106 protein-coding genes, 1 tRNA gene and 1 pseudogene (1 of these 108 running past the window's edge) are annotated in these 110,743 nt (G+C 72.7%); 55 read left to right on the forward strand and 53 right to left on the reverse strand.

Features of this window, described 5'->3' with window-relative positions; genetic code table 11:
• Window positions 1–85, reverse strand: partial view of a GNAT family N-acetyltransferase gene (locus AB0E98_RS17415; RefSeq protein ID WP_361703080.1) — the beginning only. Its footprint begins 419 nt before the window's first position; the window shows 85 of its 504 coding nt (coding positions 1–85); its start codon is at window positions 83–85; the stop codon falls past the left edge of the window.
• 94 nt (window positions 86–179) lie between these two features.
• Here AB0E98_RS17415 and AB0E98_RS17420 point away from each other — a divergent pair, with 94 nt between their 5' ends.
• Window positions 180–1,346 (forward strand): winged helix DNA-binding domain-containing protein, encoded by a 1,167-nt coding sequence (locus AB0E98_RS17420; protein WP_361703083.1) that lies wholly within the window; start codon window positions 180–182, stop codon window positions 1,344–1,346.
• Window positions 1,347–1,359: 13 nt separating this feature from the next.
• Here AB0E98_RS17420 and AB0E98_RS17425 read toward each other — a convergent pair whose 3' ends face one another.
• Window positions 1,360–1,791 carry a VOC family protein gene (locus tag AB0E98_RS17425; protein WP_361703085.1) on the reverse strand — a complete coding sequence of 144 codons (432 nt, stop codon included), beginning with the start codon at window positions 1,789–1,791 and terminating at the stop codon, window positions 1,360–1,362.
• A 56-nt stretch (window positions 1,792–1,847) separates the two neighbouring features.
• The gene (locus AB0E98_RS17430) at window positions 1,848–3,308 is read right to left on the reverse strand and encodes an MFS transporter (protein ID WP_361703087.1); all 1,461 of its coding nucleotides are present in this window, start codon (window positions 3,306–3,308) and stop codon (window positions 1,848–1,850) included.
• 96 nt (window positions 3,309–3,404) lie between these two features.
• Between AB0E98_RS17430 and AB0E98_RS17435 the strand changes: the two genes are divergently transcribed.
• Window positions 3,405–4,100, forward strand: coding sequence for a helix-turn-helix domain-containing protein (locus AB0E98_RS17435; RefSeq protein WP_361703090.1), 696 nt, complete (start codon window positions 3,405–3,407; stop codon window positions 4,098–4,100).
• 20 nt (window positions 4,101–4,120) lie between these two features.
• Here AB0E98_RS17435 and AB0E98_RS17440 read toward each other — a convergent pair whose 3' ends face one another.
• Window positions 4,121–5,431, reverse strand: a complete 1,311-nt coding sequence (locus tag AB0E98_RS17440; RefSeq protein WP_361703091.1) for a M64 family metallopeptidase — start codon at window positions 5,429–5,431, stop codon at window positions 4,121–4,123.
• A gap of 139 nt (window positions 5,432–5,570) precedes the next feature.
• Complete coding sequence (locus AB0E98_RS17445; RefSeq protein ID WP_361703631.1) at window positions 5,571–6,833, reverse strand: alpha/beta fold hydrolase; 1,263 nt, start codon at window positions 6,831–6,833, stop codon at window positions 5,571–5,573.
• Between the two features lie 186 nt (window positions 6,834–7,019).
• Between AB0E98_RS17445 and AB0E98_RS17450 the strand changes: the two genes are divergently transcribed.
• From AB0E98_RS17450 to AB0E98_RS17460, 3 genes are all read left to right on the forward strand, one after another.
• Window positions 7,020–8,408: a helix-turn-helix transcriptional regulator gene (locus AB0E98_RS17450; RefSeq protein WP_361703094.1), complete on the forward strand. Its 1,389-nt coding sequence runs from the start codon at window positions 7,020–7,022 to the stop codon at window positions 8,406–8,408.
• Between the two features lie 320 nt (window positions 8,409–8,728).
• Window positions 8,729–9,433 carry a response regulator transcription factor gene (locus tag AB0E98_RS17455; RefSeq protein WP_361703096.1) on the forward strand — a complete coding sequence of 235 codons (705 nt, stop codon included), beginning with the start codon at window positions 8,729–8,731 and terminating at the stop codon, window positions 9,431–9,433.
• 2 nt (window positions 9,434–9,435) lie between these two features.
• Complete coding sequence (locus tag AB0E98_RS17460) at window positions 9,436–10,581, forward strand: histidine kinase (protein ID WP_361703633.1); 1,146 nt, start codon at window positions 9,436–9,438, stop codon at window positions 10,579–10,581.
• 155 nt (window positions 10,582–10,736) lie between these two features.
• Here the strand turns inward: AB0E98_RS17460 and AB0E98_RS17465 are convergent, their stop codons facing one another.
• Window positions 10,737–11,111 (reverse strand): STAS domain-containing protein, encoded by a 375-nt coding sequence (locus tag AB0E98_RS17465; RefSeq protein WP_361703099.1) that lies wholly within the window; start codon window positions 11,109–11,111, stop codon window positions 10,737–10,739.
• Between the two features lie 397 nt (window positions 11,112–11,508).
• On the opposite strand from AB0E98_RS17465, the gene AB0E98_RS17470 reads away from it, so the two are divergent.
• Complete coding sequence (locus AB0E98_RS17470; RefSeq protein ID WP_361703101.1) at window positions 11,509–12,075, forward strand: sigma-70 family RNA polymerase sigma factor; 567 nt, start codon at window positions 11,509–11,511, stop codon at window positions 12,073–12,075.
• Complete coding sequence (locus AB0E98_RS17475) at window positions 12,072–13,277, forward strand: maleylpyruvate isomerase N-terminal domain-containing protein (protein ID WP_361703103.1); 1,206 nt, start codon at window positions 12,072–12,074, stop codon at window positions 13,275–13,277. Before AB0E98_RS17470 ends, AB0E98_RS17475 begins: the two co-directional genes overlap by 4 nt.
• 74 nt (window positions 13,278–13,351) lie before the next feature.
• Here the strand turns inward: AB0E98_RS17475 and purU are convergent, their stop codons facing one another.
• The 4 genes from purU to AB0E98_RS17495 all read right to left on the reverse strand — a co-directional run bounded on the left by purU (window position 13,352) and on the right by AB0E98_RS17495 (window position 18,337).
• Complete coding sequence (purU, locus tag AB0E98_RS17480) at window positions 13,352–14,215, reverse strand: formyltetrahydrofolate deformylase (protein ID WP_361703106.1); 864 nt, start codon at window positions 14,213–14,215, stop codon at window positions 13,352–13,354.
• Window positions 14,216–14,339: 124 nt separating this feature from the next.
• Window positions 14,340–14,783, reverse strand: coding sequence for a hypothetical protein (locus AB0E98_RS17485; RefSeq protein WP_311611822.1), 444 nt, complete (start codon window positions 14,781–14,783; stop codon window positions 14,340–14,342).
• Between the two features lie 116 nt (window positions 14,784–14,899).
• On the reverse strand, window positions 14,900–16,309 hold the full coding sequence (locus AB0E98_RS17490) for a hypothetical protein (RefSeq protein ID WP_361703109.1): 1,410 nt from the start codon (window positions 16,307–16,309) through the stop codon (window positions 14,900–14,902).
• A 639-nt stretch (window positions 16,310–16,948) separates the two neighbouring features.
• Window positions 16,949–18,337 (reverse strand): transcriptional regulator, encoded by a 1,389-nt coding sequence (locus tag AB0E98_RS17495; protein WP_361703111.1) that lies wholly within the window; start codon window positions 18,335–18,337, stop codon window positions 16,949–16,951.
• A 326-nt stretch (window positions 18,338–18,663) separates the two neighbouring features.
• On the opposite strand from AB0E98_RS17495, the gene AB0E98_RS17500 reads away from it, so the two are divergent.
• From AB0E98_RS17500 to AB0E98_RS17510, 3 genes are all read left to right on the forward strand, one after another.
• Window positions 18,664–19,356: a bifunctional DNA primase/polymerase gene (locus AB0E98_RS17500; protein ID WP_361703113.1), complete on the forward strand. Its 693-nt coding sequence runs from the start codon at window positions 18,664–18,666 to the stop codon at window positions 19,354–19,356.
• 194 nt (window positions 19,357–19,550) lie between these two features.
• Complete coding sequence (locus AB0E98_RS17505) at window positions 19,551–20,348, forward strand: ABC transporter ATP-binding protein (RefSeq protein ID WP_361703116.1); 798 nt, start codon at window positions 19,551–19,553, stop codon at window positions 20,346–20,348.
• Window positions 20,345–22,006: a transporter gene (locus AB0E98_RS17510; protein WP_361703118.1), complete on the forward strand. Its 1,662-nt coding sequence runs from the start codon at window positions 20,345–20,347 to the stop codon at window positions 22,004–22,006. The genes AB0E98_RS17505 and AB0E98_RS17510 overlap by 4 nt, the downstream gene beginning before the upstream one ends.
• Before the next feature lie 74 nt (window positions 22,007–22,080).
• On the opposite strand, the gene AB0E98_RS17515 is transcribed toward AB0E98_RS17510, so the two are convergent.
• The 3 genes from AB0E98_RS17515 to AB0E98_RS17525 all read right to left on the reverse strand — a co-directional run bounded on the left by AB0E98_RS17515 (window position 22,081) and on the right by AB0E98_RS17525 (window position 25,726).
• Window positions 22,081–23,514 carry an FAD-dependent monooxygenase gene (locus AB0E98_RS17515; RefSeq protein ID WP_361703120.1) on the reverse strand — a complete coding sequence of 478 codons (1,434 nt, stop codon included), beginning with the start codon at window positions 23,512–23,514 and terminating at the stop codon, window positions 22,081–22,083.
• A gap of 127 nt (window positions 23,515–23,641) precedes the next feature.
• Window positions 23,642–24,538: an alpha/beta hydrolase gene (locus tag AB0E98_RS17520; protein WP_361703637.1), complete on the reverse strand. Its 897-nt coding sequence runs from the start codon at window positions 24,536–24,538 to the stop codon at window positions 23,642–23,644.
• 495 nt (window positions 24,539–25,033) lie between these two features.
• Window positions 25,034–25,726, reverse strand: coding sequence for a metal-dependent transcriptional regulator (locus AB0E98_RS17525; protein WP_126915571.1), 693 nt, complete (start codon window positions 25,724–25,726; stop codon window positions 25,034–25,036).
• Between the two features lie 223 nt (window positions 25,727–25,949).
• On the opposite strand from AB0E98_RS17525, the gene AB0E98_RS17530 reads away from it, so the two are divergent.
• Entirely contained in the window at window positions 25,950–26,705 is a 756-nt protein-coding gene (locus tag AB0E98_RS17530; RefSeq protein WP_361703123.1) for an SIS domain-containing protein, read from the forward strand.
• Between the two features lie 52 nt (window positions 26,706–26,757).
• Here AB0E98_RS17530 and AB0E98_RS17535 read toward each other — a convergent pair whose 3' ends face one another.
• Together AB0E98_RS17535 and pdxH are read right to left on the reverse strand one after the other, a co-directional pair.
• Window positions 26,758–28,059, reverse strand: a complete 1,302-nt coding sequence (locus AB0E98_RS17535; protein WP_361703639.1) for a PAS domain-containing protein — start codon at window positions 28,057–28,059, stop codon at window positions 26,758–26,760.
• Window positions 28,060–28,514: 455 nt separating this feature from the next.
• On the reverse strand, window positions 28,515–29,141 hold the full coding sequence (gene pdxH, locus AB0E98_RS17540) for a pyridoxamine 5'-phosphate oxidase (protein ID WP_361703641.1): 627 nt from the start codon (window positions 29,139–29,141) through the stop codon (window positions 28,515–28,517).
• A gap of 624 nt (window positions 29,142–29,765) precedes the next feature.
• Between pdxH and AB0E98_RS17545 the strand changes: the two genes are divergently transcribed.
• On the forward strand, window positions 29,766–30,866 hold the full coding sequence (locus AB0E98_RS17545) for a citrate synthase 2 (protein ID WP_361703126.1): 1,101 nt from the start codon (window positions 29,766–29,768) through the stop codon (window positions 30,864–30,866).
• 58 nt (window positions 30,867–30,924) lie between these two features.
• On the opposite strand, the gene AB0E98_RS17550 is transcribed toward AB0E98_RS17545, so the two are convergent.
• Window positions 30,925–31,740 carry a VOC family protein gene (locus AB0E98_RS17550; RefSeq protein ID WP_361703129.1) on the reverse strand — a complete coding sequence of 272 codons (816 nt, stop codon included), beginning with the start codon at window positions 31,738–31,740 and terminating at the stop codon, window positions 30,925–30,927.
• 103 nt (window positions 31,741–31,843) lie between these two features.
• The gene (locus tag AB0E98_RS17555; RefSeq protein ID WP_361703130.1) at window positions 31,844–32,287 is read right to left on the reverse strand and encodes an ester cyclase; all 444 of its coding nucleotides are present in this window, start codon (window positions 32,285–32,287) and stop codon (window positions 31,844–31,846) included.
• A 91-nt stretch (window positions 32,288–32,378) separates the two neighbouring features.
• On the opposite strand from AB0E98_RS17555, the gene AB0E98_RS17560 reads away from it, so the two are divergent.
• Window positions 32,379–33,092 (forward strand): TetR/AcrR family transcriptional regulator C-terminal domain-containing protein, encoded by a 714-nt coding sequence (locus AB0E98_RS17560; RefSeq protein ID WP_361703132.1) that lies wholly within the window; start codon window positions 32,379–32,381, stop codon window positions 33,090–33,092.
• A 73-nt stretch (window positions 33,093–33,165) separates the two neighbouring features.
• Window positions 33,166–34,245, forward strand: coding sequence for a hypothetical protein (locus AB0E98_RS17565; RefSeq protein ID WP_361703134.1), 1,080 nt, complete (start codon window positions 33,166–33,168; stop codon window positions 34,243–34,245).
• A gap of 172 nt (window positions 34,246–34,417) precedes the next feature.
• On the opposite strand, the gene serC is transcribed toward AB0E98_RS17565, so the two are convergent.
• Window positions 34,418–35,539 (reverse strand): phosphoserine transaminase, encoded by a 1,122-nt coding sequence (serC, locus tag AB0E98_RS17570; RefSeq protein ID WP_361703135.1) that lies wholly within the window; start codon window positions 35,537–35,539, stop codon window positions 34,418–34,420.
• A gap of 101 nt (window positions 35,540–35,640) precedes the next feature.
• On the opposite strand from serC, the gene AB0E98_RS17575 reads away from it, so the two are divergent.
• The 8 genes from AB0E98_RS17575 to AB0E98_RS17610 all read left to right on the forward strand — a co-directional run bounded on the left by AB0E98_RS17575 (window position 35,641) and on the right by AB0E98_RS17610 (window position 47,174).
• Window positions 35,641–38,556: an FAD-binding and (Fe-S)-binding domain-containing protein gene (locus AB0E98_RS17575; RefSeq protein ID WP_361703137.1), complete on the forward strand. Its 2,916-nt coding sequence runs from the start codon at window positions 35,641–35,643 to the stop codon at window positions 38,554–38,556.
• Between the two features lie 48 nt (window positions 38,557–38,604).
• Window positions 38,605–40,404, forward strand: coding sequence for an acyclic terpene utilization AtuA family protein (locus tag AB0E98_RS17580; RefSeq protein ID WP_361703139.1), 1,800 nt, complete (start codon window positions 38,605–38,607; stop codon window positions 40,402–40,404).
• Window positions 40,401–42,005, forward strand: a complete 1,605-nt coding sequence (locus AB0E98_RS17585; RefSeq protein ID WP_361703141.1) for a carboxyl transferase domain-containing protein — start codon at window positions 40,401–40,403, stop codon at window positions 42,003–42,005. The genes AB0E98_RS17580 and AB0E98_RS17585 overlap by 4 nt, the downstream gene beginning before the upstream one ends.
• 7 nt (window positions 42,006–42,012) lie before the next feature.
• Window positions 42,013–43,899, forward strand: a complete 1,887-nt coding sequence (locus AB0E98_RS17590) for a biotin carboxylase N-terminal domain-containing protein (RefSeq protein WP_361703143.1) — start codon at window positions 42,013–42,015, stop codon at window positions 43,897–43,899.
• A complete protein-coding gene (locus tag AB0E98_RS17595; RefSeq protein WP_361703146.1) occupies window positions 43,896–45,056 on the forward strand; it encodes an acyl-CoA dehydrogenase family protein in 1,161 nt (386 codons plus the stop codon). Before AB0E98_RS17590 ends, AB0E98_RS17595 begins: the two co-directional genes overlap by 4 nt.
• An 11-nt stretch (window positions 45,057–45,067) precedes the next feature.
• A complete protein-coding gene (locus AB0E98_RS17600; protein ID WP_361703148.1) occupies window positions 45,068–45,808 on the forward strand; it encodes an enoyl-CoA hydratase family protein in 741 nt (246 codons plus the stop codon).
• Window positions 45,796–46,473, forward strand: coding sequence for a TetR/AcrR family transcriptional regulator (locus AB0E98_RS17605; RefSeq protein ID WP_361703150.1), 678 nt, complete (start codon window positions 45,796–45,798; stop codon window positions 46,471–46,473). Before AB0E98_RS17600 ends, AB0E98_RS17605 begins: the two co-directional genes overlap by 13 nt.
• Window positions 46,474–46,616: 143 nt before the next feature.
• Window positions 46,617–47,174, forward strand: a complete 558-nt coding sequence (locus tag AB0E98_RS17610) for a hypothetical protein (protein WP_361703152.1) — start codon at window positions 46,617–46,619, stop codon at window positions 47,172–47,174.
• Between the two features lie 77 nt (window positions 47,175–47,251).
• Here the strand turns inward: AB0E98_RS17610 and AB0E98_RS17615 are convergent, their stop codons facing one another.
• Window positions 47,252–48,721: an alpha/beta fold hydrolase gene (locus AB0E98_RS17615; protein ID WP_361703155.1), complete on the reverse strand. Its 1,470-nt coding sequence runs from the start codon at window positions 48,719–48,721 to the stop codon at window positions 47,252–47,254.
• A 250-nt stretch (window positions 48,722–48,971) separates the two neighbouring features.
• On the opposite strand from AB0E98_RS17615, the gene AB0E98_RS17620 reads away from it, so the two are divergent.
• Window positions 48,972–49,556 (forward strand): TetR-like C-terminal domain-containing protein, encoded by a 585-nt coding sequence (locus tag AB0E98_RS17620; RefSeq protein WP_361703157.1) that lies wholly within the window; start codon window positions 48,972–48,974, stop codon window positions 49,554–49,556.
• Entirely contained in the window at window positions 49,556–50,425 is an 870-nt protein-coding gene (locus AB0E98_RS17625) for an alpha/beta hydrolase (RefSeq protein WP_361703159.1), read from the forward strand. Before AB0E98_RS17620 ends, AB0E98_RS17625 begins: the two co-directional genes overlap by 1 nt.
• Window positions 50,426–50,558: 133 nt before the next feature.
• On the opposite strand, the gene AB0E98_RS17630 is transcribed toward AB0E98_RS17625, so the two are convergent.
• A complete protein-coding gene (locus AB0E98_RS17630) occupies window positions 50,559–51,053 on the reverse strand; it encodes a hypothetical protein (protein ID WP_361703161.1) in 495 nt (164 codons plus the stop codon).
• 199 nt (window positions 51,054–51,252) lie between these two features.
• Here AB0E98_RS17630 and AB0E98_RS17635 point away from each other — a divergent pair, with 199 nt between their 5' ends.
• Window positions 51,253–52,656, forward strand: coding sequence for a helix-turn-helix transcriptional regulator (locus AB0E98_RS17635; protein WP_361703163.1), 1,404 nt, complete (start codon window positions 51,253–51,255; stop codon window positions 52,654–52,656).
• On the opposite strand, the gene AB0E98_RS17640 is transcribed toward AB0E98_RS17635, so the two are convergent.
• The 4 genes from AB0E98_RS17640 to AB0E98_RS17655 all read right to left on the reverse strand — a co-directional run bounded on the left by AB0E98_RS17640 (window position 52,649) and on the right by AB0E98_RS17655 (window position 54,870).
• Window positions 52,649–52,813, reverse strand: coding sequence for a hypothetical protein (locus AB0E98_RS17640; RefSeq protein ID WP_361703165.1), 165 nt, complete (start codon window positions 52,811–52,813; stop codon window positions 52,649–52,651). The genes AB0E98_RS17635 and AB0E98_RS17640 overlap by 8 nt on opposite strands.
• A gap of 175 nt (window positions 52,814–52,988) precedes the next feature.
• Entirely contained in the window at window positions 52,989–54,074 is a 1,086-nt protein-coding gene (locus AB0E98_RS17645; RefSeq protein ID WP_361703168.1) for a methyltransferase domain-containing protein, read from the reverse strand.
• 11 nt (window positions 54,075–54,085) lie between these two features.
• Window positions 54,086–54,553, reverse strand: coding sequence for a hypothetical protein (locus AB0E98_RS17650; protein ID WP_361703170.1), 468 nt, complete (start codon window positions 54,551–54,553; stop codon window positions 54,086–54,088).
• 86 nt (window positions 54,554–54,639) lie between these two features.
• Window positions 54,640–54,870 carry a DUF397 domain-containing protein gene (locus tag AB0E98_RS17655; protein ID WP_361703172.1) on the reverse strand — a complete coding sequence of 77 codons (231 nt, stop codon included), beginning with the start codon at window positions 54,868–54,870 and terminating at the stop codon, window positions 54,640–54,642.
• Between the two features lie 193 nt (window positions 54,871–55,063).
• On the opposite strand from AB0E98_RS17655, the gene AB0E98_RS17660 reads away from it, so the two are divergent.
• The 3 genes from AB0E98_RS17660 to AB0E98_RS17670 are packed head-to-tail and all read left to right on the forward strand — an operon-like array spanning window position 55,064 to window position 56,651.
• The gene (locus AB0E98_RS17660) at window positions 55,064–55,267 is read left to right on the forward strand and encodes a hypothetical protein (protein ID WP_361703175.1); all 204 of its coding nucleotides are present in this window, start codon (window positions 55,064–55,066) and stop codon (window positions 55,265–55,267) included.
• Window positions 55,268–55,272: 5 nt separating this feature from the next.
• Window positions 55,273–55,809, forward strand: a complete 537-nt coding sequence (locus AB0E98_RS17665) for a DUF6879 family protein (protein ID WP_361703177.1) — start codon at window positions 55,273–55,275, stop codon at window positions 55,807–55,809.
• Window positions 55,806–56,651 (forward strand): helix-turn-helix transcriptional regulator, encoded by an 846-nt coding sequence (locus AB0E98_RS17670; RefSeq protein WP_361703178.1) that lies wholly within the window; start codon window positions 55,806–55,808, stop codon window positions 56,649–56,651. Before AB0E98_RS17665 ends, AB0E98_RS17670 begins: the two co-directional genes overlap by 4 nt.
• A 4-nt stretch (window positions 56,652–56,655) precedes the next feature.
• On the opposite strand, the gene AB0E98_RS17675 is transcribed toward AB0E98_RS17670, so the two are convergent.
• A complete protein-coding gene (locus tag AB0E98_RS17675) occupies window positions 56,656–56,883 on the reverse strand; it encodes a GntR family transcriptional regulator (protein WP_361703180.1) in 228 nt (75 codons plus the stop codon).
• A gap of 162 nt (window positions 56,884–57,045) precedes the next feature.
• On the opposite strand from AB0E98_RS17675, the gene AB0E98_RS17680 reads away from it, so the two are divergent.
• From AB0E98_RS17680 to AB0E98_RS17695, 4 genes are all read left to right on the forward strand, one after another.
• Window positions 57,046–57,435 (forward strand): hypothetical protein, encoded by a 390-nt coding sequence (locus AB0E98_RS17680; RefSeq protein WP_361703678.1) that lies wholly within the window; start codon window positions 57,046–57,048, stop codon window positions 57,433–57,435.
• Window positions 57,432–57,689: a hypothetical protein gene (locus AB0E98_RS17685; RefSeq protein WP_361703182.1), complete on the forward strand. Its 258-nt coding sequence runs from the start codon at window positions 57,432–57,434 to the stop codon at window positions 57,687–57,689. The genes AB0E98_RS17680 and AB0E98_RS17685 overlap by 4 nt, the downstream gene beginning before the upstream one ends.
• A gap of 136 nt (window positions 57,690–57,825) precedes the next feature.
• Window positions 57,826–58,647: a phosphotransferase gene (locus AB0E98_RS17690; RefSeq protein ID WP_361703185.1), complete on the forward strand. Its 822-nt coding sequence runs from the start codon at window positions 57,826–57,828 to the stop codon at window positions 58,645–58,647.
• 132 nt (window positions 58,648–58,779) lie between these two features.
• Window positions 58,780–59,286, forward strand: a complete 507-nt coding sequence (locus AB0E98_RS17695; RefSeq protein ID WP_361703188.1) for a phospholipase A2 — start codon at window positions 58,780–58,782, stop codon at window positions 59,284–59,286.
• Here the strand turns inward: AB0E98_RS17695 and AB0E98_RS17700 are convergent.
• Window positions 59,274–59,486: pseudogene (locus AB0E98_RS17700) on the reverse strand (hypothetical protein); the annotation flags it as partial. The gene AB0E98_RS17695 and the pseudogene AB0E98_RS17700 overlap by 13 nt on opposite strands.
• Window positions 59,487–59,572: 86 nt before the next feature.
• Here AB0E98_RS17700 and AB0E98_RS17705 point away from each other — a divergent pair.
• Window positions 59,573–61,645: a dynamin family protein gene (locus AB0E98_RS17705; protein ID WP_361703191.1), complete on the forward strand. Its 2,073-nt coding sequence runs from the start codon at window positions 59,573–59,575 to the stop codon at window positions 61,643–61,645.
• 98 nt (window positions 61,646–61,743) lie between these two features.
• Window positions 61,744–62,742 carry an aldo/keto reductase gene (locus AB0E98_RS17710; protein ID WP_361703194.1) on the forward strand — a complete coding sequence of 333 codons (999 nt, stop codon included), beginning with the start codon at window positions 61,744–61,746 and terminating at the stop codon, window positions 62,740–62,742.
• Window positions 62,743–62,758: 16 nt separating this feature from the next.
• Here AB0E98_RS17710 and AB0E98_RS17715 read toward each other — a convergent pair whose 3' ends face one another.
• Window positions 62,759–63,898 (reverse strand): permease, encoded by a 1,140-nt coding sequence (locus AB0E98_RS17715; protein ID WP_361703196.1) that lies wholly within the window; start codon window positions 63,896–63,898, stop codon window positions 62,759–62,761.
• Window positions 63,899–64,006: 108 nt separating this feature from the next.
• Between AB0E98_RS17715 and AB0E98_RS17720 the strand changes: the two genes are divergently transcribed.
• Window positions 64,007–64,588, forward strand: a complete 582-nt coding sequence (locus AB0E98_RS17720) for a hypothetical protein (RefSeq protein ID WP_361703199.1) — start codon at window positions 64,007–64,009, stop codon at window positions 64,586–64,588.
• A 181-nt stretch (window positions 64,589–64,769) separates the two neighbouring features.
• On the opposite strand, the gene thpR is transcribed toward AB0E98_RS17720, so the two are convergent.
• The 3 genes from thpR to AB0E98_RS17735 form a co-directional block, all read right to left on the reverse strand.
• Entirely contained in the window at window positions 64,770–65,336 is a 567-nt protein-coding gene (thpR, locus tag AB0E98_RS17725; protein WP_361703202.1) for an RNA 2',3'-cyclic phosphodiesterase, read from the reverse strand.
• A 171-nt stretch (window positions 65,337–65,507) separates the two neighbouring features.
• Window positions 65,508–66,905, reverse strand: a complete 1,398-nt coding sequence (locus tag AB0E98_RS17730; protein ID WP_361703205.1) for an MFS transporter — start codon at window positions 66,903–66,905, stop codon at window positions 65,508–65,510.
• Between the two features lie 27 nt (window positions 66,906–66,932).
• Window positions 66,933–67,397, reverse strand: a complete 465-nt coding sequence (locus AB0E98_RS17735) for a MarR family transcriptional regulator (RefSeq protein ID WP_361703208.1) — start codon at window positions 67,395–67,397, stop codon at window positions 66,933–66,935.
• Window positions 67,398–67,607: 210 nt separating this feature from the next.
• Here AB0E98_RS17735 and AB0E98_RS17740 point away from each other — a divergent pair, with 210 nt between their 5' ends.
• On the forward strand, window positions 67,608–68,261 hold the full coding sequence (locus AB0E98_RS17740) for a PASTA domain-containing protein (protein ID WP_361703211.1): 654 nt from the start codon (window positions 67,608–67,610) through the stop codon (window positions 68,259–68,261).
• Between the two features lie 88 nt (window positions 68,262–68,349).
• Here the strand turns inward: AB0E98_RS17740 and AB0E98_RS17745 are convergent, their stop codons facing one another.
• Complete coding sequence (locus tag AB0E98_RS17745) at window positions 68,350–69,822, reverse strand: NCS2 family permease (protein WP_361703213.1); 1,473 nt, start codon at window positions 69,820–69,822, stop codon at window positions 68,350–68,352.
• 228 nt (window positions 69,823–70,050) lie between these two features.
• Between AB0E98_RS17745 and AB0E98_RS17750 the strand changes: the two genes are divergently transcribed.
• Together AB0E98_RS17750 and AB0E98_RS17755 are read left to right on the forward strand one after the other, a co-directional pair.
• A complete protein-coding gene (locus tag AB0E98_RS17750) occupies window positions 70,051–70,326 on the forward strand; it encodes a DUF2530 domain-containing protein (protein WP_361703216.1) in 276 nt (91 codons plus the stop codon).
• A gap of 96 nt (window positions 70,327–70,422) precedes the next feature.
• Complete coding sequence (locus AB0E98_RS17755; RefSeq protein WP_361703218.1) at window positions 70,423–72,816, forward strand: HAD-IC family P-type ATPase; 2,394 nt, start codon at window positions 70,423–70,425, stop codon at window positions 72,814–72,816.
• Window positions 72,817–72,876: 60 nt separating this feature from the next.
• Here the strand turns inward: AB0E98_RS17755 and AB0E98_RS17760 are convergent.
• A tRNA-Lys gene (locus AB0E98_RS17760) sits at window positions 72,877–72,950 on the reverse strand.
• Between the two features lie 78 nt (window positions 72,951–73,028).
• Here AB0E98_RS17760 and AB0E98_RS17765 point away from each other — a divergent pair.
• Both AB0E98_RS17765 and AB0E98_RS17770 read left to right on the forward strand, forming a co-directional pair.
• Window positions 73,029–73,562, forward strand: a complete 534-nt coding sequence (locus AB0E98_RS17765) for a GNAT family N-acetyltransferase (RefSeq protein ID WP_361703220.1) — start codon at window positions 73,029–73,031, stop codon at window positions 73,560–73,562.
• 116 nt (window positions 73,563–73,678) lie between these two features.
• Window positions 73,679–74,794 (forward strand): serine hydrolase domain-containing protein, encoded by a 1,116-nt coding sequence (locus AB0E98_RS17770; RefSeq protein WP_361703223.1) that lies wholly within the window; start codon window positions 73,679–73,681, stop codon window positions 74,792–74,794.
• A 22-nt stretch (window positions 74,795–74,816) separates the two neighbouring features.
• Here AB0E98_RS17770 and AB0E98_RS17775 read toward each other — a convergent pair whose 3' ends face one another.
• The 3 genes from AB0E98_RS17775 to AB0E98_RS17785 form a co-directional block, all read right to left on the reverse strand.
• Window positions 74,817–75,590: an SDR family oxidoreductase gene (locus AB0E98_RS17775; RefSeq protein WP_361703225.1), complete on the reverse strand. Its 774-nt coding sequence runs from the start codon at window positions 75,588–75,590 to the stop codon at window positions 74,817–74,819.
• Between the two features lie 72 nt (window positions 75,591–75,662).
• Window positions 75,663–76,160: a cupin domain-containing protein gene (locus AB0E98_RS17780; RefSeq protein WP_361703227.1), complete on the reverse strand. Its 498-nt coding sequence runs from the start codon at window positions 76,158–76,160 to the stop codon at window positions 75,663–75,665.
• Window positions 76,161–76,180: 20 nt separating this feature from the next.
• On the reverse strand, window positions 76,181–76,894 hold the full coding sequence (locus AB0E98_RS17785; RefSeq protein ID WP_361703230.1) for a TetR/AcrR family transcriptional regulator: 714 nt from the start codon (window positions 76,892–76,894) through the stop codon (window positions 76,181–76,183).
• Window positions 76,895–76,985: 91 nt separating this feature from the next.
• On the opposite strand from AB0E98_RS17785, the gene AB0E98_RS17790 reads away from it, so the two are divergent.
• A complete protein-coding gene (locus AB0E98_RS17790; RefSeq protein ID WP_361703232.1) occupies window positions 76,986–77,399 on the forward strand; it encodes a DUF4345 domain-containing protein in 414 nt (137 codons plus the stop codon).
• On the opposite strand, the gene AB0E98_RS17795 is transcribed toward AB0E98_RS17790, so the two are convergent.
• Window positions 77,380–78,081 (reverse strand): DUF5995 family protein, encoded by a 702-nt coding sequence (locus AB0E98_RS17795; RefSeq protein WP_361703234.1) that lies wholly within the window; start codon window positions 78,079–78,081, stop codon window positions 77,380–77,382. The two genes, AB0E98_RS17790 and AB0E98_RS17795, sit on opposite strands and share 20 nt — an antisense overlap.
• A 118-nt stretch (window positions 78,082–78,199) precedes the next feature.
• On the reverse strand, window positions 78,200–78,820 hold the full coding sequence (locus AB0E98_RS17800; RefSeq protein ID WP_361703235.1) for a DUF6415 family natural product biosynthesis protein: 621 nt from the start codon (window positions 78,818–78,820) through the stop codon (window positions 78,200–78,202).
• A 121-nt stretch (window positions 78,821–78,941) separates the two neighbouring features.
• Between AB0E98_RS17800 and AB0E98_RS17805 the strand changes: the two genes are divergently transcribed.
• Window positions 78,942–79,973: a helix-turn-helix transcriptional regulator gene (locus tag AB0E98_RS17805; protein ID WP_361703237.1), complete on the forward strand. Its 1,032-nt coding sequence runs from the start codon at window positions 78,942–78,944 to the stop codon at window positions 79,971–79,973.
• A complete protein-coding gene (locus AB0E98_RS17810; protein WP_361703240.1) occupies window positions 79,963–80,193 on the forward strand; it encodes a DUF397 domain-containing protein in 231 nt (76 codons plus the stop codon). The genes AB0E98_RS17805 and AB0E98_RS17810 overlap by 11 nt, the downstream gene beginning before the upstream one ends.
• Before the next feature lie 61 nt (window positions 80,194–80,254).
• Here the strand turns inward: AB0E98_RS17810 and AB0E98_RS17815 are convergent, their stop codons facing one another.
• The 7 genes from AB0E98_RS17815 to AB0E98_RS17845 form a co-directional block, all read right to left on the reverse strand.
• Entirely contained in the window at window positions 80,255–80,449 is a 195-nt protein-coding gene (locus AB0E98_RS17815; protein WP_361703241.1) for a DUF1059 domain-containing protein, read from the reverse strand.
• 53 nt (window positions 80,450–80,502) lie between these two features.
• Entirely contained in the window at window positions 80,503–82,305 is a 1,803-nt protein-coding gene (locus AB0E98_RS17820; RefSeq protein WP_361703243.1) for a protein kinase, read from the reverse strand.
• Window positions 82,306–82,398: 93 nt separating this feature from the next.
• Window positions 82,399–83,256: a poly-gamma-glutamate hydrolase family protein gene (locus AB0E98_RS17825; protein ID WP_361703246.1), complete on the reverse strand. Its 858-nt coding sequence runs from the start codon at window positions 83,254–83,256 to the stop codon at window positions 82,399–82,401.
• Window positions 83,257–83,288: 32 nt separating this feature from the next.
• Window positions 83,289–83,489, reverse strand: a complete 201-nt coding sequence (locus AB0E98_RS17830) for a hypothetical protein (protein ID WP_361703248.1) — start codon at window positions 83,487–83,489, stop codon at window positions 83,289–83,291.
• Between the two features lie 23 nt (window positions 83,490–83,512).
• Window positions 83,513–84,457, reverse strand: a complete 945-nt coding sequence (locus AB0E98_RS17835; RefSeq protein WP_361703249.1) for a glycerophosphodiester phosphodiesterase family protein — start codon at window positions 84,455–84,457, stop codon at window positions 83,513–83,515.
• A gap of 73 nt (window positions 84,458–84,530) precedes the next feature.
• Entirely contained in the window at window positions 84,531–87,836 is a 3,306-nt protein-coding gene (locus AB0E98_RS17840; RefSeq protein ID WP_361703250.1) for a molecular chaperone Hsp90, read from the reverse strand.
• 341 nt (window positions 87,837–88,177) lie between these two features.
• The gene (locus AB0E98_RS17845; RefSeq protein WP_361703252.1) at window positions 88,178–89,071 is read right to left on the reverse strand and encodes a DUF3027 domain-containing protein; all 894 of its coding nucleotides are present in this window, start codon (window positions 89,069–89,071) and stop codon (window positions 88,178–88,180) included.
• 349 nt (window positions 89,072–89,420) lie between these two features.
• Here AB0E98_RS17845 and AB0E98_RS17850 point away from each other — a divergent pair, with 349 nt between their 5' ends.
• The 4 genes from AB0E98_RS17850 to AB0E98_RS17865 are packed head-to-tail and all read left to right on the forward strand — an operon-like array spanning window position 89,421 to window position 92,992.
• Window positions 89,421–90,815 carry an MFS transporter gene (locus tag AB0E98_RS17850; protein WP_361703253.1) on the forward strand — a complete coding sequence of 465 codons (1,395 nt, stop codon included), beginning with the start codon at window positions 89,421–89,423 and terminating at the stop codon, window positions 90,813–90,815.
• 26 nt (window positions 90,816–90,841) lie between these two features.
• Window positions 90,842–91,366 carry a DUF2771 domain-containing protein gene (locus AB0E98_RS17855; RefSeq protein ID WP_361703256.1) on the forward strand — a complete coding sequence of 175 codons (525 nt, stop codon included), beginning with the start codon at window positions 90,842–90,844 and terminating at the stop codon, window positions 91,364–91,366.
• 11 nt (window positions 91,367–91,377) lie between these two features.
• Window positions 91,378–92,139 (forward strand): futalosine hydrolase, encoded by a 762-nt coding sequence (locus AB0E98_RS17860; protein WP_361703258.1) that lies wholly within the window; start codon window positions 91,378–91,380, stop codon window positions 92,137–92,139.
• Between the two features lies 1 nt (window position 92,140).
• Window positions 92,141–92,992, forward strand: coding sequence for a 1,4-dihydroxy-6-naphthoate synthase (locus tag AB0E98_RS17865; protein WP_361703261.1), 852 nt, complete (start codon window positions 92,141–92,143; stop codon window positions 92,990–92,992).
• 118 nt (window positions 92,993–93,110) lie between these two features.
• On the opposite strand, the gene AB0E98_RS17870 is transcribed toward AB0E98_RS17865, so the two are convergent.
• Complete coding sequence (locus AB0E98_RS17870) at window positions 93,111–93,494, reverse strand: cold-shock protein (RefSeq protein ID WP_311616336.1); 384 nt, start codon at window positions 93,492–93,494, stop codon at window positions 93,111–93,113.
• Window positions 93,495–93,740: 246 nt separating this feature from the next.
• Here AB0E98_RS17870 and AB0E98_RS17875 point away from each other — a divergent pair, with 246 nt between their 5' ends.
• The gene (locus AB0E98_RS17875; protein WP_311616334.1) at window positions 93,741–93,989 is read left to right on the forward strand and encodes a hypothetical protein; all 249 of its coding nucleotides are present in this window, start codon (window positions 93,741–93,743) and stop codon (window positions 93,987–93,989) included.
• Between the two features lie 34 nt (window positions 93,990–94,023).
• On the opposite strand, the gene AB0E98_RS17880 is transcribed toward AB0E98_RS17875, so the two are convergent.
• Window positions 94,024–94,695 carry a haloacid dehalogenase-like hydrolase gene (locus tag AB0E98_RS17880; RefSeq protein WP_361703264.1) on the reverse strand — a complete coding sequence of 224 codons (672 nt, stop codon included), beginning with the start codon at window positions 94,693–94,695 and terminating at the stop codon, window positions 94,024–94,026.
• Between the two features lie 129 nt (window positions 94,696–94,824).
• Between AB0E98_RS17880 and AB0E98_RS17885 the strand changes: the two genes are divergently transcribed.
• The 3 genes from AB0E98_RS17885 to AB0E98_RS17895 are packed head-to-tail and all read left to right on the forward strand — an operon-like array spanning window position 94,825 to window position 97,744.
• The gene (locus tag AB0E98_RS17885; protein WP_361703266.1) at window positions 94,825–95,856 is read left to right on the forward strand and encodes an iron ABC transporter permease; all 1,032 of its coding nucleotides are present in this window, start codon (window positions 94,825–94,827) and stop codon (window positions 95,854–95,856) included.
• Complete coding sequence (locus AB0E98_RS17890; protein WP_361703269.1) at window positions 95,853–96,932, forward strand: iron chelate uptake ABC transporter family permease subunit; 1,080 nt, start codon at window positions 95,853–95,855, stop codon at window positions 96,930–96,932. Before AB0E98_RS17885 ends, AB0E98_RS17890 begins: the two co-directional genes overlap by 4 nt.
• A complete protein-coding gene (locus AB0E98_RS17895; RefSeq protein ID WP_361703271.1) occupies window positions 96,929–97,744 on the forward strand; it encodes an ABC transporter ATP-binding protein in 816 nt (271 codons plus the stop codon). Before AB0E98_RS17890 ends, AB0E98_RS17895 begins: the two co-directional genes overlap by 4 nt.
• Before the next feature lie 22 nt (window positions 97,745–97,766).
• On the opposite strand, the gene AB0E98_RS17900 is transcribed toward AB0E98_RS17895, so the two are convergent.
• Window positions 97,767–98,744, reverse strand: coding sequence for a hypothetical protein (locus AB0E98_RS17900; RefSeq protein WP_361703274.1), 978 nt, complete (start codon window positions 98,742–98,744; stop codon window positions 97,767–97,769).
• 151 nt (window positions 98,745–98,895) lie between these two features.
• Here AB0E98_RS17900 and AB0E98_RS17905 point away from each other — a divergent pair, with 151 nt between their 5' ends.
• Window positions 98,896–101,349, forward strand: coding sequence for a helicase C-terminal domain-containing protein (locus AB0E98_RS17905; RefSeq protein ID WP_361703276.1), 2,454 nt, complete (start codon window positions 98,896–98,898; stop codon window positions 101,347–101,349).
• A 4-nt stretch (window positions 101,350–101,353) separates the two neighbouring features.
• On the opposite strand, the gene AB0E98_RS17910 is transcribed toward AB0E98_RS17905, so the two are convergent.
• The 3 genes from AB0E98_RS17910 to AB0E98_RS17920 are packed head-to-tail and all read right to left on the reverse strand — an operon-like array spanning window position 101,354 to window position 104,722.
• A complete protein-coding gene (locus AB0E98_RS17910; RefSeq protein ID WP_361703277.1) occupies window positions 101,354–102,790 on the reverse strand; it encodes a PTS transporter subunit EIIC in 1,437 nt (478 codons plus the stop codon).
• 32 nt (window positions 102,791–102,822) lie between these two features.
• Window positions 102,823–103,761, reverse strand: a complete 939-nt coding sequence (gene murQ / locus AB0E98_RS17915; RefSeq protein WP_361703279.1) for an N-acetylmuramic acid 6-phosphate etherase — start codon at window positions 103,759–103,761, stop codon at window positions 102,823–102,825.
• Between the two features lie 34 nt (window positions 103,762–103,795).
• The gene (locus AB0E98_RS17920; protein WP_361703281.1) at window positions 103,796–104,722 is read right to left on the reverse strand and encodes a MurR/RpiR family transcriptional regulator; all 927 of its coding nucleotides are present in this window, start codon (window positions 104,720–104,722) and stop codon (window positions 103,796–103,798) included.
• 81 nt (window positions 104,723–104,803) lie between these two features.
• Between AB0E98_RS17920 and AB0E98_RS17925 the strand changes: the two genes are divergently transcribed.
• Together AB0E98_RS17925 and AB0E98_RS17930 are read left to right on the forward strand one after the other, a co-directional pair.
• Entirely contained in the window at window positions 104,804–105,175 is a 372-nt protein-coding gene (locus AB0E98_RS17925) for a hypothetical protein (RefSeq protein WP_311616316.1), read from the forward strand.
• A gap of 15 nt (window positions 105,176–105,190) precedes the next feature.
• On the forward strand, window positions 105,191–105,448 hold the full coding sequence (locus AB0E98_RS17930) for a DUF4031 domain-containing protein (protein WP_361703283.1): 258 nt from the start codon (window positions 105,191–105,193) through the stop codon (window positions 105,446–105,448).
• A gap of 79 nt (window positions 105,449–105,527) precedes the next feature.
• Here the strand turns inward: AB0E98_RS17930 and AB0E98_RS17935 are convergent, their stop codons facing one another.
• Together AB0E98_RS17935 and AB0E98_RS17940 are read right to left on the reverse strand one after the other, a co-directional pair.
• Complete coding sequence (locus tag AB0E98_RS17935; RefSeq protein WP_361703644.1) at window positions 105,528–106,760, reverse strand: Cmx/CmrA family chloramphenicol efflux MFS transporter; 1,233 nt, start codon at window positions 106,758–106,760, stop codon at window positions 105,528–105,530.
• Between the two features lie 114 nt (window positions 106,761–106,874).
• Entirely contained in the window at window positions 106,875–107,525 is a 651-nt protein-coding gene (locus tag AB0E98_RS17940; RefSeq protein WP_361703286.1) for a hypothetical protein, read from the reverse strand.
• An 81-nt stretch (window positions 107,526–107,606) separates the two neighbouring features.
• Between AB0E98_RS17940 and AB0E98_RS17945 the strand changes: the two genes are divergently transcribed.
• Window positions 107,607–108,305 carry a copper homeostasis protein CutC gene (locus AB0E98_RS17945; RefSeq protein ID WP_361703289.1) on the forward strand — a complete coding sequence of 233 codons (699 nt, stop codon included), beginning with the start codon at window positions 107,607–107,609 and terminating at the stop codon, window positions 108,303–108,305.
• A gap of 230 nt (window positions 108,306–108,535) precedes the next feature.
• Here AB0E98_RS17945 and AB0E98_RS17950 read toward each other — a convergent pair whose 3' ends face one another.
• Window positions 108,536–110,581, reverse strand: a complete 2,046-nt coding sequence (locus AB0E98_RS17950; RefSeq protein WP_361703646.1) for an ATP-binding domain-containing protein — start codon at window positions 110,579–110,581, stop codon at window positions 108,536–108,538.
• Window positions 110,582–110,743 lie beyond the last annotated feature (162 nt).

The following is a 110,743-nucleotide window of genomic DNA, read 5'->3' on the forward strand; positions in this document are numbered from 1 at the left end:
CGTACGAGCGCAGCCACACCTCGGCGGCTCCAGGCGCGTCGGCCGGCTCCGCGCGGCGGATGATCACGATTTTCGCGTCGGTCATACGGCGCACCGTCTCAGCCCCATGGGCGTTGCGCACCCCCATTTCCCGCGCCCTAGGACGGGATCTGTCCTATTTCCCGTCTACCGTCGCCCTCATGAGCAGCAGTGCCCTCCCCCGCATCAGTGACGACGCGCGTCGTGCCCGGCTCGGCAGCCGGCATCTTCTCGCGCCCGCGCATCGGGCCACCGCCGTCGAGGACGTGGCGGACGCGGTCGTCGGGCTGCACGCCACCGACGCGGCGACCGTCTATCTGTCCGCCTGCGCGCGGCTCGCCGAGCCGGATCCGGCCGAGGTGGAGCGGGGGCTGTACGACGACGTGACGCTGATCAAGCTGTGGTCGATGCGGAGCACGATCTTCGCCGTGAGCATCGACGCCGCCCCCTGTGTGGAGTACTCCACCGCTCGCCCCGTCGCTCTGCGCGCACGGGCCGGGCTGCTGAAGGCCCTCGGGGAGGCATGGGACGAGCGGCGGCTCGCGGAGACCGAGAAGGCGGTGCTGGAGGCGCTCGCCGCGCGCGGGGAGGCGACGACGGCAGAGCTGGCCAAGGACGTGCCCGCGCTCCGGGAGAAGATCACGATGTCGCCGGGCAAGCCGTACGAGGCGCGGCAGAGCGTGGGGAGCCGGGTGCTGCGGCTGCTGGCGTCGGACGGACATGTGCGGCGGTCCAGGCCGCGCGGGTCCTGGACGAGCAGCCTCTACGCGTGGGCGCCCGCGCCCCGCGTTCCCGAGCTGCCCGAGCGCGAGGCCCGGGCGGAGCTGGTGCGGCGGTGGCTCGCGTCGTACGGGCCGTCGACCGAGGCGGATCTGAAGTGGTGGACGGGCTGGTCGCTGCGCGATACGCGGGCGGCGCTGGCGGACGTGGGGGCCGTGGGCGTGCGGCTCGACCGGGGGCCGGGGCTCGCACTGCCGGACGATCTCGAGCACGTCGAACCCACCGGTGACTGGGCGGCGCTGCTGCCAGGGCTCGACCCGACGGCCATGGGCTGGCGGGAGCGCGACTGGTATCTGGACCCGGAGCACGTCCCCTTCCTCTTCGACCGCGCGGGGAACATCGGGCCCACGGTGTGGTGGAACGGCCGGATCGTCGGCGGCTGGGCCCAGCGGGCGAACGGCGAGATCGTCTGGCGGGCCCTGACGGACACGGGACGTGACACGGCCGCCGCCGTCGAGGCCGAGGCCGGGCGGCTGGCCACGTGGCTGGGGGACGTACGCGTCACGCCCCGGTTCCGTACGCCGCTGGAACGGGAGCTGGTGCGGTGAGCCCGCCGGGCCCTCAGACCTCCGACTGGCGCGTCGGGCGCTCGGTCCACTCCTCCCCGTACGGCGTGGTCATGAACTCCAGCGCGACCGTGCCGCCCGGGTCGCGGAGGTAGAGGCCCCGGCCGCCGTACTCGTGGTTGATCGTGCCTTCGGCCTCGGCCCTCATCAGCGGGTCGGGGAAGTAGGGGAGCCCGCGCTCGGTGATCCGGGCGAGGATCGCGTCGAACTCCCCGTCGGTGACGAGGAAGGCGAGGTGACTGGTGTTGAGGTCGTCCGGTGCCACCAGGTCGTCGCAGAAGTCGATGCCGACGCCGTTGGAGCTGGTGATCTGGGTGAAGTGGCCCCAGTCGCGGGGGGCCTCGGCGGCCATGAGTCCCGCGACGAAGGCCGCGGTCTCCCGGCGGTCCTTGACGTGGACGATGATGTGGTTCAACTCGTTTGCCATGACTGCTCCTTCGGTTGAGGATCGGTGGAACCGGTGGAACCGGTGGAACGAGGTGGTCAGGGGGTCGGGCGTGCCGGCCGACCCGGCAGGGCGAGGCCGCCGAGGGCCGCGCACGCGGTGAACGCGGCGGCGACCAGCAGTCCCCTTCCATAGCCCGCGGCCAGCGCGGAGGCGATGTCGTGCGCGCCGGAGGCGAGGCGGTCCGCTGTGACGTGCGCGGCGACGGTGCCGACGACGGCGAGGCCGACGGCTCCGCCGACCTGCCGGGAGGTGTTGACGAGGCCCGAGGCGAGCCCGGCCTCGGCGCGGTCGGCGCCGGCGGTCGCGGCCACCGTGGCGGGCATGGTGGCGAGGCCCGTACCGAGGGTGGCCAGTACGAACGGCGCCAGGACGTCGGTGGTGTAGCCGCCGCTCGCGTCGACGCGCGAGAGCCAGAGGAAGCCGATCGAGCTGAGGGCCATGCCGCCGACGAGCAGCGGGCGCGGCCCGGTGCGGCCGATGAAGCGGGTGGCTATCCGGGCGCCCAGGATGATCGCGAGGGAGCCGGGCACGAAGGACATGCCGGCGCGGATCGGGCTGTAGTGGAGGCCGCGCTGGAAGTAGAGGGAGAGCACGAACCACATCGAGAACATGGCCGCGCCGATGACGACGACGACCGGGTTCGCGGTCGCGACGGCCCGGCGGCGCAGCACGCGCAGCGGTACGAGCGGATGGGCGACGCGGGCCTCGACGGCGACGAAGGCGGCCAGCAGGGCGGCGGACGCCACGAGCGGCCCCCACACCTGTGGTGAGCCCCAGACGTGGGTCTCGCTGGCGACGATGCCGTAGACGAGGGCGGTGAGCCCGGCGGTCACGGTCACCGCGCCGGGCAGGTCGAGGCGGCGGAGCCCGCCCTGGCCGGAGGCGGCGGCCGGGACGTACGCGAGCGCGGCGGCCAGCAGGGCAATGCCTATGGGGACGTTGACGAACAGCACCCAGCGCCAGCCCGCGTACTCGGTGAGGATGCCGCCGATCACGGCGCCGACGGCGCCGCCGGCGGCCATGACGGCGCTCCAGGCGCCCATGGCCCGGGTACGGGCGGCGGGCTCGGTGAAGGTCGTCATGATCAGGGTGAGGGTGGCGGGCGCGAGGACGGCGCCGCCGACGCCCTGCACCGCGCGGGCGGCGATCAGCAGGCCGCCGTCGGTGGCGAAGCCGCCGGCGAGGGAGGCGGCGGTGAAGGCGGCCACGCCGGTCAGGAAGGCCTTCTTGGTGCCGACGAGGTCGGCCAGCCGGCCGCCGAGCAGCAGCAGCCCGGCGAAGCCCAGGGTGTAGGCGTTGACGATCCACTGCTGGCCCGCGCCGTCGAGGTGGAGCTCGGCCCCCATGGACGGCAGCGCCACGTTAACGATCGACACATCGAGGATGACCATGAACTGGGCCACGCAGGCGATGGCCAGGATCGCGGCGGTGGAGCGCGGACCGGCGGCGGCCGTCGGGCCGTCCTCCGTCCGCTGGGGGGTGGTGGCGGTGTGCATGCGGGCGATCTCACCCCATCGGGAGCATCGAAACTAGAGCGACTACAAAAATATAGCACCTCTACTTCTGCTTGTCCGGTGGTTATTCTTGACGCCATGACAAAGGCCACGACCAGCGCCGGCAGCCCCTCCCCCGGCGCATCGCCCGCCACGGGGATGCGCGGCCGCAAACGGGAGCGGACCCGTCGCGCCATCTCCGACGCGGCCTTCCGGCTCTTCGCCGAGCAGGGCTTCGAGGCGGTGACGCTCACGCGGATCGCGGCGGAGGCCGATGTGGCGCCAGCGACGGTCTTCACGCACTTCGCGTCGAAGGAGGACATCTTCTTCAGCCGCCGCGAGGAGTTCCGGGAGGGCCTGCCGGACTCGGTGGCCCCGGCCCGGACGGGCGCCGAGCTCATGGCGGGCCTGCGGGAGTTCTACGCCCACGGCATCGAGCTGGTCCTCGACCCGGACCGGCTGGAGACCGGGCGGGTCTTCGCCCGGGTGCTGCGCGGCAGCCCCGCGCTGATGAGCGGCTATCTGCCGATGGGCCGGGAGCGGCAGCGGCTGCTCACCGAGGTGCTGACGGCACGGGCCCCGCGGGCCAGCCGGGCCGAGCTGGAGCTCTTCGCCGCGCTGGCCGTCGCCGCCGGGGAACGGGCCTACGACGTCCTGCACACCGCCCTCGTTGCGGACGAGCCCGTCGAGCGGGTGCGCGCCGCCGCCACCGAGGCCCTCGACCTGGGCTTCTCCCGGCTCGCCCACGCCTATGAGGGCTCGCACGTCCTCGACGCGGACGCGCGGCCCTCATAGGACTGCGTCAGTACTTCGCCTCAGCCCACGACCTTCCACGACAGCTCGCCGCTCAGCCGCTTGGCCAGCTCCGGGTCGCGCACCGCGTCCGTACGGTCGACCGCCCGGGCCGTCAGCGTGTGCGCACGACCGTCGCGGGGGACGCCCAGGGCGGACGGCACGACCGCGGTCTTCCCCCGGAACCAGACGACCTCGTGACCGTCGACGTACCAGTGCACGGTGCTCGTCGCGGCGGGCAGCCGGACGCCCACGCGCGCGCCGCGCCCGACCGTCGAACCGGCGGCCGCCATTCCGTCGGTGGCGGTCAGCACGCTCGCGTGCCGGTAGAAGCCCGCGATCATGGCCTCACGGCCGGGGAGGTTGAACTCCCGCCCCAGCGACCGCATGATCGAGTTCTCGGTGGGGCGGAAGAGGCCCTTGGGGTAGTACCCGCCGCCCTCGAAGGACCCGACCGTGCCGCCGTCCGGCGACGACTGGCCCAGCCAGCGGTACCACTTCGTTCGCTGCGCGGCCATCCGGCCCGCGTCGAGCGTGCTGATGTTGACGTCGCGGGGCTCGGCGCCGGTGTAGGTACCGTACTCGTCGTACTGGTACTCGTCGGCGAGCTTGCCCAGCGAGTGACCGGTCTCGTGGACAGCGATCTGGTCGGAGCGGTCGTTGTCGGAGGAGGCGGTGGCGATGCCGTCGTAGCCGACCCGGGAGACGACGTCGTTGTAGCCCGCCCCGCCGTACTTGGCGGAGTTGGCGAGCACCACCACGAGATCGGCGGCGGGCGCCTTGGCGGCGTACGACTCGACCTTGCCGGTGTCGACGCACAGCAGCCGCTCGACCCCGTCGCAGAAGAAGCCCGAGCCGAGGGCGGTGTCCCGTTTCACGTCCCGCGCCGGGTCACCGGAGACGCCGGAGTCGCGCGAAACGGCGTCCACGGCCCAGACGTTGAAGAGGTTCCGGTACGAGGCGTAGGGCTCGACCGCCGTCATCTTCGCCCACTTGGCGCGTACGGCCGCGTGGAAGGCCTCCTGCTGGGGGGCGGTGTAGCCGTCGCCGATGAAGACGACGTCGAGCTTGCTGCCGACGGCGCCGTTGTTGACGACGGAGGTCACGGCGCCGTCGCCCTTGACGGCCGGGGCCGGGGCGAGCGAACGGCTCGGGGTGGGGGAAGCCGGGACGGTCCTGTGGTGGGGGTGACCGCCGGGCTCGGTGAAGTACTCCACCCGCTGGGTGGGTTTGGGCGTCGGCGTGGCACCAACGGCGGAAGCGTCCGGAGCAGCGGCGAGCGCGGACAGTAAGGCCGCGCCCGCCGCCAAGGATATTCGTCTGTACGTGTGCATGGGGGGGTCCTCCCGAACCGAAACCCGCTGCATTAAGTGGCGAGTTAAGTCGTGTTAAGGCGCGGCTCAACGTAGAGGCCCGGGAGGCTCATGACAATGGATGTGACGGGAAAGGAAGGAGGCCACTACCGAGAGGTGGTCAGGCCTCGTCCCGGACGAGCCTCAGCAGCCGGTCCAGCACCACGCGGCCGCCCGCGCGCACGCCGTCGTGCTCGTACTCGTCCGTGACCCACGTCCGCAGCCCCGCGATCGAACGGGCCGTGCGCAGGGAGTGCTCGGTGTCCACGTAGAGGTCGTCGTGGTAGACGGCCGCCGCCACCGGCACGGTGTTGCGGGCGAGCCTGTCGGCGTCGTAGAGCGGGGTCCAGTCCTCGCGCTCCGCGAGGAGTTCGGCGGTGCGCCGCAGGGGGCGGAGGGCGGGCTGGGTCTCCAGCATCCAGGGGTGGACGGTCTCGCCCGTGAAGAGGAAGCGCCCCTCGGGCTCGAAGTGGCGTTCGAACTGCGGGAATTCCGCGCGGACGCGCTCGGCGGACCAGTGCGTCGCGCGCCCGTCCTGGGCATAAATGACCTCATGAAGGAGGGTGTAGAGCGGGCTGGCGGTGCGCGAGAGCACCGCCGCGGCCTGCTCGCCGAAGGCGTCCGACAGCCGCGGCCCGGCGGCCGTCGGCACGAAGGCGTCCTCCAGGAGGTAGTGCAGCCGGTGGGAGCCGTCGCCGGTGCCCAGCAGGATGCCGAGCTGCTGGAACGCCGCCACGGTCAGCACGGAGCCGTCCGGGAGGGTCTCCTCCGTCTCCGCCAGGTGCTCGGCCATGCGCCGCGCCACCGCCTCGTCGCCCGGGTAACGGGCGTAGTGGGCCAGCGTCTTGCGCTCCATGCGCGGGTAGGCGGCGCGGTAGACGGCGTCCGCGTCGCCGTCCAGCGAGGGCAGCCCGCCGGTGATCACCACCTCGGAGAGGCCCTCCGGCGCGTACGACAGGTAGGTGACCGCGCAGAAGCCGCCGAAGCTCTGCCCGAGGACGCTCCAGGGGCGGCCGCCGGTCAGCAGCGGACGGATGTACTCGCAGTCGCGGACGATCGAGTCGGCCCGGAAGTGGGCGAGGTACGCGGCCTGCTGCTCGGGGGCGCCGCGCAGGGGCAGGGTCTGCCGGTTGGCGAGGGTGGAGCGGCCGGTGCCGCGCTGGTCGAGCAGGAGGACGCGGTACTCCTCCAGCGCGCGGCCCAGCCAGTTCTCCCGGCCCACGGGACGGCCGGCGGGGAAGCCCGGCCCGCCCTGGAGGAAGACCAGCCAGGGCAGGTCCTCCCGGGCCCGGCCCGCGGCGACGACCTCACGGGCGTAGAGGCGGATCCGCTCGCCGCCCGGACGGGCGTGGTCGAGCGGCACGTCGAAGAAGTGGTCGGTCATGACGAGGCCGGGCTGGCGGACCGTGCCCGCCTTGGAACCCCCGATGGGCCCGGTGTTCGTGGTGTCACCGTTTCCGGTGGTCTTCGGTATGGGCGGCACGGACGGCGCAGGCGGCACGATTACATCCTCACGTAAGCAGATTTAACGTACGGCTTGGATCACGGCGCAATGTACCGAGGGGCGGAAGTGGCCGAGAACAGCACCCACGGCATACGGGCGGACGAGCCCTCCGACATCGGCCGCCGCGTCCTGCGGCTGCGGACCGAGAAAGGGCTCACCCAGAAGCAACTGGCCGAGCCCGCCTACACGGCGGCGTACATCTCCACCCTGGAGGCCGGCCGGGTCCGGCCCTCCGAGACCGCCCTGCGCCATCTCGCCGGGCGGCTCGGCACCACCGTCGAGGAACTGGCCACCGGGCGGCCGCCCCACCTGGCCACCGAGCTGCGGATGCGGCTGACGGACGCCCGGCGCACCCTGGCCACCGGGGACGCGGAGGACGCCGCCGCGCTCTTCCGCGCCCTGCGCGCCGAGGCGGCCGCGCTCTCACTGGTGAACGAGGAGTCCACCGCCGTCCTCGGGCTCGGCGACTGCGCGCTGGAGAGCGGCGACCTCACCACCGCCCGCGATCTCTTCGCCGAGGCCGAGACGCTCCTCGCCGACCAGCCGCTGCCGCGCCGCGTGCCCGCCCTGCGCGGCCGGGCCGTCGCCCACCTCCTCGCGGGCGAACTGCGCTACGCCTGCTACCTCCTGGAGACCGCCCTCGACGAGCTCAACGTCTCCGGGATGCACGACCCCGACGCCCTGCTCCTCCTCTACACCGCCTCCATCGCGCCCTACATGGACATGGGAGCGCACGCCCGAGCCGCGCACGCCGCCGAGCTCGCGCTGGCGCTCGCGCCCCAGGTGGACGATCCGGCGCTCGTCGCCGCCATGCACCGGGGCGTGGCCCGCAGCCTCATCGCCGAGGGGCGCATCGCCGACGCGGACGCCTCCCTCGCCAAGGCCCAGGAGCTCTACCAGCAGCTGCACATACGGACCGAGCTCGCCCACTGCCACTGGATGCGCGGCTACGTCCACGCGCAGGACGGCAATCTGCGCAAGGCCGAGAGCGAGCTGCGCACCGCCCGCGACATGCTGGCCTCCAAACGGGCCGTGTTGTTCACCGTGCAGGTGGAAGTGGAGCTCGCGGACGTACTGCGGCGCCGGGGGAAGGCGGCGGAGGCGGCGGAACTGCTGCGCCCGCTGCTCGCGCCCACGGCGCTCGGCGCCGAACGGGGCGCCGTCCACGCGGGCGGGGCGCACCGGCTCCTGGGGCTCATCGCGGAGGACCGGGGCGACACGGACGCCGCCGAGGAGCACTACTGCGCCGCGCTGTCCCTGCTGGAGCGCACGGGCGCGGCGGGCGACCTCGCGGACCTGTGCCGGCTGCTGGGTGATCTGCTGCGGCGCACGGGGCGGACGGAGGCGGCGCTGGACGCGTACCGGACGGGGCTGGGGCACCGGGCGGCGCCGGGGACGACCACGCTGGGGCCGGCGCCGAAGGCACCACCGCAGTGGCCTGCCGGGCGGATCTGACACCTGGAGGGCTCCGGCCCCCGGAGCCCCGGGGGAAAGCGGACAGGCCGCCGCCGGGGGGTGCGGCGGCCTGCGAACATGAGCCGCACCCGGCGGCGGGACCGGCGTCCCGTCCCCGCATGGTGCAGCATGGACAGCACTCTGCCGCCCGGGTCCCGGAAGGTCCATCCGCCCCGGGTCCCGGTTCGCCCCCCGCCGGTCGGCGGGGGTCGTCCGGCCCGCGGGCGGAGCCCTGGGCTCCGGCGGCCGCCGACGGTACGGCAGGCTGGAGGGGCGGGGCCGCCCACGGCCCCGGTGGACGAGGGAAGAGGTAGCGGACGGTGATCCGTGTGGCGGTGGTGGACGACGAACAGCTCGTCCGGTCCGGGCTGCGGATGATCCTGGGCACGGCCCCGGACATCGAGGTGGTCGCGGACTGCGGTGGCGGCGAGGCCGTGGCCACCGTCGCCGCGCACGCCCCCGACGTCGTACTCCTCGACATCCGGATGCCGGACGTCGACGGCCTGACGGTGCTGCGCGCGCTGCGGACCGCCCCCGACCCGCCGCGCGTCGCCATGCTCACCACCTTCGACGCCGAGGAGTACCTCGCCGCCGCGCTGCGCGCGGGCGCCGCCGGCTTCCTGCTCAAGGACACCGACCCCGAGCAGCTGGTGCGGGCCGTGCGCACGCTCGCCGGCGGCGGGAGCGTCCTGGACCCGGGTGTGACCCACGCGGTCATCGGCGGCTATCTCGCCGCGGAGGCCGAGAGCACCGCCGCCGAGGCCGTACGGGGGCTGACCCCGCGCGAGCGCGAGGTGCTGGGGCTGCTCGGCGCGGGGCTGGCCAATCCGCAGATCGCCGAGCGGATGGGGCTGGCGCCCAGCACGGTCAAGGACCACGTGCGCGCGGTCCTCGGCAAGCTGGGCGGGCTCAACCGCGTCCAGGCCGCGATCGTCGCCGACCGGGCGGGGCTGGTGAGTACGGGCCCGGGCGCGCGCGGTGGGTCCCCCGGGACGGGCGGGGGAACCGGGAACGGGCGGCCGTGACGATGCCGTGGCGCGCCTCCCTGCCCTCCCGGGTGCCCGACTGGGCGGCGGTGGCGGGGCCCGCGCTGTTCGCGGCCGGGGACGCGCTGCTGGTCAACGGCGTCACGCCCCGGTTCTCGCTGTGGGCGTCGCTGCTGGCGGCGGTGGCGCTGCTGTGGCGGCGCCGGTTCCCGGCACCGGTCTTCCTGGCGACGCTGCCGGGGATGTACTACGCGTACATCTGGATCGCGCCGATGTTCGCGCTCTACACGCTGGCGGTGCGGCGCACGGCCAGGCCGCGCGCCGACAAGTGGCTGCTGGGCGGCGCGGGACTGCTGATGGCCGCCGCGCAGTTCCTGCCGTACCCGGTGTCCGACCTGGCGCTGGCCGACCGTCGCGAAGCGGGCGTCAATCTGCTCGACTCGATCGTGGTGGCGACCACGCCCATCGCCTTCGGGCTGCTCACCCGCGCCCGCCGCGAGCTGGTCGGCCGGCTCGACGAGCTGACGCGCAGCCGCGCCCGGGAGGACCGGCTGCTGGCGGACCGGGTGCTGGCCACGGAGCGCGCGCGGCTCGCCCGTGAGATGCACGACGTCGTCGCCCACCAGGTCAGCCTGATCAGCCTCCAGGCGGGGGCCGTGCAGATCAGCACCGGGGACGCCACGGCCCGCGAGGGCGCCCGGACGATCCGGGAGCTGTCGGTGCGGACCCTGGACGAACTGCGGCACATGGTGGGCATCCTGCGCGCCGCCGGGGCCGACACCGAGGAGCTCACACCGCAGCCCCGGCTCTCCGACCTGCCCCGGCTGATCGAGCTGAGCGCGCTCGACGTCGCCTTCGAGGACGGCTCCGACCCGGGCGCCGAGCGCCCGGAGGCCGTGGAGCGGGCGGCGTTCCGCACGGTCCAGGAGGCGCTGACCAATGTGCGCAAGCACGCGCCCGGGTCGAAGACGCGGGTGCGGGTCGCGGAGGAGCCGGGGGAACTGGTCGTCGAGGTCCGCAACGGCCCGGCGGACGCGGCGGTCCCGGTTCCGGAGCTGCCCGGCGGGGGCCATGGCCTGGTGGGGCTGCGCGAGCGGGCGCAGAGCCTCGGCGGGACGCTGGAGGCGGGTGCGACGGACGAGGGCGGATTCGCCGTACGGGCCCGCTTCCCGCTGACGGACCGCTGAGACTGACGGATCGCTGACGTCGACGGGGCGCCGCCGACGTTGACGGGACGCCGAATCACCCGTGCCGGTGCCACGGTTCGGTGGATTGTTGACGATGCGACCATTCCCTCGTCCGATGGAACGGCGGGGCGGCCTGATGACGCGTCAAGCTGACATCAGGCCGACAGCGGGTCCGTGCTCTCCTCGGTCGCGCTGTCCAGGTCCGGGTAGACCTCGAAGAGCCTGCGCACCCCCAGCGCGGCGAGCACCCTGTTGACGTGGGAGCCGTCCACCGCACCCTGGGCGGGCAGGATCAGCCGCAGCCGCCCCTGGCAGGAACGCATCAGCCGGCGGGCGGCGATCAGCACGCCCACGCCGCTGGAGTCGCAGAAGCGGACTTCCGCGAGGTCGAGCACCAGACTCCGCCGCCCGTCCGCGACAGCCTCGTGCACGTGCTGCCGCACCGCTGGGGAGGTCACCAGATCCATCTCGCCGCAGACCCGGAGCACGGCCCAGTCCCCCTGCTCGTGCTCCACCACCTTCAACGTCACGCGCTCGAGCCCCTTCACTCGGTCTGTCGTTCCTATGGAATGGACCCTTCCGCGGTATGGCTGCCTGGCGCTTCCCCCGTGCGGCGCCGAGTGAAACACCGCGGTCTCGTACGCGGTACAAGCCGACCACTGTTGAGCCTATGCCCAGCTCGAACCGTTCATCCCCATAGATCCGGTCACACCCGCATAACACATCGGCACATTCGTGCACGTACGATCGACCCCGATCGCCACATACATGGATCATGCACTTACGGTGACCGCCCCAATACCACACGCGACATGGATCAGGCGGCGCCTTTCCGGGATTCGCCCCAAGCGCTCGTGCGGTGTCGGAGCCGCCCGTTACATTCGGCGTGAGGGCGTACAGCAGTGCGTACTTAAGGGGGCCGGACCAATGACGAACGACGCGCCACCGCGCTGGGACCGCAGGATGCAGCAGCGCCTCGCGCACGGCGAGGCGGCGGCCCTCGGCGAGCTCTACGACCGTTTCGCCTCGCTCGTGCACAGCCTCGCCCACCGTGTCCTGGGCGACGAGGCCGGGGCCGACCGCGTCACGCGCGAGGTCTTCGGCCATATCTGGGAGCACCCCGAGGAGTTCGACCCCCGGGAGGGCTCCCTGCGCTCCTGGATCGCCGGCCTGGCCCACCGGCACGCCGTCAGCAGGCTGCGCCGCACAGAGGCCGACGAGGAGCGGCCTGCGGCGGAGATCGAGGAGAAGGTGCGCGCCGCGAGCGCCGCCGCCCGCGCGGACTACATCGTCACGTCCATGCCCGTGCCCCTGCGGGCCGCGCTGGATCTCGCCTACTTCCGCCGCCTCGACTACCGCCAGACCGCCGTACGGCTCGGCGTCACCGAGGACGAGGCGCGGCGCAGACTCCGGCTGGGCTTACAGCTGCTGTCCACGGCCCATGAGGGGCCGCGCGCGGTCTCGCCGCCCGGCGGTGGGGCGGCGCTGCGATGAGCACGGCACCCCGACCGGGCGAGAGCGGCGGGCACGGCGTGCCCGGGTCGCACATCCCTCCGCAGCGCGCGGCCGTGGAGGACGGCGCGGGCTGGGCCGCGACCCCGCTCGTCCGCTCCCACCCACTGCTCAAGTCGCTGCTCGGCGCCTGGGCGCTGGCAGCCTGCTCGCCCGAGGAGACCGCCGCCGTAGAGGCCCATCTGACCGACTGCGCGCCCTGCGCCGACGAGGCCGTCCGGCTGCGCGACGCCGTCGCGCTGCTCCACCCCGAGGACAGCCTCGATATCGATCCGGGGCTGCGCGGCCGGGTGCTGGCCGGGGCGCTCAGCCGCAGACCCGCGCGGATACCGGTCCCCGAGTGGGCCGCTCCCTACGAGGCGGAGGCGTCCCGGCTCGACGCGCTGCTTCGTGACATCGGCGAGGCGGAGTGGCGGGCCCCGGTACGGCTCGAGTGGTTCGACGGGCGCTCCGCCGCCGCGCGCGAGGTGACGGTGGCGGATGTCATCGGCCATCTCACCGCGGTGGACACGATCGTTGCGGGCGCGCTCGGCATGGCGGACCCGCTGCGCGGGGCGTCGCCCGAGGAGCGGACGGAGGCCCTGTGGGCGGCGGACGCGGCCGACCGGACGCCCGCGTCGGTCCGCGCCGCGTGGCGCGACCAGGAGCAGGCGCTGATACGGACGGTGTCCTTCGCGGGCGGCGCCGCGGCGGAGCTGCCCGTGGACTACGGGCCGTTCGCGCTGCCGCTGCGCGACGCCTTCCTGGACCGGGCCTTCGAGTGCTGGACGCACGCCGGGGACATCGCGGAGGCGGTCGACTACCCCTACGCGCCTCCGTCGCCGACCCACCTCAACGGCATGATCGACCTGGCGGCCCGGCTGCTGCCCGGCGCGATAGCCGCCCGGCGCCGCGCCGGCCTCGCACCGCCCGCGCGCACCCTGGTGGCGGCGGGGACACCGGGTCGTGCGCTCCATCTGGAGATCGAGGGGCGGGGTGGCGGACACTGGTACATCGCCCTGGACTCCCCCGGGGCGACCGGCACACCCGAGGGGGAGGTGGCCCATGTGGCGCTGGACGGGGTCGAGTTCTGCCGGCTGGCCGCGGGCCATGTCCCGCCGGAGGAAGCGGCGGCGGGCTCGCTCGGCGACGCGGAAGCCGTGCGCGACGTCCTGTACGCGACGGCATCACTGTCACGGCTGTGACACGCCGCTGACCCGCTCCTGACTCCTGAACCCTTCCTCGGCCCGCCCGGGCCGAGGAAGGCGGAGGGACGCAGTTACGCGAAGACGACCGTGCGGGTGCCGTTCAGCAGGACGCGGTGCTCGCTGTGCCACTTCACGGCACGGGCCAGCGCCTGGCACTCGACGTCGCGGCCGACGGCCACGAGCTGCTCCGGGGTGACCTGGTGGCCCACCCGCTCGACCTCCTGCTCGATGATCGGGCCCTCGTCGAGGTCGGCCGTCACATAGTGCGCGGTGGCACCGATCAGCTTCACACCGCGCGCGTGCGCCTGGTGGTACGGCTTCGCGCCCTTGAAGCTCGGCAGGAAGGAGTGGTGGATGTTGATGATCCGGCCGGACAGGGCCTTGCAGAGGTCGTCGGAGAGGACCTGCATATAGCGGGCGAGGACGACGAGCTCGACGTTCTCGGCCTGGACGAGCTCCAGCAGTCGCGCCTCGGCCTCCGCCTTGTTCTCCCTCGTCACCGGAATGTGATGGAAGGGGACGCCGTAGGAGCCGACGAGCTCGGCGAAGTCCGTGTGGTTGGAGACCACCGCGGCGATCTCCACCGGGAGGGCGCCGATCCGGGAGCGGAAGAGCAGGTCGTTGAGGCAGTGCCCGAACTTGGACACCATCAGGACGATGCGCATCTTCTCGTCGTCCCGGTGGATCTGCCAGTCCATCTGGAAGGAGTCCCCGACCGCCGCGAAGCTGGCCCGCAGCTTCTCCAGCGTCACCGGCGCCTCGGCGCCGAAGTGGACGCGCATGAAGAACAGGCCCGTGTCGCGGTCACCGAACTGCTGGCTGTCCTCGATGTTGCAGCCGGTCATGAAGAGATAGCTGGACACCGCGTGAACGATGCCCTGCTTGTCCGGGCAGGAGAGGGTGAGGACGTACTGCTGGGGCTGTTCGGTGGTCATAGCCCAATAGCGTCGCACACCCGGGACCCTGCCGATGCCCGTCGGCGCCTCGCCGTCTCGGCAGTACCTCGGCAGTGCCTCGTCGGTACCCGGCAGTACCTCGCCAGTGCCTCGTCGGTACCCGTCAATACCTCGTCGCGAGCTCCAGCACCGCCAGCGGGGGCGGCGGAGCGTCCGGGTCGTGGCCGTCGCCCACGGCCATTCGCACATGCGCCTCACGGGCGGCGCGGACGGCCTCCGGCCAGCCGTGGTGCTCCAGATACGCGGACACCGGCGCGTCCGCCCCGACCTGGTGCATGATCCGCAGCACTCGCAGCACGGCGACGTCGACGAGCGCGGCCTCTCCCGAGTCCCGGAAGACCGTGCCGACGTACTTCTCGGCCGACCAGTTGTCCAGCCAGGTGTCCTCGACCAGGCGGTAGACGGCGTCGGTCAGATCCCCGTACTCCTCCCGGCCCGCCACCCAGCACTCCTGCTGGAAGACCGGGTCCGAGAGCATGTGCAGCGCCGAGCGCACGTTCGCACGCCAGCGCCACCACGGCATGTCATTGAGCGGCATACCGCCCATGGTGGTCGAGCGGCGGCCGCGACGGGAAGACTTCTCTGAACCCTGCACAACAATCGATCGTACGTTCCCGTGCGCCGGGCCGGGGCCCGGCCCCGGCATTCACGGCGCCCCGGCACTCACAGCTGGGTCCAGTCGTGCGGCGTCAGGCCGTACTGCCGTGCGATCGGGTTCCACAGATCGGCCGCCTTCTTCTTCGCGGCCGTCGCATCGGCGCTGGCCCGGTCGCCGTCGACGCTGTCGCGCGTCGGCCGGGCGTGGTCCTTCACACAGCCCTTCTTGTCCTTGGCCTGACGGGCCCAGGCCGCGTAGTGGCTGTCCGCCGACGCGGACGACTGCCACGCCTTCGTCAGCTGGGCGGTCAGGGCGGCGCTGTTGGACAGCTTGTCCGTGGGCGTCTGCCCCAGCCGGCCGACCAGGGAGTTACGGTCGCCCGCGGCGGCGGTGAGATCGGCGGCGGACTTGTCGAGGTCCTTGCAGTTCCGGGTGGAGTCCACGGCCTTGATGACCGCGTCCCGGCTGTTGTTGCTGTCCTTCAGCAACGCGTCCAGCGCCTTGGCCTGCGCCGCCGCCGGGTCGTCGGTCTTGGCCGACGGCGAGGGCGTGGCGCTGGGGGTGTCCGCGGCCTTGGGCGGGGCGGAGGCGGAGGGGGCGCTCGTCGCCGGGCTCGCGGCGGCGGCGTTCTGCTGGTCGCCGCCGTTGTCGTCCCCGCCGCTGAGCAGCGCGCCCGCGCCGAGCCCGGCGACGGCGCAGCCCGCGACGACGGCCGCGATCACCACGGCCGGGGACTTCTTGCGGCCCGCCGGGCGGGGAGCGTCATGGCCGCCGTGCGGTGCCGCCGGGGCGCCGGGCACGCCGCCCGGCATTCCCGGACCGCCCCGGTGGCCCTGCGGGCCCTGATGGCCCTGCGGCCTCTGCGGGCTCGGGTGACCCTGCGGGCCCGTGGGGCTCGGGGGGTAGCCGTACCCACCGCCGACGCCGTGGGACGCCTGCGGCTGCCCGGGAGGCTGCCCCGGAAGCTGCCCGGCAAAGGGCGCGGGCACGGACCCGCCCGGCGGTACGGGCGGCAACTGCTGCGTGGGCGTCGCGGAGCGGAACAGCGTGTCGAACTCGGCGGGCGGCGGCCGCTCCCCGGGCCGGGCCATCACCGAGAAGGGGGTGGCGGGCGTGGGAGTGGAGGTGGTGGGCTCGGCGGGCGGCGGGACGGAAGGAGAGCCCGCGGCGGGTGAGGACGCGGCTCCCGGCGCTCCGGGCCCTGCTGCCGGGGCCGACCCGGCCGGGGGGACGGGCGGCAGGAGGGTGGTCGCGGCCTCGGCGGTCGCCGCGTGCGCGGGGGCGGACTCGTCGTCGCGCTCGTTGACGACGGGCGGGAGGTACTGCGTCGCGGCGACGGAGTCCGCGCCGGGGACGGGCGGCAGATACTGCGTGGCCGCTTCGGCGGGCATGAGGCCCATGGGACCCGTGGGACCCGCGTTGCCCGTGACGGGCGGGAGGTACTGGGTGGCGGCCTCGGCTCCGGCCCCGGTCATGGGCGGCAGAAAGGCCGTGGCCTCCGCGTCCCCGTGGGCGGCGTGACCGGCATGGGCGCCATAACCGCCGTGGGCACCGCTACCGTCATGGCCACCGAAAGCCGGTGGGTCGCCGAAAGCCGGCGGGTCGCCGAAAGCCGGCGGGTTGCCGAAGACCGGCGGGTTGCCGAAAGCCGGCGGGTTGCCCGGGTGCGAGGGCAGCAACTGCGTGGCCTCCGCGGCGGATTCGGGTCCGGAGTGCCCAGGCCCCGTGCCGGGTATATCGGATATCTCGCGTATCTCCGGTATCGCGGGCGGTATCGCGGGCACGTCGGCCCCGGCGCCCGGCGGCGGGTTCTCCGGCGGGAGAGGGGCACCGGCCGTGGGCCAGGGCGTGCCCCAATCGGGGGCAGGCCGAACTGGCGGCGCGGGCGGGGCCGCAGGGCGCTGCGGCTCGTTTCCCTGTCCGCTCTGCGTCACCGGGACTCCTCAGGCTGTAACGGGACTTACGGGACCGGCGGCTCACGCTACCGGGTCCCGCGTCCGGTCGGCCATGTGCCGCCCGTTCGCCCCGAAACGCCCCCTCTGCGAGCCGGTACCGCGCTCCCCGCGGTGTCCTCAAACGCCGGACGGGCTGAAATCAGCCCACCCGGCATCCGACTACGCCGCCTGCATCTCCATTCGCGCGCCGAACTCCCGCACCACCGGCTCGTCCCGGTACGGCTCCAGCCGCTGCTGGAAGTCGTCCAGGTACTCCGCGCCCCGGTTGGACCTCAGCGTGCCCAGCAGTTCCAGGGCCCGGCTGCCCGTGGCGACCGCCTCCTCCACCTCCCTCTGCTGCACATGTGCCGTGGCCAGGAGCAGCAGGTCGATCGCCCGCCGGCGGACCCTGCTCGTCGGGTGCCCGGCCAGCGCCTCCTCGGCGTGGCGCCGCGCCGGTTCGGCCTGGCCCAGGTCACGGTGGCAGTGGGCCAGCTCGTCCGAGAGATACGCCTGGTCGAAGTGGCGGATCCACGGCGGCTCGTCCCCCGATTCCCGGCCGCTGTCGGCGGCTTCGAGCCGGGAGACGGCCCGGCCCGCGACGACCTGGCAGGAGCGCGCGTCGCCGAGCAGCGCGTGGCCGCGCGCCTCGGCGGCGTAGAACATCGCCTCGGCGCGGGGCGGCACATGCCCCCGCGCCCCCTCCTGCGCGGCCTTCGCCAGCTGCGCGATCTCCCGTGGGTTGCCGAGCGACGCGGCGAGGTGGCTCATGCTGGCGGCCAGCACATACCCCCCGTAGCCCCGGTCGCCGGCCGCCTGGGCGAGCCGCAGCGCCTGGATGTAGTAGCGCTGGGCGAGCCCGGGCTGGCCCGTGTCGACGGCCATGTAGCCGGCGAGCTCCGTCAGCCGGGCCACGGCCGCGAAGAGCTCGCGCCCGACCGCCTCCCGGTACGAGCCGGCGAGCAGGCCGGAGACGACGCTGTTGAGGTAGTGGACCACCACCGGACGGACGTGCCCGCTGCCGTAGCGGTGGTCGAGTTCGACGAGGGCCTCCGTGGTGGCCCGGACGGCCTCGACGTCGGCGATGCCGACCCGTGCCCCCGCACTCCGGGCGACCTGCGCGTCGGCGGCGGTGATCAGCCAGTCGCGGCTGGGCTCGACGAGCGCGGAGGACGCGACCGAGGTGCCGCTGAGGAAGTCGCGCCGGCCGACGTCGCTGCGCCACAGCTCGCAGACCTGCTCGATCGCGCCGAGCACGGTCGGGGAGAACTGGAGCCCGACGCCGGAGGCCAGGTTCTTGCCGTTGGCCATGCCGATCTCGTCGATCGTCACCGTGCGGCCCAGCTTGCGGCCGAGGGCCTCGGCGATGACGGCGGGGGCCCGGCCGCGCGGCTGCTGGCCGCGCAGCCAGCGGGCTACGGACGTCTTGTCGTAACGCAGGTCCAGTCCGTGCTCGGCGCCGCACATGTTGACCCGGCGCGCCAACCCGGCGTTGGAGCAGCCGGCTTCCTGGATGAGCGCCTGCAACCGTTCGTTCGGCTGCCGCGCCACAAGTGGCCTCGCGGCCATGCTTTACCCCCTGAGACTGCTGATACCGCTATGCGTTCGCGATGAGTTCCGCCGGATGCGGAACAGCCGGTTCGGCCGTGAACGCTCTCTCCCGTGATCTTTGCCCCCTGGATATCCGGAGAATGCAGGACTTGCCGGTATTCGCGCCAATCGCGGCGATCCACGCCCGTAGCCACCGCCTCGGTGGACTTCGCCGTCAACCGCCGCCCAGGTGGCTACCCCTTCGCGGCGGCGAACCCTCGCCTGCGCCCCCGTACATGCATCCGTGCGCCCCGTGTGCTGTTACCGGCAGGTGCAACTAGCCTGTGCCACTGCCGTAACCCCTGATGTCAAGGGGAGTTGTGTTGAACGTGGAAGAGACCATCGGAGTAGGAGCCCCGCACATTCCCCAACAGCGCGGCGAGCGCGTGCTCGACGCCGCCGTGAGATACGCGGAGGACCGGCACTGGGACGTTATTCCGGGCACCTGGCTGGAGGCCGTCGGGGGACGGGAGCGCTGCTCGTGCGGGGAGTACGAGTGCCCCGCCCCCGGCGCCCACCCGTCCCGGCCCGACTGGGCCTCCCAGGCCACGGGGAGCGCGTCCACGGCCCGCCGGATGTGGACCAAGCAGCCCCGCGCCTCGATCCTGCTGCCCACGGGCCGCACCTTCGACGCGCTCGAGGTCTCCGAGTCGGCGGGCTTCCTGGCACTGGCCCGCATGGAGCGGATGGAGATCCAGCTGGGCCCGGTCACCTGCACGCCCTTCCGCCGGATGCTCTTCTTCGTCCTGCCCGGCGGCTCCGTGAAGGTCGCCGACCACGCCCGCAGGCTCGGCTGGTCCCCCGCCACGCTGGATCTGGTCCCCCATGGCGAGGGCGGCCACGTGGTCGCGCCCCCCTCCCGGATCGGCAACCGGGGCCGGGTCCAGTGGGCCCGTCAGCCCACGCCCGCCAACCGCTGGCTGCCGGACGCGGAGGAGCTGGTCAGCGCCCTCGCCTACGCCTGCGGCCGGGGCACCGCCCCGGCAAGCTGCCGCTGACGGCGCGCCAGGCGGGCAAACCGGCGCACCACACGGACGGACGGGCGCGCCCGGCGCACGCCAGGAAGTCCCGGCAGCCAGCGAACTCCTGACAAACCTCATGCCCCCGCCCCTCGACGCGCCTCTAGGGTGGTTCCGGGGGCAGGGCGGTGCCCGTCCCCCGGAACAGCACTCGGGGATTTGAGGGACAGCACGTGGGACGGGAAGCGACAACGGAGACCGGCATACCGGCGGTCCGCGTCGAAGGACTGTGGAAGCGGTTCGGCGAGCAGGTGGCAGTCGCCGGGATCGACCTGGAGATACCCGCGGGCCGGTTCGTGGGCCTGGTCGGCCCCAACGGCGCCGGGAAGACCACCACCCTCTCCATGGTCACCGGGCTGCTGCGCCCGGACTCCGGCCGGGTGGAGATCGGCGGCGCCGACGTCTGGCAGGACCCGGCCGCCGTCAAGGCCCGCATCGGAGTGCTGCCCGAGGGGCTGAGGATGTTCGAGCGCCTCTCGGGGCGTGAACTCCTCGCCTACACCGGACGGCTGCGCGGCCTGCCCGGTGACGAGGTCGACAAGCGCGCCGCCCAGCTCCTGGACGTCCTCGACCTCGCGGGCGCGCAGAACAAGCTCGTCGTCGACTACTCCACGGGCATGCGCAAGAAGATCGGCCTGGCCGCCGCGCTGCTGCACAACCCCGAAGTCCTCTTCCTCGACGAGCCGTTCGAGGGCGTCGACCCGGTCTCCGCCCAGACGATCCGCAAGGTACTGGAGCGCTACACCGCCTCGGGCGCCACCGTCGTCTTCTCCAGCCATGTGATGGAACTGGTGGAGTCGCTGTGCTCCTGGGTCGCCGTACTGGCCGGCGGCCGCATCCGCGCCCAGGGTCCCCTCGCGGACGTCCGCGGCGACGCGCCGACCCTCCAGGACGCGTTCCTGGAGCTCGTCGGCATGCGCGGGCACGGAGGCGGCGACGACCTCGACTGGCTCGGCGGCGGCGCCCGATGAGCACGGCCACCACCCCCTCCGTCCCCGGCGCCACCGCCACCTCCTCGCCGGCCACGACGGCCACGATCCAGGCCTCCACCGCCGTCTTCGTCCGGCTGAAGCTGTCGCTGCTGCGCAACGGACTGCGGCAGTCCTCCGGCCGCAAGGCCGTCTGGATCACCTCCCTCGTCATCGTCTCGCTCTACGCCGCGCTCCAGCTCCTCGGCTTCATCGCGCTGCGCGGCCACGCCCACGTCGGCGCCCTGACCGTGTGCACGGCGGCCCTGCTGGCGTTCGGCTGGGCGGTGATGCCGCTGTTCTTCCCCGGCGGCGACGAGACCATGGACCCCAGCCGGCTGGTGATGCTGCCGCTGCGCCCCACCCCGATGATGGCGGGCCTGCTGGCCGCGGCCCTGGTGGGCATCGGCCCCGTGTTCACCGTGACGGTGCTGATCGGCGCCGTGATCGCCAGTGCCCATGGCGCCGCCGCCTTCGCCGTCGGCGTCCTGGCCGTCCCGCTGGCCCTGCTGGTCTGCCTGGCCCTGGCCCGGGCCGTGGCCACGGCCAACGTCCGCCTGCTGACCAGCCGCAAGGGCCGTGACCTGGCCCTGCTGAGCGGCCTGCTCATCGCCGTGGGCGGACAGTTCCTCAGCCTCGCCATGCAGAAGCTCAACGGCGCCGGCATGGGCCGGCTGGAGTCCGTGGCCGACGTCCTGCGCTGGATCCCGCCGGGCTCCGCGCTGGACGCCGTCCGGGCCGCGAGCGACGGCGCGTACGGGCGGGCCGCCACCGGGCTGGCCCTGACCGTCGTCGCGCTCGTCGCGGTGCTGTGGTGGTGGCAGCGCGGCCTGACGAAGGTCATGACCGCGGGCGACGCCTCCACCCTCGGGGCGGCCTCCGTCGCCAAGCCCGAGAAGGCCCGCGCCGACGGCTCCGGCCTCGCCCGGCTGCTGCCCGCCGGACGCACGGGCACCGTCATGCACCGCTCGCTGCGCTACATCTGGCGCGACCCCAAGACCAAGGCCTCCTGGGTCTCCGGGCTCGCGGTGGGCGCGCTGGTGCCGATCGTCAACGCGGCACAGGGCATGTCCAACATCTGGTTCGCCATGTTCGCGCCGACCATGCTCGGCCTTCAGATGTACAACCAGTTCGGCCAGGACGGCCCGGCCTTCTGGATGGTCCTCCAGACCATCGGCTCCCGCCGCGACGCCTACGCCGAACTGCGCGCCCGCGCCCTGTCCTTCTCGCTGATCGCCGTCCCGTACGTGGCCGTCGTGGTCACCGGCACGGCGTACTTCACCGGCAAGTGGCAGGACTGGGCCGAGGTCCTGGGCATGGCCTTCGCCCTCCTGGGCGCCCTCTTCGCCACCGGCGCCCTGGCCTCGGTCCTGGCCCCGTACTCGATCCCCCAGGACAGCGGCTTCAAGAACGTCGCCCCCGGCCAGGGCGCCCTCGCCTGGTTCGGCATGCTGGGCGCCCTGATCGGCGCGGTCCTGTGCGCCCCGCTGGGCGCGCTGGCGATCGGCCTCCACATCGCGGACGCGCACAGCTGGCTGTGGATCGTGCTCCCGCTGGGAGCGGGCTACGGCGTCCTCGTGACCTGGGCGGGGCTGCGCCTGGCGGCACCGCGCATGCTGGAACGACTGCCGGAGATCCTCACGGCGGTGAGCAAGGGGTAGCGAGGGCCGGTTCCGAACGCCGGAGGGGCTGGATCCGTCCAGCCCCTCCGGCGTTTTCGGGGGCGGGCCCGGGCTCACTCCTCCGATACGGCCTCGATGTACCCGTCCGGCCGCACGAGCAGCGTCACCCGCTGCGCGTCCGCCCGCGTCACGGTGGTGACGGCAGGCTCGTCCTTCGCCTCGACCCCTCGCGGCACCACCCGTACGTACGTCCCCGCGCGCAGCGCCTCGTACAGCCGCGACGGGTGCCCGTCCAGCTCCGCCAGCGGCAGGTCCGGCGCACGGCGGCCGGTCAGGGGGTGGGAGCCGGGCGGGGCCGGGTAGTGGATGCCGATGCCGGAGACGTACAGCGCCGCCCGCCGCACCGCGAACGGCGCGACCCGTGCCACGGCGCCCACCGCGTTGCGCACGCCCTTTGTGAGCGGCGTGGACGCCAGGGCCGCGCGGATGAGGGCGCCGCTGACGCGCAGCACCATCGCGCCGACCGGGTGCCGCTCCTCGTGGTAGCTGTCGAGGAGGCGTTCGCCGCCCCGGCCCGCGAGGACGGCGGCGAGCTTCCAGCCGAGGTTGGCGGCGTCCTGGACGCCCGCGTTAAGGCCCAGGCCGCCGGCCGGGGAGTGGACGTGCGCGGCGTCGCCGGCGAGGAGGACACGGCCGTCCCGGTAGCGCGGCACCTGGCGTTCGTCGCTGTGGAAGCGCGAGGTCCAGCGGGGGTCGCGCATGCCGAAGTCCTTGCCGAAGGCGGCCCGGGTGACGGCCTTGAGGTTCTCGAAGCCGACGGGGGCGCTGGAGGGCAGATCCTCGCTCCGGTCCCAGGCGATGACGCGGTACCAGCCGTCGCCGAAGGGGACGACGAACGCGAAGCGCTCGGCCGTGCCCCTGAAGGCGGGCACCTCGTCCGGCGCGGCGTCCAGCCGTACGTCGGCGAGCATGACCGAGCGCACGACGGCCTCCCCCGGGAAGGGCATGCCGATCGCCTCGCGGACGGCGCTGCGCACCCCGTCCGCGCCGACGACATAGCGGCCCCGGTAGGTGACGGGCTCCCCGCCCTCCTCGGCGGGCGCCACGTCCACGTCGACGCCTTCCGCGTCCTGCCGCAGCCCGGTGACCCGCGCGCCGCGCCGGAAGTCGGCGCCGGCCGCGAGCGCGCGCTTCTCCAGCAGCCCTTCCAGTTCGTACTGAGGGGTGATCAGGATGCCGGGGAAGCGGCTGTCGAGGGCGGTCATCTCGACGCGGGCGCCGCCGGGGAGCCGCACCCCGGGCAGGAACGTGCCGGTCGCGATCAGCGGCTCGGCGAGCGCGCGGGCGTCGAGCACCTCCAGGGTGCGCGCGTGGATGGCGAAGGCGCGGGTGAGGTTGGACTCCTCGGCGCGCTTCTCCAGCACCACGACCCGCACTCCCGCCGCGGCGAGATCGCCGGCGAGGAGGAGGCCGGTCGGGCCGGCCCCTACGACCAGGACGTCCGCGGTGAACCCGGACGAGGCGGATGGGATGCGTGCGGAGGTCATGACGGCTCCCGGTGAATCGCTGTGGCACGGCCGGGGCTCGGCTCGTACTACCAGTGCACACCCGCCCACCCGAATATGTCAACGCTTGTTGAATTAATGTGGAGGGTCTTGCCCCAGGACCTTCCCCCTACGCCGGAACAGCCGCCTCCAGGAAGGGCTCGGCGACGCGCCGCCAGCCGTCCGGCTGGTCGTAGTGGATCAGGTGGCCGGCGTCCGGCACCTCGGCGTAGCGGCCGCGCGGCAGCACCCGGACCATCTCCTGGGCCTCGGCGCGGCCCAGCGCGCCGTCCAGCCCGCGGACGACCAGCGTCGGGCACTCGACCAGGGCCAGCTCCTCCCAGTGCGCGTCATGGGCGTAGCCCTCGCGGGCCTGGAGCATCTGGCGGCGGAAGAACAACGGCCGCCAGCCGTCGGCGCGCTCGGCCATCACCTCCGCGTAGAAATCCCCGCGGCTGGGGGCGGGCCGCTCCAGCGTCGGATCATCCTCGCCGAACCACTTCCGCACGTCCGCGAGGGTGGCGAACGGCACCGGCCAGGAGCCCAGCCACTGGATCCACTCGCGCTGGGTGGCCGCGCCGAGGGCCGACGCACGCATATCGCAGATGACCAGGGCGCGGACGAGGTCGGGCCGGCGGGCCGCGAGCTGCCAGGCCGTGAGGGCGCCCATCGCATGACCGATCAGGGTGACGGGCGCGAGGCCGAGCTGCTCGATGGCGGCCTCCGCGTCGGCGACATATGCCTCCCGGACATAGGGGCCGCTGACGGGCTTGTCGCTACGCCCGTGGCCGCGCTGGTCGAGGGCGATCGTGCGATAGCGCGTGGAGAGCCAGCGGGCCGTCTGCGCCCAGTGCGCGGCGCGGCCCAGGAGGCCGTGGAGGAGGAGCACCCCGCCCGCCCGGGAATCGGGGCCCGGCACCGGGCCACCGCCGTACCGCCCACGGCCGCCGGCCTTCGGCGGATCGGCGAACTCCCAGGCGGCGAGCCGCACCCCGCCGCTCCCCGTCACCTCGATGCGCCGCACCATGAGCCCTGGCACCCCCTCGTCTCCCCCGAGCAGCTCCACCCTATGGAACTTCCATTCGAATGAACCGTTGTCGCGCGCAACACCCCTCGTTCGAGTGACCGGACGGCAGGATTGACCGTCTGCGGCCAGGGGAGAAATCGATCTGGGCGCGGACCGTTCGGGGAAGAAGGTCCGCGCGGCGCACCCTGGGAGCTCGGGGCTCCGGGTCGCTGTGGGGGAGAACGGGGAGGTGGGGCCCCGGCCGCTCGTCAGGGCGCCGGGGCCCTTTTCCATGCCCTTCGCCGTTTCCTTCGCCGGTTCCTTGTCGACGCCGGTCCGCCGGCCTCATCCCAGCCCCTCCCCCCGGTCGGCTGCGCGCGCATATGCGTTTCGGCACTCAGCGCCAGCGTGGCACGGCTCGGCCCCGGGCGCGCCGATTCCGCCGCGGCTCGGCAGCTTTACGTAAGGCGGTATACGTACCCGGCGCGGCCGGTCCGAGCCCGGCGTCGAGGCAGGTCAGCGCTTGGCGACGAAGACATGCGCGGCGATGTCCGCGGCCAGCTCGGCGGCTTCGCCGCTGCTGCCCACCATCACTCCACCGGGCGACTCCGTCACACTGACCACCGCGCCCGGCTGCACACCGGCCCGGCGCAGCGTGTACATCAGCTGGGCGTCCGTCTGGATCGGCTCGCCGATGCGGCGCACGACGACGGTCTTGCCGTCGGTGCCCGGCTCCAGATCCATCAGGCTGACCATGCCGTCATTGAGGAACGGGTCGGCCTCGGCCTTCTCGCCCAGCTCCTCCAGGCCCGGGATCGGGTTGCCGTACGGCGACTCCGTGGGGTGGCGCAGCAGCTCCAGCACCCGCCGCTCGACGGCCTCGCTCATCACGTGCTCCCAGCGGCAGGCCTCGGCGTGCACCTGCTCCCACTCCAGGCCGATCACGTCGACCAGCAGGCACTCGGCCAGCCGGTGCTTGCGCATCACGCGGGTGGCCAGCTGCCGGCCCTCCTCCGTGAGCTCCAGGTGCCGGTCGCCCGCGACCGTGACCAGTCCGTCGCGCTCCATGCGGGCCACGGTCTGGCTGACCGTCGGGCCGCTCTGATCGAGCCGCTCGGCGATGCGGGCGCGCATGGGGACCACACCTTCCTCTTCCAGCTCGAGAATGGTGCGGAGGTACATCTCCGTGGTGTCGATCAGTCCGGACATGCCGTGCCCCTCGATAAGTCGTGCGCTGGCCCTGGACTCAATTCTGACGCATGGGACCGACAACGGGACCGCCCGCACCTCCGCCCGCCCCGTCCGTATTGACAGCGCCGTGGTCCAGCACGCAACGTGATCCGCGCCACGAGAGTACGCCCCGGGCACACACCGAGCGGATATGTCGAGCCAAGTCGAGATAAGCCCAGTCGAGATAAGGAGCCCCGCAGCGATGAGCGAGAGCGAGCCGGCCGGGCAGTTCTTCGACGCCGCGATCGGCCTGCTGCGGCGGGTGCGCGACGAGGAGGCGGGGCCCGTCGCGGACGCCGGGGCCATGATCGCCGACATCGTCGCGGACGGCGGCCGGGTCTTCGTCTTCGGCGCCGGGCACTCCTCGCTCCCCGCCCAGGACGTCGTCTACCGCGCGGGCGGGCTCGCCCTGGTGAACCTGCTGGCCGTGCCGGGCGTGGTCGGCGTCGACGTCATGCCCGCCACGCTGGGCAGCGCGCTGGAGCGCGTGGACGGGCTGGCCGGGGCGGTCCTGGACACCAGCCCCGCGCGGCCCGGCGACGTCCTCGTCGTCATCTCCCTCTCCGGGCGCAATTCGCTGCCCGTCGAGATGGCCATGAACGCCCGCGCCCTCGGCCTCAAGGTCATCGGCGTCACGTCCGTGGCCTATGCCGAGGAGACCCGATCCCGCCATGTGTCCGGAACGTTTTTGAAGGACCACTGCGACGTCGTCGTCGACACCAAGATCACTGTCGGGGACGCGGAGCTGACCGCCGAGGGGATCGCGGCGCCCTTCGGGCCCGCGTCCACGGTCGTGGCGAGCGCCGTGATGCAGGCCGTGATGGCCGCGGCGGCCGGGGAGCTCGCCGCGCGCGGCATCGACCCGCCGATGCTGCGCTCGGGCAACGTCGACGGCGGGCACGAGTGGAACGGGCGGGTGCTGGAGGAGTACGGGGACCGGATCTTCTTTCGGCACTGAGGAGGCTTGACGGTGGGGGCTTGACAGTGGGGGCTTGACGGTGCGGCCCCGCTCACGCCGTCGTGGCCACCGCCAGGTCGATCGACGCCGCCACTCGGGAGGCGATGTCCTCCGCGTAGATCGCGTCCGCGCGGTCGAAGGCGCGGCGGGAGCCGCCTCGCAGGAAGGTGACCACGCCCACCGTCCGGCCCCGGCTGCGGAGGGCCGTGGACAGGGCGTGGCGGGTGCCCTCGGGCCATTTGCGGGCGGCGGCCCAGTTCTCCGAACGGTCCGCCGCCGCACGTACCGAGCCGCAGCGCTCGACGGCCTGGAGCGCCGGATGGCCGTCGAGGTACGGCACGGGGACGCCGCCGGGCGAGGTCAGCGGGCCCTGGCCGGGCGCCCAGGCGGGCGTCGCCGCGGCGCGGATCAGGCGGAACGGGCCCTCCGGGACGGGCCGGGGCTCGGGCAGCAGGTCGATCAGGGCGTGGTCGGCGAAGCCCGCGAGGGCGAAGTCCATGTAGAGGGCCGCGGCCTCCATGGGGTCCTCGCACTCCGCGACCGCCCGTCCCGCCCGGTGCAGCTGGCTGCCCCGGAAGCGCAGCCGGGCGCTCTCCTGCTCGGCCAGCCGGGCCTTGGTGACGTCCAGGAACAGCCAGGCCACGCCCAGGGGGACGGGTTCCTCGACCAGCGGGGTGGCCAGCCGCAGGAAACCGCTGCGCCAGCAGCGCCGTTCCGGTACGGGCGAGGGGCCGCCGCCGTGGTCGCGGACGGTCACCCACAGCTCGGTGGGCGCGGGCGGCGCGCCGGCCGCCAGGACGTGCTGGAGGGCGTTCTCCACTTCCTCCACGCCCTGGTCGAGGAGTTCGCCCAGGGGGCGGCCCAGCAGGGCCGTACGGCTCGTCCGCAGGGCGCGGGCGGCGTGGGCGTTGGCCAGGGCCGGACGGAGGTCGGCGTCGACGAGCACCACGCCCCAGGACGCGTCGCCGAACAGCGCCTCGCTGAGCGCGACGGACCGTTCCAGGTCGATCTGGGTGTGCACCTCGCTGAACGCGCAGTACACGCCCGCCGGTCTGCCGTCCGTGCCGGGCACGGCGGAGGACTGGACGCGGACGAGCACCCGCCGGCCGTCCTTGGTGAGCAGCGCGAACTCGTCCACCTGGCGGGCCGTCGACTTCATCACGCCCAGCAGCCGCCCGGTGACCTCCTCGGCGTCCGCCTCGCGGGCGGCCCAGCCGCCCAGGCCCCGTCGGCCCACGGCCTCGTCGGGCGTCCAGCCGAGTATGCGTTCGGCCTCACGGTTCCAGTGGGTGACGTGACCGTCGGCGTCGAACGCGCACAGTGCCGCGTCCATGCCGTCGAGAAGCGCCGCCAGGAGGTCGTGGTCCTCGCTCTCCGGGGCCGCCCGGTGGCCGGTGGGGCCGGGCTGGTGTGGAGCCGTCACGAGATACCCCCCGCTGGACGTGTCCGCGTGCCCTGCAAGTCCTGCACGACCGGCATTCAACTCGACCCCGGCGCACCCCACACCGTCTTCGCCGAAATCGATGCCCAAGGAAATTCGGTTGCCGGGGGCGAGCGGCCGTTCCTAGGCTGTGAGGCACACGAGAAGGGAGGTGGTTCGGGACATGATTTCTTTCCGGACGCGTGAGGTGACTGCGGGCTAGCGCCCGTCGTCGCGTTACTACGCACCGCCGGCCGTGCCGGCCAATCCCAAGCAGTCACCCGGTCCGTGGGCCGCCGAGTCGTCCGCTCGGCACCGTCCCGCTCCGCCAACAGGCGGAGGGCGGTAGCAGCCCACGGGCCGTCTGCGTTTTCGCTCGCGGTCGTCGGCTACGGGCAGAGGCGGTCCGCTTGCCAGCCGTTCTTCTCGGTGCGGACGTACCGGAGCCTGTCGTGCAGCCGGTTCTCGCGGCCCTGCCAGAACTCCACCGTCTCCGCCGTCACCCGGAAGCCGCCCCAGTGCGGCGGCACCGGCACCGGCTCGCCCTCCGGATGGCGGGCGGCCATTCGCTCGTACGCCGCGTCGAGTTCGGCGCGGGAGGCGACCACCGTCGACTGCTCGCTCGCCCAGGCGCCGATCTGCGAACCATAGGGGCGCGCCCGGAAGTACGCGGCGGTCTCCTCGGGGGACACCCGTTCGGCCGTACCGGTGACGACGACCTGACGGGCCAGCGGATACCAGGGGAACAGGAGGGAGACGTGCGGGTTTTCCGCGATCTCCCTGGCCTTGCGGGAGTTGTAGTTGGTGTAGAAGACGAAGCCCCGCCGGTCGTACGCCTTGAGCAGCACGGTCCTGGAACTGGGCCGTCCGGCGGCGTCCGCCGTGGAGACGACCATGGCGTTGGGCTCGTGGAGCTCGCTCGCGGCGGCCTCGGTGAACCAGTGCGCGAACTGCTCGTACGGATCGGCCGTGAGCTCCGCCTCGGACAGGCCCGCGGAGCGGTAGTGCGCCCGCATGGCGGCCAAGTCGTGCTGGAGATCGAACGTTAGTCCGTACTCGAGCCCGTCATCGCTGTCGTAGGCGTCATCACTGTCGTAGGCGTCGTCGGATGTGAAGTCGTCGGCGTGGGACACGTGCACATCTTGCAGCACGGGCCGCCGGCGCCGCGGGTGGACCGTGGTTCCTGCCCGCATTCCCGCCCCATAACCCTGTCACCAGCGGAAACTTCGGTGTGCCGGACATCACCTTCCCCGCAAGCCTCGAACCCCCCAAAATCACCGGTGGACAGCTGTGGCTTCCCGGCAGCACCGGCTATCGTGTCCGGCCCCGGTCCCGGCACCGTACTTCTGCGGAGGCCGGGTGATCTCCGGGGTGAAGTACAGCCGCACGGGGCATGACCGGGTAGACCGGAACGGACCGCGAGCCGCGCACGCTGCCGCGTAACCGCGCCGGTACTCCTACCGGAGCGCAGCACCCCCCACCGGAGGGAACCACCCCACCGGAAGCACCACCCCCACCGGAACGCAACAGACGCAAGCCCAACCTCTTTGACCTCGTCCGACCCATCGCCGGCCCCCGGAGACCCCGGACGGCCCGCCGGTCGGCAGCCGCTTGTCGCACACATCATGAGGAGCCGCCTGATGTCCGACTTCGTCCCCGGACTCGAAGGAGTCGTCGCGTTCGAAACGGAGATCGCCGAACCCGACAAGGAAGGCGGTTCCCTCCGCTACCGAGGCGTCGACATCGAGGACTTGGTGGGCAACGTCTCCTTCGGCAACGTCTGGGGGCTGCTGGTCGACGGCGCCTTCAACCCCGGGCTTCCGCCGGCCGAGCCGTTCCCCATCCCCGTCCACTCGGGCGACATCCGCGTCGACGTGCAGTCCGCGCTGGCCATGCTCGCGCCCGTCTGGGGCCTGAAACCCCTTCTCGACATCGACGAGGCCACCGCCCGCGACAACCTCGCCCGGGCCGCCGTGATGGCCCTGTCGTACGTCGCCCAGTCGGCCCGCGGCCAGGGACTGCCGATGGTGCCGCAGAGGGAGATCGACAAGGCGGAGACCGTCGTCGAGCGCTTTATGAAGCGCTGGCGGGGCGAGCCCGACCCCAAGCACGTCAAGGCCGTCGACGCCTACTGGACCTCCGCCGCCGAGCACGGCATGAACGCCTCCACCTTCACCGCCCGCGTCATCGCCTCCACGGGTGCGGACGTCGCGGCGGCCCTGTCGGGCGCGGTCGGCGCCATGTCCGGGCCGCTGCACGGCGGCGCGCCCTCCCGTGTCCTCGGCATGATCGAGGAGATCGAGCGCACCGGCGACGCCGTCTCCTACGTCAAGGGCGCCCTCGACAAGGGCGAGCGCCTCATGGGCTTCGGCCACCGCGTCTACCGCGCCGAGGACCCCCGCGCCCGCGTCCTGCGCCGTACGGCCAAGGAGCTGGCGGCCCCGCGCTACGAGGTCGCCGAGGCCCTGGAGAAGGCGGCCCTGGAGGAGCTCCACAACCGCCGCCCCGACCGGGTGCTGGCCACGAACGTCGAGTTCTGGGCGGCGATCGTGCTGGACTTCGCCGAGGTCCCGGCGCATATGTTCACCTCCATGTTCACCTGCGCCCGCACGGCGGGCTGGAGCGCGCACATCCTGGAGCAGAAGCGCACGGGACGTCTTGTACGACCGTCGGCCCACTACGTGGGCCCGGGCCCCCGCGACCCCCGCGAGATCCCCGGCTACGCGGACATCAAGGGCTGACCTCAAGTCGCCGGCGGGGGTGCCCACCACGGCGCCCCCGTCGGCGGGTGGCCCCGTCTCATTGGTTGTCGGCGGCCCGCGCGTTCGCCTGCATCACCCCGAACACCGATCCGAACGGGTCTCGGAACATCGCCACCCGGGCCACGCCCGGTACGTCGATGGGCGGGATGAGCGTCTCCGCGCCGCGCTCCGCCGCCGCCGTCGCCACGCTGTCGCAGTCGCGGGTCCCGAAGTACGGGTGCCATTCGGAGCGTGAACCCGCTGCCAGGTTTTCCGGGAGCAACTGCATGATGGCCCCGTGCTGGGCCTCCCGGTCGGCTTCGGAGGGGGAGACGGAGGAGCGGATGACGGCGAGGACGTGGGCGCCGACCTCGATCTCCCAACCGGTGTCCCAGGGGAAGACCGCTCCGTAGAAGGCTTTGGAGGCGGCCGCGTCCGTGGTGTACAGCTCGGTCCAGCACAGCGCGCCGGCGGCGTTGATCGCGTCCAGGGAGTCGACCTCGCGCGGCTGCCAGACGGCGAAGCGTGCTCCGGTCGGGTCGGTGAACCCGGCCGCCCGGCCGGCCATCAGGACGTCGTGGGCCGGGAAGCGGACCGTACCGCCCGCCTGCTCCACGGCCTTGGCCGTGGCCTCGGCGTCCACGGTACGGAAGTAGATCTGCCACTCCCCCGCCGCCCCGGGCTCCGCCGACGGGCCGCAGCTCGCCACGATCCTCCCGGCCAGCCGGAACAGCCCGAAACCCCGTTCCTCCGGGCCCACGGGCTCGTACGTCCAGCCGAAGGCGGCCTCGTAGAAGGCGGCGGACGCGGCGGTGTCCGGAGTCGTGAGGCCCAGCCAGTTGGGCCCGCCCGGTACGTGCGTCGCTGTGAGCATGGCGTACTCCTCGTCCTCAGTCAGGAGAAACCGGCTACCCGGCCGTTCGGCTATTCGGCGACTCCATCAGCATGCCCACGTGGAGCCCTCCATGCTCCTGTGCTCAGTCCGCCGTCGGCCAGTCCCAGCCCAGCTGGAGGAACATGCCGAGGCGGTCGCTCACCGCGCGTATCTCGGAGATCAGGCCGTCCCTCAGCGTGAAGATCCAGATCTGCTCCACCTCGAACGAGCGGTGCGTCGGCTCCGGCATCCGGGGGTGCCGACCCGTGTGGGTGCCGGTGACGGTCAGCCGGGCCATCACCGCGTCGCCCTCGGCGATGAGCTGCTGCGGGGCCATCCGGCCCGCGCCGAACGCCTCCAGCTGCCGGCGGAATCCGTCGAAGGCCGCACCCGGCTCGTCCGGCTCGCCGTAAATGATCTTGTTGTGGTCGATGACATCAGCCGCCATATAGCTGGGGAAGTCGGCGATACGCCGCTCGTTCACCGCCCGGAAGAACTCCGTCACGACCCGCTTGTTGTCCTGCGCGACCGACATCGACATCGCCATCCCCGTTCATGCTTCTTACGTCGTAAGAGTTCGTCGTCGACCACTCTGCCCTTACGATGTAAGAAAGTCAACGCCGAGCGAAGGCCGATCCATGACGAGCAAGCGCACCCGAGGCGAACGAGCGGGCCTGACCAGGGAAATCGTCCTGGACGCCGCCCTGGGGCTCATCGACCGCGAGGGGCGCGCGGCGCTGACGATGCGCCGGCTGGGCGCCGAACTCGGCGTCGAGGCCATGACCCTGTACCACCACGTGCCCAACAAGGACGCCCTGCTGGACGGCCTCGTGGAGCGGGTGTTCGCGGAAGCCCTGCCCCTCCCCGGATGTCCCGGAGGCCCCGGGGACGCCCTCGGGGAAGCAGTCGGGGACGGCGAGGTGACGGACTGGCGCACATTCCTGCGCGCCTACGCCGACTCCCTGCGCGCGGCCCTGCTCCGCCACCCCGGAGTTCTCCCCCTGATCACCGGCCGCCCCGCCGTCACCCCCGCGACGCTCGACGCCGTCGAGCGCGGGCTGCGCACCCTGACCTCGGCGGGCTTCGCCCTGGGCCCGGCCGTCGACACCCTCAACGCCCTCTCCCTCTTCGTCGTGGGCCACACCGCCGCCGAGGCCGACGCCCGGCCCTCCCAGCCCTCCGCCCAGTCCGCCCCCGGCACCAGCGCCTGGCTCGCCGAACTCGACTGCGAGCGCTATCCGCTGGTCGTCGAAGCCGCCGGCACCGGAGCGGGCACCGACGACGCCGAACGGTTCGGCTTCGCCGTCGACGCGATGCTCACCGGTTTCGGCGCGGCCGCCGGACTCACGTAGGCCCTGTCGTGCAGACCTGCCGCGTAGGCCCTGTCGCGCCGGTCCGGGCCGCGCGCGATGGCAGGCTTGGGGCATGCGTCCCTTCCGCCCAGCCGCCGCCGTCCCGGGAATCGCCGCATCGGCCCTGCTCCTCTGGCCGGGCGCCACGCCCGCGCGCGCCGACGAGAGCGGCCGCGACACGCCCTCCGGCTTCACCGTCGAGGACTCCCGCATCAAGGAGTCCAGCGGTCTGGCCGCCAGTCGCACCCACCCCGGCGTCTACTGGACGCACAACGACAGCGGCGACGGCCCGTACGCCTACGCCGTGGACAGCCGCACCGGGCGCACGGTCGCCAGAGTGACGCTCGACGGCGTCGACGCCCGGGACGTCGAGGCGATCTCCATCGGCCCCGACGGGAACGTCTACCTCGGCGACATCGGCGACAACCTCGGCGGCACCTGGCCCGACGTGCGCATCTACCGCTTCCCCGAGCCGAAGGAGCTCACGGGCGACATCACCGTCACCCCCACCACGTACACCGTCCGCTACGAGGACGGGCCGCGCGACGCCGAGTCCCTGATGGTCCACCCCCGCACCGGGCGGGTCTACATCGTCAGCAAGAAGCAGTCGGGGAAGGGGGCCCTCTACGAGGCCCCGGAGCGGCTCGCCACGTCCGGCGTGAACACCTTCCGCCGCGTCGCCGACATCGACGTGTGGGCCACGGACGGGGCGTTCTCCCCCGACGGCACCCGGCTCGTCGTCCGCGGCTACTTCGACGCCCGCGTGTACCGCTGGGAGAACGGCCGTCCGGTGAAGGAGCTCGGCCGCCCCGTCGTGCCCCTGCAACGCCAGGGCGAGTCGGTGGCGTTCACACCCGACGGCCGGACGCTGATGTACGGCTCGGAAGGCGCCGACAGCAAGGTCGTCCCGATCGAGCTCAGCGACGAGCTCCTGCCGGACAGCGCCGCGAAGGGGCAGAAGGGCGACGGGAAGGACAAGGGAGGCACGGGTCAGGCGGCCGGCGCGGACCCGGCCGGCGACGGCCGCACCCTGACGATCGGGGCCGGCGCCCTCGCCGTCGTGGCCGCCCTGGGCCTGGGCCTCCGGTGGCTGTTCCGGCGGCGCGCGGACGACGCCAAAGGCACCGGCACCGGCACCGGCACCGGCACGTAACGCCGTCGACGGCGACGTCGGGCCCGCGACGCGGAAAGGGCTGCGGCACGGGAAGGACTGCGGCACGGAAAGGACTGCGGCACGGGAAGGGCTGCGGCACGGCCTCGGCGCGCCCCACCGCCCGGGACGGGACGCGCCTCGATGGCTGATGCCGCTCAGCAGCTGATGCCGCTCAGCCCAGCCGCTCGATGACGTAGTCCACGCACGCCGTCAGCGCCTCGACGTCCGCCGGGTCGATCGCCGGGAACATCGCCACCCGCAGCTGGTTGCGGCCCAGCTTGCGGTACGGCTCGGTGTCCACGACGCCGTTGGCCCGCAGGACCTTGGCTACGGCCGTCGCGTCCACGTCGTCCGAGAAGTCGATCGTGCCGATGACCGCCGACCGCTTCGCCGGGTCCGCGACGAACGGGGACGCGTACTTGGACGCCTCCGCCCAGCCGTACAGCGTCCGCGCCGACGTCGCCGTGCGCCGCACCGCCCAGTCCAGGCCGCCCTGGCCGTTGAGCCACTCCAGCTGCTGGTTCAGCAGGAACAGGGTGGAGAGGGCCGGGGTGTTGTAGGTCTGGTTCTTCAGGGAGTTGTCGATCGCCGTCGGCAGTGAGAAGAACTCCGGGACGTGCCGCCCGGACGCGTGGATCCGCGCCGCCCGCTCCAGGGCCGCCGGGGAGAAGGCCGCCAGCCACAGGCCGCCGTCGGCGGCGAAGGACTTCTGCGGGGCGAAGTAGTAGACGTCGCTCTGGGCGATGTCCACGGGCAGGCCGCCGGCTCCCGACGTGGCGTCCACCAGCACCAGCGCACCCTCGTCGGCACCCGCGACGCGCTTGACGGGCGCGGCGACACCGGTGGAGGTCTCGTTGTGGGTGAGGGCGTAGACGTCGACGCCCGCCTCGGCCCGCGGCTCCGGGTGGGTGCCCGGCTCGGAGGAGATCACCGTCGGCTCGGCCAGCCAGGGCGCCAGCTTCGCGGCCTTGGCGAACTTCGACGAGAACTCGCCGAAGGACAGGTGCTGCGACTTGGACTCGATCAGGCCGTGCGTGGCGATGTCCCAGAACGCGGTGGAGCCGCCGTTGCCGAGGATCACCTCATAGCCCTCGGGGAGGGAGAAGAGCTCCCGGATGCCGTCGCGCACACTGCCGACCAGGTTCTTCACCGGGGCCTGGCGGTGGGACGTGCCGAGGAGGGAGGTGCCGGTCGCGGCCAGGGCGTCGAGCGCCTCCGTCCGCACCTTGGACGGGCCCGCGCCGAAACGACCGTCGGCGGGCTTGATGTCAGTGGGAATCTCGATATCAGCCACGGTCGCAGCCTAGTGCGTGCCCTCTGCCTGCGGAAACGTCTCGTCCACCCGATGAGACGATTCCGCCGGTAACCTCCCCGCTCCTTGGGAAGGGTGACCGTATGGGCGATCACAGCAGCCACGGCAGTCACTCACGAGGCAGTCACTCACACGGCAGTCCCGCCAGCGAGCTCCACTCCTCCCTCCACGCATCCGTGCGCGGAGACGTCGACTTCAGCGTCTCCGCCCGCGCCCTTGCGACCATGGACGCCTCCAACTACCGCCGCGTGCCGCTGGGGACCGTCGCGCCCCGGGACGCCGACGACGTCGCCGCCGCGCTCGCCGTCTGCCGCGAGCACGGGGTGCCGGTGGTGGCGCGCGGCGGCGGGACGTCGATCGCCGGGCAGGCGACCGGCGAGGGCGTCGTCCTCGACTTCACCCGGCACATGGCCGAGGTCGTACGGATCGACCCCGGGGCGCGCACCGCCGTCGTCCGGCCCGGCGTCGTCCTCGACACGCTCCGGGCGGCGGCCGGCGCGTACGGGCTGACCTTCGGCCCGGACCCGTCGACGCACGGCCGGTGCACCCTCGGCGGGATGATCGGCAACAACGCCTGCGGCGCCCACTCGGTGGCCTGGGGGACCACGGCCGACAACGTCCTCGCCCTGGACGTGCTGACCTACGGCGGCGAACGCGCGCACATCGGCAAGGGTGTGGACGGGCTCCCCGCCCGCCTCGCCCACGGCGTACGCACCCTCGTGGAAGGCCACTTGGCCCTCCTCCGCACCAGCTTCCCCGCCCCCTCCCTCCCCCGCCGCATCTCCGGTTACGCCCTCGACGCCCTGCTGCCAGAGCGCGGCACGGACCTCGTCCGGGCCTTCACCGGCACCGAGGGCACCCTCGGGCTGATCACCGAGGCGACCGTCCGGCTCGTCGACGCCCCCGCCGCCCGCGCGCTGGTGGTGCTCGGCTACCCCGACGAGGGCGCGGCCGCCGACGCGGCGCCCGCGCTGCTGCCGTACGGGCCCCTCACGGTCGAGGGCATGGCGGCCGACCTGGTCCCGGGCCCGGACCGGGACGCGCTGCCGAAGGGCACGGCCTGGCTCTTCGTCGAGGTCGGCGGCGCCACCTCCGGCGAGGCGGCGGCCCGGGCGGAGGAGCTCCGCCGCGCCGCCGCCGACGGTACGAGCGGGCACGCCGTGCTGACCGACCCCGCCGACCGGCGCGCCCTGTGGCGACTGCGGGAGGACGCGGCCGGCACCGCGACCCGGCTGCCCGACGGCGGCGAGGCCTGGCCGGGCTGGGAGGACTGCGCCGTTCCGCCGCAGCGGCTCGGCTCGTACCTGCGGGAGTTCCGGGCGCTGCTGGGCCGTCACGGGCTGCGCGGGGCGCCCTTCGGGCACTTCGGCGAGGGCTGTGTGCACGTCCGTATCGACGTCGACCTGCTGACCCCGGCGGGAGTGCGCCGCTACCGCGACTTCTCCCACGACATGGCGGACCTGGTCGTCGCGCACGGCGGCTCGCTCTCGGGCGAGCACGGCGACGGCCAGGCCCGGGCGGAGCTGCTCCCCCGGATGTACGGGACGGAGGTCGTCCGCCTCTTCGAGCGCTTCAAGGACCTGTGGGACCCCGCGGGCGGCCTCAACCCCGGCATGGTCGTCCGCCCCTACCCGCTGGACCGGAACCTCCGCTTCGAGGTGCTGCCCAAGGGGCCGGTCCCCGTGGAGTTCGGCTATCGGGAGGACGGCGGGGACTTCACGGCGGCGGTCCGGCGGTGCGTCGGGGTGGCCAAGTGCCGGGAGACGACGGCCGGTACGGGTGTGATGTGCCCCTCCTACCGCGCCACTCGTGACGAGCGGCACTCCACCCGGGGCCGGGCCCGGCTGCTCCACGAGATGCTGGCGGGCGAGCTCGTCACGGACGGCTGGCGCTCGGAGGAGGTGCGCGAGGCCCTCGACCTGTGCCTGGGCTGCAAGGGCTGCCGCAGCGACTGCCCGGTGGGCGTGGACATGGCCACGTACAAGGCCGAGTTCCTCCACCACCACTACGCGGGCCGGTGGCGGCCCGCGGCCCACTACGCGCTCGGATGGCTGCCGGTCTGGCTGCGCGCGGCCGCCGCCGTACGGGCCGCGCCCGTGCTCAACGGCCTGGCGCGGGTACGGCCGCTGGCGGCGGCCGCCAAACGGCTGGGCGGCATCGCCCCGGAGCGCGACATCCCACCGCTGGCCGCGGAGCCGTTCACCCGGTGGTGGCGGGAGCGTATTGACAGCACCCATCACAAGGGAATCCCCTCGCCCGATGCCGCGAACCGCGTGATCCTTTTCCCCGACACCTTCACCGACCACCTCTCCCCCGGCGTGGGCCGCGCCGCCGTCGCCGTACTGGAGGACGCCGGGCTGCACGTGACCGTCCCGGCGGGACGGCGGCCCTGCTGCGGCCTGACCTGGCTGAGCACCGGCCAACTGGACCGCGCCCGCGCCGCCATGCGGCACACCCTGGACACCGTCGTCCCTGGTGCGCCCGTCGTCGTCCTCGAACCGAGCTGCGCCGCCGCCCTCCGCACCGACCTCCCGGAGCTGCTTCCGGACGATCCGCGCGCCGCGCGCCTCGCCGCGTCCGTCCGGACCTTCGCGCAGGTCCTGGAGGAGCGCGCCCCGCACTGGCGGCCGCCCCTCGTCGACCGGCCCGTCACCGGGCAGACGCACTGCCACCAGCACGCCGTGCTCGGCGACGCGGCGGAACGGCGACTCCGGCAACGCGCCGCGCTCACCGGCGACTTGACCGGCGGATGCTGCGGCCTCGCCGGTGACTTCGGCTTCACGCGCGGCCACTACGACGTGTCCGTCGCCTGCGCCGAGGAGCAGCTGCTCCCCGCCCTGCGCCGGGCAGCCGACGGGGCGGACGGGGCGTACGTCCTCGCGGACGGGTTTTCCTGCCGTACACAGATTCGTCAACTCGCGGACACCGAAAGCCTCCACCTGGCCGAGGTACTGGCCCGCCACCTCCCCTCCGCGCCCTCCTCGCCCGGCCGAAAATGATGCAAGCGCGCTTGCTTGTTTCCGGGCCCGCTGTCACCCTCCGGTGCCATGCCCGAACCCGCTTCCGCCCCGGTGCTGCGTGTCGGCAACGCCTCCGGCTTCTACGGCGACCGTTTCGACGCCCTGCGCGAGATGCTCACCGGCGGCCCCCTGGACGTCCTGACCGGCGACTACCTCTCCGAGCTGACCATGCTGATCCTCGGCAGGGACCGGATGAAGGACCCCGGCGCCGGCTACGCGCGCACCTTCCTCGGCCAGTTGGAGGAGGGCCTGGGGCTGGCCGCCGACCACGGCGTCAAGGTCGTCGCCAACGCGGGCGGCCTCAACCCCGCCGGGCTCGCCGAGCGGATCGCGGAGCTCGCCGACCGCGTCGGCGTACCGGCGCGGGTCGGCCACGTCACCGGTGACGACCTCCTGGCGGACGGGCTCCCCGAGGGCCTCGCGGACGCCCCCTGGGCCAAGGGCGCCCTCACCGCCAACGCCTACCTCGGCGGCGCGGGCATCGCCGAATGCCTGCGGGCGGGCGCGGACATCGTCGTGACCGGCCGGGTGACGGACGCGGCGCTGGTCACCGGCCCGGCGATGGCCCACTTCGGCTGGACCGACGCCGACCTGGACCCGCTCGCGGGCGCGGTCGTCGCCGGGCACATATTGGAGTGCGGGACACAGGCGACGGGCGGCAACTACTCCTTCTTCCAGGACGTCCTCGGCGAGCACGACCCCCTCCGCCCCGGCTTCCCGCTGGCCGAGATCCACGCCGACGGCTCCGCGGTGATCACCAAGCATCCGGGCACGGGCGGCGCGGTGACCGTCGGCACGGTCACCGCGCAGCTGCTGTACGAGACGGCGGGCGCCCGCTACCCCGGCCCCGAGGTGACCGCCCGCCTGGACACCGTCCGGCTCACCGCCGACGGCCCGGACCGGGTGCGCGTCGACGGGGTGCGCGGCGAGTACCCGCCGCCCACGCTGAAGGTGGGCGTCACCCGCGCCGGGGGCCACCGCTACGAGGTCGCCTTCGTGCTGACCGGCCTGGACGTCGAGGCCAAGGCCCGGCTCGTCCGCGCCCAGCTCGACGGCGTCCTCGCCGCCCGCCACCCCGCCGAGGTCCGCTGGACCCTCGCCCGTACGGACCGGACCGACGCGCCCGTCCAGGAGGAGGCGAGCGCGCTGCTGCGGCTGGTGGTCCGCGACCGCGACCCCGAGGTGGGCCGGGCCGTCCGGGCGGCGTGCGTCGAGCTGGCCCTGGCCAGCTACCCCGGCTTCCACATCGCCGCGCCGCCCGGCAAGGGCACGCCGTACGGGGTCTTCGAGGCGGCGTACGTGGCCCCGGAGGCGGTCCGGCACGTGGCCGGGCTGCCGGACGGCACCCGGGTGCCGGTCCTGCCGCCGCCGGCCCGGACCGGCGGCCGGGGCGCGGCCATGGGCCGGCCGGCGGTGCTGCTGCCCGACCCGCTGCCCGCCGGGCCCACGCGCCGGGCGCCCCTGGGGCTGATCGCGGGGGCGCGCAGCGGCGACAAGGGGGGCAGCGCGAACATCGGTGTGTGGGCGCGCGGCGAGGGTGCGTGGCGCTGGCTCGCGCACGAGCTGACCGTGCCGCGGCTGCGGCAACTGCTGCCGGAGACGGCGGGGTTCGTCGTGGAGCGGCACGTCCTGCCCAATCTCCGGGCGCTGAACTTCGTCGTGCACGGCCTGCTGGGCGAGGGCGTCGCCTCCCAGGCCCGCTTCGACCCGCAGGCGAAGGCGGTGGGCGAGTGGCTGCGCTCCCGGCACGTGGACCTTCCGGAGTCGCTGCTACGGGAGTTGCGGGAGACACGGGAGCTGAGCGAGTTGCGGGAGGACGTCCTGTGACCGTCCTGCCCTCCGCCCTCGACCCCGCTTCCCCCGGCCACGCGGCCAATCGCGCCGCGATGCTGGCCAGGCTCGCCGAGGTCGAGGCCGAGCACGCCAAGGCCGTCGCGGGCGGCGGGGAGAAGTACACCGCCCGGCACCGCGCCCGCGGCAAGCTCCTCGCCCGCGAGCGCGTCGAGCTGCTGCTCGACCCCGACACCCCGTTCCTGGAACTGTCGCCGCTCGCGGGCTGGGGCAGCGACCACACCGTCGGCGCGTCGATCGTCACGGGCATCGGCGTCGTCGAGGGCGTGGAGTGCCTGATCACCGCCAACGACCCGACCGTACGCGGCGGGGCCAGCAACCCCTGGACGCTGAAGAAGGCTCTGCGGGCCAACGAGATCGCCCGCGCCGACCGGCTGCCGGTGATCTCGCTGGTGGAGTCGGGCGGCGCGGACCTCACCGGCCAGAAGGAGATCTTCATCCCGGGCGGCGCGCTCTTCCGCGACCTGACCCGGCTGTCGGCCGCCGGGATCCCCACGATCGCCGTCGTCTTCGGCAATTCGACGGCGGGCGGCGCGTACGTCCCCGGGATGTCCGACCACGTGATCATGGTGAAGGAGCAGGCCAAAGTCTTCCTGGGCGGCCCTCCGCTGGTGCGGATGGCCACGGGCGAGGAGAGCGACGACGAGTCGCTGGGCGGCGCCGCGATGCACGCCCGGACGTCGGGGCTCGCGGACCACTTCGCCGTGGACGAGCGGGACGCGCTGCGCCAGGCGCGCCGGATCGTCGCCCGCCTCAACCGGCGCAAGACCCACCCGGCACCGCCGCCGTCCTCCGTCGTGCCCCCGCTGTACGACGAGGAGGAGCTGCTGGGCGTCGTACCGGACGACCTCAAGGTCCCGTTCGATCCGCGCGAGGTCATCGCGCGGATCGTGGACGGCTCGGACTTCGACGAGTTCAAACCGCTCTACGGGCCGAGCCTGGTGACCGGCTGGGCCCGGCTGCACGGATGGCCCGTCGGCGTCCTCGCCAACGCGCAGGGGGTGATCTTCAGCGCGGAGTCGCAGAAGGCCGCGCAGTTCATCCAGCTCGCCAACCAGCGCGACATCCCGCTGGTCTTCCTCCACAACACCACGGGCTACATGGTCGGCCGCGCCTACGAGCAGGGCGGCATCATCAAGCACGGCGCGATGATGATCAACGCGGTGTCCAACTCCCGGGTCCCGCACCTGTCCGTCCTCATGGGCGCCTCCTACGGCGCCGGGCACTACGGGATGTGCGGCCGGGCCTACGACCCGCGCTTCCTCTTCGCCTGGCCGAGCGCGAAGTCCGCCGTCATGGGCCCGCAGCAGCTCGCGGGCGTCCTGTCGATCGTCGCCCGCGCGTCGGCGGCGGCGAAGGGCGCGCCGTACGACGAGGACGCGGACGCGGCGCTGCGCGCGATGGTGGAGGAGCGGATCGAGGCGGAGTCGCTGCCGCTGTTCCTGTCCGGGCGGCTGTACGACGACGGCGTCATCGACCCGCGCGACACGCGGACCGTGCTGGGCATCTGTCTGTCGGCCGCGCACGGCGCCCCGGTGGAGGGCGCGCGGGGCGGCTTCGGCGTCTTCCGGATGTGAGGGCGGAATGATCGCATCAGTTCTGGTGGCCAACCGCGGCGAGATCGCCTGCCGGATCTTCCGTACGTGCCGGGAGGCGGGCATCGCCACGGTCGCCGTCCACGCGGACCCGGACGCCGGCGCCCTGCACGTGCGCTCGGCCGACACGGCCGTCCGCCTTCCGGGCACCACGGCGGCGGAGACGTACCTCCGGGGCGACCTCGTCGTACGGGCCGCGCTGGCGGGCGGCGCTGACGCCGTGCACCCGGGGTACGGCTTCCTGTCCGAGAACGCCGGCTTCGCGCGGGCCGTCACGGAGGCGGGGCTGGTGTGGATCGGCCCTCCGGCGGCGGCCATCGAGGCCATGGCCTCCAAGACCCGCGCCAAGCAGATCATGGCGGCGGCCGGGGTGCCGCTCCTCGCCCCGCTGGACCCGGCGGCGCTGACGGCGGACGAACTCCCGGTGCTGATCAAAGCGGCGGCGGGCGGCGGCGGACGCGGGATGCGGGTGGTACGGGATCTCGCCGTGCTGGAGGAGGAGTTGAGGTCGGCGCGCGCGGAGGCGGTTGCCGCGTTCGGCGACGGCGAGGTCTTCGTCGAACCGTACGTGGAGGGCGCGCGCCATGTGGAGGTGCAGATCCTCGCCGACACCCACGGCACCGTATGGACGCTGGGCACGCGCGACTGCTCCCTCCAGCGCCGCCACCAGAAGGTCGTCGAGGAGGCCCCGGCGCCGGACCTGCCGGACGCGGTGCGCGCCGCGCTGACCTCGGCCGCCGAGGCCGCGGCGCGGGCGATCGGGTACGTGGGGGCGGGGACGGTGGAGTTCCTGCTGCCGGGGGACGGGAGAGGCCGGGGGCCGTACTTCCTGGAGATGAACACGCGGCTCCAGGTCGAGCATCCGGTGACGGAGGCGGTGTACGGGGTGGATCTGGTCGCCCTCCAGATCAGGGTGGCGGAGGGGGAGTCGCTGGGGGCGGCACCCGAGCCGTACGGCCACGCGGTGGAAGCGCGCCTGACAGCGGAAGGGGGCCTGAATCAGCCCGTCCGGCGCTTGAGGACGCAGGGCCCCGGGGCCTCCATCCGCCTGGACGCGGGCTACGACGAAGGAGACGGCGTCCCCCTCCACTACGACCCCCTCCTGGCCAAGCTCATCGCCCACGCCCCCACCCGCCGCGAAGCGATCCGCAAGCTCGCCCACGCCCTCGAACACGCCGCCGTCCACGGCCCGCACACCAACCGCGACCTGCTCGTACGAACCCTCCGGCACCCGGAGTTCATGGCGGGCGCGCCGGACACCGGCTTCCTTGAGCGCCACTTCGCGGAGCTGACGCGCCCCCGTGACGCGCGGCTCGCCGCCCTGGCGGCGGCCCTGGCCGTCCCCCACGCCCCCGGCGCCTGGCGGAACGTTCCCTCGCAGCCGCAGGTCAAGCGCTACCGTTCCGAGCCCGACGGCGCGGAGTACGAGGTCCGCTACCGCCGCACCCGCGACGGCCTCGTCCCGGAGGGCTTCCCGGGCGTCCGCGTGGTGTCGGCCGCGCCGGGCCGGGTCGCCCTGGAGGCCGACGGCGTCACCCACACCTTCGAAGTGACCGCGTACGGCACCCGGGTCCATGTGGACACGTACGCCCTCACCGCCCTCCCCCGCTTCCCGGACCCCGCCGCCCGCGCGGTCGAGCCCGGTTCGCTGCTCGCTCCCATGCCCGGCACCGTCGTGCGTGTGGCGGACGGAATCGCGGTCGGAGAGCCCGTGAAAGCGGGACAACCGCTGTTGTGGCTGGAGGCGATGAAGATGGAGCACCGTGTGACCGCCCCCGTCGACGGCACGCTGACCGCGCTGCACGCGACGCCGGGCAAGCAGGTGGAAACGGGCGAACCACTGGCCGTAGTGACCGAGACGGAGGAAAAGCCGTGAGCACGCTCATCGAGTCCCCCGAACAACGCGCCCTCCGCGCCGCCGTGGCGGCCCTCGGCGCCCGCTACGGCCGCGCGTACTTCGCCGCGTCCGTACGCGACGGCAAACACGCCGAGGAGCTGTGGGCGGAGGCCGGCAAGCTCGGCTACCTCGGGGTCAGCCTCCCGGAGGAGCACGGTGGCGGGGGCGGCGGGATCACCGAACTCGCCGTCGTGCTGGAGGAGCTGGGCGCCGCGGGCTGCCCGCTGCTCCTGCTGGTCGTCTCCCCCGCCATCTGCGGCACCGTGATCTCCCGTTTCGGCACGGACGCGCAGAAGCGCGCCTGGCTGCCGGGGCTCGCGGCCGGGACGACGAGGATGGCCTTCGGGATCACCGAGCCGGACGCCGGCTCCAACTCCCACCGGCTGACCACCACCGCCCGCCGCGACGGCGCCGACTGGGTCCTCACCGGCCGGAAGGTCTTCATCTCCGGTGCCGACATCGCCGACGCGACGCTGATCGTCGGGCGGACGGAGGACGCGCGGACCGGCCGGCTGAAGCCCTGCCTGTTCATCGTCGACCGTGACGCGCCCGGCTTCACCCGTCGCCCGATCCCCATGGACATCGCTTCCCCGGAGAAGCAGTTCGAGCTCGTCCTCGACGAGGTCCGGCTGCCGGCGGACGCGCTCGTCGGCGACGAGGACGCGGGCCTGCTCCAGCTCTTCGCCGGGCTCAACCCGGAGCGCGTCATGACGGCGGCGTTCGCGATCGGGATGGGCCGGTACGCGATCGCGCGGGCCGTCGAGTACGCCCGCGACCGCCGGGTGTGGGACGAACCGATCGGCGCCCACCAGGCCATCGCCCACCCGCTCGCGCGATCCCACATCGAGATCGAGCTGGCGCGGCTGATGATGTACAAGGCGGCGCACCTCTACGACGCCGGGGACGACGAAGGCGCGGGCGAGGCGGCCAACATGGCGAAGTACGCGGCCGCCGAGGCGGCGGTCCGGGCCGTCGACCAGGCGGTGCACACCCTCGGCGGCAACGGCCTCAGCTCGGAGTTCGGGCTGGCCTCGTTGATCACGGCGGCGCGGGTGGCACGAGTGGCGCCGGTGAGCCGCGAGATGATCCTCAACTACGTCTCGCACCGGACGCTGGGCCTGCCCAAGTCCTACTGAAAGGAGCGCTCATGTTTGTCCGCGGCGCGTACGAGCAGGGCGTCACCACCCTGACCCTGGACTCCCCGCACAACCGCAACGCCCTCTCCACCCGGCTGGTGGGCGAGTTGAGGGAGGGGCTGGCGCGGGCGGCGGACGACGCGAACACCCGCGCGGTCGTGCTCACCCACACGGGCGGCACGTTCTGCTCGGGCGCCGACCTCGGCGAACAGCCGGCCCCGACGGGCCCGGAGGCGCTCGTGGCCCTGTTCCGTACGGTCGTGGAACTGCCCAAGCCGGTGGTGGCGGTGGTGCGCGGGCATGTACGGGCGGGGGGCCTGGGGCTGGTGGGGGCGTGCGACATCGCGGTGGCGGACGAAACCTCGACGTTCGCGTTCACGGAGTCGAGGATCGGGCTGGCACCCGCGGTGATCTCCCTGCCGCTGCTGCCCCGCCTGGACCCGAGGGCGGCGAGCCGCTACTACCTGACGGCCGAGCGCTTCGGCGCGGCGGAGGCGGCGAGGATCGGGCTGATCACAGCGGCGACGGACACTGTGGACAAGACCCTGGAATCGATCCTGGAGGGCCTCCGCCGGGCCTCCCCCCAGGGCCTGGCGGAGTCGAAACGCCTGGTCACGGCGGAGGTTCTACGTGCCTTCGACCGCGACGCGACGGAGCTGGCGGAGCGGTCGGCGCGGCTGTTCGTCTCGGCGGAGGCCCGGGAGGGCATGACGGCGTTCCTGGAGAAGCGGGATCCGGTATGGGCGCACTGACCAGCCGCCCCAGCCACCCCAGACGCCCTGGCCACCCCGATCGCCCCAGCCCCGTCGGCCCCAAGCAGGACCGCAGCCGGGCCACCCGTCGCGCCCTCCTGGAGGCCGCCGTCGCATGCCTGGCGGAGCACGGCTGGGCGGGCTCGACGGTCGCGGTCGTCGCCGAGCGCGCGGGGGTGTCGCGGGGCGCGGCCCAGCACCACTTCCCCACCCGCGAGGACCTGTTCACGGCAGCGGTGGGGCACGTGGCGGAGGAGCGCTCGGCGGCGCTGCGGGGGCTGCTGTCCGCCACCCGTCCGATCGTGACCGGTCCGGTCGTGGGCCCGGCCCGTACGTACGTCGTGGTCGAGGGCATCGTGGGCCTCTGCACCGGCCCGCTCTTCCGCGCCGCACTCCAGCTGTGGGTGGCGGCGGCGAACGAGGAGCCGCTCCGGGCCCGGGTGGTGGACCTGGAGACACGGATGGGACGGGAGGTGCACCGGATGGCCGTGGAGCTGCTCGGCGCGGACGAGAGCCTCCCCGGCGTACGGGAGACGGTCCAGGGCTTCCTCGACATGGCACGCGGCCTCGGCCTGGCCAACCTCCTGACGGACGACAGCGCCCGCCGCGAACGCGTGGTGGCCCACTGGGCGAGCCTTCTCGACGACGTACTGCGCGCCGGCTGACGGGGCGCGTACCGGCTCCACCAGCGTGTTTCGAACACCGCCGAAGCTACGGGCGCCACCTGACACCTCCGTGGACACTGGCTGGCATGCCCACCGCGAGCGACGGGTGGGCATCGGCCGGAATCCGTAAGGGGGAATCCCGAATGGCACTCCGCAAGTGGGCGGCGATGGCCTTCGCCACCACCGCACTGGCCGGTTCGCTTATCGGAGCGACCGGCACGGCCTCCGCGGCAGGCACGCACAAGGACTTCGCCGCCCAGGCGAAGCAGGCGGGGCTGACCGCCCCGCAGGCCAAGGTGCTGCAGAACAGAGTCGACGGCTATCTGAAGACCCTCGGCGGTCGGCAGGTGGCCGCCAACAAGATCGAGATCAAGGGCGGCACGGTGCTGCTCACCCTGCCCGGCGAGGAGCGGGCGCGCGATCTGAGCGCCAAGGACGCGAAATTCGTCGACTGCCCGTACGAAAACTTCTGCATGTTCCGGGGCACGTACTACACCGGAGACCAGCTCAACCTCTACTACTGCCGTGACCAGGGCCTGACCAACTGGGTCGGCAACGGCTCCTGGTGGAACCGCCAGACTCCGGGCACGCAGGCGCGGCTCCTCGGCAAGGGCGGCAACCTCGTCACGCTTACGGCCGGTGCCGAATCGTGGGAAGCCGTCTACAACTGGGACCCGATCTGGACCGTCCGCCCCTGCTGACGTGACCGCCTTCCGGGCCCGTGCGGCGTGCGGCCGCGCGGGCCCGGAAGTCATGACCGCCGAGATGTCATGACCGGCTAATGGACGACCCCGCTCTTGTCGACGGTGTACTTCCCGCTCGACGCCCCGTTGAAGGTGCCCTTGGTGATCCACTCGGTGAGCGCCGCGGTGACCGTGCCGTGCGGCCCCGCCCACGGCGTACCGGGTTCCTGGCCGTAGACGTTCGCCGGGCTCGTGGGCATGCAGCGGTCACCGTCGCAGCCTTCCCACCCGAGCACATGGCTGGCGCAGGTGACCTGGACCATCACCTTGTTCGTCGTCGACGCCGGAAGCGCGTTGTAGATGGACGACGCGTTGGCCACCGGCACGGTGCCGTCGCCGGTGCCATGGAGCACCAGGACCGGCATCTTCAGTTGCTGCGCGACGGTGGTGTTCCAGCCGTAGGTGGTGAAGGTCGGCGAGCGGACCAGGCCGTCGGGGTGATGAGGGTCGTCGCCGCCCCACTTCTTCCCGATCTGGTCCCCCTGCGTGAGCTCCTTCCAGACGTTGTCCTGGCTGCCCGGCGGGATGCGGCCGGTGCAGTCCTGATCGCTCGGTCCACTGGCTGTGGAGAGCGTCCAGGTGGTCGCCTCTTTCTGGTTGGCGACGACCAGGGGGAAGGAGACGAGGTTCGGCGGCTTCTGTTCCTCGGTCGGCAGGCCGTTGAAGAGCGACGACATGAAGACGGCGCTGTTGACCTTCGCGATCGTGGCCTCGCTGCCGGGCAGTGCCGGGTTGGGGTTGGCCGCGTAGAGCGTCCTCCCGACACGCGGTCCCCCGAGCGAGTACCCGACGAGGGTCACCTTGCCGTCCGTCGGCTTGGCCTTCGCGACGGCGTCGTCGATGGCCTGGCGGATGTCACGTACCCATGTGTCGATGTTCGCGAAGCGCACCTTGCTGGAGTGGGGGTACAGCTTGTCGAGCGGGTTCGGCTTGAGCTTTTCGGCCTGCTGCTTGAGCGGAAAGATCGAGTTGTGCGTACGGTCGCACAGCCCCGAGGGCTCCGGGCAGGTGCCGTCGCCGTTGTAGGGCGTGAGGCTGGCGTTGTGGGGGTCGTCCAGGCCGTGGTCGAACCGCGTGGAATAGCCGTAGCCGAGCATGTCCGGCGCGAAGGTGTCGATGCCCGCGCGGGCGAGCCCTTCTTGCATGCTCATCTTGTTGTTGTGCTGGTCCTTGCCCTTCAGGTCGAAGGCCGGCCGCCCGGGAATCCCGCGTCCGTGGATCAGCACGGCGGCCTTGGAGGGCGTGTTCGGGCACCGCCCGTGCGCGTACTCCGGCCCCACGCGGTGCACGGCCACGTGCGCCTTCTGTCCGGTGAACTGCGTGTCCGGCATCAGTCCGCTCGGCACGGTGAAGCCGAGCTCGTAGTCGCTCCTGACGATGTCGGTCGGCTTCTCGTCGCAGGGCGGATCCGCCGCGAACCGGATGGCATCGGTCATCAGCAGCCCGCCCACGCCGAAGGCGCCCACGGCCAGGCAGGTCCCCAGCGCGATCCACCGCCTGTGCACGACGGACCTGCTCCGCCACCACCGGGCCGGCGCCCATCCACGCCGTGTGTCGTCGTTCTCCTGATCGCCGTCCACCGCGCCTCCTGACCGGGCCGCGTCGCTGATCTGCTGTACGCCGCATCCTTCGCCGGGGGCACGGGGCCCGCCACACGGGCGGGGCCGAATGGACGGGTACGCGAATGGACTGGCGCGACCGATCCTAGATCTACTAGTTTTCCCCCTAGGAGTCCTAGGAAAAGGAGGCGCCCGAGTGGTGCGCGCAGGAATCACCGCCGCCAAGCTGACGGCCGCGGCCGCGGCGATGGCGGACGAGAACGGCCTGGAGAAGGTCTCGGTCTCGGCGCTCGCCCGGCAGTTCGGGGTCAAGGACGCCAGCCTGTACTCGCACATCAGGAACCTGCGGGAGCTGCGCGTACGGATCGCCCTGCTCGGCGCCGAGGAGATGACCGACCGCATCGCGACGGCGGTGGCGGGCCGCGCCGGCAAGGACGCGCTGATCGCCTTCGCGGACGCGTACCGCGACTACGCGCTGGCCCACCCCGGCCGTTACGCGGCCACGCAGATGCAGCTCGCGCCGGAGGAGGTCGGGGACTCCCCCGGCTTCCTCCGCAGCGTCGAGCTGACGTACGGCATGCTGCGCGCGTACGGCCTCGACGAGCCGGACCTGACGGACGCGGGACGGCTGCTGCGCAGCACGTTCCACGGCTACATCCACCTCGAACTGAGCGGCGGTTTCGGCCACTCCCGCCCCGTGCGGGAGTCGTGGTCGCGCTCGCTCGACGCCCTCCACCTGCTCCTGACGACCTGGCCGGCCCACGAGGGGGGAGACAAGTGATGGACAAGGCGATGGACAAGCCCGCGATCGGCACGCTGGAGGTGCCCGGCGCCACCCTGCACTACGAGGTGCGGGGCAGCGGCCCGCTGCTTCTGCTGATACCGGGCGGCGCGGGGGACGCCGGCATGTACGCGGGCATGGCCGCCGCCCTGACCGCCGCCGGGTACGCCGTGGCCTCCTTCGACCCGCGCGCCCTGTCGCGCAGCAGCCTCCACGGCCCGCTCGGCGACCAGCGGGTCGCGGAGTGGAGCGAGGACGCCCGAATGCTGATCGACCACCTGTCGCCGGACGAGCCGGTGTCCGTGATGGGTTGCAGCTCGGGCGCCATCGTCGCCCTCGACCTGCTGGCCCGCCACCCGGAGCGGGTTCGCCGGCTCGTCGCGCACGAGCCGCCGCTGCTGGGCTTGCTGGAGGACGCGGCGCCTCATAAGACCCTGTTCGCGGACGTGCGCGAGGTGTTCCGCGCGGAGGGCGCGGGCGCGGCGATGGCACGTTTCGCCGAGGGGGTGGGTGAGCAGCGCTCGGAGGAGGGTACGGAGGGGCCGTCCGACGACCGGGACGCGACGGATCTCCCCCCGGAGATCCAGGAGATGGCCCCCCGCATGCACGCCAACCTCCCCGTCTTCCTGGAGCACATGCTGGTCCCGTTCTCCTCGACCGTTCCCGACCTCGCGGCGCTGCGCAGCGCTGCCGCGAAGCTCGTCCCGGCAGCGGGACGCCTGTCACGCGACCAGGTGCCCCTGTACGGGCCGGTCGCCCGGCTGGCGGAGCTGCTCGACCGGCCGTTGGAGGAGTTCCCGGGCGGGCACCTGGGCGCGGTGGAGCGACCGGGGGAGTTCGCGGAGCGGCTGCGGGGGGTGCTGGGCTGACGTCAAGGGCGCGACCCGCAGCGCCGGGGAATCGGGGCGCTCGGCTCCGGTCCGTACGGTCCGGTCAGCCCGCATGACCGTGCCCTCCGGGCCCGTCCGCGAGAGGCGGGACCGGAGGGCACGGTGTTCCCGGTCAGTGGGTGGAGAGGGCGTGCTCCGCGGTGTCCTGCCAGGGCGAGTTGACGAACGGGGAGTCGACGGTGACCGCGGCGGGGATCGTGATCGTGTCACCGCCTTCGAGCCCGAGGGTCACGGTGCCGGTCCGGACGATGCTGCCGGGGGTGTACCGGTGGGCGAGGGTGACGGCCTCGTAGTTGGAGTCGCCGGGCCGCAGGATGTTGGGGCCGCCGCCGATGCCGTCCGGGAGCTCGGCGCGGATCTTTCCGTCGAAGGTGACGTCACCGATGATGCCGAGGTCGCAGGGCTTGCCGCTGACATTCTGAGCCGCTATCAGCAGGCGGTCGCTCGGGCCGGTGACCGTGGTGGTGGTCACCTTGATCTGGGAGGCCTGGCAGTACGGAACCCGGGCCTCCGCCGCGGAGGCGGAGGACGTACCCACGAAACCGACGAGCGCGGCGGAGCCGAGGGCGAGAGCCGTGAGCGAGGTGACAACGCGAGGCGTGGACATGATGAGGCTTCTCTCGTGAGGTCGCACGGGGCGACGGTTCGATCGGCGGGCCGACCGGCTGACGAGAGCAACTTTGCGCCCGGTTTCGTCCCAGTGGCCACGAACCGGGGGAAGTTGGAACCTTGTACCGTTCCACCCCCTCTCACCTGGGGAAACATCTGAGCCTGGAACGCGCGTCCAGGGTGAGGGGGAGGGTGGAATGGCCACGGAGACCGAGCGGTTCGCGGAACTGATGAGTGAGCTCAAGGAACGCTCAGGGCGCAGTTACGGCACCCTCGCCAAGCGGCTGCACTCCAGCAACTCGACCCTGCACCGCTACTGCAACGGTGCGGCGGTGCCCATGGACTTCGCGCCCGTGGAGAGGTTCGCCAAGGTTTGCGGAGCGACGGCCGACGAACTGCTCGTCCTGCACGGACAGTGGCACCGGGCGCTCACCGAACGTCGCAGGGAGAACGCACCCGCGGCGGACTCCAAGCCCGAGGCACCGGAGGTGAGCACGGCGGCCGCCGCCGAAGCGACACCCGAGCCGGCCGGTCCCGACGAGGCCGCCTCGGCGGACGGGGAGACTCCCGCTGCCGGGGCGAAGTCTGGGGCGAAGTCCGAGGCGAAGCCCGAGGCGAAGCCCGAGGCGTGGGCCGGGCGCCGCCGTCGGCTGCTCCTCGCCGCCGCATCGGCCTTGGCCGTCGCCGCTGTCGCGGGCACCGTCGTCACCGTCTCGGCGCTGGGGGGCACGAACACGGGACGCATCTCCCCCGAGGCCCGGCACGACACCGCGCGTACGGCATCGCGTGAAGGCTTACCGCCGGGCTCGGCTGCCCCGGACGCCTCGCACGGTGCGTCACCGTCGCTGTCACCGACGTCGTCGCCGTCGCCGTCGGACACGGCGACAGCGACTGGATCCGCCTCCCCCGTCACCGTCAAGGAGGAGGAGAAGGAGGAGGAGAAGGAGGCGGCGGCCGGGAAGGGCACTTCATCCGCTACCGGGGCGACCCCCTTCACCGTCAGCGTCATGCCCGACAACTGGGGCAGCCCCTGCGATCAGTGGTTCGCCCTGGACCAGGCACCCGGCAAGGTCCCGCCGCCTCCCAACCGGAACGCGACCGCGGGATGGGCACAGACCTTGCAGGCCGTCCCGGCGGGTCATCTGCGGTTGCAGCTGACCGTACAGGGCACCGGGAGCAGCACAACCGTGCTCCACGGGATGTCCATCCACGTGGTCGGCAGCCGCAAGGCACCCCGCTGGAACACGTACACCATGGGGGCGGGCTGCGGCGGCGAACTGGATCCCGCGTCCTTCGCCGTCGACCTCGACAACCCCTCGCCCCGGCCCAGACCCGTCCCCGGCAAGGAGGGCGAGAGGCCGACGACCTCGACCGACTTCCCGTACAAGGTGTCCGCCGACGACCCCCAAGTGCTGAACGTCGACGCCTACACGGTCGGGCAGGACGTCAGCTGGTACCTGGAACTGACCTGGAGCAGCGGCGGCCGCCAGAGCACCACCATCGTCAAGGACCGCGGCCGCCCCTTCCGAACGGTCGCCCTGAACACCGAGCAGCGCTACTGGTACAACGCGAATACGAACGCCTGGCTGTCCCTCAGCTGACCGCCGGGTCCGTCTGGGCCAGCTCGGCGAGGTCGGGCACGGTGGCCGTGCCCGACCGGACGACCCGGACGCCGCCGCCCTTGTCCTCCGAGCGGGTTTTGAGGTCGCCGACGTCCGACGTCGCGGGCCACCGTGTTCCGCTCTCCGGCCGGCGCACGCCACCCAGGTCGACGCCGACCAGCTCGGCCGTACTTCCGCAACGACAAGTGTGGCGATGGTGGTAACCGCTGTGGCAGCATCCATGGTTGGGGACCGCCTCCTCGGCGACACGGCCTCGGCGGAGGCCCGTCACGAGTAGGAGCCCGAGCGGGGCTTGATCGTGAACTCGGTCCTCAGATCAGCCCTCCCGGCTCGTCCGACCACGCCCGCTGCCCGGCCCGGTCGACCGTCAGCCCCAGCCGCCCGAACCCGGGCCGACCACGCTCGATCCACCACTCATACGCCTCCTCGAGCTCGTCCCACAGGCTGCGGGGACCGGCTTGATGGACGGTGAATTCCCTTCTGCCGTCGCGGTGGATGACGCACGCCCAGGGCCGGTCCGACAGGCTGTAGGGCCAGACGGGCCGCCTGCCCTCGCGCGGCCGGTCGACGAGGTACGTACAGTCGGGGACGCGCAGGCCGAGCACGAAGCGGTTCACGTCGTACGTGTCAGCGAAAACCTCCCGGTGGGTGCGGGATGTCGTGGAGATCCGCGCTGTCTCCCGGCTCTCCTCGGTGACGTATGTGTCGTACGAGGCGTGTGCGAGCCGCTGGGAGCGCAGGCGCATAAAAGTGACGGACCGAGTGAACGTCCCCTGGGCGCTCCGGCCGTCCTCGGCGACCACGAGCCGGGCCGTGGCCTCGGTGGAGGAGAAGTGGGTGCCCCAGGGGACGAGGACGACGCCGCCCGGCCGCGTCTGTTCCACCCACGCGAACGGCAGCGTCCGCACGCCGCACGTGACGACGATCCGGTCGTACGGCGCCCCCGGCCCGTACCCGGCGAAGCCGTCTCCGTGTACGACGTCGGCCACCGGCCCCAGCCGACCGAGGCGGCCGCGCGCCGCCTCCACGGCGTCCTCGTCCACGCCCACGGACACCACGGATCCGGCGCCCAGCCGGTGGGCGAGGAGCCCGGCGTTCCAGCCGGTCCCGGTACCGATCTCCAGCACCCGCTGCCCTGGGCGTATGTCGAGGTCGGTGAGCATGGCGGACACGAGCGACGGCATGGACGACGAGATCGTCGCCACCCGCCCCCGCTCCCCTTCGTGCCGCCCGTCGTCCCACTGTGTCACCAGGGGTGTGTTGGCGGTGACCGCCGTCTGCCACGCGTCCGGGTCGGCCCGGCGGTCGATCGCGGACACGTCGCCGGTGTCCAGGTCGTGCCGCCGGACGAGGTCCGGCAGGAACGCCGACCTCGGCACGGCGCCGAAGACGGGCATTCAATCAGTGATCAAGTTTCGGGGCACTCCTGTTCAGGATCCGCGCGGTTCGGGGAACACACGACCACGGCCAGGCTGAGGAAGGACGGACGTCCCAGGTAGTACCCGAGCGAGACGTCCCCGCCCCAGCCGAGCGTCTCCGCCGCGTACGCGACCCTCTGGGCGAGGCGGGTGCTGTCACGGTCGGCCGGCGAGGCGAATCGCGGCGCGTGCTCGGCCAGTCGCTCCCCCAGCCACTCGGCGGCCTCCTTCGGATGCGCCCAAGTCCCCCGGATCAGTCTCCCCGGCTTCACCAGCCAGTACTTGGTCTCCAGGGGCGGCACCTCGGTGACCCGCCACTCGGCCACCGCCTCCTTGTACCTGTCCACCACATCGGGCGGACTCGTCGCCGTCGGCTCCACGCGCGACGGCGGGCGCCGGGCGCTCTCCTTGTCGAACACCGCTTTGTCGCCGACCCACAGATAGCCGTGGAAGTGCACGAGCGCCCCGATTCCGCGCAGGTGGGAGCAGCTCCCGCCCCCATGAGCCGGGGGGGCAGGGGCTGCGGATTCTGGGGGGGTAGAGGTCAGGCCGTCAGGCCGAAGCGGCCCGGGTCGATGCCGGCCGCGTCCAGTTCGGCCGTGGTGAACCTCAGCGGTTCGGCATCGGGGCGCTTGCTGTCGCCCATGGCCCAGGCGTTCTCACCGATCCACGCGAGCGTCACACACGATTCCCCGTCCGGGTGGGTGTTGCCTCCGCACGCCTTGGCGAACGAAGCCCCGGCGATGTCGAGCGCGTACAGGTCGGTTCCGGTCATGGTCGTACCTCCCTAAGCGATGGAATCTGGCACACCAGGACGCTAGGGATGAGCAAAGCCTGGCAGCCACGCGATTGCGCGCAATTGCTTCCCTGCCACCATCCGGCTTGCAATTTCAAGCAATCGGCAGGCGCTGCCTGAAGGGGACCGGGCAAGCTGATGCCCCGCTCGTCTTCACAGAGGGGAACAGCCCATGACGCTCAAGTTCATCGGCACCACGTCCGACAACGGCAACTGTCCGACGCTGTACGAGATCGAGGAGACCGGTGACATCGTCGTCCAGGGCGATCGCCTGATTGATCCCGCGCACTTGGCACAGCTCAGGGACATCAAGGACACGGAAACCTTCGTCGTCGTTCCGCGTGAACTGCTGACCCGCTACGCCCCCAAGGAGTAGACACCTTGCCGAACATCGTCCCGTTCGAAGACATCTCCCATGTATTCGAGGAGTTCGAGCACACGGCCTGGAGGCTGGAAACCCAGCGTGGGTACGCGGTGGACCGGGACAGCCCGAAGTGGCAGCGCTGGCTGGACGGCGATCCCCTCGGCTACGACCCCGACCATCCGTGGCACGCGCAGGTACGCGCTCAGACCAACGCGGGCAAGCGGATCGAGCGAGTCCGAATCGTGGACGACCCACCCACCGAAGGTCAGCGATTCCTCCTGGCGAGCGGCCTCGGCAACGTCGAAGCGGGTGAGGACATCCGCAACATCCACCGCACCGACGCCGAGCGACACGGCTTGCCCGACTTCGATTTCTGGCTATTCGACTCCCGCCTCCTCGTCCGCTTCCACTTCGACGACCAAGGCACGACGTTGGGAGTCGAGCTGGCCGAGGATCCGTCGCTGGTCACCCAAGGGTGCCAAGTCCGCGACTTGGCATGGCATTACGCCCTCCGTACTGCGGAATTCCAACGCGGGGTACGTTCCACGGCGTGAGTACGGACTTCCAGACGGCGCGGGTCGCCCTCGGCGCGCGGCTGCGTGAGCTGCGCGCCGAGGCCGGCTTGAACGGCAAGGAGCTGGCCGAGAGACTCGGCTGGCCTCCCTCCAAGGTTTCCCGTCTGGAAAACGGCAAACAGACCCCGACGCGGGAAGATCTCAGCGCGTGGGCGGCAGCGGTCGGGAGAGACCAGGCCACGACCGAGCTACGAGGGCGCCTTCACAGTCTGGAAAACCAATACCGCACCTGGCGACGCCAGCTGGCCCACGGGCACCGGCCCCGACAGGAACTGGCCTTCGTGGAGGGCCAGAAGACGCAGCTCACCCGAGGCGTGGAGACCGCCCTTGTCCCAGGGCTCTTTCAGACAGCGGACTACGCACGCCACGTGTTCCGCGCGAATGTGGAGTTCCGGCAGTCGCCGCGCGACACGGAAGAAGCGGTCCGGGCACGCATACGGCGTCAGGAAGCGCTGTACGAAGCTGGCCGTTCCTTCCGGTTCCTGCTCTGGGAGAGCGTCTTGTACGCTCGCGTGTGCCCTCCGGAGGTGCTGGCGGCCCAGCTCGACCGATTGATCGGCCTCATCGGCTTGGACACCATCGAGCTCGGGATCGTCCCGTTCAGTGCGCCGCTGAGACGTACGCCCTCACACGGCTTCTGGATCTACGACGACCGGCTGGTGATCGTCGAGACCATCAACGCGGAGCTCTGGCTGGACGACGCGGACAGCATCGCCTTGTACGTGCGCGCGTGGGACTGGCTCGCAGAGTCCGCCGTGTACGGACATCAGGCCCACCGTCTCATCGCGCGCTCGCGGGCCGCCCTCGACGTGGGGCGATAGCGCGCTACCGCTTGGCGACGAAGGAGCCCATGCCGGGCGTGGTGACGATCAGGCCCTCGACGCGGAGGGCGGCCGTCACCTTGCGGACCGTCACACGCGCGACGCCGAACTCCTGCTGGAGCTGCGCTTCGGAGATCAAGTGGTGCGTCCCGTATTCGCCCGTGGCGATGCGCCGCCGGATGACTTCCGCGATCTGGGCCCACTTGGGCTGCGTCGGGTCGAATTCCATCACCCTAAAGACTGTATGTATTCGCACACGGTCGAACATAGCGGCCTCCGAGCGTGACGGGCTATAGACAGCCCCATACGGCCGACCTAGCCTGGCCGCACAAAGCACCCCCGCGACCGCTTCACCGGCCCGGGGGCATGGCCACCAGCCCAAGGAGCTGATGACATGCGCGACCTTATCTCCCGCTTGCTCCGCCGGAACAGGGCTCGTGGCGCCGTTCGCACGGCGCCCACGCCCCCGACCCCCACGCCCGCCGTTCCAACCGTCCTCTCCCTCCCCCACACCAGCGGTGTCCACCGCCCGTCCCCGCCGCCCCTCCCCTGCACCTGCCCGCAACCCGCACTCGCCCCCACCCCCGGAACGTTCGTCTACGACACACGCATCGACCGCGTCGGTCAGGTCATGGGCCACGAAGGCCCCCGCCTCCAACTACGCCCGCCCGCCGGTGGGTGCGAGTGGGAAGCGGAACCGCGGGCCGTACGGCCCGCCACGGACGCCGAACGCCTCAGCGCCGAGCTCGCCACGGTGAATTCGCGGGGACGGTGGGGCAAGTGAGCGTGCCGGACGTCGCACTCGGCACCGTCGCCGTGGACACTTTCAGCAGCGCCGTCGGCGTGGTGATCGAGTCCGTGAACGGGTTGGTCCGGATGCAGCACCCCAATGGGTTCAGCCGGCGGGCCTACGCCAGCAATCTCCGGACGCCCGAACCGGCGGAGCGACAGCAGTTCGAGGCCGCGGAGCGGGTCTGGTCGCCGATCGTCGTACCGGCGTCCGTACCGGCATCCGAGTCGCAGACGAAGGGAACATAGAACGCCATGAGAGTGTCGAGCCGCACCCGGAACCGCGAATGCGAGCACGACTGGGTCCAGTGGAGCGGCGCGACACGCTGTCGCAAGTGCGGGGCGACCCAGCAATAGCCGTCCGTCAAGACGTCAAAGGGGCGCCATGACGTCGCGCACCGAATGGCATGACCTGCCCCGCCCCGTACGGGCGGCCGTCGAGGAGCGCACCGGGCCGATCGCGACGGCCCGGGCGCTCTCCGGCGGGCTCAACTGCGCCATGGCCGCCGCGCTGACGGCAGCGGACGGCACGGCAACGTTCGTCAAGGGCACGCCCCTGACGAACAGCGCCGCCCGCGCGGGCCAGCGCTGGGAAGCCGCCGTCAATCCCTACACCCGCCCCCTCGGGCCCCGGCTGCTCTGGCACGTCGCAACAGCCGGCTGGGACCTGCTCGGTTTCGAGTACGTCGGCGGCGCGCGGCACGCCGATCTGTCGGCCGACGCAGCGGATCTCGACCTGGTCGCCGAGGTGATCCGGGCCGCCTACCGCCTCCCGTCACCACCCCCGCACCTCCGCGTGCCGTCGTTCGCCGGCCGCTGGGCCGGGTTCCTGGAGACGAGTGAACTGCCGCTCCTCCACGGCCGTACGCTCCTCCACACGGACACCCACCCCCACAACCTCCTCGTCACCGCCGACCGCGCGCACCTCGTCGACTGGGCGATGCCCGCCCTCGGCCCGGCATGGGTGGACGTCGCCAACACCGCCGTACGGCTGATGGAGGCCGATTGCCCGCCCGGGACCGCGCTCACCTGGGCCGCCGATGCCGGGTTCACGGCGTGCTGGGAAACGGCCAACGCCGCCGCCCTCCGCGCCTTCGTCGCCGCCAACTGCCGGGCCTGGACCTCCCGCGTCGGCCCCGTCGACGCCCGGCCCAGCAACGCCCGGTTCACCGCGCTGCTCGGCCTCCTCCCCCAGACGAGGCGATGACGGCGCCTGTCGGCCGACGCACGGCCTGGCACGGATGCGCGAGAGACGACCAAAGTTACATATGGCTACTTTTGATTACACGGGGTAGCGATGTCTCGTATCCCCGCACTCGCGTCTCCAGATGGGACCAGCATGAGATTCCACACCCGACGGCGCGCTGCGTCGCGGTTCCTCGCCGGGCTCGCCCTCTGCGGATCGTTCCTGATCAGTGCATTGCCGAGTGCCGCACCCGCGGCAGCGTCCGGGGCGACGCAGGCCGGGCACGCCGATCTGGTGCGCGAGCGGGCCGACTTCCTCATGGCGAGGACCTACCGAGAGTTCCCCGCCTACGCGCGCCGGCACGAAAAGCCCTTCGACTGGGACACCGACGGCTGTTCGCCCCCCACCCCTCGCTCGTGGGCGAAGGTCTTCCATGACGCCTGCGTCATCCACGACTTCGGCTACCGGAACTACGGCGGAGGGGGCCTGCGCCTGGACCCCGTCGAACCCCGGCGCGAGCGCATCGACGACCGCTTCCTTGAGGAGATGCTCCGGATCTGCCGTGACCGGCCGGACGTTCTCGCGAACTGCGCCGGCACAGCGCGGACGATGCACCAGGCCGTGCGGCAGTACGGAGGCTCGGCGTTCTACGGCGAGTAGGCGTTGTGAGGCACAGCCTCGGCCGGACCGGCAGACCACGCAGGCCGCAGGTCCTTCTCCCACAGCGTGAACGACTTCGGTGCCCCGCCCGGCTGCGGCTTGCCCTCCTTGCGGCCCACGACCCGGTAACCCGCCTCCCCGTAGTACGCGTTCAGCCGTTCGTTGCCCGCCAGGCAGTCCAGCCGCACACAGGTCCGTCCACAACCAGGCCGGGCAAGGTAACGGTACGGGCCCGACGTTGCCGATTCCGCCCACGCCACCTTTCGGCCAGAGCTATACCGGTGGCGTGACAGTGCCGAGGGATGTGGATGAAACGCGCGGTGAACTGCGCGACGTTCTCGACCGGTCCGAGGCGTGGCTGCGCGACGCGGCCGGCCTCCCCGAGGTTCCGGCGGAGTGGCCGGAGGAGTTACGGGCGGAAGCCGCGACCGTGAAGCGGTTGCGGACGCGTGCCGCCTCGACCCTGATCAACGTGGCGCTCCTCGGGGCCTTCTCGTCCGGCAAGAGCTTTCTGCTGAGCGGTTTGCAGGGCGGGCTGGAGCTGGTCGAGGTGCAGACGCCCGACGGGCTGACGGCGGACAAGTTCGTGGGGCTGCTGCCGTCCTCCCCCGTGCCGACCACCGCCTGTCCCGCGACCGTCGTACCGGTCGACGGGCGCCAGTCCGCGGTCGACGCCTCCGGGACCGGCTATCTACGGGTGCGCTTCACGGACTCGGCCGACGGCGAGTGGCAGGACGTCGGGAACTCCCCGGCGCCTTCCGTGGTCGCGGCGTACGCCATGCAGGACGCGGACGTCACCAACCGGCTCAGGGAGCACCGGGGCCGCGAGGTGGCCGAGGTCGAGGTGCTCCTGGCGGACGCCAGGCTGCCGGCGAAGTTCTACGACCTGCCCGGATACGGTTCGCCGAACCCCGTCCACGATCTGATCGTGCGGGCCGCGATGGCCGACGCGGACTGCTTCATGTACGTCTCGCACGCCAGCCGGACGCTCTCCGAACGCGACCTGGACCTCATCCGCTTCCTCTACGAGCACTACCTGCTCTCCGGCAAACGGGTCGTGTGGGTGGTCACCGCGATCGACTCGGCGTCGAACCTCGACCTGAACGACGTCGTCGAGTGGAAGGCGACCATCGCCCGCAACAACAGCTATCTGAAGGAGAACTTCACCCTCCCCGACGGCCAGCCGGAACTGGGCTTCATCGGCGAGGGGTTCATCCCCGTCTCCCCGGCCCTGGAGGCGCGCGCGGCGAAGCTCGAGGCCGAGGAGGCCGAGTCGCCGGCGCGGCGATGTCGCGCGGAGAGCCGGATGGACACCCTGCGCCAGGCGATCGAGGACCTGATCAGAACGGGGACCGGTACCCGGCACATCGCGGCCGTGGCGGCCGAGGCGCGGGTGCTGCTCGTGCCCCGGCTGCGGGTGATCGAGGACCGGCTGCGGGCCGAGCGGCTGGAGATCGACGGGCTGAAAGAGCTCCTGGACGGTCATCAGCGGCGGCTGGAGCTGCTGGACCGGGTGCTGCCGGAGCTGCGCGACCAGCTCGAACGGAAGCTCCAGGCCCGGGTGGGGCGCGCCGTCCGGCCGTTCGGCCGCCTGGCCTCCCACCTCCACGGCGCGCTGGATGCCACCATCCGGCAGACCGACGTGAGCAAGGCGGCCAAGGCGCACCAGGTCGAGATGTCGAAGGCCCAGGCGCTCCGGACGTGGATGGAGGCCCCGGCCGGCCCGGCGACGCTGTGGACGGAGCAGTTCGAGGCGTTCAAGCAGGACGTGGCCCAGGCCGTCGAGCACGCCTTCGGCGACAAGGACCTCACGGGGCGGCTTCCCGACTCCGTCTTCGACGTGAACGACCTGTCCCTGCCCCGGCGGGCACAACGCACCGCCACCGCGCAGGACACCGTCCAGCGCGCGGCGGCGCTGGTCGGCCTCGTGGCACCCATCGCCGCGGGCGGGACCTACTTCTACGGTCTGGCGGCGGCCGGCACCGTCTTCCCTCCCGCCGGAGTCGTCGCGGGTGTGGCCGGGATGGTCTTCATGGGGATCGAGTACCGCAAGAGGAAGCTCAACTCGCTCCAGGTCCTCCAGGAGGAGTGGATCGGCGCCATCGACACCGAGGCCCAGGCGGTCAAGGAGCAGTTCGCGCTGTCCGCCGCCGTCCAAGGGACGGACGTCATCGATCATCTGAGCGACAACCTGGCGCAGTACCGGGAGCAGTTGGAGAGCACGCGCGACTTCGTACGGCAGCGCATCGCCAACCCCGAGAACCAGGTCCGGCAAGGCCTGATCGAGCAGCTCGAACCCGTCGACGAGGAGGGCCGGACCCTTGTGGAGGCCCTGCGGAAGCTGGAGAAGAAGCCCTGACGGATCCCGGCCGCCGCATGACGGCTCCCGGCCCCCGAAGCCGCCGATCGAGTGACACCCTTGCCCACACCCCGCTCCAGGGCGTTGGCTTAGGCGCCATGGAGTACACGCAGCTCGGACGTACGGGACTGAAGGTCGGCCGGATCGTGCTGGGGACGATGAACTTCGGGCCCCACACCGACGAGGCCGACAGCCACTCGATCATGGACGCGGCGCTCGACGCCGGCGTCAACTTCTTCGACACCGCCAATGTCTACGGCTGGGGCGAGAACAAGGGCCGCACCGAGGAGATCATCGGCAGCTGGTTCGCCCGGGGCAACGGGCGGCGCGACAAGGTCGTCATCGCCACCAAGGTGTTCGGCGGGATGAACGCCGACGGGGCGGAGCCGTGGCCCAACGAGGACCGGCTCTCCGCGCTGAACATCCGCCGCTCCGTCGATGCCAGCCTCCGGCGGCTGCGGACGGACCACATCGACCTCTACCAGTTCCACCACGTCGACCGGCGCACGCCCTGGGACGAGATCTGGCAGGCCATGGACGTCCTCGTCCAGCAGGGCAAGATCCTCTACGTGGGCTCGTCCAACCACGCCGGCTGGCACATCGCCCAGGCCAACGAGACCGCCCGGCGCCGGGGCTCGCTGGGCCTGGTCAGCGAGCAGTGCCTCTACAACCTCGCCGAGCGCCGCGCCGAGATGGAGGTCGTCCCGGCGGCACGGGCGTACGGGCTCGGGGTGATTCCCTGGTCGCCGCTGCACGGCGGGCTGCTCGGCGGCGTCCTCCGCAAGGAACGGGAGGGCGGCAGCGCCCGTTCCGCGTCGGGCCGTTCGGCGGACGCGCTCGCGAACAGCAGCATCCGCAACCAGATCCAGGCGTACGAGGACGTGGTCGACAAGCACGGCCTGGCACCCGGCGAGGTGGCGCTGGCGTGGCTGCTGACCCGGCCGGGCGTCACCGGGCCGATCGTGGGGCCGCGTACGGCGGAGCAGCTGGAGTCCGCGCTGCGGGCGGTGGAGCTGAAGCTTCCGGAGGAGCTGCTCACTTCGCTGGACGAGATCTTCCCCGGGCCCGGTCCTTCGCCGGAGGCTTTCGCCTGGTGAGCGTCCCCGGAGGAGATCAGTCCGGCGGCCCGCCGCCCATCATCCCGAGCATCGCCTTCCCGCCCGTCCTCGCGAAGCGCACCAGCAGGACCGCCGCCAGCGTCAGGAAGGCGATGTTCAGAAACGTCGTGTAGTTCCAGCTCACCCCCTCCATCGGCACCTTCGCGGCCGACTGGTCCGGGATCAGTCCCAGTCCGCCGAAGACGGACTCGACCACGTATCCCGCGATCACCATCGCGACGTAGAAGGTGCCGAGGAGGAACAGCGTGACCCGGCCGCCGTAGTACTTCCGGTAGATGGCGAGGATCGGCAGGATCAGCAGGTCGGCGAAGACGAACGCCACCACGCCCCCGAAGCTGATGCCGCCCTTCCACAGCACCACCGCCAGCGGCACGTTCCCGATCGAGCAGACGAACGACACCATCGCCACCAGCGGCCCCACCAGCGGCCCCCACAGCTTCACGGCCAGCGGATGCCCCTCGAAGAAGAACGCCCGCCAGAAGGAGTCCGGCACCCACGCGGCGATCGCCCCCGCGATGAACAGGCCCAGCACGAGATCGCGCAGGATCGCCGCCCACTCCATGACGAAGACGTGGGACGTCGCGGTGAACCCCTCGCGCGACAGCAGCCGCCGGACGAACGAGCCCTCGCCGCCCACGGACATGTCCATCGCCGCGTGCCCCTCCATCGCGCCCGCCACACCCCGCTCGGCCTGCTCCCTCGCCCGGCGCAGCAGCGGCTCCCGCAGCAGCGGCCGGAAGAGCACCGCCAGCACCGCGATCATCACGGGCCCGCCCAGGAACTCCGCCGCCGTGAACTGCCACCCCATGAGCAGGGCCAGGATCACCCCCAGCTCCACGACCAGATTGGTCGAGGCGATCTCGAAGGCCATCGCGGCTGTGAAGTCCGCGCCCTTCACGAACAGCGAGCGCGCCAGCGCCACGGCGGCGTACGAGCAGGAGGACGAGGCCACCCCCAGGCCGGCGGCGACGGCGAGCGTACGGGGCCGGTCGTCGCCCAGCAGGGAGACGACCGCTTCCTTGCGGACCACGGCCTGAACGACGGCGGAGAGCGCGAACCCCAGGATCAGCGCCCAGGTGATCTCCCAGGTCATGGACCCGGTGACGGCCAAGGCGCGCAGGACGGCGTGGAGCACCCCCTAAGCATGGCCGAGCGGCACCCGGCCGGGGTGCGGAAAACGCGGGGCCGTTCAACTGAATCGATCCCCCCGGAACTCGTCCTCCGGCTGGCTATCGTGAGCGCCATGGTGAACGGTATAGCGGCTCTGCGACGGCACCGGGTCCTCGGTGCGGCCTCGGTCTCGGCGATCGCGACGGTCGTGCTGGCGGGTTGTTCGGGCTCCTCCTCCGACGAGGGGAAGGAGGTCCGGTTCGGTGAGACGGCGAGCGTCACCGGCTACAAGGACGCCAAGGTCGACGTGACCGTCGAACGCCTGGAGCAGGGCGGCAGCAGCGACCTGAGCGTCCTCAAGGACGCGTCGAAGTACGCCGGCAGGACGCCCTACTACCTCCGCTACAAGCTCACCAAGACGGAGGCCGTGCAGTCGGGCGGCGCCTCCACGTACTTCTCGGTGACCGACGGGAACAAGAAGCGGCTGACCAAGCTGACGATCCTCGGCGCCCTGGACACCACCGGCGATCCGAAGAATCCGCTGAAGTACCGGGGCTTCGAGAAGTGCGAGACTTCGAGCACGTCCGACTTCGAGAAGGCCGCGCCGGGACAGAGCGTGACGGGCTGCGCCGTCTATGTGGCGGACGCGGGCGCCGGGGCGCCGACCAGCGTCACCTGGGAGCAGGGGAGCAAGACGCTCGCCACCTGGAAGTGAGGGCGGCTACTTCACCGCCGACACTACGGCGACGACGACGAGCAGTACGGCGAGAGCACCGGTCATGATCCGGTTCCTGGTCTTCGGGTCCACCCCACGAGCGTAACCGCCATCCGGCGCGGTCACTCAGGGACCCGGCTTCCGGGATCCGGCCCGGGGCCCGCGCCCCGGGGCCCAGCGGCTAGCGACCGAGCTCCCACGCCGCGACCGTCTCGTAGCGGGGCCGCTCGCCCGGGACACCCCCGCCGGGGAGCCGGCTGCGGACGAGCTCCAGGCGCTCGGCCCGCCACTCCCGGCCCCGGAAGTCCACCAGCGCCGCGACGTAGGGGCGGAGGTTCACCCGGCCGCCGCCGGAGCGGGCGAGGGTGAGGTGGGGGTGGAAGGAGTGGGTCCCGTCCACGACGACGCCCGCCCGGCGGGCCCCGGCCATAACGGAACGGGCGAGTCCGCGCAGGGCCTCCACCTCGCCCTCGGCCCCCACCCACAGCACCCGGTCCCCGAACCGGCCCCCGCCCGCCAGCCGCAGCGCGTGCGCCGGATGCCGGTGCGCGGCGCGCCCCAGCCGCTCGGTGAGCTCCGGGAGCAGCGCCTCGTCGACCTCGCCGAGGAAGGCGAGCGTGAAGTGCCAGCCGGACCGCTCGGCCCAGCGCAACCGCTCCCCGCCCGGCAGGGCACGCAAGTCGTGGACGGCCGAGGCGAGTTCGGCGAGGGCCGGCTCCGGGGGATTCACCGCGACGAACAGGCGCATACGGCCAGTGTCCCGCATGGGTAGATCAACACGAGGAACGCCGGACGGGCTGATTTCAGCCCGTCCGGCGCTTGAGGACGACGCGCGTCAGCGCGGTCCGGGGGTGCGAGGGGGCGGAGCCCCGCCCGGAAACGGAGAAAGGGCGGGACCGGGGCCTGCCCTCCCCGGCCGTCAGACGGCCGCCGGCACCCGCCCGGGGTCACCCACCGGCTGCCGCGGTACGAACGCCACCAGCCGGCTTCCCCGACGGAAGTCGACCCGGACGCGCAGGTCCCCCGCACGCAGCAGCACCAGTCCGATCGCCGTCGCCGCCAGCGTCGAGACGACGCCGCCGGCCAGGAAGCCCACCCGGGGCCCGTAGACGTCCGTGACCCAGCCGACGAGCGGCGCGCCCAGGGGCGTACCGCCCATGAAGACCATCATGAAGAGGCTCATCACCCGGCCCCGCATCGCGGGGTCGGAGGCCAGCTGGATACCGGAGTTGGCGGTGACGTTGATGGTCAGGCCGCACATGCCGATCGGTACGAGCAGCAGGGCGAAGACCCAGAAGGAGGGCGCCAGCGCGGCGGCGATCTCCAGCAGGCCGAAGGCCAGGGCCGCGCCGACCAGCATGCGCATCCGCGAGGTGCCGCGGCGCGCGGCGAGCAGGGCGCCCACCAGGGAGCCCGCCGCCATCAGCGTGTTGAGCAGCCCGTACGTACTGGCGTCGGCGTGGAAGACGTCGTTGACGAACGCCGTGAGCCAGATGGGGAAGTTGAAGCCGAAGGTGCCGATGAAGCCGACCAGGACGATCGGCCAGATGAGCTCCGGGCGTTCGGCGACATGCCGCAGCCCCTCCTTGAGCTGGCCCTTGCCGCGCGGGGCGCGGTCGGCCTTGTGGAGCTCGGAGGCGCGCATCAGCAGCAGCGCGGCGATGGGCGCGGCGAAGGACAGCCCGTTGAGGAGGAACGCCCAGCCGGAGCCCACGGCGCTGATCAGCACACCGGCGACGGCGGGGCCGACGAGGCGGGCGGACTGGAAGTTCGCCGAGTTGAGGCTTACGGCGTTGCGCAGGTCGGCGGGGCCGACCATCTCGACGACGAACGCCTGGCGGGCGGGGTTGTCGACGACCGTGACGAGGCCGAGCGCGAGCGCGGTGAGGTAGACGTGCCAGACCTGGACGTGCCCGGTGAGGGTGAGGACGCCGAGTGCGAGGCCGGTGACGGCCATCGCGGCCTGGGTGACCAGCAGCAGCTGCCGCTTGGGGTAGCGGTCGGCGATGACGCCTCCGTAGAGGCCGAGCAGCAGCATGGGCAGGAACTGCAGCGCCGTGGTGATGCCGACGGCGGCGGAGGAGCCGGTGATGCTGAGGACCAGCCAGTCCTGGGCTATTCGCTGCATCCAGGTACCGGTGTTGGAGACCACCTGGCCGGTGGCGAAGAGCCGGTAGTTACGGACCCGGAGTGAACTGAAGGTGCCCCCCTTGGAACCGGTCTCCGGGCCACGGCCCGGGTGCGGCAGAGAGGTGGTGCGTGCGTCGTGGTGGCGGTTCGGTGCGGGTGCGGAGTCTGCTCCGGGTCCCGTACTCAAAGTGGGTTCGCCTCCTTCTCCGTGCGCTTACAGATGCGCGAGTTTCTCCAGGACGGGCGCGGCGGCGCGCAGCGCCTCCCACTCGTCCTCGTTCAGTTGCCCGGCCAGTTCGGCCAGCCAGGCGTTCCGCTTCCGCCGGCTCTCCTCGAGCATGGCCTCGGCCTGCTCGGTCTGGCGGACCACCTTCTGGCGGCGGTCCTCGGGGTGCGGCTCCAGCCGGACCAGGCCCTTGCTCTCCAGCAGCGCCACGATGCGTGTCATCGAGGGCGGCTGTACGTGCTCCTTGCGGGCGAGCTCCCCGGGCGTGGCGGAGCCACAGCGGGCGAGCGTGCCCAGCACCGACATCTCGGCGGGGCTGAGCGACTCGTCGACCCGCTGGTGCTTGAGCCTGCGGCCCAGCCGCATCACCGCTGAGCGCAGGGCGTTCACGGCGGCTTCGTCGTCTGGGGTTTCGCGCGGGGTGTGGTGCTGTGCGCTGGACAGGTCCGGCATGTTTATTAGATTAACTCATTACCTGAACTAAATAAAGTGGGCACTGGGGCGTACGGGAGCACACGTGGGGGCGCGGCCCGCACCCGCCCGCACCCGCCTGCGCGGCACCGGGCGCGACACCGGCCACCACCGTCGCGCCGATCATGGTTCACCACACTATGCGCAATATGCCGCATGCTGTTCTTCCATCAACGACCACATGGGGGGACCATGCGTAAGCGCACCGCAACCATCACAACCCTGGCCACAGCCGGCCTGCTGGCCATCACCGGGTGCAGCCCGAACACGGACAACGGCGGCGGCGCCACCACGGACAGCAGTCCGCCCGCCACCCATCGCACCCCCAAGGCCGACAACACTCCGAAAGCCGACGGCGCAGGCGCCAAGACCGCGAGCCTCCCCGACATGACGGGCAAGGGCCTCCAGTCCGCTCAGGACCGGGCGCAGGCCGCCGGGTTCCACCACCTGGCCTCGCACGATGCCCTCGGCCGTGGCCGCATGCAGGCCCTCGACCGCAACTGGAAGGTCTGCTCCCAGACCCCGAAGCCCGGCGAGCACCCCACCGCCACCAAGGTCGACTTCGCCGCCGTCAAGCTTGAGGAGACCTGCCCCGCCAAGGACGAGGGCGCCACACCCGAGGCCGCCGGATCAACGATGCCCGACTTCACGGGCAAGTCCGTGAAGGTCGCCCGCCGGGCCCTCGACAGCGGCACGAGCCTCACCGTCAAGGACGCGTCCAGGCAGGACCGCATGGTGCTGGTGGAGTCGAATTGGCAGGTGTGTTCGCAGCAGCCCACAGCCGGTGCCAAGCTCGACGGACAGCCCGTGTCGCTCACCGCAGTGAAGTTCGGGGAACCCTGCTGAGGAGAATCCCGCTGATCCGCACACGAAGAGCGTGGGGCGGGACCGGCCGGGCCCGCCCCACGCTCTTGCGCCGCGCTTCCGCCGGGCGTTACTTCACGCCCAGCGCCCGCTCGATCGGGTCGAGCAGGAAGTAGATCAGGAAGCAGGCGCCGACCGCGTTGAGCAGCCAGGGGATCTCACGGGCGCGCTTGTCCGCGATGCGCAGCGCTATGAAGGCGAGGACGCCGATGCCGATGCCGTTGGTGATCGAGTAGGTGAACGGCATCGCGACGATCGTCAGGAACGCGGGGATGGCGATCGTGAAGTCGCTCCAGTCGATCTCCCTGACGTTGGACGCCATGATCAGGAAGCCGACGACCAGCAGCGCCGGGGTGGCGGCCTGCGAGGGAACGATCTTCGCCAGTGGGGTGAAGACCAGGGCGAGCAGGAAGAGGCCGCCGGTCATCAGGTTGGCGAGACCGGTGCGGGCGCCCTCGCCGACGCCGGCCGTGGACTCCACGAAGCAGGTGTTGGCGGAGGCCGAGCCCGCGCCTCCGGCGGCGACGGCGACGCCGTCCATCATCAGGATCTTGCCCATGTTGGGCAGCTGGCCCTTCTCGTCGGTCAGCCCGGCTTCCTCGCCGACGCCGATGATCGTGCCCATGGCGTCGAAGAAGCCGGACAGCAGCACGGTGAAGACGAAGAGGCAGCCGGTGAGCCAGCCCACCTCGTGGAAGCCGCCGAAGAGGCTGACCTTGCCGACGAGCCCGAAGTCGGGGGTGTCCACGATCTTGTCCGGCCAGCTGGGGACGGACAGGCCCCACTCAAGGTCCGGGACCTTCACCAGCGAGTTGATCACGATGGCGACGAACGTCATCACGACGATGCCGATGAGGATCGCGCCCGGCGTCTTCCGGACGAGCAGCACGAACGTCAGCAGCAGGCCCGCCGCGAAGACCAGCACCGGCCAGCCCTGGAGCTGACCGCCCTGGCCGAGGGCGAGCGGGACGGTCGTGTGGGCGGCGTCGGGGTTGCGGCTGACGAAGCCGGAGTCCACCAGGCCGATCAGCGAGATGAACATGCCGATACCGATCGCGATGGCGCGCCGCAGCCCGCCGGGGATCGCGTCCATGACGCGCTGCCGCAGACCGGAGGCGACCAGCACCATCAGCACCAGGCCGGCGAGGACGACCATGCCCATCGCGTCCGGCCAGCTCATCTTGGGCGCGAGCTGGAGCGAGACGACGGCGTTGATGCCGAGGCCGGCGGCACAGGCGATGGGGACGTTGCCGATCGCGCCCATGAGGACGGTGGACAGACCGGCCATCAGCGCGGTGGCCGTGACCAACTGGCCGTTGTCCAGCTGATGGCCGTACTTGTCGTGACCGGCCCCGAGGATGATCGGGTTCAGCACGATGATGTACGCCATCGCAAAGAAGGTCGCCAGTCCACCGCGGAGCTCCCGGGAGACGGACGAACCCCGCTCGCTGATCCGGAAGTACCGGTCGAGGACGTTCGTCCCCGTGGGGGGCGTGGGGGACGGCTGCGGGGCGTCGACGGCTGGGGTGGCCGAGGTGGGCATGCGTGACCTCAGTCGTGAGGGCGGCCGGGAGGCCGTCGGGACAAAACAAATGGATCAAGGACGGGCCGCTTTTGATCTTTCCTGTACGATCAAACAAAAGCAAACAATCAAATCCAGTTCGATTCAGTATGAATAAACAAAGGCCGCTTGGCTATCTCCGCGCGTAGACCCCGATGGCGCAAGGGCTCCACCGCCGCCCGCCCACCCGGACGCACTAGGCTGGCCGCCATGACGAAGTGGACACCGACGCACGAAGCGCCCGAGCCCCTGGAGGGCCCGGTCGTCGCGACGATCACGGGCGGCACGATCGTGTGGTTCGTCCTCTTCCTCGGGCAACTGCCGTTCTACGGCTGGTTCCGGGACCACGGGCACCTGTGGTGGGTGTGGACGTGCCTCGCGGGGGGTGGGCTGGGGCTGATCGGCGTCTGGTACGTCCGCAAGCGGGACGCGGCGATCAAGCGGCACGCGGCGGCCCAGGCCACCCAGGATGCGGAGCGGCGCTGACTTACGGCTGACGGCACGACGGGGTGACGGCACGACGGCATGACGGGGTGACGGCATGACCGGGCGGGCCCCGATCCGTCCGGTTACCGTCGGAACATGAGCGATCCCTCGCAGATCGTGACAACCGCGCATCCCGGGCTGAGCGCCGCCGAAGTCGCCGAGCGCGTGGCACGGGGCGAGGTCAACGACGTACCCGTACGGTCCTCCCGCTCCACCCGCGAGATCGTCCGGGCGAACGTCTTCACCCGGTTCAACGCCATCATCGGCGTCCTCTTCCTGATCATCCTCGCCGTGGGCCCCCTCCAGGACGGCCTCTTCGGCTTCGTCATCATCGCCAACACCGCGATCGGCATCCTCCAGGAACTGCGCGCCAAGAAGACCCTCGACTCGCTCGCCGTCATCGGCGAGGCCAAGCCCACCGTCCGCCGCGACGGCACCCCCGTCCCCCTCCCCACCGGCGAGATCGTCCTCGACGACGTCGTCGAACTCGGCCCCGGCGACAAGTGCGTCGTCGACGGCGAGGTGGTCGAGGCCGAGGGCCTGGAGATCGACGAGTCGCTGCTCACCGGCGAGGCCGACCCGGTGCTCAAGAAGCCCGGCGACCCGGTGATGTCCGGCTCCTTCGTCGTCGCCGGGGGCGGCGCGTTCACCGCCACCAAGGTCGGCCGCGAGGCCTACGCCGCCCAGCTCGCCGAGGAGGCGACCCGCTTCACGCTCGTCCACTCCGAGCTGCGCACCGGCATCAGCACGATCCTCAAGTACGTGACCTGGCTGATGCTGCCCGCCGCCATCGGCCTCGTCGTCAGCCAGCTGGTGGTCCAGGGCCACGACTGGCGGGAGGCCGTACGGCGCATGGTCGCCGGGATCGTGCCGATGGTCCCCGAGGGCCTGGTGCTGCTCACCTCCGTCGCCTTCGCCATCGGCGTCATCCGGCTGGGCCGCAAACAGTGCCTGGTGCAGGAGCTGCCCGCCATCGAGGGGCTCGCGCGCGTCGACGTCGTCTGCCTCGACAAGACCGGCACCCTCACCGAGGGCGGCATGGACGTCAGCGAGCTGCGCGTACTGGCCGGGGCCGAGGACCGGGAGTCGTCCGTGCGCCAGGTGCTCGGCGCCCTCGGCGAGGCCGACCCCCGTCCCAACGCCAGCCTCCAGGCGATCATCGACGCGTACCCCGACGGCTCGGGCGGCTGGCGCTGCACGGAGGCGCTGCCCTTTTCCTCCGCCCGCAAGTACAGCGGCGCCGCGCTCAACGGTCCCGACGGCGAGTCCGGGACCTGGCTGCTCGGCGCCCCCGACGTCCTGCTGCCCGCCGGCGACCCCGCGCTCGCCGAGACCGACCGGCTCAACGCCCAGGGCCTGCGCGTCCTGCTGCTCGCCCGCACCGCCCGCGACCTGGACGACCCGCGCGTCACCGAGGGCGTACGCCCCACCGCCCTTGTCGTCCTGGAGCAGCGGCTGCGCTCCGACGCGGCGGAGACCCTGCGCTACTTCGCCGAGCAGAACGTCCACGCCAAGGTGATCTCCGGCGACAACGCGGTCTCCGTCGGCGCCGTCGCCGCCAAGCTCGCCCTGCCCGGCGCCGAGGCCCCCGTCGACGCCCGGAAGCTGCCGCGCGAGCAGGATGCGATGGCCACGGCCCTGGACCGGGGCGCGGTCTTCGGCCGCGTCACCCCGCAGCAGAAGCGGGACATGGTCGGCGCCCTCCAGTCCCGGGGCCACACGGTCGCCATGACCGGCGACGGCGTCAACGACGTCCTGGCCCTGAAGGACGCCGACATCGGCGTCTCCATGGGCTCCGGCTCGGAGGCCACCCGGGCCGTCGCCCAGATCGTGCTCCTGAACAACAGCTTCGCCACCCTGCCCTCGGTCGTGGCGGAGGGCAGGCGCGTCATCGGCAACATCACGCGCGTGGCCACGCTGTTCCTGACCAAGACCGTCTACTCGGTGCTGCTCGCCGTGCTGGTCGTCTGCACCCGGGTCTCCTACCCCTTCCTCCCCCGGCACCTGACGCTGCTGTCGACGCTGACGATCGGCGTCCCGGCGTTCTTCCTCGCCCTGGCCCCCAACAAGGAACGGGCCCGCCCCCACTTCGTCCGCCGTGTGATGCGGTACGCGATCCCGTCCGGCCTGATCGCGGGCGCGGCCACCTTCGCCGCGTACCTCCTGGCCCGCGCCCACTACGCGGACGCCGGGCTCGCCCCCGCCGACACGCTCGGCGCGGAGACCAGCGCGGCGACGCTGACCCTCTTCCTGATCTCCCTGTGGGTGCTCGCGATCATCGCCCGCCCGTACACATGGTGGCGCGTGGCGCTGGTGGTGGCGATGGGGGCGGGGTTCGTGGTGGTCCTCGTGGTGCCCTGGCTCCAGCGCTTCTTCGCGCTGAAGCTCATCGGGGCGACGATGCCGTGGACGGCGGTCGCCATCGCGGCGGCTGCGGGGGTGGCGCTGGAGCTCACGTGGCGGTGGGTGAGCCGCCGCTTCCCGGCGTAGGGCCGTTTCCAGTGGAAACGAACGATGGCCCCACCGAATGGTGAGGCCATCGTCACTGTGTGCGCCGCCAGGGACTCGAACCCCGGACCCGCTGATTAAGAGTCAGCTGCTCTAACCAACTGAGCTAGCGGCGCGTGACTCGTCCATAGTACCCCGGCACAGGAGTGCTCCCGACCATGGCGGAGCCGCGGGGCTCTCCGTACGCTCCGGACATGATCAGACTGGAGCGGCTCCGAGCGGACCACGCGCCCGCACTGCTGGCCTTCGAGCGGGAGAACCGCGCGTACTTCGCCCGGTCCGTACCGGACCGCGGCGACGCGTACTTCGCCGGCTTCGCGTCCCTCCACGAGGCCCGGCTCGCCGAGCAGGACACGGGCGGGATCCACTTCCACGTCGTCCTGGACGACGACAGCGGCAACGACAGCGGCCTGCTGATCGGCCGCGCCAACCTCGTGGACGTGGAGCGGGACGTGGAGCGGGGCACCGCCGAGGTCGGCTACCGGATCGGCGAGCGGGCGGCGGGGCGGGGCGTCGCGACGGCCGCGCTCGCCGCGCTGTGCGGCCTGGCCACGACGACGTACGGCCTCTCGTCCCTCACGGCCCGCACCACCCTCGACAACCCGGCCTCCCGGACCGTCCTCGAACGCAACGGGTTCGTGTTCGTGGAACGGATCGGTGTCGGCGGCCGCCCGGGCGTGCGCTACGAGCGGCGGCTCGACAGCCGGCCGGTGCCCCCGGCTCCCTGACCGGACGCTGACCGGATATTTGGCCGGTGGAGCTCTCGTCCACGATGCGCCCGATGCGAAGACTCGATCGTCCATGCCCGCCCAAGCCCGCCCATCCGGCGAGGAGATCCATGACGATGAGACTTCGCAGACGCATACCGGCGGCCGCACTCGGCATGGCGGTCGCGACCGTGCTGACGCTGCCGGCTTCCGCGCAGGCCCAGCCGACCGCCGACCACCCGGCCACTCAGGCAGCGCTGAACTCCTACCAGGCGCAAGCCGGACCCGGCGCCGGGATCTACGCCGGTGACGCCAACGGCTCCTGGAACCTTTCCGCAGGCACCGCTGTCGTCAACACCAACAAACCCCTCCAGCCCATCTTCCACTTCCGTATAGGCAGCCAGACCAAGGTCTTCACCGCGGCCGTGGTGCTGCAACTGGTCGACGAGGGCAAGGTCTCCCTCGACACGCCGATCGAGCGGTACCTGCCGGGTGTGGTGGACGGAAACGGCTACGACGGCAATGCCATCACCGTCCGGCAGCTTCTCCAGCACACCAGTGGAGTCGCGGAGTCCAGGAACCCGACCTCGAAGAACCCGGATGGCACCTTCGCTCTGTCCGCGCTGGTGCGCGACGGGCTGAGCTACCGGGCGGTGTCCGCGCCGGGCGCCGAATTCCACTACTCCAACACGAACTTCCAGATCGCCGGCATGCTCATCGAGAAGATCACCGGCATGCCGGTCGCCCGGGCGATCACCAGTCGGATCATCGAGCCGCTCGGCCTGACCCAGACCACGTTCCCCGCGGCGGGTGACCGCACCCTCCCCGTCCGGTTCGTGCCGGGATACGTCGGCAACAGGATCGGTCCGTTCTTCTTCTGGGTCGACAACACGTCCGAGGTGGAACCGTCCGCGTACAGCTCGGCGGGAGCGATCGTCTCGACGCAGCAGGACCTGACCACGTTCTACCAGGCGCTCATCGGCGGCAAGGTCGTGTCCGGCGCGAGCCTGGCCGAGATGGAGAAGACCAGGGACCTCGGCCAGGGTGTCGGCTACGGAATGGGGTTGCAGAGCTTCGCCCTGCGCTGCGGTGGCACGGCGTGGGGACACGGCGGCGATGTACCGGGCTACAGCTCACTGACCACGGTCACCACCGACGGCCGCCATGCCTCGATGATGACCAACACGATGTTCCTCAGCGCCGACGCCGGCATGAGGCGAGTGGACGTGATCAACTCCGCGTTGTGCGACTGACACCGCCCTCGCCGCCCGGCGGTCAGAACATCCGCGGCTGACCGCTGGACGCGCTGAGCCCGCCGTCGACCGGGATGTGGGCGCCGTTGACGAACCGGGCGTCCGTGCCGGCCAGGAAGGCGATGACATCGGCGACTTCGCCCGGTTCGGCGGCGCGTCCCATGGGGATGCGCTGCCGGAACGCGGCCATCAGCTCCTCGTTCTCGACGACGGGCGCGGTGATCGGGGTGATGGTGAGGCTCGGGTGCACGGCGTTGACGCGCACGCCCTCGTGGCCGTGGTCGAGCGCCATGGCGTTGGTCAGATTGACCAGCGCCCCCTTGGCGGCGTTGTAGGCGGCCAGCCCCCAGTCCGCGCCGAGCCCGGACACCGAACCGACGTTGACGATGCAGCCGCCGACGCGCCGCAGATGGGGCAGGGCGGCGCGCGACGCGAAGAAGACGCCGTCGATATTGACCCCTTGGACCCGGCGCCAGGCGGCGGTGTCGGTCTGCTCGACGGTTCCGGGCAGGCCCATGCCCGCATTGTTGACCAGCACGTCCAGCCTGCCGTACTCCTCGGCCACGCCCGCGATCAGCGCGGTGATCGCGGACTCGTCGGAGACGTCCGCGACGCGCGGGACGACCGTCGAACCGGCGGGTGCGCCTGCCGCGGCGTGCTTCAGCTTGTCCTCGGTCCGCCCGACGGCGATCACGGTGGCGCCTTCGCGCCCGAAGCGGTACGCGGTGGCGGCGCCGATGCCGGATCCGGCGCCGGTGACGATGACGACCTTGCCGGTGAATCGTTTCCCGTCCACAGCGGCTCCTCATACGTCATACGGATGCGGTTGCGTGTCGCACGAGACTACGGGGACCGCGCCCGGATGTCGTCAGCCGCCGATCGCGGCGTTCCAGACGGGGCTGTTCACATAGTGGTTGTCGAAGCGCTCGGAGGAGTCCTTGATCTCCTGCGGGCTCGCCTCGCCCCGCATGACGCGGTTCAGCAGCCGCATGTAGTCGAAGCGCGCCATGCCGGGCGTGAAGGTGATCAGCACGTCGGCCTCGCGGCCGGGCGCGGCGGCGAAGGCGTGCGGGGTGCGCGGCGGTACGAGGAGGAAATCCCCGGCCTCCAGCACCTTGATCTCCTGGTCGACGAGGACCCTCAGCGAGCCGTCGATGACGTAGAACATCTCGGCGGCCCGGGTGTGGAAGTGCGCCGGCGCGCCGGGCGCCCCCTCGGCGAACGTCGAGCGGTAGCTCGTCATCAGGCCGCCGGTGGTGTCCGAGTCGGCCAGCAGCGTGATGACGCTGCTCGGGTCGCTCGTGATCTCGGCCTCCGCGGCGCGGGTGAGGAGGGGGGTGCTGAAGTCGGCGTTCTTGCTGGTCATGGTGGCCTCCTAGGTCGTGATCACAACTCTAGGCAGCGGGAAGACCCGGTGGATGGTGCAATTCCAGGCGGGAATGGTGGGTCAATTTCCCGGGCGGCCCGGCCGTCCGCGTCGCCCGGGTCGCCCGCGCCCGCGGCGCCGAGGAGCCGGCCGACGTCCGTGACCGCGCCCAGCGCCCCGCGCAGGGCGCCGACGCACATGTCGTGCAGCTCCGCGCGGGAGAACGTCCCATTCGCCAGCCACTCCACACACAGCGCGCGCACGAACACCAGCCAGCTCGTCAGCGCGGCGGAGACGACGCCCCTGGCCCTGCCCTCCAGGCCGGTCGCGTCGAGCACGCGCCGTCTCAGCTCGGCGAGTTCGTCGTTGATGATGGCCTGGATCACGGGATCGCCCGTGAGCTCCGCGTTCGCGGCGAGCACCGTGTTCTTGTTCGCGGCGAAGTAGTCGAAGTGGACGTCGAGCCCTGCGGACAGCTGCTCCAGCAGGGAGCCGGCCGGGTCGATCGGCGTATCGGCCAGCAGCCGGCCGGCCGCCTGCCGGTAGATCGCGGCGAACAGCACGCGCTTGTTCGGGAAGTACCGGTAGAGCAAGGCCCGGGAGATACCGGCCTGTTCGGCGACCTCCTCCATCAGCACGTCATGATAGGGCCTCGCCGCGAACAGCCGGGCTCCGACGTCGATCAACTGCTCGCGCCGCTGGGTGGGTTGAAGTCTGCGGCGGGGATTGGTCACGTCGGCCAGATTACTTGACGCGTGTCTACCGACGAACCTACCTTCGCCTTAGTAGGCATGTGCCTACTAAGGCGAAGGGGGATCGCTCGACATGATCAAACCCAAGCTCCTCACCTGGCTGTCATGGACGATGGGCATCGCCTGCGTGGCGATCGGCGTGATGCACACCGTCTCCGGCATGGACTCGATCCCCGACGGGAAGTCGGGCGGCCCGACCGTGGACAGCCTGGTGCGCTTCTTCAGCGCGATCTTCCTCGGCTACGGGCTGGCCTGGATCTGGGCCGCCCGGCAGTCGCCCATCCCGTCGAAGGCCGTCCGATGGCTCGCCGGGATCTTCTTCCTCGGCGGCCTCGACCGCCTCGTCTCCTGGGCCGACGTCGGCCGCCCGGACGGGCTCCAGATCGTCCTGATGGCCCTCGAACTCGGCCTGCCGCCGCTTTTCTTCTGGCTGACGACCGGAGACGAACAGAAAGCGATGGGCACTGTCAGTCGATCGGCGGAATGACGGGCGTGAGGAGGAGCTTGCCGGCGAAGCCGACGTTGAGGGCGAGCACGGTCGTGGCCGCGTCGTAGAGAACCGGGTTGTTCCGGTTGGGCCACAGCAGCTGGGCGTTGATCCAGGCCGCGTCCCGGGCCCGGTCGATGCCGAAGCTGCCGACGATGTGCTTGAGCGTCTCGGCCTCCTGCGTCGCGAGATGCACGAGCTTCGGCTCGAAGGAGGCCCGGACCTCGGCCTCCGCCTTGGCCAGCAACGCGTTCACGCGCAGGTAGTCCGCGTGCACGGGCGGGGTCTCGGGGGTCGTACCGCGTTCCTTGCAGGTGGCGATCACCGACAGCGCCAGATCGTGGTTGATGTGCGCGTTCATCCCCGCGAGCGCGAACTGGATCGGCCACAACATCTCGTCGTCCCGCGCCTCGAACAGCGGCTTCCAGGCCGGGTTGACCGGGCGCTTGGCGATCGCGGCGTCGACGCTGCGGAAATACAGCCCCGCGAAGATCACATCCATGCGTTCGATGAACGCGGCGTCCTGGAAGAAACCTTCCGTGATGTTCTGGGCGACGAGCTCCGTGACCTCGAGGTACATCCTGTTGAAGCAGGCGACGCCGTCGCGGGCGTCCAGCGTGGCGTCGATCTGCTTCATGCGCTGGATCACCGCGTCGACGGTGAGGGGCAGTTCGCTTGTCATGGTGACCTCCTCCCGGGGGGCGGCATCATCCGATCGCCACACGGATGTATACCGCTATTCCCCGTCATGAGGCCCATTGTGCGATCATTGACCAAGCGTCACCTGAACAGGTGATACGTCATGGCAGCGGCAGCACCGTCGGCTGCGGGGGCTCGTGGTCGGCGCGACGGTGGTCTTCGAGGCGGGTGTGTGCCTCCCGGGCGGCCGTCCAGTCGTTCCGCGACTGCAAGTCACGCCGCATCTCAATGAGTTCATGGCAGGTCGTGCAGATTTCCGCCGGCGCGAGGACGATGACGCCGGGGGCGGCGGAGTGGGGTACGGCGACGGGCGTCACGGCTGGGGGCAGTCGAAGCAACTGCGCCTGTTCCAGCAGCGCTTCGGCGCCTCTTCCCAGACTCCTGATGCGGATGATCGCTGACACGTAGCCGTCGCCGGCCCCGAGCCCGAGCCGGGCCCGGGCCTCCCTGACGACCGCCAGGGCGTCCTCCCGGACCGGGTCGCCCACCGGGCGTCCGTCCACGGCCGCGGCTACGGCGGCGGCCGTGACCCGGATGTAGGACACGAGCCGGTCGCTCAGCACGTCCGCCCTGGCGGGGGTCGGCAGGTGGCGCTCCAGAGCGATGGCTTCGTGGATCACCTCCTCGATCCCCGAGCGGGGTCGCTGCCGCTTGGGCAGTTGCGGGGGCGGTACGCGGGTAAGACCTCCGCCGGTGTTGCCGGTGAGGGGGTACGGGGGCATGGCGGCTCCTTGAGCAGGGGGGGTGGATACCGGCGAATCGCGTCTCCGTCGGCTCAACCAGGCTTCCGCACCGGCGCTTTGAGTCGCAACCTCCTCAGCGAAACGCTGCTCACATTGGCATATGACAAACCTCGGGCAGGGCTTGCCCGAGAGGGGACAGGGGGTGGAACACTGCCGACAGGGCGTCCTCAAGCACCAACAGGGCCTCATCGAGAACCAACAGGAACACGTCGGCGGGGTACAGAGACGTGCCGACGGGGAACAGCACCAGGAGGACACGAGGGTGGCAGCACGGCGCGGTCCGACGTTCAGAAGGCGAGAACTCGGCAAGGAACTAAGGCGGCTGCGGGAGAAGAACGGAATCAGCGTCAAGGACGCCGCTTCGCACATCGAGGGGTCCGAGACCAAGCTCAACCGAGTCGAAACCGGTCAGAACCAGCTCCCTCGCGTTCGCGACCTGACCGACCTGCTGGACCTGTACAGCGTCACGGACCGAGTCGACCGCGAGACCCTGCTCACGCTTCACCGCGATTCGCTCAGCAAGGACTGGTACAGGCCGTATCAGAACGTGATGCCGTCAGGCACAACGATGTACGTGGGGCTGGAGTCGGATGCCCGCACCATGCGCGCTTGGCATTCCCAAGTGGTCTTCGGCCTCCTCCAGACCGAGAGTTACGCACGTGCTCTGTTCATGACGGCGAAGCACGTAGAGGAGAGGACGAGTGAGTTCGTTGACGAATCCGTGGCCCTGCGCATGGAGCGCAAGAGCATCCTCTCGTGCGAAGACTCCGTAGAACTGCGCGTAATCCTGGACGAGGCGGCTCTACGCCGCATGGTCGGCGACCCGGATGTCATGCGGGAGCAATACGCGGAGATCGAGCGAGTGGCAGCCCTCGATCACGTGACGGTCCAGGTCCTGCCGCTTTCACGCAACACCTTCCGCGCGACCGCGAACTTCGTTCTCCTGGAGTTCGACTACAACCTCGATCCGGTTGTCATGGAGGAAGGCCCGACGGTCATGACAGTGTCCGACCGGTCCCGCGAGGTCTGGAAGTACGGCCGGAGGTTCGATGCGATGCGCGACGGAGCCCTGGCCCCTTCCCAGACGGCCGAGTTCCTGCACCGACTAGCAAGAGAGATCAATGACCACTAACAACTGCTTGACGGCCCTCTCGGTGGCCGATGAAACCTCTTGGTTCAAGTCGTCCTACAGCACACAGGACAACGGCGGCGGGTGCGTCTCGATCGCGATGCTGACCGAGCGGGTCGGCATTCGTGACTCGAAGGAGCCGAACGGCCCCGCCCTTACCGTGCCCGGCAGGGCCTGGACCTCGTTCATAGGCGAGGTCCAAGCCGGGCGGCTCTGCCGCTGAGCGCAGCGCATACGCGGCCCTCCCCTCCCCGCCGTGGCGGGGAGGGCGCCGCGCCGTGGCGTCAGGCGCCCGGCGCCGTTTCGTCCTCCAGAATGCCGCGAATCATCTCGCGGAGCTCGGGCGTGTCCTCGTGCTGGTGCACGGACACCGCGTGCTCGGTCGCGGCGCGGAGGACTTCCTCCTCCTCGCCCGCGATCGTCAGCGTGCAGTTGGATTCGCTCGGCGCTTTCCGGCAGTCGGCGACTTTTCTGGTCATGACGGCCTCCTGGCGTACGGATGCATCGCCGTACTTCCAGGGTAAGACCGGGCTCAGTTGCAAGGGGTGTCCGGCCCGTTCTGCCGGTTGATGTTGCCGTTGTACATCCAGCCCATGCTCTTCGTGCCCTCGATACGGACGTAGGTCCACCGGTGGCCGTAATTATTGGTGATGTAGCAGTGGAACCAGACCTTCACACCCGATTTGGCCTCGGCCAGCGTCGGGCATGACGCGTACGGGCCGCTTCCCAGCTTGAAGGTGCCGATCATGTAGCCGTAGGTGCCCGGCTTCGGGTCCTTGTGGTCCCAGCCGACGCAGCTCTTGGACACCGTCGACGACGCGGAAGGCGACGTCTTCGGGGATTTGCCGTCGCCCGGCGTCGCCGAGGGGCTCGCCTTGTCGCGCTTGCCGTCGTCGGGCGTTCCGCTCGGTGCCGGTTGCGAGGGGCTGCCGGACGGCCCCACGGGAGGGCCTTCGGACGGCGCGGTGACCATGCCGCCGTCCGCGGCGGAGCTGGGCCCGGGCGACGACGCCTGCGGCACGTCGTCGCGCTTGCCGCCGTGCTCGCCCATCAGGGCGTAGCTGACGCCGCCACCGGCGAGCACGACGGCCGCTGCCGCCCCCGCGATGAGCGCACGGCTGCGGCGACGCGCCCGGCCGGGCCGGGCGGGCGCGGGCGTGGCCGGATGGGCGGGCTGGGGGTACCTCCCAGCGGTAGCTGGGGGAGGGTAGCCGTAACCCGGCTGCGGAGGCAGCGGGGCCGGCTGGGCGAAGGGCGCGGCCCCGGCGCCCGCCACGGGCTGGGGCGGCGGGGTGACGGCCATGGTGGGCGGATGCCCGAAGGCCCCGAAGGTCTGCGGCGCGGCGGCCGCAGGCCCGGCGGCCGCAGGCCCGGCGGCCGCAGGCCCGGCGGCCGCAGGCCCGGCGGCCGGAGGCAGCGGTGCCGACGGGGCGACGGCCGGCGGTATGGAGGGCGACGGCGGCGCGAGGTTCACCGTCCGGCCCGCCGCGACCCGCTCCAGCATCTCGCGCGCCTGGTCGGCGGTCGGCCGGTCCTCCGGCTCCTTCGCCATCAGCGCCCGCAGCACGGGCGTGAGCGCGCCCGCGCGCTTCGGCTCCGGCAGCGGCTCGTTGACGATCGCCGTCAGCGTGGACCACACGGACGTACGGCGGAACGGCGACGCGCCCTCGACCGCCGCGTACAGCGTCATGCCGAGCGACCAGATGTCCGACGCGGGGCCGGGCTCCACGCCCTGAGCCCGCTCCGGCGGCAGATAGTCGAGCGAGCCGATGATCTCGCCGCTGCGGGTCAGCTTGGCCATGGCGTCGTCGCCGGTGGTGTCCACGGTCGCGATGCCGAAGTCGGTCAGGACGATCCTGCCGCCGCGCTCCAGCAGCACGTTGCCCGGCTTGACGTCGCGGTGGAGCACGCCGGCCCGGTGGGCGGCGTCGAGGGCGTCCATCAGCTTGGCGCCGATGGCCGCTGCCTCGTGCGGTTCGAGCGTGCCGCGCTCGGACAGGACGTCGTCGAGAGAGGGGCCGTCGACGAGTTCCATGACGATGACCGGGAGGCCCTGGTCCTCGGTCACGTCGTGGACGGTGACCACGCCGCTGTGCCGGATACGGGCGGCTGCCTGCGCCTCCCGCCGCATCCTGGCCCGTAGGTCGGCGAGGTCGGGCCCGGAGGTGTCGGTGTAGGCCCGCAGGACCTTGACGGCGACCTCTCGGTCGAGCAGCTCGTCCACCGCCCGGGCGACCACACCCATGCCACCGCGACCGAGCGTCGCGGTCACCCGGTATCGCCCACCGAGTACCTTTCCGGCCAGATCTCCGCCGTTCGGCTCCCCCGTCGTCACCGCACGCCCCGTTCCCTCGCACTCGCCACTCACGCCACAATCTGGCGGGCACCAAGGGTAGAGAGCCCGGGCGGGCACTCACAGCCGGGGTGCTCAGCCGTCGCTTTTCTCCCTGCGGGCGATCGCCTCGCGGACGGCGGTGACGAAGCCGTCCCAGTAGTGGGCCGCCGTGCCGTCGGCGGACCGGCCGTAGGTCGCGGCCCGCGCGGCCGGGGAGGAGAAGTCGCCGAACATGGCCCTGCGCAGGCCGGTGGAGATCTCCAGCTGCGCGCCCGCGCCGCCGTAGGTGCGGTTGCAGATGTTCAGCGGCTTGTCGCCGTCCAGGCCGCCGGTGGGCAGGGTGAGGGTCACATCGCCGCCCAGGCGGTCCCGGAGGAGCTGGTGGAGGAGCTTCCTGAGGGTTTCGTCGCGGCCGCCGATCTGTACGAGCTTCTGCTTCCCGGAGCCGCCGGGGTTCTTGCAGCCGTGGAGGGAGACCGTGTAGCGGCTGCCGCCGACGATCGCGAGCGCGGCGGGGTCGTCGCAGTGCGTCGAGGTGACGTGCAGCTGGAAGACCCTGCGGGTCTCGGTCGCGAGGACGTCGAACATCCAGTAGTCGTAAGCGGGTCCCGTCCCGTAGCGGGCCATGGGGTCCTCCGGCGCGTACCCCGCGATCGCCAGGCACAGCTCGCTGGTTCCGCTCTCCAGGTTGCCGCCGTGCGGGGCGATCACGGACGTCAGCGGGGGCGTGGCCCGGGAGTGCCCCGGAACGGTGTCCAGGCCGGTCCTGCGGTAACGGCGGGCCCAGTCGGTGCCCTCCTGGAAGAGGGGGCTGTCGTAGAGCTCGGTGTTGGAGGCGAACAGTTCGCCCCCGGACGCGGGAGCGGCGGTCGCCGGGGCCGGGGCGGCGGGGACCGCGACGGCGGCCGCCGCCAGGCCCGCCAGGACGGATCGACGGGAAGTCGGGCGCATGGCGGCATTCTTGGCCATCATCCGACGATCCGTCAGCCGCTCGGACGGTACCCGCGGGGCGTCAGGTTGACGGCGCCCACGAAGGAACGCCGCTTCCCGAGGCGAACGCAGGTCTTTCCGGCCCTGCCGGCCTCACCGGCGGCCGGGCCGTAGACCTCGAAGGCGGCGAGCTGTGCCCCAGGGTCCCCGGGGCCGTCGTTCGCGGTGAAGACCAGCCGCATGTCGCTCTCCAATTGAGCAGGGAAGTGCGAAGGGTTCAGCTGGTGCGCGGGATCATCTGCCGGGGCGAGTCGACGAGGACGGCCGTGGCGCCGAGCCGGGTGGCCGTGCCGAGGTCGGCTCGCGTGTTCACCCCGAGCATCACGATCGGCAGGCGGTGGGAGGCGGAGCGGAAGCAGGCGACGGCCTCCCGCGTCCACAGCTGAGCGGTGACGGGGGACGCTCCCACGCCGAGGGTGAACTGCTCCTGGAGCACCATCTGCCGCTTCAGCTCGAACCCGGCCCAGGAACCCGTGGGCACACTCTTGCAGGTGTGTTCGAGGGCGACTTCGGCCAGCCGCTGCCGGGTGGCGTCCCGGGATTCGGCGACCCGCGCCCCCGGGATCCCGGCCAGCAACCGGGTGACCTCCGCGTCCGTGGAGTACAGCCTGACCCGGCCCCACGCCTTCTTCTCGTCCAGCACGCGCGTCACGGCGTCGACGACGTGCCGGGCGGGCGTCTGTTTGAGGTCCAGGTAGAGCTGCTTGCCCTCGGGAACGGCGGCCAGGGCGCCGACGAGGGTGGGGATGCGGACCGGGCGGGCGCGGTAGGGGTACTCGCCGTTCGCGTCCTTGAAGTTGTGGCCGACGTTCAGAGCCGCGAGGTCGCTCAGGTCCTTGTCGGCGACGGCCCCGGAGCCGTCGGTCAGGGCCGAGAGGTCCGCCGGCCGGTAGAGGACGGGCACACCGTCCCGGGTCGCCTGGACGCTCAGCCACTCGCCGTCGACGCCCGCCTTCAGGGACTGTTCGACGGCCTCAAGGGTGTTCTCCGGGGCATCGCCCGTACCCGCGCGGTGCGCGATGACGAGCGGCTTCGCCCGGGCGGGGGCGGCGACGGCCTCGCCCGCCCGGGCCGGGGCGGGGCCGCCGGCCGTCAGGGCGGGGACGGCACAGGCCAGCACTGCTACGGCTGTCGCCAGGGATAACCGACGGCTACGGGGCATACGGGACTCCTGAGGAAGCAGGAAGCAGGAAGCAGGGGTAACAGGGCGAGCCGCCCGGCAGGCCCTGTTCGAACTAGTCGAACCAGCGCGCCCGTTCCAGCTCGTCCGTGCGCGACGGGTCCTCCAGCAGCGCCGCCGCCTCGAAACGGCGGGACCACGCGCCGGCCGCCCAGGCCAGGCCCGCCGCGACGCCCTCCAGCGTCGCGGCGTGCAGCACGCCGTCCGGGCCGTTGCGCCAGTCCAGCTCGATGCCGTCGACCACGAGCTCGTCGTGCTCGACGTACGTCGCCGGGGCACCCGGCAGCAGGACGCGTACGCCCTCCGGGACGTCCCGCACCTCGCCCTCGGCGGACGTCTCGATCTCCGCCGGGACGACCTCGCTCAGGCGTCGCACCTGCAAAAGTTCCGCCAGCGCGGCGGCCCGCTCCGGGGCGACCGGGAGCAGCGGGAGACCCGCCGCCAGCGGCAGCAGGTCCGGCGCGTCCGCGACGACCGCGTCCGCCGCGTCGACGACACGCACCTCGCCGTCGACCACGGCCCGCAGCTCGTCCGGGAGGGTGACCTCGTCCGGGTCGAGGTCGGCGAGCAGGCCATGCAACGCGTGCAGTTGCGACGGGCGTACCGGGCAGGCCGGGTCCGCCAGGCGGCCCAGGAGCTCCGCCGCGCCGCCCGGCTCGTCCAGCAGCGCGGCCGCGGACGTACGGACGCCCAGCGCCCGCAGCACCTGCTCGTCGGCGAGGCCGCCCGCGTCCGCCGCCTCGTAGAGGCCCTCCAGCAGCGGGTCGCCGCCCGCCACCCGCAGACCGGCCGGGCGGCGGCCGTCCAGGACGGGGTGGCCGCGCAGCCACCACGCCGTGTACGGGCGTACGGACTCCGTCGTGCCGTCCGGCAGCAGGATCCGCATCGGCGTCGTCAGCGCGTCCCGCAGCGGCGGGCGCGAGAGCAGGGCGAGGGCCTGCGGCCACGCGTCGTCGTCGACCAGGTCCAGGTCCCGGACCGCCACGATCTCCGTGGCCACGGGCGGCACCGGCGTACCGGGGAGCCGGTCGAGGACGTCCTCGCACCAGACGTCGACGGCGTCGAGCAGCCCCGCGTCGTCGGACTCGGCGAAGTCGCCGTCGCGCGGCTCCAGTTCGTCGGGGTCGAGGACGACGTCGGCGGCGCGGACGAGCGCGAAGTCCGCCAGCACGCCGACCGCCGTCAGCGGCTGCTCGCCCCAGCGCCCGGCCAGCTCCGCGTCGCACGCGGCCAGCTCTCCCGGGCGGATGACCTGCTCGAACGGGCTGCCGGGCAGGACGAGTTCACCGGCGGGGGCGAGCTCGCCGTCCTCGTCGGGGAGGGCCAGGGCCGCCAGCCACGGCTCGTCACCCGGCGCCAGGTCGGCGTCGCGGACCAGGGCGAGGACGATCTCGGCGAGCGTGTCGGGGTCCAGGCCCTCGCCGAACCCCTCGTCCCAGCTCTCCTCGGCGTCCAAGGACGTCGCCACCGCCGAGCGGACCTGCGGCGTCGTCAGGATCGCGCGGGGCGACGACGGGGTCGCGCCCAGCTTCTCCAGCAGGGGGTGCGCGGCGTCGGGGTGGGCGACCTTCAGGCCGAGGCGGGCCAGGTGCTCCGAGTTCGAGGCCTCCGCTTCCGGGCCGGCCTCGTCGGTCGCCGGCAGCGGCAGCAGGACCTGGCGCGGGCCGATCGCCGTACGGCCGTCCGCCAGCGGTACGGGCAGGCCCGTCAGCCGGTCCGGGTCCACGCCCGCGAGGCTGTCGTAGAGCCGCCACCACCAGTCCGCCGGGCGCTCGGCCCCGGCGAGCCGGTCGATGACCTCGCCCAGCGGCACCCGCGGCACGCCCAGGGCGCGCAGCTCCTGGCGGCGCTCCAGGCCTGCGGGGAGCAGGCTCGGGAACAGCTCGCCCAGGACGGCCACGGTCGCCGCGCCCGCGCCCTCGACGAGTTCGGCGTCCCGGGGGCGGAGTGCCGTGCCTGCGGGGGTGCTCTGGTGGAAGGGGTCGTCGTCCCAGGTGGGCTCGTGGGGCGCCGCCGGGGCGGTGCTGTCGAGGCCGGGGAGCTGCCTCGACGCGTCCGGCGCCTCCGTCCACGGGATGCCCTCGATCCCGGCGCCCGGGGCCTGCGCCGGTTCGCCGCCGGGCGGCGTGGCCGCCGCCGCGCTCGGCAGGAACGGTACGTCCGGGAGCCGGTCCAGGACGCGGCGGCGCAGCTCCGCGTCCAGGGCGCCCTGGGCCAGCGGGGCCGGGACCAGGTCCAGGGTGCCCGTGCCGACGGGCTGCCAGTCGCGCAGCAGGTCCGTGTACGTCTCGGCCGCGCGGTCGGTGAGGAAGTCCGACAGGGCGCCGGGGGCCGTGTGGCGGCGGGTGGGCTCCAGCGGGAAGCTCGCGATGAGCAGGGCGGGCAGGCCCAGGGGCTCGTCGGTGGGGGTGGGGGCGTGCACGACGGGCGCGGTGCGCGGGCGCTCCGGGGCTCCGTCCGCGCCTACGGGGACGGCCCAGGTGACCGACCAGTGGGGGCGCAGGCGCTCCTCTACGGGGCGGTTCGCCAGGAGTTCGGGGGCCAGGGCGCCGGCGGTGGTCCGGACTCGCCAGTGGGTTGTTCTGGTGGTGTCCGGTGCGCTTGTGTCCTCGATTACCGCGTACTCGTCCTCCTGGCGGCGCGTCAGTACGCGGCGCGGCGCGTCCGGCGTCTCGATGACGACCTCGGTGAGGCCGGGGAGGGTGAGCAGGAGCGCGTCGTCGACGGCGTCGAGCAGACGGCGGGTCAGGTCCTCGGCGGCGCCGTCGCGGAGCGGGAGGACGACGACGGTGTCGTAGCCGTTGAGCACCGCGCCCTCCGCGGGGAACGGCAGGCGCAGCAGCGGTACGTGGCCCTCGCGGCGGCGGAGCTCGCCGCCGAGGGAGGGGCTGCCGGTGGCGGCCTCGGCGGCCAGGGCGCGGGCCTCGGCCAGGGACCAGCGGACGCCGCCGGTGCGGCCGACGAGGGCGGGCTCGTCGGTGACGGCGAGGACGGCGGCGAAGCCGACGCCGAAGCGGCCGGCGGCGCGGGTGCCCTCGTCGCGCTTGGCGGAGGCGCGGAGGGTGGAGAGGGACTCGACGCCGGTGGCGTCGAGGGGGGCGCCGGTGTTGGCGGCGGCGAGGGTGGCGGGGGCGCCGGCGTTCGCGGCGTGCAGGGTGAGGTGGAGACGGCCGGGGACGCCGGCGCGGGCGGCGGCGTCGGCGGCGTTCTGGGCGAGCTCGACGACCAGGCGGTCGCGGTAGCCGCCGAGGGCGAGGTCCTCCTCGGCGTTGGCGTCCTCGCGGAAGCGGGCGGGGGAGGTGACCCAGGAGTCCAGTACGCCGCGGCGCAGGCGGGCGGTGCCGAAGGGGTCCAAGCTCACGTCTGCGTCTCCCTGTGGTGGGGGTGGTGCGGTGTGGTGCGGGGTGGTGGGTGGGTCGGGGGCGGGGCGGGGTGGGGCGGACGGGCCCTTACGGGGCTGACCTCTTCGCGGTGCCTGCTATCCGCTGTGCCGGTTGCCCCGCACTCGGCTCTGGCGGCGAAGAGCTCTTCACGCCCCTACCAGGGCCCGTCCGCCCCACCCCGCCCCCTCACGTCACTGCCCGGGGGTGCCCCCGGCGGTCAGCCCCCACCCGGGCGATCCGTTTCCGGGTGATCAGTTTCCGGGTGATCAGGCTGGGGGCACCTCCCAGCGGTAGCTGGGGGAGGGTCGGCCGGAAACGCTCAGGAGTGCCCGAGATCGTCCTCGGACGCGGCATCCGCCGTCTCGTCCTCCCGGAGCGGAAGGACATCCACCCGCGTCTCGTCGATCACCGGCGGAGCCGGCCGCGGCGGCCGCGGCATGACCGCGGCCTCCGAGTGCCCGCCGCACCCGTACGAGAGGGACACGACGTGGCCGTCCGCCGGTGCGAACTCGTTCGCGCAGACACCGAACGCCTGGCCGAGCGAGCCGCCGATGGGAACGAGGAAGCCGCAGCTGACGCAGGACGCGGGGGCCGCCTGGGCCATGGGGGTCTTGGAGCCGTGGGACTCGTCCCAGCGGTCGGCGGCGGTGTGCAGCCCGTAGCGGGAGAGGACCCGGGCGCGGCGCATGCCGAGTTCCTCGGCGAGGGCCGCGATGGAGCCGCGCCGGGGCGCGGTGGACAGGCTGCTCGGGGGGCCGGCCGTGACGTCCGCGTCCTCGGCCTCGACGAGCTCGGCCATCTCCTTGGAGACGGCGGAGTTCGGCGGCGGCTCCTCCTCGCCGGAGAGGCCCGGCTCCAGGCGGAGGTCCTCGGCGTCGGTGGGGAGCAGGTCGCCGGGGCCCATGTCGCCGGGGCGCAGCCGCTCGCTCCAGGGCACCCACTCGGGGGCGAGGAGGGCGTCGGAGCCGGGGAGGAGGACGGTCTCGTCAAGGGTGACGTTCTTGGCGCGGGAGGCGCGGGCGACGGTGACGGCCCAGCGCCAGCCCCGGTAGCCGGGGTCCTCGCAGAGGAAGTAGTGCGTGACGACGCGGTCCCCGTCGGCGACGACCTCGACGTGGTCGCCGACCTTGCCCGGCCGGGCCGCTTCCTCGGCGGCCGCCCGGGCGACGTCGACCGCCTCGGCGCACAGGCGGTCCGGGGTACGGCTTCGCATCGCAGCACTCACAAGAATCGATTCTCTCTTCCACGCCGTCTCACGAGTGCGCCAGCCGAACGATCGGGCCTGCGGACGGAGCGGACCGCTGGGCCGCGTCGACGTCCGCGCCCGACGGCCTCGGGCGCACCTGTCATCACCCATTCTGCGGGATGGGGACTCGGGGTGCGGCCAAGAGCTACGGCCGGTGGCGCGCTACGCACGCTACCCCGCGCGGCCGCCCGGGGGATACCCGGGCTTCGGCGAGCCCGGCGCGTCGTCGTGAGCGAACCCGGCGCGTCGTCATGGGCGCGCCCCGTGGATAGGGCGAAAGTGCCATGCGCGGTGTCAGTTGGGGCAGTATGGCGTGATGGGAGCCATCCGGTCAGCCGAAGGCGGTCCGCTCCGCCGTACGGCCCGGGGCGCCGGCCGGGTGCTGCGCGCCCCTTTCCGGGGTGCGGCGCGGGGCGTGCGCCGGGCGACGCACGCGCACGGCGCGGGCGAGTCGGGCCTGGGCAAGCTGATCGAGCTCCACGCGGTGAATTCGGCCGGTGATGTGCTGATCACCGTGGCGCTGGCGTCCACCGTCTTCTTCTCGGTGCCCACGGACCAGGCGCGGGGGCGGGTGGCGCTGTACCTGGCGGTGACGATGGCGCCGTTCGTCTTCCTCGCGCCGGTGATCGGTCCGCTGCTGGACCGGGTGCCGCACGGCCGGCGGGCGGCGATGGCCTCCGCGATGCTGGCGCGGGCGCTGCTGGCGCTGATGATGTCGGGCGCGGTGGCGACCGGCGGGCTGGAGCTGTATCCGGCGGCGCTGGGCGTGCTGGTGGCGTCCAAGGCGTACGGGGTGGTGCGCTCGGCCGTGGTGCCGAGGCTGCTGCCACCGCGGATCGCGCTGGTGAAGGCGAATTCCCGGGTGACGCTGGGCGGCCTGCTGGCCACGGGCCTGGCGGCCCCGCTGGGCGCGGCGCTGCATCAGCTGGGGCCTCAGTGGCCGCTGTACGGGGCGTTCGTGGTGTTCGCGTTCGGGACGTACCTGTCGTTCTCGCTGCCGCCCAAGGTGGACTCGGCCAAGGGCGAGGCACGGGCCCGGTTGACGGCTCCGGAGTCCCGGCGACGGGGTCCGCTCATGCGGAATCCGGTCATGCGGCGGGGAAAGGCCAGGGCCCCCGGGCTGCGCACGGTGGGGGCGTCGGTGGTGCACGGGCTCCAGGCCAATGGGGCATTGCGGATGCTGTCGGGTTTTCTGACGTTTTTCCTGGCGTTCCTCCTGCGGGTGCATCCGCTGGGCGGGCTGAGCCCGGCGTTCTCGCTGGGCGTCGTGGCGGTGGCGGCGGGCGCGGGGAACGCGCTGGGGACGGCCATCGCGGCGCTGCTGCGCTCGCGCGGGCCGGAGAAGATGATCGCCCTGGTGCTGTCGGTGACGCTGGGGACGACGATCGTGGCGGCGGTGCTGTTCGGGGCCTTCATGGTGGTCGTGGTCGCGGCGGTCGCGGGGATCTCGCAGGCGCTGGGGAAGCAGTCGCTGGATTCCCTCATTCAGCGGGATGTCCCGGAGGAGGTGCGGACGTCCGCGTTCGCCCGATCGGAGACACTGCTGCAGATGTGCTGGGTGGTGGGCGGGGCCATCGGCATCCTGCTGCCGCTCAATGGTGTGGTGGGGATGTCGGTGGCGGCGGCGTTCCTGGCGCTGGGCGTGGCCACTGCCGTACGGGGGCTGCTGGCGGCCGCCCGGCGCGGCTCGCCGCACCCGCGCGTGGCCTGATGCGAGGGGCCCGATAGCCTGCCCGCATGACCGTTACTGATGACCTCGCGGTGTCGGGTCGCGCCTCCGGGGAGCTCGGCCGCGGCAAGCGCCGCCGCGCCGCTGCCGCCGTCGGGGCCGTGGCCCTCGGGCTCGTCGCCCTCACCGCCTGCGACAAGCCCACGCCGCTGGCGACCGTGACCGTCGGTTCGACCACGGTGACCTCCGAAGCCGCCTGCTACGACGACGGCGACGCCCTCGGCAACGAGAAGGTCGCCTCCTGCCTCAAGGAGAGCGCCGGGGAGACCGTCAAGGCGTCCATGGAGGACAAGCTCCGCTTCGGCGTCGACCCGAAGATCGCCGACGAGGGCTGGACCATCTTCATCAACGGCCAGCCCGCCGAGCAGGAGCCGAACAAGAAGACGTACCGGACGATCCCGGCCAGCGCCTTCTTCGCCGGCGGCCAGGGCGGTGCGGGCGGCGCGGCCGCCAAGACGCAGGTCAGCATCGTCGAGGTGAGCACGGGCAAGGCCCTGGGCGTCTGGAACTTCACCATCGAGCGCGAGTCCTGACCCCGCGACCGATGCGTGTCCTCGTCGTCACCGCCGTCCCGGCGGAACGTGACGCCGTGACCGCCGCCGCGCCGGAGCGGCGGGAGTTCCCGCTGCCCGGCGGCGCCGTGCTGCACCGGGTGGTGCCGGACGGCGGCGCGGTGGTGTGCGACGTACTGGCCGCCGGTGTCGGCCCGGCCGCGGCCGCGGCCGGGGCGGCGACGGCGCTGACCGCCGCCGCGCTCGCGGGCGACCCCTACGGACTGGTGGTCTCGGCGGGCATCGCGGGCGGCTTCGCGCCCGTCGCACCCGTCGGCGCTCTGGTGGTGTCCGACGCGGTGGTCGCCGCCGACCTGGGCGCCCAGTCCGGCGACGGCGGATTCCTGTCGGTCACCGAGCTGGGCTTCGGCTCGCACTCCCACCGGGCCGCCGAGGAGCTCGTACGGGCCGTGGCCGGGGCGACCGGCGCGGTGCGCGGCGAGGTGCTGACCGTCTCCACCGCCACCGGCACCGCCGAGCGGGCCGGGGAACTGGCCGGCCGTCACCCGGGCGCGGTGGCCGAGGGCATGGAGGGCTTCGGCGTCGCCGAGGCCGCGGCGGCCCACGGGGTGCCCGTGCTGGAGCTGCGGGCGGTGTCCAACGAGGTCGGGCCGCGCGACAAGGGCGCCTGGCGCATCGGGGAGGCGCTGCGCGCGCTCACCGGCGCCTTCGTGACACTTTTTCCGGTACTGGGTTCGGTATCGGGTTCGTCGCCTGACGCGTTGCCTGATTCGTTGCCTGTTCAGGGGGGCTGACATGAGCGCGCCGCTCAAGATCGCTTATTCGCCGTGTCCCAACGACACCTTCGTCTTCGACGCCTGGGCACACGGCCGGATCCCCGGCGCGCCCGCCCTGGACGTCACCTTCGCGGACATCGACGTCACCAACGGCATGGCCGAGCGCGGTGAATTCGACGTGCTGAAGGTGTCCTACGCGGTGCTGCCGTGGGTGCTGGACGAGTACGCCCTGCTGCCCTGCGGCGGGGCGCTGGGGCGCGGTTGCGGCCCGCTGGTGCTGACCCGGGAGGCGGGGAGCGCGGCGGATCTGGCGGGGAAGACCGTCGCCGTACCGAGCGAGCGCTCGACGGCCTACCTGCTGTTCCGGCTGTGGGCGGCCGCCGAGGTCCCCGGCGGGGTCGGCGAGGTCGTGGTGCTGCCCTTCCACGAGATCATGCCGGCCGTGCGGGACGGCAAGGTGGACGCCGGTCTGGTCATCCACGAGGCCCGCTTCACCTACGCGAACTACGGGCTCCACAAGCTCGCCGACATGGGCGAGCACTGGGAGGACACCACGGGCCTGCCCATTCCGCTGGGCGCCATCATCGCCAAGCGCTCGCTGGGCGCCGAGCGGCTGCGGGAGCTGGGCGAGGCCGCGCGTACGTCCGTGCGGATGGCCTGGGACGATCCGGCGGCTTCGCGTCCGTATGTCCTGGCGCACGCCCAGGAGATGGACCAGGCGGTGGTGGACCAGCACATCGGGCTGTACGTGAACGAGTTCACCGCGGGTCTGGGCGAGGACGGCTACGCCGCCGTGCGCGGGCTGCTGACGCGCGCCGCGGCCGAGGGGCTCGTACCTCCCCTCGGCCCGGACGCGCTCGACTTCGTGTGATCCGTCGCGTCACCTGTCGTGTGATCCGTCGCGGCCGAACACAGCGGTACGCGGCGGCAGACGAAGGAAAAACGGCTGGATTGTCATGGGTGACCCCGCTGGGCCGCCCATGACCGCGTCAGACGTCCAGCTGGTCGGCGACGGCCCGCAGCATGCCCGCGATCTTCGAGCCCTGCGCCTTCTCCGGGTAGCGGCCGCGCTCGAGCTGCTGGGTGACGTTCTCCAGGAGCGTGGTGAGGTCCTGGACGATGGAGGCCAGCTCATCGGGCTTGCGGCGCTGCGCGGCGGCGACCGACGGGGGGGCTTCGAGCAGGGTCACCGACAGCGCCTGGTCACCGCGCTGGCCCGCCACCACGCCGAACTCCACGCGCTGGCCGGGCTTGAGGGCGTCGACCCCGTCCGGGAGCACCGAGGAGTGCACGAAGACGTCTCCGCCGTCGTCGCGGGAGAGAAAGCCGAAGCCCTTCTCGCTGTTGAACCACTTGACCTTGCCGGTAGGCACGTCTGTCCTCGTCCTCGTGTCTCGTTGCGGATACCGGAAAGCGCAAACCGCAAAAGCTGAAAAATCGCTGTAATCAAGAGAAAAACAGCTCTGGATAGCACTACAGCGGGCCGCAAGACCCGCTCCCCCCAAGGCTAATGGTCCCGGGCCCGGTGACAAGACGTCCTCGGGTCGTACCTCTGCGCGTCCGATCTGTTCGTCGTCATCCGGCCGCCATACCGCCGCCCTGGGATCTACCCTGGTCAGGTGAGTAGCGAAACGCCCCGAGCCGGGGATCTGCTGGTACGGACCGGTGCCGTCGTCTTTCTCGTCGGCGCGGTGGCCACTCTGGCCACGGTCGCCCCGCTGTTCCTCGGTGCCGATCCCCTGCCGCCCGCAGCGTACTTCGTCTGCATGCTGATGGGAGTGGGATTCCTGATCTCCGGCGCTGGAGTGCTGCGCTCCATCGCCGAGCAGCGCCGCGAGGCGCGCGGGGCGATGGAGTCCGCGAGCTAGCGAGCCGGTCCGCCTGGCTCGGCCCGTCGGGCCGTCAGTCCACCGGGCGGGCGCGGTGGCCGCGCAGCCAGGCCGGGAAGTCGGTCAGGCCGCCGGGCAGGACCACGTCCGCCCCGGCCTCGCGCAGCTCGGCCACGCCGTACGGCCCGGTGGGCACCGCCACGGCGAGCGCGCCGGCCTTCCGCGCACCGCGTACGTCCCCGATGTGGTCGCCCACGTAGACGGAGGCGTCGTGGGCGCGCAGGGCGAGGGCCTTGTCCTCGGCCCACAGGTCGCCGATGAGCTCATCGGCGTCGATGCCCAGGTGGTCCAGATGGAGCCGGGCGTTCCGGGGGTTCTTGGCGGTGACGACGATGGACCGACCGCCCAGCTCCCGGATGGCGGCCAGGGAGTCCAGCGCGCCCGGCATCGCGGGCGAGGGGGCGATGCCGTGCTGGGGGTAGCCGGCCAGGTAGAGGGCGTTGGCCTCGGCGATCCGCTCCTCCGGGAACCAGTTGCGCAGTTCCTCGACGAGCGGCGGGCCCAGTCTGCTGATGACCAGGTCGAGGTCGATGTGGGTGTCCGTGGCGGCCGCGAGCGCCGCGTAGGCGGCCCTGATGCCGGGCCGCGAGTCGACCAGGGTCAGATCGAGGTCGAAGCCGACCGTGAAGGCGTACCGGTGGTCCGTGCGCGGGGGCGTGCTCGGATACGGGGTCATGCCCCACATTGTGCCAAGCACCCCACCCGTACACTTAGCCTCGCCTAACCACAACCGTTCGCGGCATTGGCGTCGCCATGACCTCAATGCCGGGTTGTCGACCTGCCGACCCTTTTGAGGCCGGCCTTTTTGGAAGCGATGTCAGCCGCCGTCCCGATCAGCAGCCCCGGACCGTCCTCGGTCCGCCGCCGCGTCGGCTGGATGGCGGCAGCGTTCGCCGCCCTGCTCGTCGCGGCCCTGCTCAGCCTCGCCGTCGGCAGCCGCCCGGTGGCCCCCTCCCACGTCCTCGACGCGCTGCTCCACGGCGGCACGGACCCCGACTCCGTGACCGTGCGCAGCTTCCGCGTGCCGCGCACCCTGATCGGGGTGATGGTCGGCGCGGCCCTCGCCCTGGCCGGCACCGCGCTCCAGGGCATCACCCGCAACCCCATCGCCGACCCGGGCGTCCTCGGCATCAGCCAGGGCGCCTCGCTGGGCGTGGTCGTCGCCATGACGGCGGCGGGACTGCACCGGCTGAGCGACTACGTCTGGTTCGGCTTCGTGGGCGCCGCCGCGGCCTCCGTGGGCGTCTACGCCGTCGCCACGCGCGGGCGGGGCGGGGCCTCGCCGGTGAAGCTGGCGCTGGCCGGGGCCGCGATCAACGCGCTGCTGGTCTCCGTCATCTCCGGCGTCCTGACCACGCGGGCGTCGGCGCTGGACGAGTTCCGCTTCTGGCAGGTCGGCTCGATCGCCGGGCGCGACGCGGCCATCGCCGGGCAGCTCTGGCCGTTCCTGCTGGTCGGCACGGCGGCCGTGCTGGCGTCCGCCCGGGGCCTGGACGCGCTGGCGCTGGGCGAGGACATGGCGAAGGGCCTGGGCCGCAACGTGGGACTCGTCCGGATCACCGCCGGGCTCGGCGCCACCGTGCTCACCGGCGCCGGGGTCGCGGCCGCCGGCCCGATCGCCTTCCTGGGCCTGGCCGTCCCGCACATCGCCCGCGCGCTCGTGGGCACCGGCCACCGCTGGGTGCTGCCCATGGCCGCGCTCCTCGGCCCCGTGATCCTGCTGACCGCCGACGTCCTCGGCCGGGTGATCTACACCGAGGGCGAGGTGCCGTCCGGGGTGATGACCGCGCTGCTCGGCCTGCCCTTCCTGGTCACGCTGGTCCGCCGCAAGGCGGTGGCGGCGTGAGCACGACACCTGCCGCGATACCTGCCGCGACGCCTGCTGTGCGGCCTCACGGGTACGTGCTGATCCGGGCCGGGCGCGGCTCGTTCCTCGTCCACCGGCGCGCCACGGCCGTCGCCCTGGGGCTGACCGTGCTGCTGGCCGGCGCGTGCCTGGCGTACCTGTGCCTGGGCATGCCGGACACCTCGCCGGGCGAGGTCCTGAAGGTGCTCCTCGGGCAGCCGTCGCCGGCCGAGTTCGCCGTGGGCACCGCCCGGCTGCCCCGGATGACCGTGGGCCTGCTCGCCGGGGCGGCCTTCGGCGTGGCCGGGGCGCTCATCCAGACCGTCGCCCGCAACCCGCTGGCCAGCCCCGACGTCATCGGGGTCAGCCAGGGCGCGGGGGCGCTGACGGTCGGGGCGATGACCTTCGGGATCACCTCGTACTCCGCCCTGCCGTACCTGTCGGTGGTGGGCGGGCTGCTCGCGGCGGGCCTCGTCTACGCCTTCGCGTGGCGGGGCGGGCTCCAGGCCGCGCGCTTCGTGCTCATCGGCATCGGCTTCGCCGTCGCCCTGCGCTCGGTCACCCACCTGTTCCTGACCAAGGGCGACTACCTCGTCGCCCAGCAGGCCAAGGTGTGGCTGACGGGCTCCCTGGGCGCCCGCGGCTGGGACGAGGCGGCCCCGCTCGCCTGGACCCTGCTGGCGGCCCTGCCCGCGGTGTGCTGGGCGGCGCGGGCGCAGCGCACGGTGTCGCTGGACGACGCCACCGCGACCGCGCTGGGCGTCCGGCTGAACCGGACCCGGCTGGGGCTGGTGGGCCTCGGCGTCGTCCTCGCCTCCGTCGCCACGGGCGCGGCCGGCCCGGTGGACTTCGTGGCGCTCCTCGCCCCGCAGATCGCCCGCCGCACGACCCGCACCGCGCAGATCCCGCTGCTGGGCTCGGCGCTGCTGGGCGCGTTCATCGTGGTGACGGCGGACCTGCTGGGGCGCAAGCTCCTGGAGCCCACCCAGCTGCCGGTGGGCGTCCTCACGGCGGCCGTGGGGGCGCCGTACCTGATCTGGCTGATCGCCCGCGGGCGTACGGGAGGGAAAGCGTGACCGTCGAAGCTTCTGCCCCTGTCACGAGTCGCCTCGGCGCCCGGGACCTGACGCTCTCCTACGAGGAGCGCACGGTCGTCGAGGGCCTGGACCTGGACGTCCCGGACGGCGAGGTCACGGTGATCGTCGGCCCCAACGCGTGCGGCAAGTCGACGCTGCTGCGTGCGCTGGGGCGGCTGCTGAAGCCCGCGCGGGGGGCGGTGCTGCTCGACGGCGAGGAACTCGCCCGCGTCCCCACCCGGCGGGTCGCCCAGTCGCTGGGGCTGCTGCCCCAGACCCCCGTGGCGCCCGAGGCCATCACCGTCGCCGACCTCGTCGCCCGGGGCCGGCAGCCGCACCAGCGGTGGTGGCAGCAGTGGTCCGAGGACGACGAACGGGCCGTCACCGACGCCATGACCCGCACGGACGTCGCCGCTCTCGCGGACCGTCAGGTGGACGAACTCTCCGGCGGGCAGCGCCAGCGGGTGTGGATCGCGATGGCACTCGCCCAGGAGACGGACCTGCTGCTGCTCGACGAGCCGACGACGTACCTGGACATCTCCCACCAGGTGGAGGTCCTGGACCTCGTCCGGCGCCTCAACCACGAGCGGGGGCGGACGGTGGTGGCCGTGCTCCACGACCTGAACCAGGCGGCGCGGTACGCGGACCATCTGGTCGCGATGAAGGACGGCCAGATCATGGCGCAGGGGCGGCCTTCGGAAATCGTGACGGCGGAATTGGTGCGGGAGGCCTTCGGCCTGGAATCGGTCATCGTCCCGGATCCGGTGACGGGTGGGCCGCTGATCGTGCCGGGGAGGCCGTGGCAGGGGTGACCGGGTGCTCCTCCCTCAGGCGTCACCCCGGCCGCCGCGCCCGCCACAGCACGAACGCCGCTGACGCCACCGCCGCCACCTTCACCACCACCGGCCACGTCTCCGCCAGGGCGGACGCCATCGCCCCCTGCGGTATCGGGTCGCCCCAGCGGCCCTCCGTGCGGCCCCAGAGCCAGATCACCGCGCCGGCCACCGCCAGGCCGGGGACGCCCATGACGGCCCACTTCGACTCCGTCCGGGTGAGGCGGCGCGTCGCGTAGGCCAGGACCCAGCCCGCCGCGAGCACCAGCCAGTTGCCGAGGATCGCCCCGGCGACCAGCAGTACGGCCACGAGCAGGAGGAGCGGGCTCATGGGGACGCCCTCCTTGGAGCGCCAGAAGCTGAAGCGGCGGTCGTCGTCCGGGGAGTCCGGCCCGTCGTCGGCCTGCTCCGCCGCCGAGGAGGCCGGCGCGTTCTCGACGGTCTCCGGCCGCTTCACCGGCGGCGGCTTCAGCATGTCCGGGATCTCGATCCCCCCGGTGAACCCGTGCACGGCATCCCCGCCACCGCCCGCATCCGCCTTCGTGAACGGCCCCGGCTCCACCCGCCACCACTCGGCCCCGGCAGCGGCCCCGCCGGCGCCCCGGGGCCCGAGCTCCTCCTCCGTCGCCAGGTGCGGCGGCGCCGCCGGCCCGCCGAGCCGACGCGCGCGCGGCACGGAGGGCACCGCCTCCTCCGCGTCGGCCCGCCGCTGCGCCGGCACCCGCCCCGCGTCGGACGTCGCGCCCGGCACTCCCGCCGCCCCGGCCGCCACCGCCTCCGACGGCGTACCCAGCCCGTCGAGGATGCGCTGCACGGCGGCGGGGGTGTCGGCGCCCTCGACCGCGCGGCGGCGTTCGATCTCGGCGCGCAGCCGGGAGACCAGCCGCATCCGGTCGCCGGAGGTGAGCGACTGTCTCTGGGCGAGGTCCCCGACCCTGCTCAGATAGTCGTAAACCAGCTGATCGCTCTCGATCCCCACCGAAGCCCCCAAGGCCGCACGAGCCGTCGAACCCCACCGAAGGTACCGGTTCCGCACCCACCGGCACCCCGTCACGGACGAAGCCGGACGAAGCCCTGACGAAGCCGGTGAACCCGGGGCCGCGGCACGACGACCCGGTACCGTAAACAGAATGACCACTTCGCGGGAGAACGGCAGCACCGGCGGCGGTACGGCGGCGGCGCCGCGCACACTCGCCGAGGAGCTGCGGGCGCGGCCCGACGACGCCCTCGCCGATCTCCTGCGCGCCCGGCCTGACCTGCTCAGTCCCGTGCCCGGCGACCTCACCCAGCTCGCCACCCGGGCCGCCACCCGGGCCTCCGTCGTCCGGGCGCTGGACCGGCTCGACCGGTTCGCGCTCCAGGTCGCCGAGGCGCTGGCCGTGGCCCCGGACCCCTGCCCGTACGGGACGCTCGCCGCACTCATGAACGGCGACCGACCGGATGACCCCCGGGTCACAGCCGGGCTCCCCCGCGCCGTCACCACACTGCGCGAGGCGGCCCTGGTCTGGGGCGGCGAGGACCGGCTGCGGCTCGTCCGGACCGTCCGGGAGCTCCTCGCGCCGTCCGCCACCCATCCCTCCCCCACCGGGCTGGGCCCCGCCGTCATCGAGGTGACGGCCGGGATGTCACCCGGACGGCTCCAGCAGATCATCGCGACGGCCGGGCTGCCCGCGACCCACGATCCGGTGACCGCCGTGGCCGCGCTGACCGACCTGTTCGAGGACCGCGGGCGCATGGCGGAGCTGCTCGCCGAGGCGCCCGCCGAGTCCCTGACCGTGCTCGGCAGGCTCCAGTGGGGCCCGCCCTACGGCACGGTCACCGCCACGCCCGCCCCGCATCTGCGCTGGCTCCTCGACCGGGGCCTGCTGCTGACCGTCACCCCCGGCAGCGTCGTCCTGCCCCGCGAGGTGGCCCTGCACCTGCGCGCCGGGCGCGCGCACCGCACGCCCGAGCCGGTAGCTCCCTCGCTCACGCCCGTCACCGAACACTCCGACCGGGTCGTCGACGCGGCCGCCGCCGGCCAGGCGTTCACCGCGCTCACGACCGTCGAGGAGCTCCTCGCCGACTGGGAGACCGCCGGCCCGCTCGTGCTGCGCGCGGGCGGCCTGAGCGTACGGGACCTCAAGCGCGCCGCGACCCGCCTGGACACCACCGAGACGGCCGCCGCGTTCTGGGCCGAGCTGGCCCACGCGGCGGGCCTGCTCGCCTCCGACGGCGACGTCGACGAGCGCTACGCCCCGACGCCCGCCTACGACGACTGGCTGCCGCTGCCCGCCGAGCGGCGCTGGCAGCACCTGGTGACGGCGTGGCTGGCCATGACCCGCACGGCCGGCCTCACGGGCGAGAAGGACGCCAAGGGCCGGATGCTCTCCGCCCTCGGCCCGGACCTCGACCGCTCCCCCGCCCCCGAGGTCCGCCGCCGGGTGCTGGCCCTCCTCGCCGGGCTGCCCGCCGGGGCGTCCGTGACCGAGGAGACGCTGCTGACCCGGCTGCGCTGGGAACGGCCGCCCCGCGCGGCGGCCCCGGACGCGCCCGAGGACACCCGCTCGCGGCTGGCCCGCTGGGCGCTCGCCGAGGCGGAGCTGCTGGGCGTGACGAACCGGGGCGCGCTCTCCGCGCCCGGCCGGGCCCTGCTCGACGCCCCCGACAAGGCCCCCGGCCTGCTCGCCCCCCTGCTGCCCGAGCCCCTGGACCACGTCCTCCTCCAGGCGGACCTGACCGCCGTCGCCCCCGGCCCGCTGCGGCGCCCGCTCGCACAAGCCCTGTCGGTGCTCGCGGACATCGAGTCCAAGGGCGGCGCGACCGTCTACCGCTTCACCCCCGAGTCCGTGCGCCGCGCCCTGGACGCGGGCCGCACGGCGGCCGATCTCCACGCGTTCCTCACCGCGCACTCGCGGACGCCCGTGCCGCAGCCGCTCGCCTATCTGGTGGACGACATGGCCCGGCGGCACGGCCGGCTGCGGGTCGGCGCGGCGTCGTCGTACCTGCGCTGCGACGACGAGGCCGTACTCGGCGAGCTCCTCGCCGACCGCCGCTCGGCGCCGCTGCGGCTGCGCCGGCTCGCCGGGACGGTCCTGGCGGCGCAGGTCGAGCCCGACGCGCTGCTGGAGGGGCTGCGGGCGATGGGGTACGCGCCGGCGGCCGAGTCCGCCGAGGGCGACGTGGTGATCAGCCGCGCCGACGCCCACCGCACCCCACCGCGCACCGCCCCGGCGCCCGTCCCCGACGGGCCGCCCGTCCCCGATGCCACGCTGCTGGGCGCGGCCGTCCGCGCCGTACGGGCGGGTGACCTGGCCGCCACGGCCGAACGCAAGCCCGCCGCCGCCCCGGCCCCCGCCGACGGCGGGCTGCCCCGCACCACGCCCGCCGACACCCTCGCCACGGTCCAGGCCGCCGTCCTCACCGGCGCCGCCGTCTGGATCGGCTACGTCAACGCGGAGGGCGCGGCCAGCCAGCGCGTCATCGCCCCCATCCGCGTGGAGGGCGGCTTCGTCACGGCGTACGACCACACGGCGGACGAGGTACGGACGTATCCGCTGCACCGCATCACGGGAGTGGCGGAACTGGCGGACGGCGTGGTGTAGGAATTCAGCCCCTCCGGCGATTGAGGAGCGGGGTCCGGGGCGGAGCCCCGGGAAACGGTGAAGGGGCGGGACCGGGGCCCCTCACACCGAACAGGTACGTGGCCACGAACCCGGTCCCATAACCGACCAGCAGCCCCACCCCGTAGACGGCGGCCGCACGCCGAAGCCCGTGATTCCCCGCGAGCAGCGGAAAGAGCGCCCACCCCGACGGCCCGATGGCCGTCGCCCCCACCGTCTCCCCCGTCTGGTGGAGCAGTCCCACGAACGCGCCCCCGAACGCGCCCCCCACGCACGCCGTGGCGAACGGCCTCCCCAGCGGCAGCGAAACCCCGTAGATCAGCGGCTCCCCGATGCCCAGAAGCCCTGCCGGAAGGGCGGACCGGATCACCTTCCGGACCGACGCGTCGCCCGCCGACCGGACGTGGACCGCGAGCGCGGCGCCCACCTGCCCCGCGCCCGCCATGGCCAGGATCGGCAGCAGGACCGTGGAGCCCCGCTCGGCGATGAGCGTGGTGTGGATGGGGATCAGTGCCTGGTGGAGGCCCAGCATGACCAGCGGCAGGAACAGCCCGCCCAGCGCGAAGCCCGCCACCGCGCCCCCGTTGGCCAGCAGCCACTCCGCGCAACGGCCGATCGCCGACGACACCTCGCCGGCCACGAACATCAGCCCGTACAGCGTCACCAGCCCCGGCAGCAGCACCGTCAGGAAGGGCGTCACCAGTACGTCCAGGGCCTCCGGCACAACCCGCCGGCACGCCTTCTCCACGACCGTCCCCAGCAGCGCCGCGCCCAGCGCCCCCAGCACCCCGCCCTGCCCGGGCGCCAGTTGCCGGCCGAACACGGCGACGTGCGTGACGCCCGGGTAGACGATGACGGCCGCGACCGCCCCGCCCAGCACGGGCGTGCCGCCGAACTCCTTCGCCGCCTGGTACCCGACGAAGACGGCGATCAGCGACATGAAGCCGGACGCGATCGCGGACAGCGCCGGGACGAGCGCGGGCAGCCAGTGGAGATTGGCCAGCAGCCCGCCGAGACCGGCGATGACGCCGCAGCCGACGAGGGCGGGGATCAGCGGTACGAAGATCTGGGCGAGGCGGCGGAGGAAGAGCTTGCCGGGGGTGGCGTTACGGGCCCGGCGCTCGGCCCGCAGCGCGGCACCGCGCTCGGCGAGGACCTCAGCCGCCGTTCCGCCTGCCGTGACGAGCCGCTCCAGCTCCGGCGCCACCCGCGCGACCGTCCCCGGACCCAGCACGATCTGGAACGACTCCCCGTCCTCCACCACGCCCAGCACACCCGGCAGCGCCCGCAGTTCCGCGCCCCGGACCGGCTCGCGGTCCGCGACCTCCACCCGCAGCCGGGTCATGCAGTGGCCGACGGTACGGACGTTGCCGGCGCCGCCGAGGAGGGGGAGGAGGGCGGCGGCGATGTCCTGTGGGTTCATCAGGGCACGAAGGTACGGCCCATGACGGTGGATCAGCCGTGCGCCGCGCCCGCCGCGCGCAGGGCGGCGCGCAGATGGCCGTGCGACTCCGCCAGCAGCCGGGCGGCCGTGGGCCCGTCGACCTCGCCGAGAAGGATCAGGACGGCGTTCTTCACCTCGCCCCCGGCGCCGGTCAGCGCCGCCTCGATCTCGTCGTCCGCCGCGCCCGTCGCCAGCGAGACGATCCGCCGGGACCGGGCGCGCAGCTTCTCGTTGGAGGCGCGGACGTCGACCATGAGGTTTCCGTAGGTCTTGCCGAGCCGCATCATCGTGATCGTCGAGATCATGTTGAGGACGAGCTTCTGCGCCGTGCCCGCCTTCAGCCGGGTGGAGCCGGTGAGGAGTTCGGGCCCCACGACGACCTCGACGGCGTGCTCGGCGGCCGCGCCCAGCGCCGAACCGGCGTTGCAGGCCAGCCCCACCGTGAGCGCCCCGGCCGCGCGGGCGTGCCGGACGGCCCCCACGGCGTAGGGGGTGCGGCCCGAGGCGGAGACGCCGACGACCGTGTCGTCGGGCCCCGGCTTCAGCGCGTCCAGGTCGGCGGCGGCCCGCTCCGCGTCGTCCTCGGCCCCTTCGACGGCCGCCACCAGGGCCTCGGGGCCTCCCGCTATCAGGCCGACGACCTGGCCGGGGTCGGTGTTGAACGTCGGCGGGCACTCACTGGCGTCCAGCACCCCCAGCCGGCCGGCCGTGCCCGCGCCCGCGTAGATCAGCCGGCCGCCGCGCGCCATCCGTTCGGCGGTCGCGTCGATGGCCGCGGCGATCTCGGGGAGCCGGGCCGCGACGGCGGCGGCGACCGTGGCGTCCTCCGCGTTCATGATCTCGGCGATGTCCCGGGTGGGCAGCCGGTCGATGTCGGCGAGGTCGGGCCGGAACGCCTCCGTGGTGAGGGCGGCCAGCTGCGCCCGGAGCGCGGAAGAGGAGGAGGTCATGGGCGGATGGCTCGCTTTCGGGGATCTTCGAGGATCAACGCCGGTCACGCGGGGCGTGCCGATGGGCCAGCGCCTCGTACGAAGCGGACAGGGCGGGCGCCGCGTGCTCGTACGTACGCTGCGCGACCCCGATGAACAGGCAGTCCACCACGAGCAGCTGGCTCGTGCGACTCGACATGGCCGCCGGGCGGAGCTCGCTCTCCCGGGCGGAGGACGTGGTGAGGATGTGATCGGCGTACTGGGCGATCTCCCCGTCCGGCCGCCCGGTGATCGCGACCGTGGTCGCCCCGCGCTCGAAGGCGACGCGCAGCGGCTCGATGACGTCGGTGGTGCGCCCGGAGTGGGTGATGGCGATCGCCACGTCCCCGGAGCGCAGCTGGACGGCGTTGGTGACGGCCAGGTGGGGGTCGGCGGGCGCGTGGGCGATCAGGCCGATGCGCAGCAGCTTCTGGACGAGGTCCTGGCCGACGAGGTTGGAGGCGCCGATCCCGTAGACGTCGACGCGCCGGGCGGCGGCGATGGCGCCGACGGCCGCCTCCAGCGCGGCCGCGTCGAGCCCGGCGGCGGTGTCCGCCAGGCACTGCGCCTCCTCCTGGGCGAGCTTGGCGACGACGCGGGCCAGCGGGTCGTCCACGGCGATGTCGGCGGTGACGGCGGGCGCCCGGCCCGCCGCCTGCTCGGCCGCGAGCGCGGCGAGCGCGAGCCGCAGATCGCGGTAGCCGGGGTAGCCGAGGACGCGGGCGGTGCGTACGACGGTGGCCTCGCTGGTGCCCGTGAGCTCCGCGAGCCCGGTGACGGTCAGCGCCGCGGAACCGGCCGGATCGCCGGCCACGGTCTCGGCGACGCGCTGCATCGAGCGGGTCATGGAGGGCGCGAGGGTGCGGACCTTGGCGGCCAGGGCGGCGGGCGGGGTCGGGGGCACGGGCCGGGGCCCGAGCGCCGGGGCTGAGCGGGAAGTCACGGAAGTTTCCTTCACCTTGCTGCTCACATCGTGAAAGGTATTTTCGGCCCGGTGTGCCGTCAACCCTCCTGGCCCCCGACAATGGATCGCATGGAGCTCGAACAGGCACTGCACACGGCGCGCGCGCTCGTCCTCGCCGATCTGGTGGCGGGCGACGTGGCCGACGCCGACGTCGTCTCGCTGGTCGAGGACGCGGTCACGCACCGGCGGTGGTGGGTCGAGCAGTGGCCCGAGGGCATGGCGTTCCTGCCCGGCCTGGTGGCCCAGGACGTCCAGGACGCCCTGCTGGAACGGCACGGCCGCTGGCCCCTGTGCCCGGTCTGCACGGACACGGGCGACCCGCACGCCCTGGAGGTGGAGCCCGAGCTCGGCCCCGACCCGCACTGGGCCTGCGCCAAGCAGGCCGTGCTGATCGCGCCCGTGGGCTCCCTGGCGACGGCCCTCGGACACTGACCGGGTGACCTTCCGGTGACCCTCTACATCGACCCCCCGAACTGGCCGGGCCACGGCCGTATGTGGTCCCACCTGGTCAGCGACGTCTCCTTCGACGAACTCCACGCCTTCGCCGCCCGCCTGGGCCTGCCCGGCCAGGCGTTCGACGGGGATCACTACGACGTGCTGTCGACGGCGTACGGGGACGCCGTGCGGCTGGGCGCGGTGGAGGTGAGCAGCCGCGAGGTGGTGCGGTTGTTGCGTGTCTCGGGGCTGCGGCGCCCGAAGCGGTAGGGGCCGTTCGGCACCGCCGGACCACGCGGTGGGGGTTGCCCGCCGTCGCGGCGGGGGTGATGCCCCGCCGCAGCGGCAATCAGCCGCGACGCACGAGCCCGGCGGTGCCGGACTCGGCGGCAGCACCCGCCCCACCTGCCACGACCCGCGACTTCCCGTGGTGCAGCCGCGAGGCCACGGCCGTCGTCCCCAACGCCAGCACCGCCAGCACCGCTCCCAGCCCCGCCACCGCCGGATAGCCCCATCCCGCCGAGATGACGAGCCCGCCCAGCCAAGGCCCGACCGTGTTGCCGATGTTGAACGCGGACGTCGTCGTCGCCCCCGCGAGCGTCGGCGCGGCGTTCGCGACGTTGAACATCCGCGCGTTGAGCGCGGGCGCCGTGACGAACGCCGCGACGCCGAGCAGCAGCGCCAGCGCCACGGCCGCGACCGCCAGGTGGGCGGTCAGCGCCAGCAGGGCCATCACGGCGGCGGACGCCGCGATCCCGCCGTACATCGTGCCGAACAGGTGTGCGTCGGCGATCCGCCCGCCGACGGCCGTGCCGATGAGCGCCCCGACGCCGAAGAGGGCGAGCACGGTCGGTACCCAGGACTCCTTCAGCCCGGCGGTCTCCGTGAGCAGCGGGGCGAGGTAGGAGAAGAGGGAGAAGACGGCGGCGGCGTTGAGCGCGGTGGCGATCAGCGCGAGCCAGACCTGCCGGTCGCGGTAGATGGCCAACTCCGCGCGCAACCGCGGTGCGTCCGCCCCACCCGCGCCGCCCGCCCGCGCGGTCCCCGGCACGAGCGCCAGGACCCCGGCGAGGCCGAGCACCGACATCCCGGCCACCGCCCAGAACGCCGCGCGCCAGCCCGCGTGCTGCCCCAGCAGCGCGCCGGCGGGCACGCCGACGATGTTGGCGATGGACAGGCCGCCCACCATCACCGCCATGGCCCGGGCCCGGGCGTCCGCCGGCACCAGCGACACGGCCACCGCCGCGCCGACCGCCCAGAACCCGGCGCAGGCCAGCGCGCTCACCACCCGGGACGCGAACAGCACCTCGTACGAGGGCGAGAGCGCCCCCGCCACCTGGCCGAGGCCGAAGACGGCGAGCAGCGCCACCAGCGTCGTCCGGCGGGGCAGCCGCAGCGTCGCCGCCGCGAGCACGGGCGCGCCGACGACCATGCCGATGGCGAACGCGGACACCAGCAGCCCGGCGCGCGGGATGGAGACGTCCATGTCACGGGCGATGGGCTGGAGCAGCCCGGAGAGCATGAACTCGGACGTTCCGAGGGCGAATACGGACAGGCCGAGGACGTACACGGCGGCGGGCATGGACGTACGGGGACGCTGGGGAGCGGAGTTCGGCGGCATACCCATGGCCAGCATGATCATCGTCGGAGGTATTCCCTCCAGTCACACCAGCCCCTTACGTCCCCCCTATACGTCTCAACTGGTGAGCAGTTCCAGCTCGGCGGTGAGGTTGCGGTGCGCCAGCAGTTCCCAGCGGTCGTGGCCCAGCGGGGTGCGGAACAGCCGGGGCAGCGCCAGCAGCTGGCGCAGCACGCCGGCACGGCCCTCGCGGAAGAGGTCGTCGGGCACGAAGCCGTACTCGTCGCGGACGGCCGCCGCGTAGCGCGCGTACTCCTGCGGGGTGCCGCCGAGGACGGCGAGGTCGGCGTCGCAGAGCGTCTCGCCGTCGCGGTCGCCGGGGGCGGGATCGTGGCTGACGGTGAGCCGTACGAGGCGGACGACCTCGGCGGTACGGGCGTGGTCCACGCCCAGCTCGGGCAGGGCACGCTCGGCGAGGTGGGCGGAGCGCTCCTCGTTCTCGGAGCGGTCGGGGCGGTAGACGGCGTCGTGGAACCAGGCGGCGAGCCGGACGGTCTCGATGTCGTCGGCGTGGGGGGCGAGCGAGTCGAGGTGGCCGAGGACGGCGGCGAGGTGGTCGACCGTGTGGTAGCGACGCTGCGGCTCCTCCCAGCGTGCCAGGAGGTCGTCGGCGTACGGGGCGGGGTCCGGGCCGGGGGCGGCGCGGACCCGCTCGACGGTCTCCCGCCAGCGGGCGCTCAGGGCCTCGTGGGGGTTCGTGGCTGCCATGAGTCGATTATGTGCCCCGTAAGAGGGGCGAAAACGGGGACGGCTACATACGCGGGCCGCGCGTGTGGCACGCTTGAGTACATGTCTAGACCAATTCTTGAGGTGATCGCGCTCGGCGCCGAGGACGCGGCGGCCGCACAGGCCGGGGGTGCGGACCGGCTCGAACTGGTCAGCGACATGGCCGCCGACGGCCTCACCCCCGCCCGGGAGACCTTCGCCGCCGTACGGGCCGCCGTCGACATTCCCGTACGGGTGATGCTGCGTGCCGCGGACGGCTTCGCGGCGGGCGGCGCGGCGGCGCTCGACGCGCTGTGCGGCACGGCGCGGGCGCTGCGGGCGGAGGGGGCGGAGGAGTTCGTCCTCGGCTTCCTGACCGACGACGGCCGGGCCGACCTCCCGGCGGTGGCGGCCCTCGCCGACGCGCTCGGGCCCCGGGCCCGCTGGACCTTCCACCGCGCGATCGACCGCGCGGCGGACCGCGACGCCCTCCGCAAACAGCTCGCCGACCAGCCCGGACTCGACACCTACCTCACCGCCGGCTCCGCCTCCGGAGTCGACGACGGCATCGCCACGCTCCTCGCGGAGGCGACGCGCTCCGACGAACCCGGCTACGAGCCGCAGATCATGGTCGGCGGGGGCCTGAAGCTCAAGCACGTACCGGTGCTGCGGTCGGCGGGCATCACCGCCTTCCACATCGGCGGCGCGGCGCGCCCTTCCGGCTGGGACGCCCCGGCCTCGGCGGACGCGGTCCGCGCGTGGCGCGCGGCGCTGGACGGCTGACGTCGCGGGGGGGCAAGCCCCCGGCCCCCGGCGGGGCGAGGGGCTTCGCCCCCGCCCGGGGCCGGGAAGGCCCGTAGCCCGGGGCTCCGGGGCGTAGCCCCGGGAAACGGGAAGGGGCCGGGACAGGGGCACCTCCCCCGCCGCAGCGGCGCCAAGCCACGACGTGCCGGCCCGGCGGTGCCGAACCCTCCGCACCCGCCGGCGCCGCACCCCGCAAGGCACCCGCAAGCTCAGCGCAGCGCCCCCGGCAGGGGCTCCGCGTGCACCACCGTCAGTCCCGAGACCGCCCGCGTCAGCGCCACGTACAGCCGCCGCAGCCCCGTCCGCTCGTCCGGCTCGCCGGCCACCACCGCCGCGGGCTCGTCGAGGACCACGTAGTCGTACTCCAGGCCCTTCGCCAGGGACGCCGGTACGAGCGTCAGCCGTGCCGTCTCCGTCGTCTCCTCGCCCGGGGCGAGGTACGGCAACCCCGCACCGGCCAGCGCCTCCCCCAGCACCCCGACCCGCGCGTCCGCCGCGATCAGGCCGACGGACCCCTCCCGCTCCAGCGCCTCGCGGCACGCGGCGACCACCGCCTCGTCCAGCACACCAGCGGCGCCCACACCCCGTACCGAGAAGTCGCCCGGCGACTCCCGCATGGACGTCGCCGCCGCCAGCCCCGGCGCGATCGCGGGCAGCAGCCGCGACGCGTACGCGATGACCTCGCGCGGCACGCGGAAGCCCTGCGTCAGCTCCTCCACCGCCGCCTCCGGCTTGCCCAGGTGGGCCAGCGCCTCCGCCCAGCTCGCCGTCGCCCACGGCGTCGTGCCCTGCGCGATGTCGCCGAGGATCGTCGCCGAACCGGTCGTACAGCGGCGGCCCACCGCGCGGTACTGCATGGGTGAGAGGTCCTGCGCCTCGTCCAGGACGACATGGCCCAGCGACGGGGTGCGCGAGACGAGGTCCATCGCCTCGTCGACCAGCACCGCGTCCGCCGCCGACCACTTCGCCGACCGCGCCGACCGCGCGGGCTTCGTCCAGAGGACCTCGCGCTGCTCGTCCTCCGTCAGCACCCCGGCCGCGTGCTCCGCCAGGAACTCCGCGTCGGACAGCAGCCGCAGCACCAGCTTCGCCGGGTCGACGGCCGGCCACGCGGCCTTGACCGCCGCCTTCACGGCCGTGTTGCGCGCGACCGCGTCCTGCACCCGGTCGTCGGGGGCCTCGCCGGCCTCCTCCATCCGTACGAGCACGGCGTGCGCGATGCGCTGCGGCAGCGCCTCGCGCGCGGCGCCGTAGCGGATGTCGCGGTCGAGCAGCTCCCGCACCATCTCCTCGATCTCGTACGCCGGGACCCGCCAGCGCCGCGACCCGCGCACCACGACCACCGGCTCCACCGGCATCGTCACCCCCGCCCGCACCGCGCGCCGCAGCACCTCGGCCATCCGGGCGTCGCCCTTGATCCGCGCCGCGTCGGCGGGGTCCGCGCCCCGCACCTCCACATGCCCGACGAGGTCGTCGACGGTCGCCTGTGCGACGTTCAACTCACCCAGAGCGGGGAGCACTTGCTCGATGTAGCGAAGGAAGGACCGGTTGGGCCCGATGACGAGCGTGCCGGTGCGGGCGAGGCGCTCGCGGTGGGCGTAGAGCAGATAAGCGACACGGTGCAGCCCGACGGCCGTCTTCCCCGTCCCCGGCGCCCCCTGGACGCACACCGTGCCGCCGATGCCGGCGCGGACGATCTCGTCCTGCTCGGGCTGGATGGTCGCGACGATGTCCCGCATGGGGCCGACGCGCGGCCGTTCGATCTCGGTCTGGAGCAGCCGGCTCGCCTGCTCGCCGCCCGCCGCGTCCGTGAGGTCCTCGTCCTCGTAGGCGGTCAACTCGCCGCCGGTGTAACCGAACCGGCGGCGCGTCCCGACGTCCATCGGGTCCTTCTTCGAGGCCCGGTAGAACGGCTGGGAGACCGGCGCGCGCCAGTCGATCACCATGGGGTCGCCGTCGGCGTCGTGGACGTGCCGCCGCCCGATGTAGAAGCGCTCCCCCTCGGCCCCCTCCGCCTTGTCCGCCGCAGGCGCGCGGAGACAGTCCAGCCGACCGAAGAAGAGCGGGGTGTGCGCGAGATCGGCGAGGGCGGCGATACGGTCGTCGATCTGCCGCTGGAGGACGGCGGCGTTGACCCAGTTGGCGGTGACATCCTTGATGTCGAGCGCCTCCACGTCGGCCCGCATCGCCCGCAACGCGGTGCGGGACGAGGCGAGATGGGCGCGCTCCCGCTCCAGGGGATCGTTCGCGTTCATGGTGTGCGCGGGCACGGCGGAGCCTCCAGACGTACGGCGGACGAGCGGGAGCCGCCGGTTTCCGTCCGGACGGCGGCGCTCCCGGGAACGTCGTCGCGAGGCGACGCGGGAGGCGGCGGGAAGGGTGGATTGTAGTCAGTCGTCCCGAGGGCGCGCGAATGA

The sequence above is a fragment of the Streptomyces sp. NPDC037389 genome, from assembly GCF_040636475.1.
Lineage (GTDB): Bacteria > Actinomycetota > Actinomycetes > Streptomycetales > Streptomycetaceae > Streptomyces > Streptomyces hesseae.

Excerpts from the sequence above, each read along its gene's own strand:
- AB0E98_RS17420 (WP_361703083.1), top strand. The coding sequence starts at position 180 with ATGAGCAGCAGTGCCCTCCCCCGCATCAGTGACGACGCGCGTCGTGCC.
- AB0E98_RS17425 (WP_361703085.1), bottom strand. The coding sequence starts at position 1,791 with ATGGCAAACGAGTTGAACCACATCATCGTCCACGTCAAGGACCGCCGG.
- AB0E98_RS17430 (WP_361703087.1), bottom strand. The coding sequence starts at position 3,308 with ATGCACACCGCCACCACCCCCCAGCGGACGGAGGACGGCCCGACGGCC.
- AB0E98_RS17435 (WP_361703090.1), top strand. The coding sequence starts at position 3,405 with ATGACAAAGGCCACGACCAGCGCCGGCAGCCCCTCCCCCGGCGCATCG.
- AB0E98_RS17440 (WP_361703091.1), bottom strand. The coding sequence starts at position 5,431 with ATGCACACGTACAGACGAATATCCTTGGCGGCGGGCGCGGCCTTACTG.
- AB0E98_RS17445 (WP_361703631.1), bottom strand. The coding sequence starts at position 6,833 with ATGACCGACCACTTCTTCGACGTGCCGCTCGACCACGCCCGTCCGGGC.
- AB0E98_RS17460 (WP_361703633.1), top strand. The coding sequence starts at position 9,436 with ATGCCGTGGCGCGCCTCCCTGCCCTCCCGGGTGCCCGACTGGGCGGCG.
- AB0E98_RS17470 (WP_361703101.1), top strand. The coding sequence starts at position 11,509 with ATGACGAACGACGCGCCACCGCGCTGGGACCGCAGGATGCAGCAGCGC.
- AB0E98_RS17475 (WP_361703103.1), top strand. The coding sequence starts at position 12,072 with ATGAGCACGGCACCCCGACCGGGCGAGAGCGGCGGGCACGGCGTGCCC.
- purU (WP_361703106.1), bottom strand. The coding sequence starts at position 14,215 with ATGACCACCGAACAGCCCCAGCAGTACGTCCTCACCCTCTCCTGCCCG.
- AB0E98_RS17485 (WP_311611822.1), bottom strand. The coding sequence starts at position 14,783 with ATGGGCGGTATGCCGCTCAATGACATGCCGTGGTGGCGCTGGCGTGCG.
- AB0E98_RS17490 (WP_361703109.1), bottom strand. The coding sequence starts at position 16,309 with ATGACCGGGGCCGGAGCCGAGGCCGCCACCCAGTACCTCCCGCCCGTC.
- AB0E98_RS17495 (WP_361703111.1), bottom strand. The coding sequence starts at position 18,337 with ATGGCCGCGAGGCCACTTGTGGCGCGGCAGCCGAACGAACGGTTGCAG.
- AB0E98_RS17500 (WP_361703113.1), top strand. The coding sequence starts at position 18,664 with ATGTCAAGGGGAGTTGTGTTGAACGTGGAAGAGACCATCGGAGTAGGA.
- AB0E98_RS17510 (WP_361703118.1), top strand. The coding sequence starts at position 20,345 with ATGAGCACGGCCACCACCCCCTCCGTCCCCGGCGCCACCGCCACCTCC.
- AB0E98_RS17515 (WP_361703120.1), bottom strand. The coding sequence starts at position 23,514 with ATGACCTCCGCACGCATCCCATCCGCCTCGTCCGGGTTCACCGCGGAC.
- AB0E98_RS17520 (WP_361703637.1), bottom strand. The coding sequence starts at position 24,538 with ATGGTGCGGCGCATCGAGGTGACGGGGAGCGGCGGGGTGCGGCTCGCC.
- AB0E98_RS17525 (WP_126915571.1), bottom strand. The coding sequence starts at position 25,726 with ATGTCCGGACTGATCGACACCACGGAGATGTACCTCCGCACCATTCTC.
- AB0E98_RS17530 (WP_361703123.1), top strand. The coding sequence starts at position 25,950 with ATGAGCGAGAGCGAGCCGGCCGGGCAGTTCTTCGACGCCGCGATCGGC.
- pdxH (WP_361703641.1), bottom strand. The coding sequence starts at position 29,141 with ATGCGGGCGCACTACCGCTCCGCGGGCCTGTCCGAGGCGGAGCTCACG.
- AB0E98_RS17545 (WP_361703126.1), top strand. The coding sequence starts at position 29,766 with ATGTCCGACTTCGTCCCCGGACTCGAAGGAGTCGTCGCGTTCGAAACG.
- AB0E98_RS17550 (WP_361703129.1), bottom strand. The coding sequence starts at position 31,740 with ATGCTCACAGCGACGCACGTACCGGGCGGGCCCAACTGGCTGGGCCTC.
- AB0E98_RS17555 (WP_361703130.1), bottom strand. The coding sequence starts at position 32,287 with ATGGCGATGTCGATGTCGGTCGCGCAGGACAACAAGCGGGTCGTGACG.
- AB0E98_RS17560 (WP_361703132.1), top strand. The coding sequence starts at position 32,379 with ATGACGAGCAAGCGCACCCGAGGCGAACGAGCGGGCCTGACCAGGGAA.
- AB0E98_RS17565 (WP_361703134.1), top strand. The coding sequence starts at position 33,166 with ATGCGTCCCTTCCGCCCAGCCGCCGCCGTCCCGGGAATCGCCGCATCG.
- AB0E98_RS17575 (WP_361703137.1), top strand. The coding sequence starts at position 35,641 with ATGGGCGATCACAGCAGCCACGGCAGTCACTCACGAGGCAGTCACTCA.
- AB0E98_RS17580 (WP_361703139.1), top strand. The coding sequence starts at position 38,605 with ATGCCCGAACCCGCTTCCGCCCCGGTGCTGCGTGTCGGCAACGCCTCC.
- AB0E98_RS17590 (WP_361703143.1), top strand. The coding sequence starts at position 42,013 with ATGATCGCATCAGTTCTGGTGGCCAACCGCGGCGAGATCGCCTGCCGG.
- AB0E98_RS17600 (WP_361703148.1), top strand. The coding sequence starts at position 45,068 with ATGTTTGTCCGCGGCGCGTACGAGCAGGGCGTCACCACCCTGACCCTG.
- AB0E98_RS17605 (WP_361703150.1), top strand. The coding sequence starts at position 45,796 with ATGGGCGCACTGACCAGCCGCCCCAGCCACCCCAGACGCCCTGGCCAC.
- AB0E98_RS17610 (WP_361703152.1), top strand. The coding sequence starts at position 46,617 with ATGGCACTCCGCAAGTGGGCGGCGATGGCCTTCGCCACCACCGCACTG.
- AB0E98_RS17625 (WP_361703159.1), top strand. The coding sequence starts at position 49,556 with ATGGACAAGGCGATGGACAAGCCCGCGATCGGCACGCTGGAGGTGCCC.
- AB0E98_RS17630 (WP_361703161.1), bottom strand. The coding sequence starts at position 51,053 with ATGTCCACGCCTCGCGTTGTCACCTCGCTCACGGCTCTCGCCCTCGGC.
- AB0E98_RS17635 (WP_361703163.1), top strand. The coding sequence starts at position 51,253 with ATGGCCACGGAGACCGAGCGGTTCGCGGAACTGATGAGTGAGCTCAAG.
- AB0E98_RS17645 (WP_361703168.1), bottom strand. The coding sequence starts at position 54,074 with ATGCCCGTCTTCGGCGCCGTGCCGAGGTCGGCGTTCCTGCCGGACCTC.
- AB0E98_RS17655 (WP_361703172.1), bottom strand. The coding sequence starts at position 54,870 with ATGACCGGAACCGACCTGTACGCGCTCGACATCGCCGGGGCTTCGTTC.
- AB0E98_RS17660 (WP_361703175.1), top strand. The coding sequence starts at position 55,064 with ATGACGCTCAAGTTCATCGGCACCACGTCCGACAACGGCAACTGTCCG.
- AB0E98_RS17680 (WP_361703678.1), top strand. The coding sequence starts at position 57,046 with ATGCGCGACCTTATCTCCCGCTTGCTCCGCCGGAACAGGGCTCGTGGC.
- AB0E98_RS17690 (WP_361703185.1), top strand. The coding sequence starts at position 57,826 with ATGACGTCGCGCACCGAATGGCATGACCTGCCCCGCCCCGTACGGGCG.
- AB0E98_RS17695 (WP_361703188.1), top strand. The coding sequence starts at position 58,780 with ATGAGATTCCACACCCGACGGCGCGCTGCGTCGCGGTTCCTCGCCGGG.
- AB0E98_RS17710 (WP_361703194.1), top strand. The coding sequence starts at position 61,744 with ATGGAGTACACGCAGCTCGGACGTACGGGACTGAAGGTCGGCCGGATC.
- AB0E98_RS17720 (WP_361703199.1), top strand. The coding sequence starts at position 64,007 with ATGGTGAACGGTATAGCGGCTCTGCGACGGCACCGGGTCCTCGGTGCG.
- thpR (WP_361703202.1), bottom strand. The coding sequence starts at position 65,336 with ATGCGCCTGTTCGTCGCGGTGAATCCCCCGGAGCCGGCCCTCGCCGAA.
- AB0E98_RS17735 (WP_361703208.1), bottom strand. The coding sequence starts at position 67,397 with ATGCCGGACCTGTCCAGCGCACAGCACCACACCCCGCGCGAAACCCCA.
- AB0E98_RS17740 (WP_361703211.1), top strand. The coding sequence starts at position 67,608 with ATGCGTAAGCGCACCGCAACCATCACAACCCTGGCCACAGCCGGCCTG.
- AB0E98_RS17745 (WP_361703213.1), bottom strand. The coding sequence starts at position 69,822 with ATGCCCACCTCGGCCACCCCAGCCGTCGACGCCCCGCAGCCGTCCCCC.
- AB0E98_RS17750 (WP_361703216.1), top strand. The coding sequence starts at position 70,051 with ATGACGAAGTGGACACCGACGCACGAAGCGCCCGAGCCCCTGGAGGGC.
- AB0E98_RS17755 (WP_361703218.1), top strand. The coding sequence starts at position 70,423 with ATGAGCGATCCCTCGCAGATCGTGACAACCGCGCATCCCGGGCTGAGC.
- AB0E98_RS17765 (WP_361703220.1), top strand. The coding sequence starts at position 73,029 with ATGATCAGACTGGAGCGGCTCCGAGCGGACCACGCGCCCGCACTGCTG.
- AB0E98_RS17770 (WP_361703223.1), top strand. The coding sequence starts at position 73,679 with ATGAGACTTCGCAGACGCATACCGGCGGCCGCACTCGGCATGGCGGTC.
- AB0E98_RS17780 (WP_361703227.1), bottom strand. The coding sequence starts at position 76,160 with ATGACCAGCAAGAACGCCGACTTCAGCACCCCCCTCCTCACCCGCGCC.
- AB0E98_RS17790 (WP_361703232.1), top strand. The coding sequence starts at position 76,986 with ATGATCAAACCCAAGCTCCTCACCTGGCTGTCATGGACGATGGGCATC.
- AB0E98_RS17795 (WP_361703234.1), bottom strand. The coding sequence starts at position 78,081 with ATGACAAGCGAACTGCCCCTCACCGTCGACGCGGTGATCCAGCGCATG.
- AB0E98_RS17800 (WP_361703235.1), bottom strand. The coding sequence starts at position 78,820 with ATGCCCCCGTACCCCCTCACCGGCAACACCGGCGGAGGTCTTACCCGC.
- AB0E98_RS17805 (WP_361703237.1), top strand. The coding sequence starts at position 78,942 with ATGACAAACCTCGGGCAGGGCTTGCCCGAGAGGGGACAGGGGGTGGAA.
- AB0E98_RS17810 (WP_361703240.1), top strand. The coding sequence starts at position 79,963 with ATGACCACTAACAACTGCTTGACGGCCCTCTCGGTGGCCGATGAAACC.
- AB0E98_RS17815 (WP_361703241.1), bottom strand. The coding sequence starts at position 80,449 with ATGACCAGAAAAGTCGCCGACTGCCGGAAAGCGCCGAGCGAATCCAAC.
- AB0E98_RS17825 (WP_361703246.1), bottom strand. The coding sequence starts at position 83,256 with ATGCGCCCGACTTCCCGTCGATCCGTCCTGGCGGGCCTGGCGGCGGCC.
- AB0E98_RS17835 (WP_361703249.1), bottom strand. The coding sequence starts at position 84,457 with ATGCCCCGTAGCCGTCGGTTATCCCTGGCGACAGCCGTAGCAGTGCTG.
- AB0E98_RS17845 (WP_361703252.1), bottom strand. The coding sequence starts at position 89,071 with ATGCGAAGCCGTACCCCGGACCGCCTGTGCGCCGAGGCGGTCGACGTC.
- AB0E98_RS17850 (WP_361703253.1), top strand. The coding sequence starts at position 89,421 with ATGGGAGCCATCCGGTCAGCCGAAGGCGGTCCGCTCCGCCGTACGGCC.
- AB0E98_RS17855 (WP_361703256.1), top strand. The coding sequence starts at position 90,842 with ATGACCGTTACTGATGACCTCGCGGTGTCGGGTCGCGCCTCCGGGGAG.
- AB0E98_RS17860 (WP_361703258.1), top strand. The coding sequence starts at position 91,378 with ATGCGTGTCCTCGTCGTCACCGCCGTCCCGGCGGAACGTGACGCCGTG.
- AB0E98_RS17865 (WP_361703261.1), top strand. The coding sequence starts at position 92,141 with ATGAGCGCGCCGCTCAAGATCGCTTATTCGCCGTGTCCCAACGACACC.
- AB0E98_RS17880 (WP_361703264.1), bottom strand. The coding sequence starts at position 94,695 with ATGTGGGGCATGACCCCGTATCCGAGCACGCCCCCGCGCACGGACCAC.
- AB0E98_RS17885 (WP_361703266.1), top strand. The coding sequence starts at position 94,825 with ATGTCAGCCGCCGTCCCGATCAGCAGCCCCGGACCGTCCTCGGTCCGC.
- AB0E98_RS17905 (WP_361703276.1), top strand. The coding sequence starts at position 98,896 with ATGACCACTTCGCGGGAGAACGGCAGCACCGGCGGCGGTACGGCGGCG.
- AB0E98_RS17910 (WP_361703277.1), bottom strand. The coding sequence starts at position 102,790 with ATGAACCCACAGGACATCGCCGCCGCCCTCCTCCCCCTCCTCGGCGGC.
- murQ (WP_361703279.1), bottom strand. The coding sequence starts at position 103,761 with ATGACCTCCTCCTCTTCCGCGCTCCGGGCGCAGCTGGCCGCCCTCACC.
- AB0E98_RS17925 (WP_311616316.1), top strand. The coding sequence starts at position 104,804 with ATGGATCGCATGGAGCTCGAACAGGCACTGCACACGGCGCGCGCGCTC.
- AB0E98_RS17935 (WP_361703644.1), bottom strand. The coding sequence starts at position 106,760 with ATGCCCGCCGCCGTGTACGTCCTCGGCCTGTCCGTATTCGCCCTCGGA.
- AB0E98_RS17940 (WP_361703286.1), bottom strand. The coding sequence starts at position 107,525 with ATGGCAGCCACGAACCCCCACGAGGCCCTGAGCGCCCGCTGGCGGGAG.
- AB0E98_RS17945 (WP_361703289.1), top strand. The coding sequence starts at position 107,607 with ATGTCTAGACCAATTCTTGAGGTGATCGCGCTCGGCGCCGAGGACGCG.
- AB0E98_RS17950 (WP_361703646.1), bottom strand. The coding sequence starts at position 110,581 with ATGAACGCGAACGATCCCCTGGAGCGGGAGCGCGCCCATCTCGCCTCG.